Raw genomic sequence first — 92,687 nt, forward strand, 5'->3', positions numbered from 1 at the left:
ACCGCGAACCTCTCCGGCTGGCTCGGCGGCTACGGCAGCCAGAACGACGGTGTCACCCTCACCGCCACCTTCCAGAACGCCTCCGGCGGCACACTGGGCAGCGGCACAGTCGGCCCGGTCACGGCGTCCGACCGGGGCAGCACCACCGGGATGCTGCAGCGCTCCGCGACCCTTCCGGTGCCCACCGGGACCCGCAAGGTCAAGGTCGTCGCGGCCTTCACCGTCGCCAGCGGCCCCTACAACGACGGCTATGCCGACGACCTCTCGCTCACCCTGTCCACCCCGGTGACCGCACCGGCCCCGCCCACCCCGCCGGTGTCCACCGTGCCCGGATTCGACCATGTCTTCCTGGTGATGATGGAGAACCAGGACTACAGCGGCATCATCGGCAACACCTCGGGCGCGCCGTATCTCAACAGCCTTGCGGCGAAGTACGCGTCCTCGACCAACCAGTTCGCGCTGGCGCACCCGAGCGACCCCAACTACGTGGGCCTGTTCAGCGGCAGCATGCACGGGCTGACCAGCAACACCCCCACCACCAGGCTGCCGGGCACCAACCTCGCCGACGTGACCGAGGCGGCCGGCAAGACCTGGAAGTTCTACAACCAGAACATGCCCAGCCCCTGCTACACCTCCCAGTCCGGCAACTACTACCCGGACGACCTGCCGTTCACCTACTTCTCCTCCATCGTGGACAACGCGGCCCGCTGCCAGTCCCATGTACTCCCGCTGACCAGCATGGCCACCGACCTCGCGGCGACCGCGACCACGCCGAACTTCGTCTGGTTCTCGGCGGACGACTACTACGACATGGAGGCGGGCGGCGTCACCGCGGGTGACACCTGGCTCAGCCAGACCCTGCCCACGATCTTCAACTCCCCGGCCTGGAAGACCCAGCGGAGTCTGCTGATCGTCACCTGGGACGAGGACGACAAGGCCAACGACCAGACTCCCGAGCAGCACGTCCCCACCCTGGTCATCGGCTCCCCGAACGCCCCGGTCAAGTCCGGTGGCTACACGTCGAGCACCTGGTACGACCACTACAGCATCACCCGCACCATCGAGGCCGGCCTCGGGCTGCCCGCGATGACCGCCAACGACGCCTACGCCCCGCCCATGAACGACTTCTTCACCCAGGGCTGAGCCGCGAGGCCGCTGTCCGCCGGATCTCCCGGCGGACAGCGGCGTCGAACGGGATCAGGACGCGGCGAGGCGGTCGCGGAAGCGCCGGGCGAAGAGGTAGGCGTCCCCGGGCCAGCGGGCGGAGACGTAACCGCCGTCCTCGACCACAAAGGCCGGAGAGTCGTCGGTGGCGGTTCCGCGCGCGGTGAGCACGCGCGGGCCGCGCTGGAACTGTCCCGGTACGGCGAGTGCGCCCCTCACCTCGTCCTCCACGTAGGCGGGGTAGGTCCGGTAGTAGCGGCCGAGTCGCCAGGCGGTGAGCGCGTAGGCGCTGCGCTCCATGTACTTGGGCAGGCAGGTGGTGCGGCGGTCCCGGAGCAGGCTGTGACCCGACTTCTGATCCCGGGCGCGGGCCAGCACGAGGACGCCGTGGCAGATCGCCCCCACCGGCCGGTCCAGCGTCCAGTACTGCGCGACCTTCTCCTGGAGCAGCGGCGAGGCGAGGTACTGGCGCATCCCCGGCGCGTGGCCTCCGGCCAGGACCAGCCCGTCGTAGTCGGCCGGATCGACGTCGGCCCAGGCGAGGGTGTCGCGGAACTCCGCGCTCGCCGTCAGCTGCCGGTAGAACTCCTTCGCCTCGTCCTCCGCGCCCAGCTGTCCGAACAGCACGCCGGTCAGCAGCCTGGGATCGGCCGCCGGTACGGTGCCCGCGCGTTCGGTGGCGAACACGACCTCGTGACCGGCGTCGGTCAGCATCCGCCAGGGAACGGCGACCTCGGTGACGTCGAAGTCCCGGTCGGGCAGCGGCATCAGTACACGCATGGACGGCTTCCTTCGGCGGGTCGGCGGGTCGGCAACGGGCCGTCGAGCCCGCTGTGCCCACCCTAGGTGCAGTCGCTGCCTCGGCCGCAGCTGCAGCCGCCGCCCCCGTTGCCGCCTCCGTCCCGACGGAGGAACGTGGGAGCAGAAGAGCCAGCGGACGCGAGAGACAGAGGACGGTTCCCAGCCATGGCAGCAAGGATCCTGATCGTCACCGGTGACGCGGCGGAGTCGATGGAGGTCTTCTACCCGTACCAGCGGCTCCTCGAGGAGGGCTACGAGGTCGACATCGCCGCTCCTGAGCGCAAGAAGCTGCAGTTCGTCGTGCACGACTTCGTGGACGGCTTCGACACCTACACGGAGAAGCCGGGCTATACCTGGCCCGCGGACCTGGCGTTCGCCGAGGTGGATCCGGCGCGGTACGTCGCCGTGGTGATTCCGGGCGGGCGTGCCCCCGAGTACCTGCGCAACGACCCGGACGTGCAGCGGATCGTGCAGCACTTCTTCGAGGCGGACAAGCCGGTGGCCCAGATCTGCCACGGCCCGCTGATCAGCGCGGCAGCCGGAAGCCTCCAGGGACGCCGCACCGCCGCCTACCCGGCGCTGCAGCCGGACGTGCTGGCGGCGGGCGCCTCCTTCGAGAACGGCGAAGCGGTGGTGGACGGGGTCCTGGTCTCCGCGCGCGCCTGGCCCGACCACCCGGCCTGGATGCGCGCGTTCATCGAGGTACTCCGCGGCAAGGCCCCGGCACAGTGACGCACCACTAACGACCTGGGGAGCGATAGGGCTCGGTCAGCCCGCGGGCGGCGGCTCCGCGGGCGCGGCCGGGTGCAGCACGACCGCGAACGCCTTGTCCTCGGCGCGCTCGCGCAGCTTCCAGCCCTGCGGTGTGCGCACCAGCGAGTCCACGTACCAGAGCCCGCACACCAGCAGGCCCGCCTCGCCCTCGGCGCCGGGCAGCGCCATGGGGTTGTGGCACATGGTGCGCGCCGTGGCGTGGTCTCCGTCCAGGGTGATCGCGCAGTTGGACACCAGGTGCTGGGTCGCCGCGAACATCGGCAGCACCGACGCGAGGAAGGCGGTGACCTCCTCCACCGGCCCGCGCGGGCCGCCGAAGGCGGTGTAGTCCACCACGGCGTCCTCGGTGAAGACCTCCTTGAACAGCGCCCAGTCGCGGGTGTCCACCGCGTGCGCGTAGCGGACCAGCAACTCCTGGATCTCCAGACGATCCGACATCTCCTGCAACGAAAGCATGCCCGCCCCCTCGCTCCGCCGTGTCCGCCGTGTCCGCCGTGTCCGCCGTGTCCGCCGTGTCCGCCGTGTCCGCCGCAAGTGTGCGGACGACCGCGCCAGAAGAGAAGGGCCGTGCGCCGCAGCGTCAGCGGACGACGACGGTCACCTGCCAGGACATCCCCGTGGAGGTGGAGCTGCGAAGAACCGCGGTGCCGCGCGTCGCGCCGACGAAGAGGCCCGGTGTCACGCCGAGAGGCGCGGTGAGCACGCCGCTGCTGGTCGGCACCAGGACGCCCTGGTCGGAACTGGCCACGGCGCCCCACTTGTCGCCCGAGGCGGACGACGGCGCGGTGAGGAAGACGTCGACGCGCTGTCCGACCGTCAGGCAGTAGGTGCCCAGGGTGATCTGGGTCAATGAGCCGGCGGAGTGCGGCAGAACGGGGGCGGGGAGCGAGTGGCAGGCGGGAGCCGGGGCGGAGGCGGCGGTCACCGCGACCGGGGTCGGACCGCCGCACCCGGCCACCAGAGCCGCGGTCGCCGCGAGCCCCGCGGCGAGCGCCGCAGCACGGCGAGGCTGCGGCCGGAGGCGGGCGGACGACGGGCGGCGGGGCATGGACGGAGCCACGGGGATTCCCTTCGTGCGGGAGCGAGTTGTGCCGCCGTGGTCCCCGGTTCGTCCCGGGGACCACGGCGGCGGGGGTTCAGCGCCGGCGGGCGTTCAGCACTGGTGGGGGTTCAGTGCTGACTCGGCGTCAGTGCTGGTTGGAGGCGCTGGTGTACGAGGTGACGCAACCTCCGGCGCCGCCACCGAAGTTGTTGCTCCACAGCGACTGCACGGCGTAGTTGCTGCCGTTCAGCGAGGTGATGGACGAGGCACCCTGGCCGCTGGAGATCCAGGCGCACTTGTCGCCGGTCTCGGCGCCGGTGCTGTCGACCCAACCGCTGCTGGGCGCAGGGTCGGTGAGGGTCTCCGCGTACTCGTGGCCGCCGACGATGGTCACGCCCTCCGTGGCCGAGTTGACGCCGCTGCTGCCGGTGGCGACGAAGCCCGCGCCACAGCCGGCACCGGCGTCGGTGACGTAGGGGAAGTTGGTGTACGGGAGGTCGGCGCCGGTGCCGGTGGTGGTGTGGTCGTGCCAGGCGCAGTACTGGGTCTTGAAGCCGTTCGGGACGGAGCCGTGCGGTACGTCGACGATGACCTCGACGTTGTCGCCGGAGACCCCGAAGTGGGCGGCCGCCTTGACGGCCTCGGCGGCGATCGAGGCGTCAGTCGGCCGGGTGGCGACCTTGACGCTGCTGTCCAGCCAGGTGCCGCCGACCGGGTTCGAGGCCGGGTGGCCGACGGGGGTCCCGGCGCCGTTGCACTGGGTCGTGCCCACCGCGACGCCCTGGCAGTACTGGGTCTGCGAGTTGGTGAAGCTGTCGCCGCTGCCGTAGGCGTGCTGGAAGAAGGAGAGCTGGAGGGCAGCCTCGCCAGTGGGGTCGTTGGTCACGGTCGAGCCGGTGCCCCACTGGTTGCCCCAGTAGACGATGAAGATCTTCGGGCTGGTGACGACGTTCCCGCCACCGTAGGCCAGGTTGTTGCCCGAGGCGGCGGGGAGGACGGCGGCGTGCGCGGCGGTCGAGGTGTGCGTCGCCATGCGGTGGCCGTTCGGCGACGCGGCGCCGGCGGGGGACGCAGCGAGGAGGCCGGAGACGGCGAGGGCCGCGGCCGAGGCGGCGACGAGGCCGGCACGGTTGGAGATCTTCAGCAAGGTACTGCCCTTCGAGTCGGGGGTGTTCGACGGGACGGTGACGGTGCGTCGGGGCGGTCGGCGCCGGCTGGGTGGCGCCGGATTTGCACTACCGCGCCCGAATTGCTTCGCCAGGTGCGGCGAATAGGTGGTGCGGGTTGCCCGGAGTGGCAAGGGAAGGCGCCGTGGCCATTCGACGCCGTTTCTGACACCCCGATGGGTGGTGCTTGCGAGAAGAGAAACTAGCGACGTGGATCACAGGCGGTCAAGAGTTCAACCATGAGAAGTCCGAACGTGATCCAACCAAGGGGAGGGCGGCAGCGGCCGGCGCACGTCGATCGCCGCGATCAAGGCACTGACCTGGCACTTAAACCCCGGTGGATCAGGTTTTACCGAGCCCTGCCACGGGTAGCCACACCTGCCTCGCGCGACCGAACGGATTTCCCTGCATTTCATCGGCGCATTGTTTCCGACTTCCCTCGGACTTTGCCTCGAAGTTCCTACGCGCGTAGTACTTGGATTTCCACGGCAATTCTCGGCCGCCGCCCCTCCACAGCAGCATCACAATTCCTCGGTGATTTCCCCGGCGAATCAGATCGCCGCGAAGTCCGGTCGCCGCTGGCGGGAGCCCCGGAGTATTCGATCACCACCTCGCGGGCCGCGTCGCATGTACACGACATTAAATCCCCAGCGCCACTGATTCCCGACGCGGCCGACGCCCGGCCCGCCCACCGCTACTTCGCATACATCTCCGCGTCATCTGCCCCTCCGCCGCCGTCCACTCGAACACCACCCGGGTGGGGACTTACGCCCCGGAGCGGCGGCGGGCACCATGGCGGGCATGGATGAACAGCAGGCCGCACAGGGCCGTCTGACAGCGGCTCGGCTCAGTGCCGAGGAAGTCGTCGGGGTGGCCCTGAGCTGGGTGGACAACGCCGGAATCGCCCGGGTCAAGGGGGTCCCCGTGCGGCGGCTGGCGGAGGCGGCCCAGCACGGTGTCGGCATGTCCCCGGTCTTCGACGTCTTTCTGGTCGACGACTCGGTCACCACCAGCCGCTGGCTCGGCGGCCCGGGCGGCGACCTGCGGCTGTTCCCCGACCTGGACCGGGCCGTGCCGCTCGCGGCCCAACCCGGCTGGGCCTGGGCCCCCGCCGACCGCTACCGGCAGGACGGCACGCCGCATCCCGCCTGCCAGCGCCGGTTCGCCCGCCGGATGGTCGACCGGGCCGAGGCCCGGGGGCTGAGCTTCCAAGCCGCGTACGAGGTCGAGTGGGTGGTCCAGCGTCCGGACGGCAGCGATCCCACCGACGGCCCCGCCTACGGCCTGCACCGGCTCACCGACCTCTCCGACTACCTGCGCGACGTACTCCAGGCCCTGGAGGCCGAGCATCTGGATGTGCTGCAGATCCACCCGGAGTACGCCACAGGGCAGTTCGAGGTCTCCGTCGCGGCTGAGGACCCGGTGGGGGCCGCCGACAGCACCGTGCTCGTCCGCGAGACCGTCCGAGGCGTCTCCGCCCGGCACGACCTCCGCGCGTCGTTCGCTCCCTCCGTGCAGCCGGGCAGCGTCGGCAACGGCGCTCATCTGCACCTCAGCGCCTGGCGCGACGGGGTCAACCTGATGGCGGCCGGCGGCGGCCGCCATGGTCTCGGCAAGGAGGGCGAGGCGTTCCTCGGCGGCATCCTGGCCGAACTCCCCGCCCTGCTCGCGCTCGGCGCACCGAGCGTCGCCAGCTATCTGCGGCTGGTCCCCTCCCAGTGGGCCGGCGCCTACCAGTGCTGGGGTCTGGAGAACCGCGAGGCCGGGCTGCGGCTGATCGCGGGGCGCTCGGCCAACGCCGAGATCAAGTGCTTCGACGGTGCGGCCAACCCGTATCTCGCGATCGGCGGCGTCATCGCGGCCGGGCTCGCCGGGATCGACGCCGGGGCGGCCCTGCCCGAGGAGGTCCTCGGCGACCCCGCCCACCTGGCAGACCCGCCGCCGCGGCTCCCGCAGTCGCTCGGCGAGAGCCTGGCCGCCTTCGAGGCGTCGGACGTCCTCCGCGAGGCGCTCGGGGACATCCTGCACGAGGCGATCCGCGCCGTCCGGCAGGCCGAGATCGACCTCTTCGCCGGACGCACCCCCGAGGACGTCACCGCCGCCACGCGCTGGCGCTACTAGGAGGGTGCTTCCTCATCCACCCGCCGGAGGCGGACATGCGGCTCGTTGACCACCACTGCCACAGCGTCGTCCGGACCGACCTCTCCGATGCCGCGTTCGCCTCGCTGCTCACCGAGTCCGACCGCGGCCCCGCCCCCGGTACCAGCCCCTGGGACAGCGCCCTCGGTCTCGCCGTCCGCCGCTGGTGCGCCCCGGCGCTGGACCTCGACCCGTACCCGGACCCCACCGAGTACCTGGCCCGTCGACGCGAGCTGGGCGCCGCGGAGAGCACCCGCCGCCTGCTCCGGGCAGCCGACCTGGACACCTGCTTCCTCGACACCGGACTGGAGGCAGCTGCGGGCGCTCCGCTGCTCTCCCTCCCCGACTTCGCCGACGCGTCCGGCAGCGGCGTCCGCGAGATCGTCCGCCTGGAGTACGTCGCCGAACGCGTCTCGCCCGGCAGCACCGCGACCCACTGGGCCGCCGACGTCCTCACCGCGCTCACCGAGTCCGTCGCCGGAGCCGTCGCGGTCAAGTCCGTCCTTGCCTATCGCCACGGCCTGGACATCGACGCCGCGCGCCCCACCGCTGCCGAGGTGACCCGGGCGGCGGGAGAGCATCTCGCGCGACTCGACTCGGGAGTGAACCGTCTGGCCCACCCGGTGCTGCTGCGCCACCTGTTGTGGGCCGCCGTGGACCTCGGCCTGCCGATCCAGCTGCACACCGGCTTCGGCGACCCGGACCTGACCCTGCATCGGGCCGACCCCTCACTGCTCACCGACTTCGTCCGAGCCGCCGAACCGCACCGCGTGCCGCTGGTGCTCCTGCACTGCTACCCCTACCACCGCCAGGCGGCCTGGCTCGCCCAGTCCTTCCCGCACGTCTACTGCGACGTGGGCCTCACCCTCTCCTACGTCGGCCCGGCCGCCCGCCGGATCCTCGCCGAGACCCTGGAACTGGCCCCGTTCGGCAAGCTCCTGTTCTCCACCGACGCCTACGGCCTGCCCGAACTCCACCTCGTCGGCGCCGCCGCGTTCCGGGACGCCGTCACCGCCTGGACCCTCGACGCGGGATGCCCGCCCGCCGACGCCGCCAGAGTCGCCGCACTCGTCGGCGCGGACAACTCCCGCCGCCTCTACGGCCTGCCGTCCGGCTGAGGAACGAGGCGCTTCTCGCGGTACCGCTCGGGGATCTGCTGTTCGAACCAGACCACCTTGCCCGTGCTCAGTCTGGTCGCCCCCCAGCGCCAGGCGAGCCGGTCGACCAGGAACAGGCCCCGGCCGCCCTCGTCGCCGGGCTGCGCCTGCCGCATCCTGGGCACCTTCTGCGAGTCGTCGCCCACCTCACAGCGGAGCACGTCCGTCCGGAGCAGCCGGAGGGTGATCGGCCGGGTGGCGTAGCGGACGGCGTTGGTCACCACCTCACTGACCATCAGCTCGGTCGATTCGAGCATCGACTCCAGGCCCCAACGGTGCAGCGACCTGGCGGTCAGCCGACGGGCCCGACCCGCGGTCTGCGGGCGCGGGTCGAGGAACCAGTACGCGACGTCGTGCGAAGGTATGCCGTCGAACCGGGCGGCCAGCAGCGCGATGTCGTCGTCCCGGGTACCCGGGCCAAGGATGTCGAGCACCTCGTCACAGAGCTCCTCCAGCGGAGGCGCGGCGAGCACGTGGGCGGCGGCGTGCAGGCGGGCGCGCAGCAGTTCCACGCCCGTCCAGACGTCCCGGTCGCGGGACTCGACCAGGCCGTCGGTGTAGAGCAGCAGGGTCGCACCGGCGGGCGCGGCCATCTCCACCGCCTCGAAGGCGACGCCGCCGACGCCGATGGGCGCGCCCGGGGGCACCCACAGCACCTCGGCGCGGCCGTCCGGGTGCAGCAGCACCGGCGGCGGGTGGCCGGCGTTGGCCACCAGCAGCCGGCGCGACACCGGGTCGTAGATCGCATAGAGGCAGGTCGCCATGTGCTCACTGCCGAGGCGCTGGGCCTGCTCGTCGAGGTGGTGCAGCACCTCGTCCGGGGGCAGGTCGAGCCCGGCGAGGGTCTGCACGGTGGTGCGCAGCTGACCCATGATCGCGGCGGAGGTCATCGAGTGGCCCATGACGTCGCCGACGACCAGCGCGACGCGGTTGCCGGGCAGCGGGATCGCGTCGTACCAGTCGCCGCCGACCCGGGCGGTCTCCGACGCGGGCAGGTACCGGCTGGCGAGCCGGACGCCGGTGGGCTCGGGCAGCGAGGACGGGAGCATCGCGCGCTGCAGCGCGTCGGCGACCGAAGCCTCGCGTCCGTACAGCACCGCCTTGTCGATTCCGAGCGCGGTATGCGTGGCGAGTTGGGACGCGACGAGCAGGTCGTCACCGATGAAGGCGGGGCGGTCGGGGTGGCGCAGCAGCACGACGGTGCCCATGACCCGGTGCCGGCCGCGCAGCGGGGCGACGATCAGCCGCCGGCCGTCGGGCAGACTCCCGGCACCGCTCAGCACCGGCTCCAGCAACTCGGCCACCGCGGACCCGATCCCCTGGGTGTCGCCGAACACCGGTCGCCCGGCGAGCAGGAGTTCGGCGAGCCGACCCGGGACGGTCAGTCGCTCGGTGTCGGCCGCGTCCGGACGTGGCTTGAGCGGCGGTTCGGGCAGGTGCAGCCGCAGTGTGACGGGTGGGGCCGACTTCTCGTCCCCGACCGACAGGGGGTCGCAGAGGTAGACCAGGATGGTGTCGGCGAAGGCGGGGACGGCGGCGAGACGCAACTCCCGCAGCGTCTCGTCCAGGTCCATGCCACGGGCGATCCGACGCGTCGCCGTGTCCAGGTAGCGCAGCCGGTCGGTCTGCGGCTCGATGTCGCCCGCCGCTCCGCCGCGGCCGTGTTCCGCGGGACGCTCGGCATCCGGGAGGGCCGGGGCCGGCTGGGCGGAGGCGGCAGGGGCCGGTGCGGGCGGCGAGGACGGTGACGGAGGCGCGACGTGGGCGGCGCGCAGCTCCACGACGGCGGCGGGCTGACTGCCGGCGCCCTCGTGGGGGGCGCGGGACTCCGTCACGCGCATCGTTCCGTCCCGTGGGTGCCGCGGACCGCGGCCGGCCTGGGCGCCATTCTCAGCCGCGTCGCCTGCAGCGGAGGAAGATCTGCTCCTCCGGCGGCACGTCCGCGATGGCCGGGGCGTAGCTGTAGGAGGTCTCCTCGAGGATCTCGAAGTCCGCCCCCTCGACGACCCGGCGCAGGTCGTCCCGGAGGTAGCCGGACACCCGGACGGTGTTTCCGAGGAACGGGATCGCGAAGTCGTCCACGTCGGCCTCCACCATCGAGAGGACGAACAGGCCTCCGGGAAGCAGCAGCTGATGGATGCTCCGCAGCGCGAGGGGGATCTCGGCCCGCTGGAGCATCAGCAGCGAGAAGAAGGCCGTGACGGCGTCGAAGCGACCCAGGTCCGGGGTGCCGCCGGGGCGCGCGTCGGCGATGTCCAGCCGGTGGAACACGCCGCCGGGGACGTTCTTGCGGGCGAGCTCCACCATCCCGCCGGACAGGTCGACGCCGACGATGTCGAGCCCGCCGTCCGCCAGTTGGCGTGCGGTCGGCAGCCCGGTGCCGCAGCCCAGGTCGAGCACCCGGGCCCCGCCCGGCAGTGAACCGATCAGCCATTCACCTGCGGAGAGCTGGCCCTCCTTGTGCGGGAACGCCTCGTCGTAGCGGTCGCCGATGGCGTCGAACGCCTCGGCCTGACCCGTGCGGTCCGGCCGGGCGTTCTCCTGATCTGCCCCACTGTTCCCGCTGCCCACGCTGTTCCCGCTGCCCACGAACGCGTCCCCTTGACTATGCCATGCCAGAATGTTTCGACACCTTATCTGATGCGGACGGTACCGGCAGCCGCGTGAACTTGCGGTCGTATGAGATGAGTTGGACCAGACGGGACGATACCCGCCCCGCCCTGCCGCGCGACGAACCGCGCCGGTGATACCCGTCACACGGCCATGCGGCATCCGCGTGGCTCCCACGCGGTTTCGGCGTGGTCCCGGCGCGTTCCGCCGCGCCCGCGCAGACTGGACGCCTGAGCAGCGGAGCACGGCGGACGGAAGGGGACGACCAGATGCGTTCGCAGGCCATGCTCCGCGCCGGTGCCGCCGCATTGCTGGCGTTGCTGCTCGGCGCGGGCGCATGCAGCGCGAGCCCCTCCGAGCGCGGGACGGTGGAAAGCGTGCCGGGGCCGCTGGCGCTGACTCCCGGCGTGCGTCATCCGGCCGCGCTCCTGCCGGGCGACTGGCCCACCTACCACCATGACGCGGCGCGCTCCGGTTTCGTCCCCGGAGTACCACCGGAGCGGGCGCAGGGGCAGGGCCTGACCAGGGCATGGACCGCGCAGCTGGACGGCGCGGTCTACGGACAGCCGCTGGTGGTGCGGGGCATCGTCGTCGCCGCGACGGAGAACGACAGCCTGTACGGGCTGGATCCGGGTGACGGACGCGTGCTGTGGCACCGTCAACTCGGCTCGCCCATGCGCCTCTCCGCGCTCCCCTGCGGCAACATCGACCCGCTCGGCGTCACCGGGACACCCGTGTTCGAACCGCAGACGGGTCTGGTCTTCGCTGTCGCGGAGCTGGCGGGTGGACGGCATCTGCTGGTCGGCGTGGACCCGTCGAGCGGCGAGGTGCTGGTGCGGCGGGAGGTGGAGCCGCCGCGCGGCGACGCCCTGGTGCACCAGCAGCGCGGGGCGCTGGCAGTCGCGGACGGGAGGGTGCTGATCGCCTACGGCGGCCTCTACGGCGACTGCGGGAACTACGTCGGCAGTGTGCTGTCGGTGCCTGCGACCGGAGCCGGGCCGGTGCTCTCGTACTCCGTGCCCACCAGCCGCGAGGGCGGGATCTGGGCCACCGGCGGCCCGGTCGTGGACGGCTCGCGCATCCTGGTGTCGGTGGGCAACGGCGCGGCCACGGGCGGCACCGGCGGGGGCTCCAGCGGCTCCGCCGGCGCGTATGACGGCTCCGACTCGGTGCTCGCGCTCTCGCTCGGGCTGCTGCGCACGGACTACTTCGCCCCGGCCGGCTGGGCCCAGGACAACGCCGCCGACCTCGACCTGGGATCGATGACCCCGGCGCTGCTGGGCCGGTTCGTCCTGATCGTCGGGAAGCGCGGCACCGGCTACGTCCTGGACGGTTCACGGCTCGGCGGGATCGGCGGGCAGCTGTCGCAGGCCCGGGTGTGCGAGGCGTACGGCACGGCCGCGGTGTCCGGCGCGTCCGCGTACGTCCCCTGCGCGGACTCCCTGGCGCGGGTCGACGTGGACCCGGGCGGCGGCCTGCACCCCGGTTGGCAGGTACAGCTGGGCGCCTCCGGGTCACCCGTCGTCGGCGGCGGCGCGGTCTGGGTGGTCGACTACGGGGCGGGCGAGCTGCTGGCGTTGGATCCGGCGAGCGGGCGCCTGCTGCAACGCGCAGCGACCGGTCCGGTACCGCACTTCGCCTCGCCGGTGCTCACGGGCGACCGGGTGCTGCTGGGAACCAGCAGCGGGGTCACCGCCTTCACCGGCGCGTGACCCGACTGTTCGGACCTGGCCCGGCGTCATGTCCGGCCCGGGGCCCGTACTTCCGGGGCCAAAGAAGCCGACGGGCACCGGCGCACGCCCTCTTACGCCGGGCGCGCGCGGCGTGGACACTCGTACCGCGCTCATCGCCTCGCGCGGCCCGCGACCGACCGGATCCGGCCCCGGGCCGAGGCGGCAGGAACCGGCGGAAGGACCCGACATGTCCGACTCCACCCTCACCACTCCCACCGAGCTCCCACAGGAGCGCGGCCTGCGGCCCACCCTCAACGTCTGGCAGGCCGTCGGCCTGTCCATGGCGCTGATGGCGCCCAGCATGGCGGTCAACATCAACCCGCAGGCGGCGGCGCCCAGCGTCGGCCGTGCCGTGCCGCTGGCCTTCCTGATCGCCGCCGTCGGCGTGCTGCTGGTGGCGTACGTCTTCGTCCGGCTGTGCCAGTACTACCACCACGCCGGATCGGTCTACGCCTTTGTCGGCGCGACCCTGGGTCCGCGCAGCGGCGTCGTCGCTGGGTGGGGCCTGGTCGGCACGTACCTCTTCTACGGCGTCACCACCTCCTCCGTGGTGGGCATCTTCGGCATGTCCTTCCTCCAGCGCGTCGGCGCGTGGCCGCATCCGCCCACCGACGCGCCGTTCATCCTCACCGGCGCCGTGCTGGTGCTCGCCTGCTGGCTCACCATCGCCTCGGTACGGCGCGGCACCAACGTCCTGCTCACCGTGGAGGGCGCGACGGTGGCGCTGATCCTCACCGTCAGCGCCGTGGTGCTGGTTCGGCTGCTGGTCGGCAACGCGCCGGCCGGACACCGCTTCACCATGTCCGTCTTCTCCGTACCACCCGGCACCGCGCCCTCCGCGCTGTTCCTGGGCATCGTCTTCGGCTTCCTCTCGTTCGCCGGCTTCGAGGCCGCGTCCACACTGGGCGAGGAGTCGCTCAATCCGCGCCGCGACATCCCCAGGGCGATCCTCGGCACCACTCTCTTCGGCGGGGTGTTCTTCGTGGTGGTGACCGCCGTGGAGATGATGGGCTTCGGCGCCGACAAGGCCGGGGTGGGCGCCTTCGGCAACTCGTCCTCACTCATCGGCGACCTCGGTTCGAGCTATCTCAGCTCCTGGGTCGGCAACCTGGTCACCCTTGGGGCCACGGTCAGCGCCTTCGGCTGCTGCCTGGCCTGCACCGTCGGCGCCGCCCGGCTGCTGTTCGCGATGAGCAGGGACGGTTTCGGCGAACGCGGACTCGGCCGGGTCTCCCGGCTCGGCACCCCGGCCCGCGCGGCCGGTGTCGTCAGCACGGCCATGGCAGTGATCGTCGGGCTGTGCGTCGTCGCCTTCTCGGCGGTGCCCGAGGACACCTTCGTCTGGGGCGGCACCATCGGCACGCTGATCCTGCTGGTCGCCTACGGGCTCACCACCATCGGCGCGATCCGATTGATCTTCGTGCAGCGCCGGATGCCGGTGCCGATGTGGCAGATCGTCATCCCGCTCGCCGCGCTGGCCCTGCTCGGCTACACCCTCTATCGCAACGTCGTTCCCTACCCGGCGTCAGGACCCGGTCACTGGTTCCCCATCGTGTCCGGCGGCTGGCTGCTCGCCGCCGTCGTCGCGGTCGTCGCCGCCCCTGGCACCGCACGCCGGCTCGGCAGCCGACTCACCGCCGCCGAGGGCCTCCACGAGAACGAGCCGGGCCTCAACGGGAACGAGACCGGCCTCAACGAGACGGGCTCGCAGGAGAAGGGAAGTATCGCGTGACGCTGCTGCCGCCCGGTATGCCGAAGGGCCTGGACTACCCCGCGTGCTCCGCCGGGGACATCCTCGCCGGCACCGCCCGCCGCCACCCCGACCGGGTCGCCCTCCGGGACGGGGACGAGGCGCTCACCTTCGCCGAGCTGTACGAGCGGGCGCTGCGCTGCGCCCAGGGCCTGCGCGAGCGCGGCGTCCGGCCCGGTGACGTGGTGGCCCTGCTCCAGCCCAACTCGCTCTGGTTCACCCCCACCTACTACGCCGTGCTGCTCGCCGGGGCGGTCGTCACACCCCTCAACCCCTCGCTCCCTCCGGCCGCGCTGCGGGACCAGCTCAGCGAGTCGAACGCGGTGGCCGCGATCACCCACCCCTCCGTGCTCGACCAGCTCGCCGCGTCGGGCGCGGACCTGGGTTTCGTCGTCGAGGTCCCGGCCACGCGAGCCGCACCGGCACCCGGCTCAGCACCCGGCTCAGCACCGACCACGGCTCCGTCGTGGGGCCCCACCCTGCCGCTGGCGGACCTGCTCGCCGCGCCCCCGGCACCCGGAGAGCGGGTCGCCCCGGACACGCTCGCACACCTCTCGTTCACCGGCGGCACCACCGGACGCTCCAGGGCCGTGCGGATTCGGCACCGCCACGTCGTCGCCAACACCCTGCAGATGGGCTGCTGGCGCGGGGCGGCCCTGCCGCGCCTGGACGACCGGGGCGGGATGTACCTCGAGCAGGTTCCCGAGGCCGTGGGTCCGACCACGGTCCGCCTCGCGGAGGGCGTGCTGCTGTCGGTCGCGCCCATGTTCCACGCGATGGGTCTGATCACCCAGAGCCTGTGCACCGCAGGCGCGGTGACCGTGGTCGTCGCCGGCCGGTTCGAGCCCGCGCGCTACCTGACGGACCTCCAGCACCGGCGGGTGACCACACTGGCCGGCTCCCCCGCGCTGTTCCACGCGCTGCTCGCCGCCCCCGGCATCCAGCAGGCCGAGCTCGCCTCGGTGCGCCTGATCAGCTCGGGCGCCGCGCCCATCGACCCCACCACACTGGCGCGGCTCGGCGAGCTGTTCCCGAACGCGGCCGTCACCGAGGGCTACGGCCTGACCGAGGCCACCATGGGGCTGACCGCGCACCCACCGGAGCAGGATGCCCCAGCCCCGATCGGCAGCGTGGGAGTGCCGGTGTTCGACACCGAGGTGGAGATCCGGGACCTCGTCGACGGCAAGGCACTGCCGCTGGGCGAGGTCGGCGAGGTCTGGGCGCGCGGGCCGCAGATCGCCGACGGCTACCACGGCCACCCGGAACTGACGGAGCAGCAGTTCCAGGACGGCTGGCTGCGCACCGGCGACCTGGGCCGGACCGACGAGGACGGCTGGCTGTTCCTGGTCGGCCGGGCGAAGGACATGCTCATCTACAAGGGCTACAACGTCTACCCGGTCCCGCTGGAGGACCGGCTGCACCAGCATCCGGCGGTCGCCCTCGCCGCGGTGATCGGCGTACCGCACCCGGAGCACGGCGAGATCCCCGTCGCCTACGTCGTACCGCGCGCGGGGACCGCACCCTCCGCGGAGCTCGGCCGAGAGCTGATGTCCTTCGTCGCCGAGGTGGTCGCGCCCTACCAGCGGATCCGCGAGGTGCACTTCGCCACCTCCCTCCTCCTCTCCGCCGCCGGCAAGATCCTCAAGACCGAGCTGCGCCGCATGCACGACACCCTCCTAGGAGGGTCGTCCGGCGCCGGCGTTGGGCCGCGCGGGTGAGCGCCTGCGGCTGGGCGGCTACTTGGGCGGCAGGGTCTCCGCGAAGGCGCAGCCGGCGGCGATCCAGGAGGCGAACACGGTGTCCTCGGCGAGGACGGAGGAGTTGACCAGGATCCAGCCGCGCATGGGGCGGCCACTCATGTCGAAGGGGCGTACGCCGGGCTTGGCCAGGGCCGCCGCGGTGCCGTCCGGGTCGATCCGGACGATGAGCTCGTCCCCGTGCACTCCGACGGCCATGTTCCCGTTGAGGAGGAAGGCCAGGCCGCCGAACATGCGCTTCTCGGTAATGCCCGGTTCGGGGGCGAGGCGCTCGCGGACCCGCTGGGCCAGAGCTTCGTCGACGGCCATGCCGCGCCTCAGACCGTGAACAGCGGCTGCGGCACACCGGTCTCGGCGAAGTCCTTGAGCCGGGTCAGCAACTGTCCCCAGGTGTAGGCGGCCGGCGGCAGACCGGGGTCGTCGGACTGCCAGCCGCGGTGCCGGAACAGGACGCGGGTACTGCCCGCCTCCAGGGCGTCGGACAGTTCCCAGGTGATCGTCGTCGCGGCCCAGTGCGGCGGGAAGTCCCCGACGGAGGTCCACGCGACCCGGTTCTCGCTGCTCTCGTCCCGCCGGAGCTGGAACGGCTCCGGCACGCCGGGGAAGTCGAAGAGCAGGATCTCGTCCTTGCGGCCCACCCCGGTCGTCCACCAGCCCATCAGGCCGTCGTGGGTGTCCAGGGCCCGGTGGATCGTTGCTCGATCGGCGGCGATGTCGACCTGGAGGGCGATCTCGGACATGGTGCTGCTCCTCGTGCTCCGGAGGTTCTGGGGCGACCCTTCCTCTCCAGGATTCCCGCGATCGGCGGCGAGTGCGCGGCGAGTGCGGGGCGACGCCGCCGACCGGCCGGGTCAGCGCGGGCCGGAACCGGTGCCCGTGCCGACCAGGGCCGGTTCCGCGACCGGGGTGAACGGTCGGCCGTCCAGGGTCCAGTGCGGGTCGGGGGCGATCTCCAGGGCGGCGTAGACATGGGCCGCGACGTCGACATGACGCACCGTCATGACCGCTGTGCCGGCCTGGATCCCGGGCCCGGATGCGGCGACCCAGGCGGTCCGCTCCAGTTCGCTGCGGCCGCCGTGGCCGCCCTCGTCGCGGTGGCCGTGGTCGGTGACCACGATGACGGTCCACTCCTCGTCGGCGAAGCCGGGTCGGTTGCGCACGGCCTCCAGCAGGCGGCCCAGGCGCCGGTCCGCGGCGACCACGGCGCGACGGTACTCCTCACCGCAGCCGGTGAAGTGGGCCGTCTCGTCGACCGCCCCGAGGTAGACGAAGGACGCCTGCGGGTTGTCGTCCCCACCCAGCACGTACGCCGCCTCGGCGGTCACCCGCTCGTCGCAGACCTCCCAGGCCTCGGGGGTGTCCTCCAGTGGGGCGACATAGGAGAGGCGGCCGGGCGCGGCGAACAGCGGGCCGCCCTGGCGGGCCAGGAACAGCGGCTCCCAGCCCCCGGCGGCGAAGGTCCGCCTGCGGTGCTCGGCCGCGAGCCTGGTGGTGAAGTCGGGGAAGACGTCGAGGCGGTTCCCGCCGAAGTGGTTGCCGAAGACCCCGTGCTTGGCCACGCCCACGCCGGTGACGATCGTCGCCCAGCAGGGCCCCGACATGGTGGGGGTGGCGTCGTCGACCTCGACCGGGGCAAGGAAGCCGGCGGCGGCGACGGAGTCCAGGTGCGGGGTGTCGAGGGTCGGCAGCAGGTCGAGGCGTACCCCGTCGATGCCGACGACCAGGACGCGGCGGGGACCGGCAGGCCAGATGCTGGACACGGAGGTACCGTTCTCTCGGGGTGGATCGACTGGTCGGCACCCTACCCAGCCAGGGGCGGAGCAGGGAACGGTTCGCCCCGCCGATCGCGTCACCCCGGTCGTGATCGTGAAGCTGTCGTGATCTTGAAGCCGTGATCTTGAAGCTGTGCTGGCGGCGCACTTAAGAAAGCCTCGATGGACCTGGGGCTGCTGGGACCGCCAGGGTGAGGAATGCTCACCGCGGTCGCGGTGCCGCGCTCGTGTCATGTCCTGGAGGCACCGCCGTGAAGGCTCTTGTGAAGGCGAAGGCAGAACCCGGCCTGTGGCTGATGGACGTGCCGGAGCCCGAGGTCGGGCCCGGCGAGGTGCTGATCAAGGTGCTGCGCACCGGGATCTGCGGCACCGACCTGCATATCCGCTCCTATGACGGCTGGGCGCAGCAGGCCGTGCGCACCCCGCTGGTGCTGGGCCACGAGTTCGTCGGCGAGGTCGTCGAGGTGGCGCCGGGCGTCGCGGACGTCGCGCCGGGTGACCTGGTCAGCGGCGAGGGCCACCTGGTCTGCGGCAAGTGCCGCAACTGCCTGGCCGGGCGGCGGCACCTGTGCCGCAGCACCGTGGGCCTGGGCATCGGCCGGGACGGCGCGTTCGCCGAGTACGTGACGCTCCCGGCATCCAACGTGTGGGTGCACCGGGTGCCGGTCGACCTGGACGTGGCCGCGATCTTCGACCCCTTCGGCAATGCCGTGCACACCGCGCTGTCCTTCCCCGTGGTCGGCGAGGACGTGCTGATCACCGGCGCCGGACCGATCGGCATCATGGCGGCTGCGGTCGCCCGCCACGCCGGCGCCCGCAAGGTGATGATCACCGACGTCAGCCCGTACCGCCTGGAACTGGCGGAGAAGGTGGGCGTGAGCCTCGCCCTGGACGTGCGCTCGTCCACCATCGAGGAGGGCCAGCAGCGGCTGGGGCTGCGCGAGGGCTTCGATGTCGGGCTGGAGATGTCAGGGCGTCCGGAGGCCCTGCGCGAGATGATCGCCAACATGACGCACGGCGGTCGCATCGCGATGCTGGGCCTGCCGGCCGAGGAGTTCCCGGTCGACTTCGCCCGGGTGGTGACCTCGATGATCACGCTCAAGGGCATCTACGGCCGGGAGATGTTCGAGACCTGGTACGCCATGTCCGTGCTGCTCGAGGGCGGCCTCGACCTCAGCCCGGTGATCACCGGGCGCTACCCGTACCAGGACTTCGACGCGGCGTTCGACGAGGCCGCCGGCGGACGCTGCGGCAAGGTCATCCTCGACTGGACCGCCTGAGCCGCCTGAGCATTCCGTACCGCCCGCCCCACCCGCACCGCCTTCGTGACCGCACCGCCTTCGTGACCGCTGCGCCTTCGTGACCGCACATGGGAGACCACCCGATGCTCGACTCAGTCCGCGCGGACCTGCGCGCCACCCTCGACGAGATCCGCGCCGCGGGCCTGCACAAGCCGGAGCGGGTGATCGGCACCCCGCAGAGCGCCACGGTCGCCGTCACGGCGGGCGGCCGTCCTGGTGAGGTGCTGAACTTCTGCGCCAACAACTACCTGGGCCTCGCCGACAACGCCGAGGTGGTCGCCGCCGCCAAGGACGCGCTGGACCGCTGGGGCTACGGCATGGCCTCGGTCCGCTTCATCTGCGGCACCCAGGAGGTCCACAAGGAGCTGGAGGCGCGGCTGTCCGCCTTCCTCGGCATGGAGGACACCATCCTCTACAGCTCCTGCTTCGACGCCAACGGCGGCGTCTTCGAGACGCTGCTGGACGAGCGCGACGCGGTGATCTCCGACGCGCTGAACCACGCCAGCATCATCGACGGCATCCGGCTCTCCAAGGCCCGCCGGTTCCGCTACGCCAACCGCGACATGGCCGACCTGGAGCAGCAGCTCAAGGAGGCCGGGGACGCCCGCAGGAAGCTCGTGGTCACCGACGGCGTGTTCTCCATGGACGGCTACGTCGCCCCGCTGGAGCAGATCTGCGACCTGGCGGAGCGCTACGGCGCGATGGTCATGGTGGACGACTCGCACGCGGTGGGCTTCGTCGGCCCGGGCGGCCGCGGCACGCCCGAGCTGCACGGCGTGATGGACCGGGTGGACATCCTCACCGGGACGCTGGGCAAGGCCCTCGGCGGGGCGTCGGGCGGCTACGTCGCCGCCCGCGCCGAGATCGTGGAGCTGCTGCGCCAGCGCTCGCGCCCGTACCTGTTCTCCAACTCCCTGGCCCCGGTGATCGCCGCCGCCTCGCTGAAGGTCCTCGACCTGCTGGAGGACGACACCTCGGGCAAGGGCGCGGAGCGACGCGAGCGCCTCTACGCGAACACGGCGCTGTTCCGGACGAGGATGACCGAGGAGGGCTTCGAGATCCTGCCCGGCGACCACCCGATCGCCCCCGTCATGATCGGCGACGCCGAGCAGGCGGGTCGGATCGCCGAGCTGCTGCTCGACCACGGCGTCTACGCCGTCGGCTTCTCCTACCCGGTCGTGCCGCACGGCAAGGCCCGGATCCGGGTGCAGCTGTCGGCCGGCCACTCGGCCGAGGACGTGGAGCGCGCCGTCGCCGCATTCGTCGCCGCGAGGGCCGCCCTGGCAGGATGACCGGGTGATCGATGCCCGGCGACTGCGCACGCTGCGGGCCGTGGCGGACCACCGGACGGTGACCGCCGCGGCCGCCGCGCTGTATCTGACGCCCTCCGCCGTGTCCCAGCAGCTGGCCGCGCTGGAGAACGAGGTGGGCCAGCAACTGCTGGTACGCGACGGGCGCGGGGTCCGGCTGACGGCGGCGGGCGAGATCCTGGTGAACCACAGCAATGTGGTCATGGCCCAGCTGGAGCGGGCCGAGGCCGAGCTCGCCGCGTACGGCGCCGGCGAGTCGGGCGACGTGACCGTGGTCTCCTTCGCGACCGGGATCGCCACCGTGGTCGCCCCCGCGATGGCGGACCTGGCGCGGACCGCACCGGGTATCCGGATGCGGGTCCGGGACGCCGAGGGCGACGCGAGCCTGATGATGGTGCTCGACGGGCACGCGGACCTGGCGGTCGCCGTCGAGTACCGGGGCGCGCCGCGCGAGGACGACCAGCGGCTGGCCCGGGTCCCCCTCTACGCCGAGCCGTTCGACGCCGTGCTGCCTCGGGGCCACCGGCTGGCCGGGGGTGAGCGGGTGGCTGTCGCCGACCTCGCCGACGAGCCCTGGATCGGTCCCTACCCGGGCAACCCCTGCCATGACGTGGTCGTGCTGGCGTGCGAGTTCGCCGGGTTCCAGCCGAGGCTGGCGCACTCCTCCGACGACTTCAGGGCGGTCGCCGCGCTGGCCGGGGCCGGGGCGGGCGTGGCCCTGGTGCCCCGTTCGGCGCTGCGCGGGGTGGACCTGCCGGACGTGGTGATCCTGCCGGTGGCCGGGGACCCGGCGACGCGCCGGGTGTTCGCCGCGGTCCGGCGGGGAGCGGAGCAGCACCCGCTGATCCGCCCGGTCCTGGCCGCGCTGCGCGCCGCTGCGGACCGGGCCAGGCCTGCGGCCGAGGGCTGACCAGGCGTCAGTCCGTACCGGACGGACTCGTCCTGCAACGATTCAACAGCGCTGTTACATTAGCGCCATGAGTCCTCCCGATTCCGGCGCCACTCCCGGTCCCGGGCTGCTCGGGACCCGGCTGCAGCACCTGCTCGACCTTCTGGACGCCGATGTCGCGGCCGGCTACACCGACCTGGGCCTGGACGGGTTCCGGCCGCGCTTCACCCCCCTGGTCCGGATCCTCGCCGCGACTGGCCCCGGGCCCATCCGTGACCTGGCCGAAGCGGTCGGCGTGACCCACTCCGCCGCGAGCCAGACGGTGGCCCAGATGGCCAAGCAGGGCCTGGTCACGCTCACCCCCGGCAGCGACGCCCGGCAGCGGATAGTCCGGCTGACGCCCCTGGCCGAGTCGCTGCTGCCGAAGCTGGAGACGGAGTGGGCGGCCACGACCGCCGCGGCCGCCACGTTCGAGGCCGAGCTGTCCTACCCGCTGAGTCGACTTCTCGATGAAGCTCTCGAAGCCCTCCGCCGCCGCCCACTTCGGCAGCGCATCGCCGACTCGCAGGGAGGTGGGTGCTCATGAGCTTCGCGACCCTGGCCGTGATCTCGCTGGCGGCGCTGCTCGGGCCGCTCCTGGCGCTACCGCGGCGCTGGCACCTGCCGCTGCTGCTGGGGGAGCTGGTCGCCGGGGTGCTGCTCGGCCCGACCGCCATCGGCTTCCTGCACGCGGGCAACCAGACCTTCACCTTCCTCGCCGACATCGGGTTCGCGCTGATCATGTTCGTCGCCGGCGCCCACGTCCCGGTGCGCGACGCGAGCCTGCGCGCGGGACTGCGGACCGGGGCGCTGCGCGCGGTCGCCGTGGGCGCGCTGGCGGTCCTGCCCGCACTGGCGGTCGCCAGGGCCTTCGGCACCGGCCACACCGCCCTGTACGCGGTGCTGATGGCGTCCTCCTCGGCCGCGCTGGTGCTGCCGATCGTCGACTCGCTGTCCCTCGGCGGTCCGCAGGTACTGCAACTGCTGCCCCAGGTCGCGGTCGCGGACACCGCGTGCATCGTCGCCCTGCCGCTGGTGATCGACCCCGGCCATGCCGCCCGCGCGGCGCTCGGCGCGCTCGCGGTCATCGGCTGTGCGGCCGTGCTCTTCCTGGTCCTGCGCCGGGTGGAGCGGGCCGGCCTCCGGCGCCGGATGCACCGCCTGTCCGAGCGGCGCGGGTTCGCCCTGGAGCTGCGGATCAGCCTGACGATCGTGTTCGCCCTGGCCGCGCTCGCCGTACGCACGCACGTGTCCATCATGCTGGCCGGGTTCTCCTTCGGTCTCGTGGTCGCGGGCATCGGCGAGCCACGACGGCTGGCGAAGCAGTTGTTCGCGCTGACCGAGGGGTTTTTCGGCCCGCTGTTCTTCCTGTGGCTGGGCGCATCGCTGGACCTGCGCGAACTGGGCCGCCACCCCTCCTACCTCCTGGTCGGGCTGCTGCTCGGGCTGGGCGCTCTCGCCGTGCACGCCGCCATGCGCGCCACCGGCCAGCCCGTCTCCCTCGGCGCGCTGGGCGCCGCGCAGCTGGGCGTGCCGGTGGCCGCGGCAACCCTCGGGTCGCAGCTGCACCTGCTCAAAGCGGGTGAGCCCGCCGCGCTGATGCTCGGAGCGCTCATCACCATCGCGGCAGCCACCGCTGCGGGCGGCCTCGCGGTGCGCAGCGGTCTGACGACTCCTCCGGTTCCACCGCAGCACCCCGACAGGCACCACCCCGATAGGCATCCGCCGGGCTGACATCCGTGGCAGAGTCCAAGCAGTCGACGAGAGGACAGGGAACAGTGACGAAGCCAGCCCAGGACCCTTCGGCAGCCGAGACGAGTGCCGGGGCCCGCAGCTACGACGTGGTCGTCGTCGGCGCCGGGCCGGTCGGGGAGAACGTCGCCGACCGGGTCCGCGCCGCCGGGCTGACGGTCGCCGTGGTCGAGAACGAGCTGGTCGGCGGTGAGTGTTCGTACTGGGCCTGCATGCCCAGCAAGGCGCTGCTGCGGCCTGCCATCGCCCTGGCCGACGCACGTCGCCTGGCCGGCGCCCGCCAGGCGGTGACCGGCTCCCTCGACGTGGCCGCCGTGCTCGCCCGGCGCGACGCCTTCGCCTCGCACTGGCACGACGACGGCCAGGTCGGCTGGCTCAAGGGCATCGGCGCCGACCTGGTGCGCGGCCATGGACGGCTGGACGGCCCCCGCCGCGTCCGTGTCGAGCAACCCGAGGGCGGCAGCGTCCTGCTGACGGCACGTCATGCGGTGGTCGTCTCCACCGGCAGCCGGGCCATGCTTCCTCACATACCCGGCATCGACCGGGCCCGCCCATGGATCAGCCGCGACGCCACCTCCGCCTCCGCCGCGCCGCCCCGCCTGGCCGTCGTCGGTGGCGGCGTGGTCGGCGTGGAGATGGCCACCGCCTGGCAGGCACTCGGCTCGGAGGTCACCCTGCTGGTGCGCGGACCGCGTCTGCTGCCGAACCTTGAGCCCTTCGCGGGAGAACTGGTCGCCGCCGGACTCGCCGAGGCGGGCGTGGACGTGCGCACCGACACGCCGGTCACCGCACTCGACCGTCCCGATCCCGCCGGGCCGGTCACTCTCCAACTGCAGGGCGGCGCAACCCTGGAGGCCGACGAGGTGCTCTTCGCCACCGGCCGGGTGCCGCACACCGACGACCTCGGCCTGGACACCGTAGGGCTGCGCCCCGGCTCCTGGCTGGAGGTCGACGACAGCCTGCGCGTCACCGCCCTCGGCGACGGCTGGCTGTACGCCGTGGGCGATGTCAACCACCGCGCCCTGCTCACCCATCAGGGCAAGTACCAGGCCCGGATCGCCGGGGCGGCCATCGGCGCCCGCGCCGCCGGACGGCCGGTGGACAGCGCACCCTGGGGTGCCCACAGCGCCACCGCCGACAACGCCACCGTGCCGCAGGTGGTCTTCACCGACCCGGAGGTGGCCGCCGTCGGCCTCACCGCCGCCCAGGCCGAAGGCGCCGGACTGCGCACCCGCGTGGTGGACTACGACCTCGGCAGCGTCGCCGGTGCCGGACTCTATGCCGACGGCTACCGGGGCCATGCCCGGATCGTCGTCGACCTCGACCGGGGCCACCTCGTCGGCGCCACCCTCGTCGGGGCCGCGGTGAGCGAGCTGCTGCACTCCGCCACCATCGCCATCGCCGCGCAGGTCCCGATCGAGCGCCTCTGGCACGCCGTGCCCTCCTACCCCACCATCAGCGAGATCTGGCTCCGCCTTCTGGAGGAGTACCGGGGCTGACCGGCACGGACGGCACGGCAGACTGGCCCCATGACGCCCCAACAACTCGCAACCGCCTGCCTGGCGCTCAACGGAAGCCTCGAGACCTTCCCCTTCAACCCGGAGACCTCGGTGTTCAAGGTAGGCGGCAAGATCTTCGCGATCAGCGCGCTGGACGCCCGGCCGCTGACCGTGAGCCTGAAGTGCGAACCCGAGCTCGCGCTGCGGCTGCGCGCCGCGCACCCGGCGATCACCGGCGGCTGGCACCTCAACAAGCGCCACTGGAACACGGTCCTGCTGGACGGCTCGCTGCCCGACGCCCTCGTGCGCGAGATGATCGAGGACTCCTACGACCTGGTCGCCGCCAAGCTGCCCCGCGCCCAGCAGCTGCTGCTGGACTGGCCCGGCGACCGGCGACCCGGAACGCCCTGACCGGACCCGTACCTGACGAGTCCGGGCCGGACCGGACCTGACCCGACCGTACCGGCGTCGTGTACTCTGGCGTCGTCCATTTACTAGGACGTCCAACTAAATCACTGTGGACGGCACCACCCCCGCCGCCCGCACTCCAGGAGGACACCACCATGTCCGCTGCCATCGCCGCCGCTCCGCTCTACCGCGCGCAGAACCCGATCCGCTTCGTCACCGCGTCGAGCCTCTTCGACGGGCACGACGCTTCGATCAACATCATGCGCCGGATCCTCCAGGCCCAGGGCGCGGAGGTGGTGCACCTCGGCCACAACCGCTCGGTGAGCGAGGTCGTGGACGCCGCGGTCGAGGAGGACGTCCAGGGTGTGGCCGTCAGCTCCTACCAGGGCGGCCACGTCGAGTACTTCGAGTACCTGGTGCAACTGCTGGCCGAGCGCGGTGCCGGACATGTGAAGGTCTACGGCGGCGGCGGGGGCGTGATCGTGCCCGAGGAGCGGCAGCGGCTCGCCCGGGCCGGGGTGCGGATCTTCTCTCCGCAGGACGGGCAGCGGCTGGGACTCACCGGCATGATCAACACTCTGGTGCGGGAGTGCGACGTCCCGCTGTGGGAGGACGCCCCCGCCGAGGTCGCGGACGTCCTCGCCGGACGTCGGCCCGCCCTGGCCCGGCTCATCAGCGGGCTGGAGGCCGCCGCCGTGCCGGCCCGGGACCTGGAACTGCTGCGCCAGGCCGCGGCCGCGCGCTCGGTTCCCGTACTCGGCATCACCGGCACCGGCGGCTCCGGCAAGTCGTCCGTCACCGACGAGCTGGTGCGGCGGCTGCGCAGCGACCAGCAGGACAAGTTCCGGGTCGCCGTGCTGGCTGTCGACCCCACCCGGCGGCGCGGCGGCGGCGCCCTGCTCGGCGACCGGATCCGGATGAACTGCCTGGACGGCGACCGGGTGTTCTTCCGCTCCCTGGCCACCCGGGGCGGGCACGAACTGCCCGAGGGGCTCGCCGATGCCATCGCCGCCTGCAAGGCCGCCGGCTACGACCTGGTGATCGTGGAGACCCCCGGCATCGGGCAGGGCGACGCCGCCATCGTCCCCTTCGTGGACGTCTCGCTGTATGTGATGACCCCGGAGTTCGGCGCCGCCTCCCAGCTCGAGAAGATCGACATGCTCGACTTCGCGGACGTGGTGGCCGTGAACAAGTTCGAGCGGCGCGGCGCCGAGGACGCCATGCGCGACGTCAGCCGCCAACTGGTGCGCAACCGGGAGGCGTTCGGCTCCCGCCCGGAGGAGATGCCGGTCTTCGGGACCAGCGCCGCGACCTTCAACGACGACGGCGTCACCGCCCTCTACCAGCACCTGCGCGGACTGCTCGCCGAGCGCGGACTGCCGGCCGACGCCGGGCTGCTCGCTCCCGTGTCCGTACGCCGGTCCAGCGGCGCCGCCCAGATCGTGCCGCCGGCCCGGGTCCGCTACCTCGCCGAGATCGCCGGCACGGTCCGCGACTACCACGCCGAGACGGCGACGCTCGCAGAACAGGCCCGCCGGGCCCAGCGCCTGGCCGCGGTCAGGGACGAGCTGCTTGCCCGCGGAGCCGGAACCGCCGACATCGACACGCTGCTGGACGACGCGGAGACCCGCCTCGCGCCCGAAGCCCGCCGGAGCCTGCGGGAGTGGCCGGCCACCGCGCGGTCCTACTCCGGTGACGAACTCGTCGTCACCGTGCGGGACCGCGAACTGCGCACCCCGCTGGTGCGCGAGTCTCTGTCGGGCACCCGGGTCCCCCGGGTGGCCCTGCCGCGCTTCACCGACCACGGCGACCTGCTGCGGTTCCTGCGCTCGGAGAACCTTCCCGGCCGGTTCCCGTTCACCGCGGGCGTCTTCCCGTTCAAGCGCGACGGCGAGGACCCCGCCCGGATGTTCGCCGGCGAGGGCGACCCGCAGCGCACCAACCGCCGGTTCCACTACCTGTCCAAGGACAGCGAGGCCACCCGGCTCTCCACCGCCTTCGACTCGGTGACGCTCTACGGCCGTGACCCGGACCCGCGCCCCGACATCTACGGCAAGGTCGGCACCTCGGGTGTGTCGGTCTCCACGCTGGACGACATGAAGGCGCTCTTCGACGGCTTCGACCTGGTCTCGCCGACCACCTCCGTGTCGATGACGATCAACGGTCCCGCACCGACCATTCTGGCCTTCTTCCTCAACACGGTGATCGACCAGCGGCTCGACGCCCACGCGGCCGAGCACGGCCGGGCGGCCACACCGGAGGAGGCCCGGCAGATCCGGGCGACGGCGCTGGCCACCGTCCGGGGCACGGTCCAGGCCGACATCCTGAAGGAGGACCAGGGCCAGAACACCTGCCTGTTCTCCACCGAGTTCAGCCTGCGGATGATGGCCGACATCCAGGAGTGGTTCATCGAGAACCAGGTCCGCAACTTCTACTCGGTCTCCATCTCCGGCTACCACATCGCCGAGGCCGGGGCGAACCCGATCAGCCAGCTGGCCTTCACCCTCGCCAACGGCTTCACCTACGTCGAGTCCTACCTCGCCCGCGGGATGGACGTCGACGACTTCGCGCCGAACCTGTCCTTCTTCTTCTCCAACGGAATGGACCCCGAGTACTCCGTCCTCGGCCGGGTCGCCCGCCGGATCTGGGCGGTGGCGATGCGGGAGCGCTACGGCGCCGACGAGCGCAGCCAGAAGCTGAAGTACCACGTGCAGACCTCCGGGCGCTCGCTGCACGCCCAGGAGATGGACTTCAACGACATCCGCACCACCCTGCAGGCCATGATCGCGATCTACGACAACTGCAACAGCCTGCACACCAACGCCTACGACGAGGCGGTCACCACCCCCACCGAGGACTCCGTCCGCCGCGCCCTGGCCATCCAGCTGATCATCAACCGCGAGTGGGGCCTCGCGATGAACGAGAACCCGCTGCAGGGCTCGTTCGTCATCGACGAGCTCACCGACCTGGTCGAGGAGGCGGTGCTGCGCGAGTTCGAGCGGATCAGCGAGCGCGGCGGCGTGCTCGGCGCGATGGAGACCGGCTACCAGCGCGGCCGTATCCAGGACGAGTCCATGCTGTACGAGCAGCGCAAGCACGACGGCACCCTGCCCATCATCGGCGTCAACACCTTCCTGAAGCCGAACGCCGACGGTGACCAGGAGCAGGCGGTCGTCGAACTGGCCCGCGCCACCGAGCAGGAGAAGCAGTCCCAGCTGCGGAACGTCCAGGACTTCCAGGCTCGCCACCGCGACGAGGCGCACGCGGCACTGGACGCGCTCAAGGACGCCGCGACCGGCGGGCGCAACGTCTTCGCCGTGCTGATGGAGGCCGCCAGGGTCTGCTCCCTGCAGCAGGTCACCGAGGCGTTCTTCGAGGTCGGCGGCGAGTACCGGCGCAACGTCTGACACAGCAGGCCGCCGGCACAGCAACCTCGGGCGCAGCAAATCCCTGACACAGCACCAGAGACCAGTCACTGCACGCCTATTGACCCTGTCATGTCCTCCTCCTAGCGTTCACTTTTGGTCGCTTCAGTTTGTTTCAAGGAGAGCGCCACACGTAATCCACCACACACGACCGCTTCGGCGTGCACCCCCGCCGGAACGGCGAAGCCACCGGAGGGCCGCGCCACCATGCGAACACCGCTGCGCAGCACGCCACGCATCGCAAGGCACACCGCAACCAGCACCTCCCGGGCCCGAGGCGGAGCCGTCCTGGCCGTCCTCGGGCTCTTCCTCGCCCTCGTCACGGGCACCGTGCCCGCGCGGGCCCTCCCGGCAGCCGCCGCCGCTGTCACCACCGCGATCACCGTCGACGGCTCCGGCACCGGCCGGACCTTCGACGGGATCGGCGCCATCAGCGGCGGCGGCGGCAACTCCCGCCTGCTGCTCGACTACCCCGAGCCCCAGCGCTCCCAGGTCCTCGACTACCTGTTCAAGCCCGACTACGGCGCGGCCCTGCAGATCCTCAAGGTCGAGATCGGCGGCGACACCAACTCCACCGACGGCGCCGAGTCGAGCATCGAGCACACCCGGGGCACGGTGAACTGCTCCAACGGCTACGAGTGGTGGCTGATGGAGCAGGCCAAGGCACGCAACCCCGGCATCAAGCTGTACGCACTCTCGTGGGGCGCACCGGGCTGGGTCGGCAACGGCAACTTCTGGTCCCAGGACATGGTGGACTACCTGGTCTCCTGGCTCGGCTGCGCGCAGCAGCACGGCCTGACCATCGACTACCTCGGCGGCTGGAACGAGCGCAGCTACAACGCCGCCTGGTACGAGAACCTGCACTCCACCCTGGCCGCCAAGGGCTTCGGCAGCACCAAGGTGGTCGGCGCCGACGACAACTGGTCCATCGCCACCGCGATGCGCAGCGACAGCGCCCTCAACTCGGCCGTCGACATCATCGGCGTGCACTACCCCTGCAGCTACATGTCCGCCATGACGAGTTGCGGCACCACCTCCGACGCACTCGCCACCGGCAAACAGCTGTGGGCGAGCGAGAACGGCTCCGAGGACGCCGAGACCGGGGCCCCGCCGATGGCCCGCGCCATCAACCGCGGCTACCTCGACGCCAAGCTGACCGCCTTCATCAACTGGCCCCTGGTGGCCGCGCTGTACCAGAACCTCGGGTTCAACACGATGGGCCTGGTGACCGCCAACCAGCCCTGGTCCGGCGCCTACACCGTCGGACGCAGCCTGTGGGCGACCGCGCAGACCACCCAGTTCACCGCACCGGGTTGGAAGTACCTCGACCCGTCCTCCGGCTACCTCGGCGGCAACCGGTCCAACGGCAGCTACGTCAGCTACGCCGCCCCGGGTAAGGCGGCCTGGAGCACCGTCTTCGAGACCATGGACGCCACCGCCGCACAGACCGTCAGCCTCCAGGTGACCGGCGGGCTCCCGGCCGGCGCGCTGCACGTCTGGTCCACCGACTTCTCCAGCAACACCGCGACCGCGCACCTGGTTCCCGGCGCCGACCTCACCGCGACCGCGGGGACCTACCAACTCACCCTGCAGCCCGGCCACATCTACACCGTGACCACCACGACCGGGCAGAACTCCGGTGCGGTGGCCGGCCCGCAGCGCGGCGTACTCCAACTCCCCTACACGGACAGCCTGGCAGGCACGGCAACCGGCCAGGAGGCACGCTACTTCGCGGCGATGAACGGGGCGTTCGAGACCGAGGCGTGCGGCGGCGGCCGCTCCGGACGGTGCCTGCGCCAGCAGGCGGCGCAGACCCCGATCCGCTGGACCAACGAGTCCGCCGACCAGCCCTACACCATGATGGGCGACCTGAGCTGGGCCGACTACACCGTCAGCTCGGACGTGCTGCTGGAGCAGCCGGGCTCGGTCGAGGTGCTCGGCCGGGTCGGCACCCAGGGCCGCAACAACAACGGCCTGAACGCGTACCACCTGCGGGTCAGCGACACCGGCGCCTGGTCGCTGCTGAAGACCGACACCAGCTGGAACTTCACCACTCTGGCGAGCGGCACGACCACCCGGCTCGGCACCAACACCTGGCACAACCTCGCGCTGTCCTTCCAGGGCAGCACCATCACCGCGAAGCTGGACGGGGCGACCCTCGGCACGGTGACCGACGGCAGCTACGCCGCAGGGCAGGTCGCGCTCGGGACTGCGGGTTACTACGGCGCCCAGTTCAGCAACCTGAGCATCACCCCCGGCACGACGGCCGCACTCGACGGTGTCTACCGGCTCGTCAACGCCAACAGCAGCCAGGTACTCGACGCCTCCGGCAACGGGACCGCCGACGGCACGCCGATCATCCAGTGGACGTCCAACGGCGGCGCCAACCAGCAGTGGCGGCTGACATCCACCGGTAACGGCTACTACACCGTGACCGGTGTCGCCAGCGGCAAGGTGCTGGACGTGCCCAAGCTGAGCACGGTGCCGGGAACGCAACTGGACCTGTGGACCGGCAACGGGGGCGCCAACCAGCAGTGGCTGGTGGTTCCGGCCGGATCGGGACGGTACACGCTGGAGTCCCGCTCGGACGCACAACTCGTGGACGTCAACGGCGCGTCGCTCACCGTCGGCGCCTCGGTGATCCAGTGGCCGGCCAACGGCGGCACGAACCAGCTCTGGCAGCTGGTGAAGATCGGCTGAGCCGGAGCGAGCTAGTTCCCAGATCGTGAATGCCGGGCGAGGGGGTCCGCGGCGGAAAGACATGCTTTCCGGTCAAATGCCGCTGACCCCCTTGTCCGGCGACCCCACGGCTCACTAGCTTGTTCGCGGAACTGACGAGCCCTCAACCGTCGCCCTCATCGCCCCAGGCACACGGCAACCACCCCTCCGCGGCGCACCACGTGACCACGATCGGATCGGGAAGAGGACTCCTTGGACGTCGACGGAATCCGCGCGGAGACCGAGCGGGTGGGGGTGTGGTTCGTCGGGGCCAGAGGATCGGTGGCGACCACGGCGATCGCCGGCGCGGCAGCGGTCAACGCGGGACTGGCCGGGCAGACCGGGCTGGTCACCGAGCTGCCCGGCTTCCCGCAGGACGCGCTCCCGCCGCTGGCCGGACTGGTCTTCGGCGGCCATGACGTCGCGACCACCCCGCTGCTCAAGCGCGCGGAGCAGCTGGCCCAGGGCGGCGTCCTGCCGACCGGCCTGCCCGCGATGGTCCGCGGCGAACTCGACGCGGCGGACGCCGAGATCAGACCCGGCGTCCCGAACGGCGTCCCCGGGCCGCAGGCCGAGGAGTCGGCCAGACTGTGCACGGACATCCGCGACTTCCGCGCCCGGCACCGGCTGTCGCGGGTCGTGGTGGTCGACGTCTCCTCCACCGAACCGCCGGCGGCCCCGCACCCGGCCCACCACTCCGCCGAGGCCCTGGCGCCGGCGCTGGACGGGCCCGACCCCGTCCTCCCGCCCAGCGCCCTCTACGCGCACGCCGCGATCCGGTCCGGAAGCTCCCACGTCGGATTCACGCCCTCGACCGGGGTCCGGCTGCCGGCCCTCGCCGAACTCGCGCTGAGCTGCGGCGTTCCCTACGCGGGATACGACGGCAAGACGGGCGAGACCCTGGTGAAGTCGGTGCTGGCTCCGCTGTTCTCGACGAGGGCCCTGAAGGTGCGCTCGTGGTCCGGGGTGAACCTGCTCGGCGGCGGCGACGGCGCCACGCTGGCCTCCCCGGAAGCGGCCGCCAGCAAGATGCAGTCCAAGCAGCGCGGGCTGGAGGCGATGCTGTCCGGTCCGGTCGAGGGCGCGGTGCACATCGACAACGTGCCGGAACTGGGCGACTGGAAGACCGCCTGGGACCACATCTCCTTCGAGGGCTTCCTCGGTGTCCGGATGACGATGTCCTTCACCTGGGCGGGCTGCGACTCCGCGCTGGCCGCCCCACTGGTGCTCGACCTGGCCCGGCTCACAGCCGCAGCCCACGCGGCCGGACGGTCAGGCCCGCTGCCGGAACTGGCCTTCTTCTTCAAGGAGCCGCTGGGCACGGACGAGCACCGGCTGCTCCCCCAGTACGAGTTACTGCGCGCCTTCGCCGGGTCGCTGGGGCGGCCCCGGTGAAGGCCCTGCCCCGCACCGCGGACCTGCTCGACCTGGTCAGGGCGCCCGCAGCGCTCACCGTGCCCGGCGACTGCGTGGTCGGCGCGGCGGCGGCCGGTTTCCCCTTCGGAGCCGCCGCCACCGCCGGACTGGCCGGCTCGTCGGCGCTGCTCTACTGGTCCGGGATGGCGCTCAACGACTACGCCGACCGGGACCTCGACCGGCAGCAGCGACCTGAACGTCCATTACCTTCGGGTCGAGTGACCGAACGTCAGGCCCTGGCACTGGCCGTGTCGCTGAGCGCGGCGGGCCTGGGCCTGGCCGCGGCGTGCGGCGGCACACGGGCGCTGGCCGTCGCCGCCCCGCTCGCCGCAGCGGTGTGGAGCTACGACCTGTGGGGGAAGTCGACGCCCCTCGCCGGACCGCTGATGGCGGCCTGCCGCACCCTGGACGTGCTGCTCGGCGCGGGCAGCGGGCGGATGCGAGCGGCGCTGCCGGCCGCTCTCACGGTCGGCGCGCACACCCTGGTGGTGATGCGGCTCAGCTCCGGTGAGGTGGGCGGGGGCACTCGGGTCGTCCCGGCAGGTGCCTTGGCCGGGACCGGAGCAGTCCTCGCCCTGGGCTTCCTGATCCGAAGCGGCGCGGACGACGATCGGGCGTCCGTCCGGTGGCGGGCCGCTCCCGCCGCGCTCTACGCGGCCACCGCAGTGCCGCCGCAGCTCGCCGCCCTGCGCGCCCCCGACGGCCCGAAGCTGCGCGCGGCGACCGGCGCGGCCATCCACTCCCTGATCCCGCTGCAGGCGCTGCTCGCCGCAGCGTCCTCGCGCCGGGGACGCACTGCCGCGCTGCTGTCCGGAGCAGTCATCACGCTGCTGCCGCTCGCGCGGTGGCTGGGGCGAAAGGCATCCGTCACGTGAGTCCGCTGAGTCCGCCGAGTCCTGCCGGTCCTCCCAAGCCCATGCGTCCGCTGCGCTTCGCCTACGGAACCAACGGTTTCGCCGACCACCGCCTCTCCGACGCACTCGGGGTCCTGGCCGATCTGGGCTACCAGGGCGTCTCGCTGACCCTGGACCACCATCATCTCGACCCCTACGCCCGCGACTTGCCCGAGCGTCTGCGCGCGGTCCGGCGGCGGCTGGAGCAACTCGGCCTCGCCGTCGTCGTCGAGACCGGCGCCCGCTACCTGCTCGACCCGGTGGCCAAGCACCAGCCGACCCTGCTCAGCCCGGATCCCGGACCAAGACTCGACCTGCTGCTGCGCGCCATACGGATGGCGCCGGAGCTGGGCTCGGAGGTGGTGTCGCTGTGGAGCGGCACGGCGCTGCCCGAACCGGGGGCAGCGGCGGAGGCCGCCTTCGAGCGGCTGCGCGCGGGCTGCGCACAACTGCTGGACGCGGCCCGGGCAGCCGGAGTGCGGCTGGGCTTCGAGCCCGAACCGGGCATGTTCGTCGCGGACCTGGCCGGGTACGAGCGGTTGGCCGCCTCGCTCGGCGATCCGGACGGCTTCGGCCTGACCCTGGACCTGGGGCACTGCCTGTGTGTGGAGGACGAGTCGGTGGCGGACTGCGTGCGCAGAGCCGGGCACCGGCTGGTGCACGTCCAGATCGAGGACATGCGCAGGGGGGTGCACGAGCACCTGGAGTTCGGCACCGGCGAGGTCGAGTTTCCCCCGGCACTGGCCGCGCTCGCCGAGGTCGGCTACGCGGGGCTGGTGAGTGTGGAGCTGCCACGCCACTCGCACGCGGCGCCGACGGTGGCGCGGCGGTCGCTGCGGTTTCTGGAGGCCGCCTGGTCGTCGGTGGCGGGCGCGGCGCCCAGTCCACACACCGCGGAGACGGACCCGGCCGCCGACCCCACCGCCGTCTCGGAGCAGCAGGCCGCGGAGCTGGATGCCGCGGAGCAGCAGGCCGCCGTGCTGGAGGCCGCCGTGCTGGAGGCGTTGGACAGCCGCGGCACGGCCTGGCTGCGGCGCGCGCGGACCACCCTCGCCGACGACCCGTCAGCGATCCTCGACCTGTTTCCCGCCGCCGCCCGCGAGACCGGCCGGGGCCCCCTTCGGCCCTCCGACGACGCGGACGGACGGCTGATCCAGGACGCCGTGCGGGCACTGCTGCTGCGGTCGCTGACCACCGGCCGGGCCCGGACCGCGACCTGGCTGTACCAGCACGGGGACGCCGCCGAACGGCGCGCCGTCCTGCTGGCGCTGCCGCTGCTCGACGCGGGCGGCACGCTGCTGCCGCTGGTCCACGATGCCCTGCGGACCAACGACCGCCGCCTGGTCGCAGCCGCCCTCGGCCGCTACGGCGCGCACTGGTTGGACCAGGACTCCTACCGGCACGCCGTCCTGAAGTGCCTGTTCCTGGACATCCCGCTGAGCTCGGTGCACGGCCTGTCGCAGCGTCAGGACGCCGAGCTGGGACGGATGGTGGCCTCCTATGCCGAGGAGCGCACGGCCGCGTCCCGCCCGGTGCCGGTGGACGCACAGCGGCTGCTGGACTCTCTCGGCACCCATCCCTTGGACATCTTGGAGGTCTGACGTGCGCATCGTCGATCCGCACATCCACATGACGTCCCGCACCACCGACGACTACGAAACCATGCACCGCGCGGGGGTGCGAGTGGTACTCGAACCCTCCTTCTGGCTGGGGCAGCCGCGTACCTCGACGGCCAGCTTCACCGACTACTTCGACTCGCTGCTCGGCTGGGAGCCCTACCGGGCCGCCCAGTTCGGCATCCACCACTACTGCGCGCTGGCGCTCAACCCCAAGGAGGCGAACGACCCGCGCTGCCGCGGAGTCCTCGACGTCCTGCCGCGCTACCTGGCGAAGGACTCGGTGCTGGCGGTCGGCGAGGTCGGCTACGACTCGATGACCCCCGCCGAGGACGAGGTGCTGGCGCGGCAACTGGAACTGGCTCTGGCGCAGCGGCTCCCCGTCCTGGTGCACACCCCCCACCGGGACAAGGCAGCCGGCACCACCCGCACCCTGGACGTGGTCAAGGAGGCCGGACTCGCGCCCGAGGACGTCCTGATCGACCACCTCAACGAGGTGACGATCCGGCAGGTCGCGGACTCGGGCTGCTGGATGGGCTTCTCCATCTACCCCGAGACCAAGATGGACCCGGAGCGGATGGTCCGGCTGCTGACCGAGTTCGGAACGGACCGGATCCTGGTCAACTCGGCCGCCGACTGGGGCCGCAGCGACCCGTTACTGACCCGTGCGACGGGAGAGGCGATGCTCGCCGCCGGGTTCGACGACGACCAGGTGGACCAGGTCCTGTGGCGCAACCCGCTGGAGTTCCTCGCCCGCAGCGGCCGCCTCGACCTGTCCGCCGACCTGACCCTGGGTCCGCCACTCGACCCGTCGCTCGACGCCGGGCGGAACTCGGGCCGGAACTCGGTCCTGCGCGGCGAGCGCGCGAGCTGACTGAGATGCGCTTCCTGCACTCTGACGGTACGGCCGTCCACCTCGCGTACTGCACCAACGTCCATCCCGCGCAGGACCTGCCGGGTGTCCTCGACCAGCTCGACCGCTTCGCGCTGCCGGTTCGCTCAGTCTTGGGCTGGAACCGGCTGTCCCTGGGCCTGTGGCTCGCCGCCCCGGTGGCCCGGGCGCTGCGCGAGGAACCCGCCCTGGTCGACCGGCTCCGCAAGGAGCTCGCCGCCAGAGAGCTGGAGGTGGTCACCCTCAACGGCTTCCCCTACAGCGGCTTCCACGACGCGTCCGTCAAGCACGGCGTGTACCGGCCCGACTGGTCGGAGCCGGCACGGCTCGACTACACCCTCGACCTCGCCGACCTGCTGGCCCAGTTGATGCCCCAGGACGCGGCACGCGGCAGCGTCTCGACCCTGCCGCTGGGCCGCCCGGAAGGATGGGCGCCCCGGGCCCGGGACCGGGCCCTGCGCCAACTGGACGTCCTCGCAACGCGCTTGGCTGCCGTCGAGGCGGACTCCGGGCGAGTCGTCCGGTTGGGCCTGGAGCCGGAGCCCGGCTGCGTGGTCGACAACACCGCCGACCTCGCCCGACACCTCACCACACTGGACCCGAACCGGATCGGGATCTGTCTGGACGCCTGCCATCTCGCCGTGTCCTTCGAGGGGCCCGCCGCCGCGCTGCGTCGGATCGAGCAGCTCGGCCTCTCCGTGGTCAAGCTCCAGGCGAGTTGCGCGGTCGAGGCCGCCGACCCCGCCGCACCCGCTGTCCGCGACGCGCTCGCCGCCTTCGCCGAACCCCGCTTCCTGCACCAGACCCGCGAGCTGGGCCCGGACGGAGTCGTCGCCCGCGCCGACGACCTCCCGTTCGCCCTGGGGCCAGGTCCGGGCGCGCTCCCGGCCGCCGGACCGTGGCGAGTGCACTTCCACGTCCCGCTGCACGCCGACCCGGCGCCCCCGCTCACCGCCACCCGCACGGTCCTGGAGGACACCTTGCTCGCACTCCTCGGCGGCGCGACCGCCCGAACCGACCACGTCGAGGTGGAGACCTACACCTGGCAGGTCCTGCCGGAGGACCTGCGCCCGGTGGACGACGCCGCGCTCGCGGCTGGCATCGCCGCCGAGCTGCGCTGGGCCGCCGCCCGGCTGGCCGCGCTCGGACTCACGGCGGTGGACCGGTGAGCGGCGGGCAGAACGCGGCCCGTCCGGTGGTGGTCGTGGACGTGGTCGGGCTGACCCCGCGGCTGCTGAAGTCCATGCCGCGGCTGACCGCCCTGGCCGACCAGGGCTTCTCGGCCCCGCTCGGCACCGTCCTCCCGGCCGTCACCTGCACGGTTCAGTCCACGCTGCTCACCGGTGAGCCCCCGAGCGGGCACGGCATCGTCGGCAACGGCTGGTACTTCCGCGACGTGGGCGAGATCCAGCTGTGGCGCCAGCACAACGCCCTGGTCGGCGGCGAGAAGATCTGGCAGGCGGCCAGGCGCGTCCATCCCACCTACCGCGTCGCCAACGTCTGCTGGTGGTACGCGATGGGCGCGGACGTCGACTGGACCGTCACGCCGAGGCCGGTCTACCACGCGGACGGCCGCAAGTCGCCCGACTGCTACACCAGGCCGCCCGGGCTGCGCGACCGGCTCAGCTCCGAGCTGGGCGTCTTCCCACTGTTCAGCTACTGGGGGCCGACAGCCGGCCTCGCCTCGTCCCGCTGGATCATCCAGGCCGCGCTGCGGCTGCTCAGGGACGAGCGCCCGGAACTGACCCTGGTCTACGTCCCGCACCTGGACTACGCCCTGCAGCGCTTCGGTCCCGACGACCCGCGCTCCGAGCGGGCCGCGGCCGAGGTGGACGCGGAGCTCGCGCCGCTGCTCGAGGCCGCCGAGCGGCAGGGCGCCACCGTCGTCGCGCTCTCCGAGTACGGAATCACCGTCGCCCGCCGCCCGGTCGACGTCAACCGGGCGCTGCGCAAGGCCGGGCTGCTCCATGTGTACACCCAGGCGGGCATGGAGTACCTGGACCCGTGGACCTCACGGGCCTTCGCCGTCGCGGACCACCAGATCGCGCACGTCTACGTCGCCGACCCCGCCGACCTGCCCGAGGTCCGTGTATTGCTGGAGGCTGTCCCCGGGGTCGGTTCTGTCCTCGACGCGGACGGCCAGGCGCGTGCGGGGCTGCGCCACGAGCGCAGCGGCGAGCTGGTCGCCCTGGCCGAGCCCGACGCGTGGTTCACCTACTACTACTGGCTGGACGACCGCAGGGCGCCCGACTTCGCACGTGGCGTGGAGATCCACCGCAAGCCGGGCTACGACCCCGCCGAACTCTTCTTCGACCCCGACGACCGCCTCGTCATGCTGAGGGCCGCGGCCACCCTCGCCCGCCGCAAGGTCGGCCTGCGCACAACCCTGCGCGTGGTGCCGCTCGACCCGTCCTGCGTGCGCGGCACGCACGGCCTGCTGCCGCGCACGGTCGACGAGGGGCCGGTGCTGATCTGCTCAGACAGCTCCCAGGCACGGGAGAACTACGCCGCGACCGAGGTCAAGGAGTTGCTGCTACGCCTGGCCGCCGGGTAGCGGCCGCGCTCCCGCCGCCGCCTCACGGGATGGTGATGACGACCTTGCCCCGCAGATGCTTGCCCGCGAAGTCGGAAACGGCCTGGACCGAGTCGGCGAGCGGGTAACTCGCTCCGATCTCGACCTTGAGCTCGCCCGAGGCGGCGCGATCCGCCAGGCTCTGCAGGTCACCCGGTTCGGCGGTAAAGCTGCCGATGTAGACGCCGGAGACCCCGCGGCCGAGGTCGGGCGGGCCGAAGAGCGGCGAGACCACCCGGCCTCCCGGACGGGCGGCGCGGGCACTGTCCGCGAGGGCGTCACCGCGGTTGATGAGGTCGACGACCACGTCCACTCCGCCGGGTTCCAGCCGCAGGGTCTCCTGGACCACGTCACCCGCCCGGTAGTCCACCGTCTCGGCCGCGCCCAGTCCCCGGACGTACTCGGCGTCCTCGGCCGGGGCGGTGGCGATCACGCGTGCGCCGAGCAGTCTCGCGAGCTGCACCATGTACAGGCCGATGCCGCCGGTGGCTCCGATGACCAGCACGTTCTCGCCCTGCGCGAGTCCGACGGCGCGCAGCAGGCAGGTCGCGGTCATGCCCGACTCCGGGATGGCCGCCCCTGACGTCGCGCTGAGGCCCTGGGGGCGCCTGGCCAGGTGCGGTCCCAGGGCCACCCGGGTGTACTCGGCCACGGAGCCGACCGTTCCGGCAAAGGCCAGGACCGGGTCCCCCTGCGCGTAGCCGGTGACTCCCGCACCGATTTCGGCAACGGTTCCGGCAGCGTCCATGCCGACGATCAAGGGGTGCTCGACTGGGAAGACCTCCTTCATCGCACCGGTGACCAGCCCGAGGTCCAGGGGGTTGAGCGCGGCCGCCTCCACCTTGATCAGGACCTCCCCCGGCCCTGGCACGGGTCTCGGCACGGTGGTGACGGCAAGCTGGTCGAGCGGGCCGTAGTCGGCAGCGACGAGAGCCTTCATCTGGGACATCGGCTGGGACATTCCGTGAACTCCTTGCAGGAAGCCGCGAACGCGGCCGACCCCGGGCGTGCCGGGTCCAGGCCGCTCTTCAGGGCCGGGGTCCCGGTCGGGACCGTCCGGCCCGCTTCCTTTCTATTACCCGGCGGCCGTCACCGCTCGGCGAGGCCACCCTCGGGCATCGGAATCTCGCGGCCCTCCATCAGCAGGGTGCAGGCGAGGCCACGGGCCCGGTACCGGGGGTGGTCGATCCGGACCGTGAAGGGATACGACGGGTCTCCGGGCAGTTCGCCGGACAGTGTGATGGCCGCGTCACCGCGCTCATGGCGGTAGCCGACTTCCCTGCCGTCGACCAGGAGGTCCACCTCGGCGGTGTGCCCGACGCGGACGTCCGCGGTGATCGAGTGCCCGGCCTGGTCGAGATGGAAGGAGTGGTGCTGGGTCATGACTGCCTCCCGAGCCGGTCCCCCACTTACGACCTGGGGAGCGATAGGGCTCGGGCGCCCGCCGCCCGGCACCTCCGCTTGCCGCGTTGCCGCTCTGACACGAGCGGCTGGCGCCGCGGGGCCCCAGTAGCTCCGCTACAAGGGCGCCCCGGCGCCGTGCAAGCGGAGGCGCCGGACGGCGTGCGCTGACCCGAGCCCTATCGCTCCCCAGGTCGTTAACCAGGCTACGCCCGCCCGTCCGGCACGGACGAGCGGGCGCGCCCCGGTCCGGTCGGATCGGCGTCAGCCGTGGGTGGCGCACTTGTTGGCGCTGTTGGACCACAGGCCCTGGAGGTCGAAGCTGCCAGTGCTCAGCGGCACGTAGGCGTCGAGGTTCTGGCACTCGTCGCCGATCTCACCGTTGCCGCCGTTCCAACCGATGCTCGGCCAGAAGTCGGTGACCGTCTCGGCGTACTCGTGGGTCTCCGTCGACTCGATGCCGGAGAGCAGGCGTCCGTCGGTGAAAGTGGTGCAGGCACCCGCGCCCAGGTCGGGGACGTAGGGGAGGTTGGTGTAGGCGAGCGTGCCGTAGGAACTGCTCGTCTTGTCGTGCCAGGCGCAGAACCCGCTGTTGGGGAACCCGTCGGGCTGCGTACCGGTGGCGGAGACGACGACGTACTGCGCGTTGAGATTGGGAGCCTGGGTGGTGTTCCCGAAGTGCGCGGCGGCGTGCGACGCCTCAGTGGCGATCTGCGCGGCGGTGGCGCTGCCGGGTGCTGCGCTGCCGTTGTCGAACCAGACGCCGGCGAGCGGGGAGGCGGCCGGGTGGGTCACGTGGGTCCCTTTGGTCCCGCAGTTGGACGTCCCCTTGGCGACCCCCTCGCAGTACTGGTTGAGGATGGTGCCCCAGGTGTCCTGGCTGCCGTACAGGCCCTTGAAGAGGTTCTGCAGGTCGGGTGCCACGCCCGCGGGGTCGGACGACCACTGCGAGCCCCAGAAGACCAGGTAGACCTTCGGTGTCGGCGAGACGACCCCGGTGCTGCTGCTGGACCGCACAGTGAGCGTGTTGCGTGATGAAGCGGTGACGGCCTGGGCATGTATCCCCGGATGCTGGGGCTTGACCCCGTGGTGCACGTCGGCCGACACACCGTCAGATGCTGTTGTGGGCTGGGCTTGCGCCCCGGCGGCGAGGGCGGTTGCCCCCAGCACGGCGAGGGCGAGCACTGCGGCGGTGCGGGCTGCGGACTGCAGGGGGCGGAGACGCACGGGTTCCTCCCGGTAGGAGTGGGGGTGGTGCGGCGGACTGCCGGAAGGTAATCAATCAGCTCGCACAGGAAAATGTCCAGTACATGACACGATCTGCGCGAAAAAATACGCTTCCCCCGGTCACCGGCAGGACAGCGGCCTGATGCTGACCCGGTGTCATCGTCACGGCTGACAGCACCTCAGCGACAGCGCCTCAGTGCCGGCGCCTGCGCAGCAGGCGGATGAGGCGGCCCCGGGCTTCGGGCGCAGGACCGGGCGGCAACTCCCCCCGGCCGCGCAGGTACGCCACAAAGGCCGCTGCGTCGGCGTGGCCGCCACCGGGCGGCAAGGGGTTCACCCCGGCATAGGCGGCGAAGACACCCCGGTAGTCGCCCGCGAGAGCCTCGGCCAGCCAGGGATGGTGTGCTGCGGCGTGACGCGCACGCTTGTCGACGAGCGCCCTGGCCTGGACGCGGACGCGTGCCACATCGAAACCGTCTGGCGGTTTCGCTCCCGCGACCAGTGCGGCGACCAGGTCGTACTGCGCGGCTGCCAGCGCCGCTCGCGGGTCATCGGACATGGCGCGCCTCCTGCACGGTGCGGCGAACCGCCTCCAGTTCGGTGACCAGCTCGGTGTCCGGCGGGTAGTCCCCGTCCCGCTCCAGCAGCACGCCCGGGACGGCGGTCCTGGCGGCCAGCTCGGCGAGGACGCTCAGCACCGGCTCCGGGACGGGATGGGTGTGGGTGTCGTGCCACACCCCGCCGCGCTCGACCCCGCCCGCGACGTGGACGTAACCGAGGCGCTCCAGCGGCAGGGCGTCCAGTACCTCCAGCGGGTCGGTGCCAAGGTTGACGTGCGCGGTGTGCAGATTGGCGACGTCGACCAGCAGCAGCACCCCGGTGCGCACTGCCAGCTCGTACAGGAACTGCCCCTCGGTCAGTTCGTCCGCCGGCCAGGCGAAGAGAGGCGCGATGTTCTCCAGTGCGAGCGGTACCGGAAGCTGGTCCTGCGCGATCCGGACGTTCTCGGCGAGCACCGCGAGGGCGTCGGTGGTGCGGGGCAGCGGCAGCAGGTGACCGGCGTCCAGCCCACCCGCACGGGTGAACGCGATGTGCTCGCTGACCAGCGGCGAGCCTAGGGCCTGGGCGCAGGCGGCGAGATGGGCGAGCCGGGCCGGGTCGGGGCGTTCGGCTCCACCCAGGGACAGCGAGACGCCGTGCGGGACGACCGCGGTCCCGCGCGCCCTGAGCGCGCGCAGGGATTCGGGCAGTCGCCGGGGTACCAGGTTCTCCGCGATCGCCTCGACGAAGTCGATGCCCGGCAGCCGCTCCACGGTGAGGTCGATCTCCGGGCGCCAGCCGATGCCGAAGCCCAACGCAGGGCCGGAGCCCCACGGCGGAACGGGACCCAACCGCGGAACGGGACCCGGCCCAGGAACGGGACCCGGCCGCGGGATCGGGCCGCTCATCCCCCGCAACCCCCGCCACCGCAGCTGCTGGACCCGCCGCAGCTCGAACTCCCACCACAGCTGGACCCGGAGGACCCGCCGGAGGACGTCCCGACGTTTCCATACAGGGCCGCACGCATGGTCAGGTCCTCCACGCCCGCAGCACCCAGCGCCGCGACCCCGATCACCGTCGCCGGAACCAGCGCGCCGGTCGAGGCGTAGCAACCGCCGACCCGCCCGCTGTCGCTCGGCGCACGCCGCGCCGCCTGGGCGATGCGCTCCCCCGCCCGGCTGCGCCGAGGCGGCGCGAGGGCCGGGACCAGCACCAGGGGCAGTGTCAGGAACAGGAGGAACACCAGCAGCCCGACCGGCCTGCCCAGGTGCACGCCGTTCACCGTACGGACGATCCCCACGCCCCAGACCGCAGCCGGGAACAGGGCCGCCAGCCGGGCGAGGTGGCGGCGGCCGGAACCGAGCAGCAGCCCGTCCCCGACGGCGCCCGCGGACACCTCGGCCACTTCCCGAGTGCTCCCGGCGAACGTACGTATCTGGCGCAGGCTCGCGCTCTTTCGCAGCCCGAAGGAACGCAGGACTGCCTGCTGCACGGGTTCGTCCGGCTGACCACCACAGACCGTCACCGTGTGGTCCCGGCTGGTGCGCAGGTGCCCGCCCTCGATCAGGGCGAAGACCGCGGTCTCGACGACCCGTCGGGCGCCGCCGGCCAGGGCCGCGGCGGTGTAGACGTCGACCGCGTCGGTCTTCGCAGGGCCACCACGCTGCACCGCTGCCCGGAAGAGTCCGGCCATGACCAGCGAGACGATGAAGGCGACGACGTACACACCAAGGAACTGGGGGCCGCTGAGGCCCCAGGGCTCGTTCATGCTGTCCTCCGGACGGCGGGATGCACGGCGCGATGCACGGCCTCTGCCGGACAGCACGCCTGTGCGCATCCAATGGTTCCCGGTTGCCCGGGTGCAGTGTCCGGATGCCTTCCGACCTGGTGCACTCGATGGTATGCATGCCCACATCTGACGACACGTCATATATGGAGGTGTGCCCGTGACCGTCACGACACTGCGGTTCAACCAGGTGACGCCGGGACTGGACCGGCGCGAGGTCTCCGCCCGGTACCGGGCCGGCGTGGAGATGGCGGCCTTCGCCGACAGCAGCGGCTTCGACCTGATCACCCTGGAGGAGCACCACGGCGCCGACGACGGCTGGAGCCCGTCGCCGCTGAGCACGGCGGCCGCGGTCTTCGGCGCGACCAGCCGCATCGGCGTGATCATCTGCGCTCTGCTCACCCCGCTCTACGAGCCGCTGCGCCTGGCCGAGGACGTGGCCGTGCTGGACCACCTCAGCGGGGGCCGGCTCACCCTGGTCGCCGGGCTCGGCTACCGGCCCGAGGAGTACACGGCCCTGGGCAGGGACTGGAAGCAGCGCGGCAAGCTCCAGGACGAGGTCCTGGAGACCCTGCTCAAGGCGTGGACCGGCGAGCCCTTCAGCCACCGAGGCACGACCGTGCGGGTCACCCCTCCACCGCTGACCCGGCCGCACCCCAGCCTGATGGTCGGCGGATCCTCGCGCGTCGCGGTCCGCCGCGCGGTGCGCCTCGGGCTGCCCTTCTTCACGGCCGCCCATCTGCCCGAACTGGTCGAGTACTACGACCGGCTGGCCGCCGAGGCGGGTCTCGAGGGCGGCTTCGCGGCACTGCCGCCGGAGCGGACCCGGATGATCCACTGCACCGAGGACCCGGACAAGGCCTGGGCCGAGTACGGCGCGTGCTTCCTGCACGAGGCCAGGACCTACGCAGGCTGGCAGACCGCCGACATCTCCTCGGCCGTCGCCTCTGCCGCCCGCACCCCCGCCGAACTACGCGCCGAGGGCATATACGCCTGCCTGACCCCTGAGGAGTGCCTCGCCATCGCCCGGACCGACGGGCCGATGGGCAGCCTGCTGTTGCACCCGCTGTGCGGGGGCCTGCCGGTCGACGCCGGCTGGGAGAGCCTGCAGCTGTTCCGCGACAAGGTTCAGCCCCTTCTGCCCGGATAGCGTCCGCACTTCGGACAGCGACCCCATCAGCAGAAACGAGTGCGCCGCCGACCGGAGCGGCAACGCCGTGACGTGCCGTCATATCAGAACGTGGGACGGCGGGAAGGCTCAGGATGCCGCCCCGACTGGAATGCGGAATGCCCTTTGTGATGTGATGGATGCGAAAGGTGATTCCTAATGTGTTGGCTGCTTGCTGTGCAGACTGCGGGGTCTCGTGTATATATCCATCGCCGTCGCCGCTGCGGCCCTGGCGGTCGCACTGGCGCTTGGAATCGGACTCCGGCGTACCCGAAGAGCCGACAGGCAGCGACAGAAACACCATGAACAACTGCAGGCTGCGCAGGCCCAACTCGAGCAGGCGCACCTGCTGCTGCAGAACCGCTGCGTACAGCTCGCCGCCGAGCGCGACGAGCTCGAAGCTGTCAGCAAGCAGCGGGAGCAGGAGCTGCAGCAGCAGAGCGGCGAGGTCTTCGTGAACCTCGCCCTGCGGACCCTGGGCCTGGTCGAGCGGCAACTCGGACTCCTGGAGGGCATGGAGGGGGCCGAGGCCGACTCGGCCAGGCTGGACCAGCTCTACCGGCTGGACCACCTCGCCACCCGGATGCGCAGGAACGGCGAGAACATGCTGCTGCTGGGTGGTGCGACCCACCACCGTCCCGGCCAACCCCCGGCGCCCACGCTGCTGCTGGACGTACTGCGTGCCGCGGTCTCCGAGATCGAGCGCTATGAGCGGGTGCACCTCACCCCCGTCCCGCAGCTGTGGGTGCGACCCGACGTCGCCGAGGATCTCAGCCATCTGTTCGCCGAACTACTGGACAACGGCACCGCCTTCTCGCCGCCGACCGAGCCGGTCAGCGTCGCGGCCTGGCAGCTGGACAGCGGCGAGTTGATGGTGTCCTTGGTCGACCGGGGCATCGGCCTGCCGGACGAGCTGTTGTGGGAGGCCAACGCCCGCCTCGCCTCCGGCTCGGCCTCGGCGGACGAGAACGCGGCCCGGACGGGGCGCAGCATGGGACTCCAGGTGGTGACCGTCCTGGCCCGTCGGCACGGCCTACGGGTCCAGTTGCGACACAGCACGACCGCCGACGGGACGACGGCTCTGATCGCCGTGCCCGGCGCGGCGTTCACCCACGAGCCCGTTCCGGAGCCGGGCGCCGAGGGCAGCGCCGAATGGAACGAACTGGTGGCGGATGCGGCGTCGCAGACGATCCACCCCCAACCTCCGGTCGGGGGTGCCCCTTTGCTCAGCGCGGTCCCCGGACCGCGATCGGGAGGCACCCGGACCGGCCCCGCCGGCCTGCCCAAACGTGTCCCCGGCGAGAGCGGACAGCGGGCCCGCACCGCGACCGGCTCGGCCACGGCCGACCGTGACGGCGGGCCCTCGGGCGAGGCCGGGCGTCCCGGCTCCGCAGCGGACGAACTGCGCCGCCGTCTCGGCGGCTTCCAGAACGGGGTGCGCGCTGCCGCGCCAGGACCCGGCGAAGGGGACCGGACATGAGCACGGGCACGCGCACTCCTGAGTCGACACCCATGCAACGCCTCCGCTGGCTCCTCAGCGACGTGCTGATGAGCACTCCGGGGCTGCGCTCGCTGGCCCTGGTGTCCACCGACGGGCTGCCCCTGGCCGCCGCGGACGAGCACTCCCCCGCCGAGGAACTCGCCACGCTGACGGCGGGCCTGGTCGCGCTGTCCGGCGGCCTGTCGAAACTCCTGGACCTCGGCGGGCTCCGGCGCACCATGGTGACGCTGCACGAGGGGACGCTGATCCTTATGTCCATCGACGAGACGGCCTGCCTGGCCGCTTACACCTCCGCCGACGCCGACCTGAGCGTCGCCGGGTACCAGTTGACCCGCCTCGTCGAGCGGGCCGGACATGTCCTGACCACGCAACTCCGCCGCGAACTCCGGGGCGTGCCCGGACAGGAGACCGACCGGTGATCCCCCAGAGTCCGCTAGGACAGCACCGACCCGCACGGCACCCGGCGCCCGTGGCGTCCGCGGCTCCGCCGCTCGCCGCACCCGCGCGGCGTTCCGCACGGGTCCGTCCCTACGCCCTGACCGGCGGCCGCACCCGATTCGGGCAGGTCCTGCTGGTCGAGACGCTGATCTCGTCGGTGTACCAGCCAGCGGGCAGCACGACCCAGGCCCTGCCCGAGCTGGAGCGGATCTGCGCGCTGTGCCAGGGCCAGATGCGCTCCATCGCCGAGGTCTCCGCCCTGCTGCGCCTGCCCCTCGGCGTGGTCCGGGTGTGGGTGAGCGACCTGGTGGACGAGGGCCGGATCCGGGTGCACGGCGCGTCCGTCCCGGTCCGGTCCGGTGGGGGCTCGACCATTGCCTCGCCCGCTCGACCGAACCGCCTGGTTCTGGAGAGGATCCTCGGTGGCCTCCGCGATCTCGCCTGACGTCTCGTCCGTCCCCCCCGGCATTCCGCTGACGGAGCTGCCGGTCACCTCCGCCAAGATCGTCATCGCGGGCGGCTTCGGCGTCGGCAAAACCACCCTGGTCGGCGCCGTCTCGGAGATCACCCCGCTGACGACCGAGGCGATCATGACCGACGCCGGGAGCGACACCGACCCGCTGCTCGAGGGCAGCTCCAAGTCCACGACGACCGTCGCCATGGACTTCGGGCGGCTGCACCTCGCACCGGACCTGGTGCTGTACCTCTTCGGCGCGCCCGGGCAGCGACGCTTCTGGTTCATGTGGGACGACCTGGCGCGCGGCGCCGTCGGCGCGATCGTGCTCACCGACACCCGCCGGCTCGCCGAGAGCTTCCCCGCGGTCGACTACTTCGAGAGCAGCGGCCTGCCCTTCATCGTCGCCGTCAACCGCTTCGACGGTGCGCCGCAGTACGAGGACGCGGACATCAGGGACGCGCTGAGCCTGTCCCCCCGGGTTCCGCTGCTGTGGTGCGACGCGCGCTCCCGGCCGTCCGCGGCGCGGGTCCTCGCCTCCCTGGTCGAGCACACGCTCTCCCAGGAACCGAGCTGACGCGCACCGCCGCGCACCCGTCACCAGGCGTCCCGCCGTCACTCGCGTCCGCTGTCATCACCCCTGCTAGGAGCCTCCTTTGGCGAAGATACTCATCGTCGGTGCCGGTCAGGCCGGGCTGCAGCTCGCGCTCGGGCTGCAGGCCGACGGCCATGACGTCACGGTGATGACGGACCGCACGCCGGACGAGATCCGCGGTGGCCGGGTGCTCTCGACGCAGTGCATGTTCGACTCCTCGCTGCGGCACGAGCGCGAGCTGGGCCTCAACCTGTGGGACGGGGAGGCCCCTGCCGTCGAGGGGCTGGGCGTCTCGGTCAGCGGGCCGGAGTCCGCGCGGGTGATCGACTGGGTGGGACGGCTGGACGGCCCGGCACAGTCCGTGGACCAGCGCCTGAAGATGCCGGCCTGGCTGGAACTCTTCGCCGACCGCGGTGGCAAGGTCGTCATCAACGGCGTCACCGTCTCCGACCTCGACTACCTGGTGCGCGGCTACCACCTGACCGTCGTCGCGGCGGGCAAGGGTGAACTGGTGTCGATGTTCACCCGCGACGCCGCCCGCTCCCCGTACACCGCGCCGCAGCGCGCACTCGCCGTGTCGTACGTGCACGGCCTCGCGCCGCGCCCCGAGCACGACTTCCCCGCGGTGCGCTGCAACCTCGTCCCAGGGGTCGGCGAGCTGTTCGTGATTCCGGCGCTCACTGAGTCCGGCCCGTGCGACATCCTCTTCTGGGAGGGCGTTCCCGGCGGACCGCTCGATGTCTTCGAGCCCGCGCTGGATCCGGCGGAACACCTGCGACGCACCCTGGACCTGATGCGCCAGTTCACCCCCTGGGAGTACTCGCGCGCCTATGGCGGCGTCGAGCTGACGGACGGTCGGGCGACCCTGGCCGGGCGCTACACCCCAGTGGTGCGCCGGCCCGTCGGCGAGCTGCCGAGCGGCGGCCTGGTGCTGGGCGTCGCCGACGTGGTGGTGGCCAACGACCCGATCACCGGCCAGGGTTCCAACACCGCCGCCAAGTGCGCCGCGAGCTACCTCGACGCTGTCCGCGCCCAGGGTGACCGGCCCTTCGACCGCGGCTTCATGGAGGCGGCGTTCGACGACTTCTGGAACGCCACCGCAGGCGACGTCACCGCCTGGACCAACGCGATGCTCGCGCCGCCGCCGGAGCACGTGCTCCAGCTCATCGGCGCGGCAGGGCAGATCCAGCCGGTCGCAGACCGCTTCGCCAACGGCTTCGACAACCCCTCGGACTTCCCGTCGTGGTTCTTCACCCCGGAGGGCGCCAAGACCTACCTCGGTACGTTCGCTCAGGACTGACGGAGCCGGCCAGGAGGGTGCTGAAGATCTAGGCCGGATCAGGGAGCGGCGTCATGCGGCTTCGATTGCAAGGCGGAGGAGGGAGCCAACCGTGGTTGGTTGGAGACCGACGACAACGCGGCAAGCGGAGTCGCAGGGCGTCGCGAGCCCGGCCTAGATCTTCAGCACCCTCCTAGGCGAGGCGCTGGGCCGGGTACTGGGCGCGGGCGCGCTCGGCGCAGCTGCGCTCGGCGTGGGGGTCGCGGCGCAGGACCCGGTCGGCGAGGGAGTGCCGCTCTGGGTCGGGGTGGCCGTCGGTGTTGGTGTCGGCGTGGGTGTGGGCGTAGGCGTGGGCGTGGGCGATGCCGAACCGCTGCTTCCCGGGGTGGGTGTGGGTGTCGGTGTGGGAGCGGGGCAGCCGGTGGAGCTGCCCGGTGCGGACGGGACGGGCGTCGGCGTCGCCGGGGCGGAGGGCACCGGCGTGGTGGGGACCGTACTCGGGCTCGCGCTGCGACGCGGAGTCGCGGAGGGCGAAGCGCTTGCCACCGGCTTCCGCGTGGTGGGGCCTGCGCTGGGGGTCGGGCTGGGGGTCGGGCTGGTACTCGGCACGGACCCGACCGGGGTCGGGGTGGCTGCCGTGGGACCGGTGTGCTGGTAGTACGTCATCCACTCGGTGACGGTGGTCGCATAGGCGTCCGAGTGGTTGTAGCTGAGGATCGCCGCCCGCAGGTCCGCCGGTCGGCTCAGGTCGCGGCCGCCGGCGCACAGGTAGTGCCCGGCTGCGAGCGCCGCGTCGAAGACGTTGTTCGCGTCGGCCGTGCCGTCGCCGTTCCCGTCCACACCCCAGGCGGCCCAGGTCGAGGGCAGGAACTGCATCGGACCCTCGGCGCGCGCCCAGCTCCCGTTGGCGGCACGGATCGCTGCGGTGCCGGCGGACCCGTCCAGGACCGGGCCCAGGATCGGCTGCAGGGTGGTGCCGGCCGTGGTCAGGTTGCCGTTGTCGGCCTGGCCGGATTCGACCTGGCCGATCCCCGCGAGCAGGCTCCACGGCAGACGGCAGCCCGGATCGGTGGCCTTGACGCTGTCCTGTGCGTGCAGATAGGCCGCCAGCACCAGGGCCGGAATCCCGGAGGTGCCGACGGGTGTCGTCGCAGGCGAACCGGCCGGGCCGGTGGGCGTCTTCGTCGTTCCGCCGGCAACGGGTACGGGCAGCGCCGGAGGCGGGACGAGATCGAGCGGAGGGCTTCCCCCGGTCGCCGAGCCGACCGTCCCGTTGGGCCCGGTGGACGTCGTGGTACCGCCGGCGGTGGCCAGGGTGGAGGCCGTGCTGACGGCCTGCGAGCCGGCCAGCGCCGCGAGTGCGAGCAGGGTGCTGGCGAATGCCGGGGCGGCACGGCGACGCCGCACGCTGGCAGCGGGACGGGGCCGAATGTGGATGCGGCGCAGCGGACCGGGGTGGGTCGGGGGCTGAGGGTGCATCAAGTCTCTGTCCTCGCTGGGTGGAGTTTCAGGTCGCCGCCACGGTGCTACCAACGGTTCGGAGAGCGAGCACGAACTTACGGACCTTGGCCGATGGTAGTGCCAGGAAGCCTCGGCGTAACGGCTGTTGCGACCCTTCACACCCGCGTTGGCGAGAACTGGCACCTCACGGCCAAACACTGACGGGGCGGCTCCAGCGGGCGGCGGGGCGCAGACGGAACTACCGATCCGATTCTCACTACTCGCCGTAACCTTCCGCCGCAGAGTTCGACAGAACACGTCGGGCACGTGAGATTCGGATTACACCTCTGCGAAGAGCTGGAATATGGCCACATGTGGGAGCACTCTGGTGGTGTACACCGGAAATACAGTCCATGCCTGCGCGGAACTCGCCACGTACAGTAGCCGCACATCAGCGCGCCCGTGCTTCCGGACGCGGAAGTGGCTGCTGGTGAAAGTGAGCAGCTTGCTGTCTGCACGGTGTCCCTGATGACAGGACAGGTATGAGGGACGACGGTTGGGGGGTCGTCATGGAAGCGGGGGAATGGACTTTCGGCCTGCAGGAGCGAGCTGCAGGCCGGGTGCTCGTCGTGGAACTGCACGGCGAGCTGGATCTGATGGCACTTCAGGAACTCACCTGGCGACTGGACATGCTGTCCTCCGGACCCCGCCCCGACCTCCTGGTGGACCTGCGCCCGGTGACGTTCATCGATGCCAGCGGCATGCGCCTGCTGTTGCGGCTACGGGCTCGGGTGGCGCGCACCGGAGGCCGACTCAGGGTGGTCCGGGGCACTCCCTGGGTGTCCGAGGTGCTGCGGATCGCCCAGGTGGAGCAGGCGTTCACGATGCTGGACGCCCTTCCGCCCGAACTTGAGCCCGGCAGGGCCGGGGGCGGGTTGGAGGCCGGCGGCAGCATTCCGGCCTAACGGCCTGTGGAGCGATGGGGCTCGGGTCCGTGCACGCCGTGTGGTGTGCTCTTTGATGGCAAGGCGCCGGGACGCCTTTGTAGCGGGGCTACTTGGGCCCGCGGCGCCAGCCGCCGATGTCAGGGCCGGCAACGCTGCAAGCGGAGGTGCCGCGCGGTGGGCGCCCGAGCCCTATCGCTCCCCAGGCCGCAAGCGGGCGCCGAACCAGCCTGCCCACAAAGCGCCGGGCACACGAGGGCATGCGCGATTTTACCTGAGCGCTCAAGCGAAGAGTGGGACGAATTGCGCCAATCCGTAGGGGGTATGTGCAGCAGCCGGTACCGCACTGTAGTTTCATGCGAGACAGACAGTCATTCTCCGGATCACTTCACTCCCCCAACCGAGAGTTCACCTATGGCGAACCCCGTGCCACGTATTGTCATGCACGAGCCAACTTCTGGCCTCCGCATCGTGCGCCCCGAGGTCGCGGACCCGCCTGTGGTCGTGGTGACGCGGCTGCCCGAAGGGGTCGCCGACACCGACCTCGGCGGGCTGGTCATCACCCGCGTGGTGGTCGAACTCGAACCCACCGGCGCGACGGAGTCGCCCGCCAGGGCGCTCGACAAGGACGTCTCCTCCTGCATCCGGCTCGACCGGGAACGAAGGTCCGTCCTGATGGACGGCCGACCCCTCGACCTGACCTTCCTCCAGTTCGAGTTGCTCGGACACCTGATCGCGAACCCGTACCGGGTGCACTCGCGCAAGCAACTGCTCTCCGCGGTATGGGAATACCCGCCCGCCACCTCCTGCCGCACGGTGGACGTCCACATCGCCCGCCTGCGCCGCACGCTGGGCCCGTTCCACCGGGACGCGATCGTCGCCGTCCGCGGCGTGGGCTACAAGTACCTCCCGCCCCTCTGCTGAACTCGCGCCGGGTCCAGCCGACCGCACCCCGGTCCGGTCAGCGGACCCGGCGGTTCGCGCACAGTGATGGTCGTCAGGGCAGTTCGACGCTGTCCCCGAGGGACCAGGCGTGGACGGCCCGGCCGTGGGGCTCACCGGCCAGCGCGGTGAGGATCTGCGCGTGGACGTCGAGCGCCGGAGGGCTCAGCACCGCATCGTGGATGAGGAACACCTCACCGGGCTCGACCTGCCGGACGTAGTCGACGACCTCGGCCAGCTTCACCCAGGGCGCACCGGCCGGGGCGAGAAGCGTCCGCACTCCCTCCTCCGGGACCGTGAGCGCATCCCCCGGATGGAAGAGTCCGTCGACCAGGAAGCCCACGTTGTCGAACTCGGGGAAGTCACGGTGGATGGTGGCGTGCTTCTCCCCGTACACATGGATCTCCATGGCCCCGACGCTGAACACGTCGCCGTGCCGGACGGCGTGGACGCGCCCGCCGAGGTCGGCGAACTGGGCCGCGACTGCCGCGTTCGTCCAGATCTCGACATCGCCCGCGGTCGCCCGCAGCAGATCGGGCACGACGTGGTCGATGTGCTCATGGGTGATGAGCACGGCGTCGGCTCCGGCCAGTGCGTCGGGGTCGCTGAAGCAGCCGGGGTCGACGACGACCGTGACGCCGTCCCGCTCCAGCCGGACGCACGAATGCCCAAGGGTGGTCATCTTCATGACGAGCTCCTCTCATTATCTACAGCTGAACTGTACAGCAAGACTGTACACCTTTGCTGCAGGTAGGGTGGTCGCATGAACGAGGAGCAGATCGCCGGCGCACTGCGCTCCGTCATCGGCAGCCTGGTGCGCCGCGCGCGAACCACCGACGACATGCCGCTGGCGCAGGCGGCCGCGCTCGGATTCCTCGACCGGGAAGGACCGATGACGACCAGCGAGCTCGCTGCCAGGCAGCAGGTCCGTCACCAGTCCATGGCACGAACCGTCGGACAGCTCGTGGAACTCGGGTTCACGTCCCAGCAGCCCCACCCCGAGGACGGGCGCAAGGTCCTCGTCGTGCTGACCGAGGCAGGTCGGCAGGCACTGCACACGCGGCGCAGGCACCGGACGGACTGGCTCGCCGACGGCATCTCGACCGAACTGTCGCCGGCCGAGCAGCAGCGACTGGCGGCCTGCCTCCCCCTGCTCGAGAGGCTCGCCGCCCACGATCCTCGCGACTGACCCCGAGCGGGGAGGGACTGTCCGGGCGCCCTGGCCGTCGTGGCACGGCTGTGCCTACCGCAGGTCAGCCCAGATCGGCGCGCGCGTCATGGCCGACCGGTGTCGGCAGGTTTGCGGGCCGGCAGGAAGGCCTGCGCGGTCCGCTCGGTGAAGTCGCCCTGGTCGTCCCGGCTCGCGCAGGAGCCGAGCGCGCACGGGCAGCCCGGCCCGGCTCAACAGCTCGGCGACATCGGCCGGTTGGCGCCGGTGGAAGTCGAGCGAGACGGCGTGACCGAGCGCCTCCGTCAGGTGCAGCGGCTCGTCGCCGACCTGGAACGCGAGTTGCAGCTGGCCGCCCGGAGCAAGCACCCGATGGAACTCGGCGAAGACGTCCGGTAGCCGTTCCTGGGGGATGTGGATGGTCGAGTACCAGGCCACGATGCCGTCGACGGCGGCGTCCGGAAGGTCAAGGGCCAGCATCGAACCCACGTCGAAGCGCAGGCCGGGATGGGCCTCCCGGGCCACGGCGATCATCTGCGGCGACAGGTCGACGCCGAACACCCGCAGCCCCAGGGTGTTCAGATGCGCCGTCACCCGGCCGGTGCCGCAACCGATGTCAGCGACCGGTCCCGCACCGGCGGCCTGCACGAGTTCGGCGAACCCGGCGAGCACGGCCCGGTCCAGCGGCTTAGACCGACCGGCAAATGGAGGGTGGAGGAAGAAGGGGGTCCCCCCGGCCGAAGGTTGGGGGAGGGTCGAGGGCCGAGTCCAGGCGGTGCCGACGAAGGAGCCATGGCGGAGCCCTGGCGACTGAGGAGAAGCCGTCTGGGCGAGAGCCTCCCCCACCCTTCGGGCGGGAGGTGCCCCCTTGCCCGCGACGCCGCCCTCCATGTGCCGGTCGGTCTTAGACCGGCCGGCACATGGGGGGCGGCGTAGTCGGCGGCCACGGCGGCGTAGGAGGCACGGGTGGCGCGCGCAGGAAATCTGGTTCGCTCACGATGGGGCACCCTACCCAACGCCGGAGCCCCGGTGCCCAGCGGGAGGAACCCACCGGACACCGGGGCGGAGCGATCGGGTGCGGCAGCCGGTCAGTACCGGCTACCGGCTACCGGACCCGAGCCGCGAGCCTCAACGGAACGAGTTGAGGTACGCCTCGGTCGGCGAGCCGACACCGGTCGCGTTGTCGAAGCCCTTGGTCGCCGCCAGGCCGTAGTCACGCCCGAAGGCGACCAGGCGGACCCGCAGCGAGCCCTGGATCACGCCGAAGTCCGCGACGGCGTTCAGCGGCTGCTGACCCTTGCCCCGGGTGTTGTTGACCACGTCGTGGAAAGCGGTGCTGCCGGCGCGCTCGTAGATCGCCGGGTTGGCGAAGCCGATCGGACGGCCGTGCCGGGCCTGGATGGCGTCGGCCTGGATGGCGGAGAACTCCGGCGCCGAGACGCTGGTGCCGCCGTAGCCGCCCTCGCTGTAGGGGCTGCCGTCTGACATGCCGACCAGGACCGAGGTGTAGAGGTCGCCGTTCATGGCCACGTCCGGGGTGACCCGCTGCGCGGTCTTGCTCTGCGCACCGCTCATCAGGGTGTGCGCAAGCGCACTGGGCACGACCGTGCCCTGGTACCACGGCTGGGCGAAGTCCTCGCTGGTGCCGCCACCGCCGCCGAAGTAGAAGGCGCCGGGGAAGGGGGTCCAGCTCTTGCCGTCCGCACTGAGCGCGGAGCGCTGGGTGCCCATGTCGGTCTCGAAGCCGTAGCTGCCGCTCTTGTCCTTGATGCCCAGGGCGGTGCCGCCGACGTCCGTCACCCAGGAGGAGGAGGACGGGAATCCGGCCTGCGCCCGGGTGCTGGTGGGGTCGCAGTTGCTGCCGGTGGCCGCCGCGGCCGGGGACTCGTCGCCGCAGTCGCCCGAGGAGAAGTCGAAGCCGATGCCCTCGATCGCACCCTGCTGGAAGATCTGCTCATAGGCGGCGATCTGCGCGGGAGTCTCGTCACCCGAGGTCGTGTGCATCAGCCCGGACCACGAGTTGGAGACCACGTCGGCCAGGTGCTTGTCGACGATGGTGCTCAGCGCCGCCATCAGGTCCTGGTCCGAGCAGGAGTTGGCGCCGACGTAGACGACGTTGGCGTCCGGGGCCAGCCCGTGTGCCATCTCGACGTCCAGCGACTCCTCACCGGCCCATCCGGCCGCACCGCCGCAACCGTCCTTGGGCCCGGTCTGGGTCCACTTGGACGGGGTGACCAGCTCGGTGTACTGGCCCTTGCGGAACGCCTTGTCACCGTGCCTGGCGGCGAAGGTGTTGGCGTCGGCCAGCATGGTGGCGGAGCCGTAGGCGTCGACGATGGCGACCGTCGCGCCCTTGCCGGTCAGGCCGGAGGCGGTGACGCCGTAGGCCTTGCGCAGCTGGGCCGGGGTGAAGGAGCACTGGTCGAAGGTGGTGTTCGCGGTGTAGCCCTTCGGCGCGCCGCTGACCGCCTTCTGGCCCCAGAAGTCCGAGCAGGTCGCCACGTTCGGCAGACCCGGCTTGGGCTTCGGTGCGGGATTGGGCTTCGGCTTGCCCTTCGCGTCCGTGGACAGCCCCTCGGCGGTGTTCACCGAGACGGACTGCGGGTGGATCCTGGGCGCACTGTCGCTGAGCCCGACCACGCCGAGGATCGCGCCGGCAACGGACACGGGGATGACCGCGTCAGTGCTGGGTGCCTCCAGCAGCTTGCCCTGGACCGCGTACTGGTGCAGGTGTGTGCCGAAGGCCCGGTTCACGGTGGTCACCGAGCCGTGCACGTCGATGTAGTGCGCGCTGGAGCCCACGACCTGCAGGCCGGCGCCGGTGGCCCAGGCGTTGACGGCGGCGATCTGGGCCGGGGTCGCGCCGAAGCGCTGCTGCACCTGAGCAACCGTCAGAAACCGGCCGTACTGGGAACTGCCGACCGAGGAAACGGCCTTGGCGTAGGCGGCCAGACCGGCAGGGTCCTGGCCGGCCAGGTAGACCCGGGCGGTGAGCTGGTCGCCGGCGGGCAGGGCGCCCTTGTCCGCGGCGGGCGCGGCCCACAGGGGGTGGGTGCCGACGAGCGTACGCGTCGCCGGGCCGGGGGCGGACGCCTGGGAGGGCACGGCCAGGGCCATGGTCCCGGCCACCAGGGCCACGGAGGCGGAGGCGACGACGGCTATTCGCCGCCGCCGGCCGCTGAGGGGAAGGATGTCGAGAATGACGACTCCAAGAGATGAGTGCTGAGCAGTGGGACCAGATGCCGGCAACCGGACGGAAAACTCCGGACCGAAACACCCTGAGTGATGTGTACACGGGGCGCTATTCGGCGCGCAAGTGTTCCATGAGAATTTGCTTATTCTCACTCACCAGGGAAATCACGGATCCGGTCCACCATCCGTCCCCCCATCTGGGGGTCCCCGCCGGTGGCTCCAGTACACCCGGTCCCACCTGGCCGAACATCACCAGGACCGAGCACTCCGAAGGCATTCGCGGGAGTTCCGGACACCCCCGACCAGTGGTCGGCGGACCACCTTTCGGGGGTATTGCCCGCACCCCTCCGCAGTGGAGGATGGCGGCGGGGGAGACACCGCAAGCCGGGCGCTATTCCCGCCCGATCGCCATTCCCTTTTCCTGCTCGATTCTCTTTTCACTGCTCGGGCGCACCGAATTCCCGCGCCCGGTCCCGGGCTATTCTCCGGTGGAATCCGTTCCGTCGTCCGCCCGCAGGGTGATCCGGATTCCGACGCTGCCCTCCCGGCCGCGCCGCAGCCTGCTCCCCAGCACGGTCAGCCGCCCGAGCAGGCCGTACTTCCGCTTCAGCAGTGCGCGGTACCGCTCGGTCGCCGCTGCGTCCAGGATCTCGGCGAAGCCGGGGATGTCGTCACCCTTCCGGTTGCCGCGCACGTCGCAGGGCGCCAACAGGACGTCGCCCCGGTTGCGGATGCGCTTGACCTTCCCCGAGTCGGCGACGGTCCACACGCCCAGGGTGTCACCGTCCCTGACCACCCACACCGGCGTCGGCACCGTACGTCCGTCCTTGCGGTAGGTGGTGACCAACAGGTACTTACCGGAGCCCAGCCGGTCCAGGGCCGCATCATGAGGAGCCATGGCACGAACCCTATGCCAGTCGGCTCAGGCTGAGGCCTCGCAAGGGCTGAAGGGCGCTGTCGAATGTACATTTCATCGGATTCGACAGTCGTCGGAAGCCGCCACCTGGGGCCCGCCCGCAGCACCGCACCGGACGATTGACGCTCCGCCACCTCGCTGACTTCATGGTCGCGCCGTGCTCTTGGCACGGCTCCCCCGCGCCACCGTCCGCTGAGGAGCCCGCTCCATGCGTCCACGTCCACACAGTCCATCCCGTCCGCTGCTCTCCGTGCTCACGGCGGGCGCGGCCATCGCCACCGTCGCGGCGGTGGGCCTGCTGCCCACCGCCGCGTCGGCGTCCGCGACGGCCTCCGCCGCTGCCGCCGCCGGACCCAGCTACTCCTGGAACAACGTCCAGATCGGCGGGGGCGGCTTCATCCCCGGGATCATCTTCAATCAGGGCAAGCCGGGCCTGGTCTATGCCCGCACCGACGTCGGCGGGGCCTACCGCCAGAACCCGGTGACCAAGCAGTGGACCCCGCTGCTCGACTCCGTCGGCTGGAACGACTGGAACCTCACCGGGGTCGCCAGCCTCGCCAGCGACGCCACCGACCCCAGCCGGGTCTATGCGGCGGCGGGCAGTTACACCAACAGCTGGGACCCCAACAACGGCGCGATCCTGCGCTCCACCGACCAGGGGGCGACCTGGTCCCGCACCGTCCTGCCGTTCAAGGTCGGCGGCAACATGCCGGGGCGCGGCATGGGTGAGCGCCTCACCATCGACCCCAACAACGACAAGGTCCTCTACTTCGGCGCCGAGAGCGGCAACGGCCTGTGGCGGAGCACCGACTACGGCGTCAGCTGGGCGAAGGTCACCTCTTTTCCCAACGCGGGAACCTACGCCCCCGACCCCACGGACACATCCGGCTACCAGAGCGACCCCGAGGGCGTCCTGTGGGAGGTCTTCGACAAGGGCAGCGGCACCGTCAACGGCGTCACCAAGACCGTGTTCGCCGGGGTCGCCGACAAGGCCAACAGCATCTACCGCTCCGACGACGGCGGCAGCAGCTGGACCCGGGTAGCCGGACAGCCCACCGGCTTCGTCCCGCACAAGGCGGTACTCGACGCCACCGGCGGCAACCTCTTCATCGCCTACAGCGACACCGGCGGTCCCTACGACGGCGCGCACGGCGACCTGTGGAAGTACGCCACCACCACCGGGACCTGGTCGAACGTCAGCCCGGTACCGTCCTCGGACACCAGCAACAACTACTTCGGCTACAGCGGCCTCACGGTCGACCGTGAGCACCCCGGCACACTGATGGTCAGCGCCTACAGCGCCTGGTGGCCGGACACCCAGATCTGGCGCAGCACCGACAGCGGCGCGACCTGGAAGCCGTTCTGGTCCTACAGCAGCTATCCGACCAGGGTCGACCAGTACACCATGGACATCTCCTCAGTGCCGTGGCTGACCTTCGGCGCGACCTCCTCGCCGCCGGCGGAGTCGCCCAAGCTGGGCTGGATGACGGAGTCGCTGGAAATCGACCCCTTCAACTCCGACCGGATGATGTACGGCACGGGAGCCACCCTGTTCGGCAGCTCCGACCTCACCGACTTCGACGCCGGGAAGAAGATCGCCATCACCCCGGTGGTCAAGGGCCTGGAGGAGACCGCGGTCAACGACCTGATCAGCCCGCCGACCGGCGCACCGCTGCTGAGTGCGCTGGGCGACCTGGGCGGCTTCCGCCACACAGACGTGACGGCCGTTCCGGCCAAGGCGTTCTCTTCGCCCAACTTCACCACCTCCACGGCGCTCGACTACGCCGAGAGCAACCCGAGCGTCATCGTGCGGGTCGGCAACACCGCCTCCGGCTCGACGGACAAGCACATCGGCTACTCGACCGACGACGGCGCGGACTGGTTCGCCGCCTCCAGCGAGCCCAGCGGGGTCACCGGCGGCGGCACGGTCGCGATCGCCTCCGACGCGAGCGCGACGGTGTGGAGCCCCGGCGGCACCGGCGTCTACCACTCCGCCGGCTACGGCAACTCCTGGACCGCGTCCGCCGGCATCCCGGCAGGCGCGAGCGTGCAGGCGGACCGCTCCGACCCGAAGACCTTCTACGGATACTCCGGCGGCACCTTCTACGTCAGCAGCGACGCCGGTGCGACGTTCACCGCCACGGCGGCGAGCGGGCTGCCCGGCGCGGGGAACGTGCGCTTCAAGGCACTGCCCGGTGCGAAGGGCGACATCTGGCTCGCCGGGGGCAAGTCCGGTGGCAGCTACGGGCTGTGGCACTCCACGAACGGCGGCGTGAGCTTCACCAAGCTGTCGGCGGTGGACCAGGCGGACAGCGTCGGCTTCGGCGAGGCGGCTCCCGGCAGGAGCTATCCGGCGCTCTACACCAGCGCGCAGATCGGCGGCGTGCGCGGGATCTTCCGTTCGGACGACGCCGGAGCGAGCTGGGTGCGGATCAACGACGACCAGCACCAGTGGGGTTGGACCGGCGCGGCGATCACGGGTGACCCGAGGATCTACGGGCGGGTGTATGTGAGCAGCAACGGCCGGGGCATCCTCTACGGCGACCCCAGCGTCGGCACGACACCGACGGCGACCGCCTCGGCCAGCGCATCGCCCACGCCCACCCCGACGCCCACGCCCACGCCCACGGCGACCCCGACACCCACCACGACGCCGACCGCCACCCCGAGCGGCGGCTGCGAGGTCGACTACGCCGTGAGCAGCCAGTGGGCCGGCGGCTTCGGCGCCACCGTCACCCTGGTCAATCACGGCACCGGCGCCGTGAACGGCTGGACGGCCGGCTGGACCTTCCCCGGCAACCAGCAGATCACCCAGCTCTGGAACGGCTCCTCCGCCCAGACCGGGGTGACCGTGTCGGTCACGAACCTCCCCTACAACGCGACCATCGCGGCCGGCGGCTCCGTCGCCTTCGGCTTCAACGCCAGTTGGAGCGGCAGCAACCCGCCGCCGACGTCCGCGACCATCAACGGGACGGCCTGCACCCTCAGGGCGTCCTGAGAACATCGCGCCGCCACGCCGGTCGACGGCGTGGCGGCGGGAGACGTCGCCGGAGTCAGCCGTGCCAGCTCCAGTCCGCGACCTCGGGGAGGTCCGTGCCGTGCTCGCGAATCCAGCTGTGGTGCCTCAGGCGGGTGTCCTCCATCGCCTGGCGGACGGCGCCGGCCCGTACCGCCAGTCCGGGGACGCGGTCGATGACGTCCATGACCAGGCGGTAGCGGTCGAGGTCGTTGCGCACGACCATGTCGAAGGGCGTGGTGGTGGTGCCCTCCTCCTTGTAGCCGCGGACGTGCAGGTGTGCGTGCCCGGTGCGGCGGTAGGCGAGGCGGTGGATCAGCCACGGGTAGCCGTGGTAGGCGAAGATCACCGGCTTGTCGGTGGTGAACAGCGCGTCGAAGTCCGCGTCGGCCATGCCGTGCGGGTGCTCGTCCCTGGGCAGCAGCCGGGCCAGATCCACGACGTTGACCACCCGTACCGCCAGGTCGGGCAGGTGGCGGCGGATCAGTTGCGCGGCGGCAAGGATCTCCATGGTGGGGACGTCTCCGGCGCAGGCGAGCACCACGTCGGGCTCGGCGGTGTCGCTCTCGGTGCCGGCCCAGTCCCAGATGCCCGCGCCACGGGCGCAGTGGGCCCGGGCCTGGTCGAGGGTCAGCCAGTCGAAGCAGGGCTGCTTTCCGGCGACGACGACGTTGACGTAGTCGCGGCTGCGCAGCACGTGGTCGGCGACAGCGAGGAGGGTGTTGGTGTCCGGGGGCAGGTAGACCCGGACGACCTCGGGGCTCTTGTTGAGGACGTGGTCGACGAAGCCCGGGTCCTGATGGGAGAAGCCGTTGTTGTCCTGCCGCCACACATGGGAGGTGAGCAGGTAGTTGAGCGAGGCGACCGGACGCCGCCAGGGCAGCCGACGCGAGGTGCGCAGCCACTTGATGTGCTGGTTGACCATGGAGTCGACGATGTGGACGAAGGCCTCGTAACAGGAGAACAGGCCGTGCCGTCCGGTCAGGAGGTAGCCCTCGAGCCAGCCCTGGCAGGTGTGTTCGGACAGGATCTCCATGACCCGGCCATGGCGGTCGAGGTGCTCGTCGACCTCCAGGGTCTCGGCCTGCCATGCCTTCCCGGTGGCCCGGTAGACGGACTGCAGCCGGTTGGAGGCGGTCTCGTCCGGGCCGACCAGGCGGAAGTCCCTGCGGGCGGCGGTGTTCTCGACGAGGGTGGCCAGGAGGTCGCCCAGGACGTGCGTGGGCTCGTGCAGGGTGGCCCCGGGCTTGTCGACCGGGACCGCGTAGTGCTCGAGGGGCGGGATCGGCAGCTCGTGGACCAGCAGGCCGCCGTTGGCGTGCGCACTCGCCCCGAGCCTGCGCGGCCCGTCCGGTACGCAGGCCAGGACCTGCTCGCGCGGGCGGCCCTGGGCGTCGAAGAGCTCTGCGGGCCGGTAGGACCGGAGCCATGCCTCCAACTGGCGCAGGTGCTCGGGGTTCTCGCGCACCTCGGCCAGCGGGACCTGGTGGGCCCGCCAGGTGCCCTCCACCGGCAGCCCGTCGACCACGGCGGGTCCGGTCCAGCCCTTGGGGGTGCGCAGCAGGATCACCGGCCAGCGGGGGCGTTCGGTGACGCCTTCCTCGCGGGCTTCGCGCTGGATCCGGTCGATGCGCTCCAGGGCGGTGTCCATCGCGTGTGCCATCGCGCGGTGCACCTGGAGCGGATCGTCACCACTGACATGGATCGGCTCGTGACCGAGTCCGCGCATCAGGGCGTCGAGTTCGTGCTCGGGGATGCGGGCCAGCACCGTCGGGTTGGCGATCTTGTAGCCGTTGAGGTGCAGGATCGGTAGGACCGCTCCGTCGTCGACCGGGTCGAGGAACTTGTTGGAGTGCCAGGAGGCCGCCAGCGGCCCGGTCTCGGCTTCGCCGTCACCGATCACACAGGCGACCAGGAGGCCCGGGTTGTCCAGGGCCGCACCGTAGGCATGGGCCAGGGAGTAGCCCAGTTCACCGCCCTCGTGGATGGAACCGGGCGTCTCGGGGGCGACATGGCTGGGCACGCCGCCGGGGAAGGAGAACTGGCGGAACAGCCGGGCCATCCCCGGCGCGTCCCGGCTGACGTCCGGATAGGTCTCGCTGTAGGTGCCCTCCAACCAGGAGTTGGCCAGCACCGCCGGCCCCCCGTGTCCCGGACCCCAGACGCACAGGGCGTCCCGGCCACGGGCCCTGATCACCCGGTTGAGGTGCGTGTACACCAGGTTCAGCCCGGGCGAGGTGCCCCAGTGGCCGAGCAGCCTCGGCTTGACGTGTTCGGGGCGCAGCGGCTCGGCGAGCAGCGGGTTGGACATGAGGTAGATCTGACCGACCGCCAGGTAGTTCGCCGCGCGCCAGTGGGCGTCCAGCGCGCCTAGTTCCTGCTCGGTCAGATAGTCGTCCGGGCAGTCGTCAAGGAGGTGGTCGAGGTTCTCCTCCGGACGGATCTCGCTCATGTCCTGCTCCTCGGGTCGTCGGTGTTCTCTACTGTGCGCTGCGGTCCGCCATCAGGTCATGGGCCCTCAGGGGGCGTGTCCCTGGGCCGAACGGCCCAGCCGGGCGGCGGTGCTGAAGCGCGCGGCACGGCGGCGCAGGTGGCGGCGGTCGGATGCGGACCGGGGCACGGAGACGGGGGCGGTGGGACGGGTGCGGTAGAAGAGCCGTTTGCCGATCTCGATGAGGACCAGGTAGGAGGCGACCATGCCGGCGAGTGCGCCGAAGAAGGCGGCCGGCAGCGGGTGGAAGCCGAACGCTTGGGCCAGCGGGGTGACCGGCAGCAACGCGCCGACCAGGACCACGCCGAGCGCGGCCAGCGTCAGCGGCAGGCTGGGGTGACTGCGCCAGAACGGGACGCGGCGCGTGCGGATGGCGAAGATCACCAGGGTCTGGGTGGCGAGTGACTCCACGAACCACCCGGTGCGGAACTGCACGGGTCCCGAGTGGAAGACCCACAACATGACGCCGAAGGTCACGAAGTCGAACACCGAACTGATCGGCCCGAAGCAGATCATGAATCGGCGGATGAAGGCGATGTCCCAGTGCGAGGGGCGCTTGAGCTGTGCCTCGTCGACATGGTCGGTGGGGATGGCCAGCTGGCTGGCGTCGTAAAGCAGGTTGTTGAGCAGGATCTGGGAGGGGAGCATCGGCAGGAAACTCAGGAACAGCGAGGCCCCGGCCGCGCTGAACATGTTGCCGAAGTTGCTGGACGTTCCCATCAGCACGTACTTGATGGTGTTGGCGAAGATCCGCCGCCCCTCCACGACGCCGTCCGCGAGCACGTCCAGGTCCTTCTGGAGCAGGATTACGTCGGCGGCGTCCTTGGCGACGTCGGTGCCTGAGTCCACGGAGATGCCCACGTCGGCGGCGTGCAGGGCCAGCGCGTCGTTGACGCCGTCGCCGAGGAAGGCCACGTCGCCGCCGGTCTTTCGCTGGATCCGCACGATCCGGGCCTTGTGCTCCGGGCTGACCCGGGCGAAGACCGTGGTCCGGCCGATCGCTTCGGCGAGCCGGACGTCGTCCATGCCGTCGAGATCGTTGCCGGTCAGGGCTCCCGTGGTGACCAGGCCGAGGTCCTGGCAGACCTTGGCGGCGACCGCGGCGTTGTCGCCGGTGACGATCTTGACCGTGATGCCCAGGTCGGCCAGCCGGCGCAGCGCCGCCGCGGCGTCCGGCTTGGGCGGGTCCAGGAAGACCAGTAGCCCTTCCAGGCGCAGCTCCTTCTCGTCGGCGGCGGTGGGCTGCGCCAGTCCGGGGGCCGGGCGGGTGGCCACGGCGACGACCCGGTTGCCTGCGGCGAACTCGGCTGCCAGCGCCGCACGAGTGGCCTCGGGCACGTCCGCGCAGCGCTCCAGGACCGCCTCCGGAGCTCCTTTGGTGACCAGGGTCGTCGCACCCGACGCATCGCGGACAACGGCAGAGACCATGCGCCGCTCGTGGTCGAACGGCAGCACCCCGGTGCGCGTCCAGGCAGCCAGAGTCGCGAGCTCCGCCTGGGCGGCCGGGGCGTCCCACAGCGCCTGGTCCAACGGGTTGCCCCCGATCGCAGGGCCCTCGGCGCCGTCGGTCTCGGTGCACAGCAGGCCCCAGCGCAGCAGCGACTCCGTGGGCGCCCCGTCCGCCGGAAGGGCCCGTACGTAGTCGATGCGCCCCTGGGTCAGGGTTCCGGTCTTGTCGGTGAACAGCACGTCCACGTCGCCGAGGTCCTCGATGCACACCAGGCGTTTGACCAACACCTTGCGTTGGGCCATCCGGCGGGATCCGGCGGCCAGGCTGGTGGAGACGACGGCGGGAAGCAGTTGCGGAGTGATTCCGACGGCGATCGCCAGGGAGAACAGCAAGGCGTCGATCAGCGGCCGGTGCAGGGCGACGTTGATGACGAAGATCGATGTCGTCAACGCCCCGGCGACGTACACCAGCAGCATGGAGAAGCGGCGCAGCCCGAGCTGGAACCCGGTCTCCAGTTGATGCGTGCTCAGCCCTGCTGCGATCTTCCCGAACTCGGTGGCCGCGCCGGTGGCCACCACCACGCCGCGACCGCTTCCCGCCTGCACGACGGTCCCCATCAGCGCGCAGCAGGACAGTTCGGCCAGGGCGGTACCGGCCGGCACTGCGGCCGTGTCCTTGGGAAGTGGCAGCGACTCGCCGGTGAGCACCGACTCGGCACACTCAAGACCGGCGACCCGCAGCAGCCGCACGTCTGCCGGAACGATGTCGCCCAGCCTCAGTTCGACCACGTCACCCGGTACCAGAGCGGTGACCTCCACCTCGGTCGCGCGCCCGTCGCGCAGGACCACCGCCTGGTGGTGGATCTGGGCGTGCAGGGCCTCGGCGGCCTTCTCGGCCCGGTACTCGTTGACGAAGCCCAGGCCCACGGACAGTGCCACGATCACACCGATGATCACCGCGTCGGCGCGCTCCCCGACGAAGAAGGAGGCGGTGGCCGTGGCTACCAGCAGACCCAGCAGCGGGGAACGCACCTGGTGCCAGAGCACCGGCAGCAGTCGGGCCCGGTGCGAGGAGACCGCGTTCGGCCCCCAGCGGGCGAGCCGCTCGCCCGCCTCCGACGCGGAGAGGCCGTCGGCGGTCACTCCCAGGCCGAGCAGTACGTCTTCTCCGGGCAGGCAGGCCGCCGCGGTGACGTCGGAGACATCGGAGACGTCGACCGGCCGGGTCGGCGCGGTGGTGCGTTGCTGCACGGGGGGTCAGCCTCCTCGGCGGGGTCGGTCACTCCGGCCCGTCGCTATACGGGGGGCAGGGGCTCCGGCGCGGTGCCGGTGGGCGCCCTGCCCACAGTGGCGGCGCAGGCCTTCGGTGAGCAGCGGCCGGAGGTCCCTGCTTCGGGGCCGGTCGGCCCCGGCCGGAGGGGGGCGCTTGTCCGGGGCGGCGGGCCGACCGGTACCGGGGGCCCCGGACAAGCGGCCATACTGAGGTGCTGACCCCGGTGTCGGCGGCGATGGCCAGCCAACGGTCCTACGGAGGCGTATGTGACCGGCGAGGCGGAGGCGAAGCGGCCCGAACCGAGGGTCGACCGACTGCTCGACGAACTCCAGGACCGTCTTGACCTGGTCCGCGATGCCCGGGACCGGGTCCACAGCCTGTTGGAGGCGGTCCTCGCGGTTGGTCGGGAGCTGGAGCTCGACCAGGCGCTGCAGCACATCGTGAACTCCGCCGTGGTCCTGGTCGACGCCAGGTACGGCGCGCTGGGCGTGATCGGCGAGAGTCAGCGGCTGTCGCAGTTCATCACGACGGGTCTGGACGACGGCCAGGTGGAGGGCATCGGCCCGCTGCCGCAGGGGCACGGCATCCTGGGCGAGCTGATCCGGCACCCCTGGCCGCTCCGGCTTCCGGAGCTTTCGGATCATCCCGCCTCGTACGGCTTTCCGGCGGACCATCCGCCCATGCACTCCTTCCTCGGAGTGCCCATCCGGGTCCGCGGCGAGGTCTTCGGCAACCTCTACCTGACCGAGAAGCGCGGCGGCGGGGAGTTCGACGGCGAAGACGAGTCGATGCTGTCCACGCTCGCCGTCGCGGCCGGGGTCGCCATCGACAATGCCCGGCTGTACCGCGCTGCCCGGCAACGGGAGCGCTGGCTGGCCGCGAGTGGCGAGGTCACCAACGCCCTGCTCTCGGGCAGCCCGCGGGCCGAGGTGCTGCACCTGGTGGTCGACCGGGCCCGGGAGATCGCCGAGGCGGACCTGGCCGTGATCGCGCTGCCGGTCGGTCAGGCCGGGGAGCTGGTGGTGGAGCTGGCCGTCGGCGACGGCGCCGAGGCGCACCAGGGTCTGCTCCTGCCGGAGCAGGGCTCCTTCGTCGGGGCCGCGCTCCGCTCCCAGGACGCCATCATCAGCGCGGACGTCAACAAGGACCCGAGGATCACGTCGGGACCGCCGCGTTGGGAGGGTCTCGGACCCGCCGTCGCGGTACGGATGGGCACCGCCGAGGGAGGAGTCCGCGGGGTGCTCATGCTCGCTCGCGCGGCCGGCAGCGCCGAGTTCACCCCACAGGACTCCGGGCCGCTCCTGGGCTTCTCCGGTCAGGCGACGCTGGCCCTGGAACTGGCCGAGCGGCGCCGGGACGCGGAACAGATCGCTCTGCTCGAAGACCGGGACCGGATCGCCCGGGACCTGCACGACCTGGCGATCCAGCGGCTGTTCGCGACCGGGATGACCCTGCAGAGCGCGGAACGCTTCATCGAGCATCCCGAGGCCACCGAGCGAGTACAACGGGCCGTTGACGACCTCGACGCCACCGTGAAGATCATACGGTCGACCATCTTCGGACTGCGGGCGCGAGGTGCCGGACCGAGCGGCCACGGCCTACGGGCCCGCGTGGTCGAAGCGGTAGAACGCGCGGTCCCGGGTCTCGGGTTCACTCCTGGACTGCGCATGGAGGGCCTCCTCGACACCGAGGTGCCGAGCGAGTCCGCCGAGCACCTGCTCGCGGTCCTCACCGAGGCCCTGAGCAACATCGTCCGGCACGCGGGCGCACACGCCGGGGAGGTCAACGTGTCCGCGTCCGGCACCGACCTGCTGCTCACCGTGGTGGACGACGGCGTGGGCATCCCGGACGCTGCGCCGCGCAGCGGCCTGGCGAACCTCGCGGAGCGCGCGGAGCGATGCGGCGGGGCCTTCGGCATCGAGGCCGGGGCCTCGGGCGGCACCCGGCTGCTCTGGCGGGTGCCGCTGGTCAGGGACCGGTGACGCCGCGCCGCCTTACGGCCTGGGGCCCCAGTGACTCCGCTACAAGGGCGTCCCGGCGCCCTGCCCTCGAAGGCGGCGGAGCCGCGCAGTGTCACTGCGACGGCGTGCGCTGACCTGAGCCCTGTCGCTCCCCAGGCCGTTAGCGCCGGGAGCCCGGCAGTGAGGGACCGTTGCCCTCCCTGACCTGGCCGACCAGCATGGCCGCCTGGATACGGCGCTCGACTCCGAGTTTCGCCAGGATGCGGGAGATGTGGTTCTTGACGGTCTTCTCCGCCAGATAGAGCTCCTGGCCGATCTGGCGGTTGGTCATACCGTCGCCAATCAGGGTCAGGATGGCCAGTTCCCGCTCGGTGAGCTGAGCCAGGCTCGGATCGGTCCGCGCCTGCGGCTCCTGCTGTCGCCGCAGGCTGTCCATCAGCCGTCCGGTGGTGGCCGGGTCGAGCATCGACTGGCCCGAGGCGACCGTACGCACGGCAGCGACCAGGTCGGAGCCCTTGATCTGCTTCAGCACGTACCCGGCGGCGCCCGCCATGATCGAGTCGAGCAGCGCGTCGTCGTCGTCGAAAGAGGTGAGCATCAGGCAGGCGAGATCGGGCATCCGCGACCGCAGTTCCCTGCACACGGTGACCCCGTCGCCGTCGGGCAGGCGCATGTCCAGCACCGCGACCTGCGGCCGCAGAGCGGGGATCCGGGCCAGGGCCTGGGCGCAGGTCCCGGCCTCGCCCACGACCGTGATCCCGTCCTCCGACTCCAGCAGATCCCGTACCCCGCGCCGGACCACCTCGTGGTCGTCCAGCAGGAACACCTGGATCGTCGGGGAGTCGACGGAAGGAAGGGCCGTGTTCATGGGAATCCTCGAAGGACCGGGTGGAAGGGGCTGGGCGGAGCAGGTGACCCGGTAGTCACAGCATCCCCCGGCCACCGCCTCCCGCACAGGGCCGACCGGCCCTTTCTACCGGCCCCACCAGCGGCGTCGGAGATCCACTGCCCCGCACCGGTCGGACCGGGCTCAGGTGGCGTCCGCGCGGACCTGCGCGGGCCAGGAGTCCATGCGATCGCGTGCCACCTTCGCCCGCAGGATGCTCGCGACCGACGACACACCGGTCGGGTCGGCGTCCGCCGGTGCGGGCTCCGGGTCCGACGGCGTCGCCAGTACCGGTGCCAACTCGGCGATGAGGGCGCTGGCGGTCCGGGTGTCGTGCACATCCGTCGCTGCGGACATGAGGAGCGCCGCCGTCTCCGGGTCGCACTCCGGAGGGATGACCAGCAGGTCCCACCGGCCCACGGTGTAGGAGAGCAGGCACAGGTCGTGCGGGTCCTGCTCGGCGTCGAACCAGCCCAGGTGCACCGTGTGCGGGCCTGCCGGGATTCTCGGGGGAATGACCGGCCACATGCCCGGGTGCACCGTGACCCGGGTGATCCGGCCCCACACCTGATCCAGCTCGGCCACCAGCAGCGGCAGTTCAGCGGCCAGGTCGCGTGACCGCGGCCACCAGGCCCCGTCCAGCCGTCCGCGAATCCCGCCGGCGGGTTTGAGGGACATCCGCGCCGACGGCTCGGGTACCAGTCTCAGGACGTTCTTCGGTCGGACATTGGTGGTGGTCACGGCGCGAACCTGTCCCCGGGCCGACGGTCACCCGGCGTTGTCGCTCGCCGGAGACGATGCCGCCAAGCTGGCGGCATGCGAAATGCCCTCGGTGGCTCAACCGTACTCCGGATCACACCCGATCAGTGACCGGCGAGCCCGCCCGCCCGGAGCGCGCGCAGCAGTCCGCGCCGTCAGCCGGCCTCGGGCCGCTGCGTGTGCGGGTTGTGGGTCAGTCCTCCAGGTCTGGACGCCGTTCGTTCGCCGACTGCCAGCACCAGCGCGCGCAGAACGACCGAGCCGCCTTGCTGGTGGACCTGCCCGATCTCCCGCCACCCCCAGGAGTCGAAGGCCGCCCGGAGTGCACGATCGTCCCGGGGGACCTGGGCGGCGCCGAGCGATGCCTGGTTGTCGGCGAGCAGCCGCTCCTGGAGACGACCCGCGACGCCGTGCTGCCGCGCGTAGGGGTGGACCGCGAGAGCGGCGATCGCGAAGACATGCCCGGACGCGGTGAGCTGCTCGACGTCCTGCGGCAGCCCGCCGGCGAACCCCTGCCACCAGGTGCCGTCGCGATCCACGGGAAACCCGAAGACGAAGCCCGTCAGCGTCGCCGTCTCCGCGACGAGCATGTCGAACCCCGGCCGCCGGGCGGCGTCCACCAGGACTCCCAGGAAGTCCTCGCGGCTGCGGAACTCCTCGCCCGCCTCCGCTCGGGAGGATTCAACGTAGAGGTCCGCGAGGTCCTCGCGCTGGTCCTCGGCCTGCCAGCGGTTGAGCCGGCGCAGGATGGTTTCCCGCACGGGCCGTTCATGGTTCTGCGGTCTCGGCGACCGCTCGGACTCGGACCCGGCCATCAGGCCACACTCCCCTTCACAGCGGGCAGTTGTGCCGCACAGCAGCACCGCGTCGGGGTCCGGGACGTCAATGCAAGCATAGACCGACCGGCAATGGTCCCGACGCTGTCGGATCGTCCGATCGCGTCATCGTTCGGACACCTTCCGCGCCCACGCGCCTCCGAGGGATCCGCGCCCCGCCGGTCGTCCGGCGGCGTACTCGACATCCGTGTCCCGCTCGGGTCCCACCGTGACGGTGGTTCCGGCGGTGCCGTCCAGGACCGAGACCGCGTCGGCCAGGGCGCCGATGGCGGCGGGCTGTCCGGTGGCCGCGACGAAACGGTGGCAGGCGGCGATCTTCGGACCCATCGATCCGGCAGGGAACCGCAGATGCGTCAGGTCGTCGAGGTCGAGACGGCTCAGCGGAACGGCCCGGGGCGTGCCGAAGTGCTCCATCACGGCAGGCACGTCGGTGAGTACGAGCAGCCGGTCCGCGTGCACGGCGATGGCGAGCAGGGCCGAGGTGGCGTCCTTGTCGACGACGGCCTCGACGCCGCGCAGCAGGCCCTTGCTGTCCTTGACGACCGGGGCGCCGCCTCCGCCGCCGCAGATGACGACCGTCCGGTGGTCGAGCAGTCGGAGGATCGAGTCCTGCTCGACGATCCGCTGCGGGGCGGGCGAGGGGACGACCCGCCGCCACCGGTCACCGTCAGCGGCGACGGTCCAGCCGTGCAGAGCGGCCAACTGCTGTGCGTCGGCCTGGTCGTACCCGGGTCCGACGAACTTCGACGGTGCGGCGAAGGCCGGGTCCGCGGGATCGACGACTGTCTGGGTGACGATACTGAGGATGGGCTTGGTCACGCCCGCGTTGCGCAGGGACTGGGCCAGCCAGTAGCCGATCATGCCCTGCGTCTGCGCGCCGAGCAGGTCCAGCGGGTAGGGGCGGGTCAACGCCGGGTCGTTCTCACTCTCCAGGGAGAGCATGCCGACCTGCGGGCCGTTCCCGTGACAGATGATCAGTTCGTGGTGTGCGGCCAACGGGGCGAGCGCCTGTGCGGCCACACGGACATGGTCGAGCTGGATTCCGGCGTCGGGCTTCTCGCCGCGCCGCAGCAGCGCGTTGCCGCCGATGGCGGCCACGATGCGCATGTCAGTCGCCCAGCGCGGCGACGATGACCGCCTTGATGGTGTGCAGCCGGTTCGCCGCCTGGTCAAAAACCAGCGAGCTTGACGACTCGAAGACCTCGTCGGTCACCTCGGCGCCGTCCAGGCCGAACTGATCGAACAGGCGCTTCCCGAGCTGGGTGCTGCGGTCGTGCACGGCGGGCAGGCAGTGCAGGAACCTGGTGTCGGGCTTGCCCGAAGCCAGCATGACCTTCTCGGTGACCCGGTACGGGAGCAGCAGCGGGACCCGCTCACCCCATGTCTCGACCGACTCGCCCATGCTCACCCACACGTCGGTGTAGACGAAGTCGACGCCCGCGACGCCCTGTTCGACGTCCTCGGTCACCAACACCCGCGCGCCGCTGCTCTCGGCGAGCCGGTGGGCGGTGGCGATCACGTCGTCCGGGGGCCACAGGTCGCGGGGCGCTGCGATGCGCACGTCCATGCCCAGCAGTGCTCCGGTGACCAGGAGGGAGCGGGCGACATTGCTGCGCCCGTCGCCGAGGAAGCAGTAGCCGATCTGCTCCAGCGGGCCGGCGTGGTGCTCGGTCATGGTGAGGATGTCGGCCAGCATCTGGGTGGGATGCCAGGAGTCGGTGAGCCCGTTCCACACCGGAACCCCGGCGTGGTCGGCCAACTGCTCCACGGTGTCCTGGGCGAATCCGCGGAACTCGATGCCGTCGAACATCCGGCCCAGCACGCGGGCGGTGTCGCGGATCGACTCCTCATGTCCGATGTGGGAGCCGTCCGGCCCCAGGTAGGTGACGTGGGCGCCCTGGTCGTGGGCGGCGACCTCGAACGCGCACCGGGTGCGTGTGGAGCTCTTCTCGAAGACCAGGGCGATGTTCCTCCCCGTCATACGGGGGGTCTCGGTGCCCTCGGCCTTGGCGCGTTTGAGCTGCGCGGCCCGGGTGACCAGGGCCAGGAACTGCGGCTTGTCCAGGTCGAGTTCCTTGAGCAGGGAGCTGGGATCGCGGGTGGCGGTGGTCAGTTCGGTGGTCAGTACTTCGGTCATGTCAACGTCCTTGGCTCGGAGGGTGCGTGCGGAGTCAGATGCCGTCGCGCTGGGTGGGGCAGGTCATGCACCGGGCGCCGCCGCGCCCGCGGCCCAGTTCGCTGCCCGGGATGCTGATGACCTCGATGCCGTGCTCGCGCAGCATGGTGTTGGTCACGGTGTTGCGCTCGTAACCGACCACGACACCGGGAGCGACGGTGAGGAAGTTGTTGGCGTCGTCCCACTGTTCGCGTTCGGCGGCCCGGGCGTCCTCGTCGGCGGAAAGCACCCGGAGCTTGTCGATGCCCAGGGCGTCCGCGATGGCAGCGAACAGGTCGTCGCGCTGCTCGACGTGCAGGCCACCGGTGTCGCGTTCGACCGTCTCCGCCGGGTCGGCCGGGACGACCACCCAGGTCCGCAGGGCTTTCGGGTCGAGGTAGGGGTAGCGGACGAAGGTGTCGGTGTCGATCATGGTCAGCACGGTGTCCAGGTGCATGAAGGCGTGCGACCGGGGCAGCTGGACGGCAATCACCGTGCTGGCCTGGTGACTTCGGAACAGCTCACGGGCCAGGATCTCCACGCCCATGGGGGTGGTCCGCTCCCCCATCCCGATCAGTACGACGCCCCGCCCGAGGACGTGGATGTCCCCGCCCTCCAGCGTGGCGGGCTGGTGACCGGCGTCGTCGCCGCCGTAGTAGACCGGGAACGTCGCGCCGGCGAACAGCGGGTGGAACCGGTAGACGGCCCGGCTGTGCAGGGACTCGCGTTGCCGGGCCGGCTTGGCCATCGGGTTGATGGTGACCCCACCGTAGATCCAGGCGGAGTTGTCGCGTTGGAAGAGCGTGTTCGGCAACGGCGCCAGGACGAAGTCGTCCAGCCCGAGGGTCTGCCAGCGCAGGCTGCCCACCTGCAGCGGCGAGAGGTCCGCGCGGGTGACTCCGCCGATGAGCATCTCGGCGAGCGTCGCGGCGTCGGCCTCGTCGGCGAGACGGCGCAGCGGGGCGGCCAGCGTGGGTCCGACCTGCTCCGGGGCACAGATCCGGTCCAGCACGAACGCCCGGGCCTCGGGGAGTGCCAGGGTCTCGGCGAGCAGGACGTCGAAGTGGTGAACGGTCGTGCCACGATCGCGGAGCACCTGGGTGAACGCGTCGTGCTCCTCCCGTGCCTTCGCGGCCCAGAGCACATCGTCGAACAGCAGCTCGTCGCAGTTGCCGGGAGTCAGCCGGCTCAGCTCCAACCCCGGGCGGTGGACGATGGCTTCGCGCAGCCGGCCGACTTCGGAATGCACTCCGAGGGCGTCGGTCACGGGTGTCTCCTCGGCAGGTTGGACGTACGAGCGGGTCATTGCGGATGCCTTTCGGAGATACCGGAGGTGAAGGCGACGGCCTTGCCGTCGGCGGGGACGACCGGGGTCTCCCCGTACTCGCCGCGGCCCACCTTGAGCCAGATGTAGACAGGCAGTCCCAGCAGCAGGCAGAACAGGCCGTAGTAGACGGCCTGGTAGCCGCTTCCGGACAGGGACCAGAAGGAGAAGGCCAGGGCGACTGCGGACACCGCGCAGTCGCGGACCAGGTGCGGCCACTGCGTCCGCCGCCCCCGGGTGAGCAGCCAGTACAGCTGCGCACCGGCACTGAACAGGTAGGGGATGACTGCGGTGACCACGGACAGCAGCACCAGCGTGGTGAAGACCTTGTCGAACCGGGTGTAGCTGACGGCGGTGAGCACCGAGGCGAGCAGCGTCGAGCTGACGATGCCGAACACCGGTATGCCGCGGCGGGTGCGGGCGAATGCCGAGGGGAACAGCCGGTCCTTGGCCGCTGCCATCGGCATCTCGCCGACGATCAGGGTCCACCCGATCAGTGCGCCCAGCCCGGAGACGATCGCGGCGACCGCGACCGCCTGGCCGGCCCAGTGGCCGCCGAAGATCGCATCGGCCGAGTCGGTGAACGGGGCGGTGGACTTCCGCAGGGCGGCGTTGGACACGGTCCCGAAGACGGTCAGCGTGCCCAGGATGTAGACCACGGCGCAGCCGATGGTGCCCAGCACCGTGGCGCGGGCGACGTTGCGTTTCGGGTCGCGCACCCGGCCTGCCGCCACCGAAGCCGTCTCGATACCGATGTAGCTGAACAGCGCGATCGCCGCGGCAGCGGATATCGCCGCGCCGAACGACGTGCCGCTGGCGTTGAAGGAGCCAAAGTTGTGCGCCTTGATGAAGAGCAGGCCGACCGTGGCCATGAACAGCAAGGGCACGAACTTCAGCACGGTCGTCACGTTCTGGGTGATCGCCATGTTCCGCACGCCGGACAGGTTGATGACCGCCGGGATCCACAGCCCGACCATCGCGATGGCGATGGACCAGACCTTGGCGTGTCCGGTGTTCCAGAACACCTCCACATAGCCGACCCAGGCGACCACGATGGCGGCGTTGCCCGCCCACGCCGTGATCCAGTACGACCATGCGTTGAGGAATCCGGCGAAGTCCCCGAAGGCGTCCCTGGCGTAGACGTACGGACCGCCGGAACCCGGCACCCGCTTGGACAGCGCGCCGAAGGTGAAGGCCAGGGCCAGCGCGCCGATGGTGACCAGCACGAACGCGACCAGGCTGATCGGGCCGAACGGGGCGAGCGCGCTCGGCAGCGCGAAGACCCCCGTGCCGATCACCGAACCGACCACCAGCGCCGTCGCGGTCGGCAGGCCGAATCTCTGCTTCTTCGCGGTCTCCTCCGCGGCGTCCGGTACCACCGGACGCGCGTCGGAGGCTTCGTCGGTGACGTGCGTGCTCACGTGCGGCCTGCAATGACAGGTCCGCCGTTGACCGGCACCCGGGGCATGCCGGGCTTTGCCGCGTCCAGGGGCAGGGGCACGGACGGGGTCGCCGCTGCCGCCTCGCGGGCGAGGAAGGAGCCGAGTTCGCCGATGGTGCTCATGAGGGGTGCGGGGAAGACGACCGTGGTGTTCTTGTCGACGCCGATCTCGACCAGGCTCTGCAGGTTGCGCAGCTGCAGCGCGAGCGGGTGGGCCATCATGATGTCCGACGCGTCACCCAGTGCGGCAGCCGCCAGCGACTCGCCCTCGGCGTTGATGATCTTCGCTCGCTTCTCCCGCTCCGCCTCGGCCTGGCGGGCCATCGCGCGCTTCATGCTGTCGGGCAGCTGGATGTCCTTCAGCTCGACCAGGGTCACCTGCACGCCCCACTCGACCGTGGTCACGTCGAGGATCTCGCGGATGTCCAGGTTGATGGTGTCGGTCTCGGACAACGTCTCGTCCAGGGTGTGCTGGCCGACGACCTTGCGCAGCGTGGTCTGGGCGATCTGGTCGATCGCCGCGTAGACGTTCTCGATCGCGACGACGGACTTCACCGCGTCCACCACGCGGAAGTAGGCGACCGCGGAGACGTCGACACTGACGTTGTCACGCGTGATGATCCCCTGGGACTGGATGGGCATCGTGACGATCCGCAGCGACACCCGGTGCAGCACGTCGACGAACGGGACGATCACCCGAAGCCCCGGCCCCCGCGAGCCGAGCACCCGTCCCAGCCGGAACAGCACCCCCTGCTCGTACTGCTTGACCACTTTCACCGACAGGCCAAAGACCAGCAGGAGTGCCAGGAGAACAATGACGATGATCAGAAAAGCCATGACGCGCCTCGGTTCAGATTGCGTTGGGTCGGAGTGCGTTGGGTCGGAGTGCGTTAGGTCGGAGTGCGTTGGGATCGTGAAGGTCGGCTCGCAGCGGGAATCGCCGTCGGCTTCATCGTGGTGTCGGGGGCCGGACGCGGCGCAGGGCCCTCCGGGGCCGGGTGGCGCGCCGGTGGTCCCGTAGATCGAGGCTGAACGGCGCGCTTACGGCCTGGGGAGCGGGACTATGCTGCTGGACAGACGTCCCAGACCCCGGCGGCGCGTACCTGCTCGGCACGCAAGTCCCGGCACCTGGAAGCGAGGCGTCATGCCCGTCCCACGGAGCTTCAGCACCCGCTCCCGCACCGCTCGACCAGGAGACACGGGACCAAGGGCTCTCCGGTGACGGCCGGCAGCAGGCTGGTCCGGATCCGGGTACTGGTGGCCGAACACGCGGCTCGACGAGGCGCCCGGGTCGGGGTGGTGGATGTGTGCACCGCCGTGGTCGCGGGGTTGCCGGTCGGCGGAGCCGGAGTGTCGGTCATGTCTCCGACCATGGCCGGATTCCCGGTCTGCAGTACCGACGGGATCAGCGAGCAGCTGGAGGAACTGCAGCTCACCCTGGGCGAGGGGCCGTGCGTGGACGCCTTCGACCTCGGTGTCGCGGTTCTGGCACCCGATCTGGGGACCGCTCAGATCCAGGGCAGGTGGCCGATGTTTGCCTCTGCCGCCTGGGAGGCCGGAGCACGTGCGGTGTTCGCGTTCCCCCTGCAGATCGGGGCCATCCGCCCGGGAGTCCTCGATCTGTACTCTCGAACGACCGGCGCGCTGGGCCCCGAGGAGCTCGCCGACGCCGCGGTCTTCGCCGACACCGCGACCCGGGTACTGCTGGACACCAGGATCGACCGTCCGACCGACGGACCGGAATGGCCGGACGGTGGGAGCTCCCCGGACGGAAGCCTGGTGGACCTGGACGGGTACCGGGCCGAGATCGACCAGGCCACCGGCATGATCACGCAACAACTCGGGGTCGGCATCGAAGAGGCGTTCATCCGGCTCCGTGCCCACGCCTACGCCCATGGACGCCGACTCACCGAGGTGGCCGAGGATGTGGTGGCGCGCCGGCTCCGCTTCCACCCGGACCTGCGGCCTCCCCCGACTGACGGCGAGCGGTGAAGCCGTCACACCGGCCCGGCGACCGGACCCCGGATGACCGGACCGCAGCTTCCCGTTCCCTCCCCCGGGGGCTAGTCTCGTCTCAACAGAGGGTGCCCCTGATGGATGATCAGCTACTGGCCAAGACCTTCGTCGAACTGGCGGACAACCTGGTCGCCGACTTCGACCTGATCGACTTCCTGCGCCTACTGGCCGACCGCTGCGTGGGCATGCTCGGCGTGAGCGCGGCCGGCGTGCTGCTGGCCGGACCCGGGGGCGAGCTGCGGGTGATGGCCGCTTCCAACGAGCAGGTACGGCTGCTGGAACTCTTCCAGCTCCAGAACCACGAAGGGCCGTGCCTGGAGTGCTTCCGCACCGGTGTGCCGGTGACCGTCGCCGACCTGACCACGGAGGCACAGCGCTGGCCGCGCTTCGTCGCCCAGGCTCGCCTCAGCGGATTCACCGCCGTCCAGGCCCTGCCGATGCGCCTGCGCGACGAGGTCGTCGGAGCGCTGAACCTCTTCCGAACGATTCCGGGCCCCTTCGACCCGGCTCACACGCCGCTCGCACAGGCCCTCGCCGACGTCGCCACCATCAGCCTCCTGCAGCAGCGCTCCACCCAGCGCAGCAGCCTCCTCAACGAGCAGCTGCAGACCGCGCTCAACAGTCGTGTCGTGATCGAGCAGGCGAAGGGGAAACTCGCCGAACGCCTCGGTCTCGACATGGAGCAGGCGTTCACCGCACTGCGCGGCTACGCCCGTGCGCACAACCGTCGTCTGTCCGATGTGGCCCGAGCCTTCGTCGACGGCTCCGACCCTCTCCCCGGCATCACGCTCCGCCTCCCGATGTGAGCCGCGTGCTGACAGACCGACAGGCACCCACCGGCGCGGGAAAGGATGCGGCGTCGGGTGCTTTCGGCGGCGTCACGGACTACTCTGGCGAACAGGGCTCCTGCCGCTGCCGCTGCCATCGTGCGCGTCGCGCGGCCCAGAGGACTCCGATCCGCACGAGGATCCGCACGAGGACCTGCATCAGCTGCCCGAGACCCCGGCCGCGCCGAACACGAGACGGCCGAGGTGTTTCGAGTGCCCAGCAACAGCTCCACCGGAGTCGAGCCACTGATCGCGGCCCCTCCGCACGTGGAACCGCCGCCCGAGTACGACGGAACGATGCCGTTTCCGGTCGTGGAGCCGCTGTCCGGCGCACGCCCGGACCGCTGGCAACTCGCGGCGACAGCGGTGATCGTGGCGTTTCCGTTCCTGGCCGTGACGCTGGCCGGATGGGTGCTGTGGGGCCGCCTGATCGGGCCGGCGGACGTGCTGCTCGCCGCTTCCTTCTACCTCGTCACCGGCCTGGGGGTGACGGTGGGTTTTCACCGCTGCCTGACCCATCACAGCTTCACCGCCGCGCCCGCGCTGCGCGTGGCGCTGGCGACCGCGGGGTCGATGAGCTTCCAGGGTGACGTGATCGGCTGGGTCGCCACCCATCGCCGCCACCACGCCTTCACCGATCGGCCAGGCGATCCGCACTCGCCGTTCCGCTACGGAACCACCCTGCGCGGCCAACTCCGTGGCCTCGTCCATGCCCATATCGGCTGGCTGTTCACCGCTGATCTCACCCCGGCCGAACGCTACGCGCCCGATCTGCTCGCGGACCGGAACACGCGGGCGGTCTCGATCGCGTTCCCTGCGCTGTGCGTCCTCTCCCTCGCGCTGCCCTTTGGAGCGGGGTGGGCGATCGGCGGCAGCCTGCACGACGCGCTGACGGCCCTGTTGTGGGCCGGGCTGGTCCGTATCGTCGTGCTGCAACATGTGACCTGGAGCGTGAACTCGCTGTGCCACATGATCGGCGAGCGACCCTTCCGCACCCGGCCGCACGACCGGGCCACCAACCTGTGGCCGCTCGCGCTGCTGTCGTTCGGGGAGAGCTGGCACAACCTGCACCACGCCGATCCCACCTGCGCCCGCCACGGTGTCGACCGCGGGCAGATCGACCCGTCGGCCGCGCTCATCCGCCTGTTCGAGCTGCTCGGCTGGGCCACCGACGTCCGCTGGGCCGCCCCGGGCCGGATCGAAGCCCGCCGCCGGGTGAACTCGGCCTAACGACCTGGGGAGCGATAGGGCTCGGGTCAGCGCTCGCCGTCCGGTGCCTTCGATTGCAAGGCGCCGGGACGCCCTTGTAGCGGAGCTACTTGGGCGTTTCGGCAACGCGGCAAGCGGAGGTGCCGGACGGCGAGCGCTGACCCGAGCCCTATCGCTCCCCAGGTCGTAACCGTCAGGCTCAGCCCGAGCACCACCACAGGAAGTGGTTCTTGCAGCTCGGCGAGGCGGAGGGAGTGGGCGACGCGGGGCTCGAGGAGGGGGCGGAGGGCGAGTGTGTCGCCGGTCCCTGACCGGTGGGCGAGGACGAGTCCGTCGCCGTCCGCGAACTGCTCGGCCGGCTCGACGCCGAGCTGGCGCCGGCGCTCGCCGAGTGCGAAGCCGTCGCGGAGGCCTTGGCGGTGGGCCGGTGCGAGGCGGTGGCCCCGAAGGCGGGCGTGGTCGCGGCCGGGTCACCGGCGGAGGGGCTCACACCCGCGCTACCGGTCGGGGTGTTCTGCATCGCGGCGGCGGGAGAGCCGGCGGCGGGCGACGGCGTGGAGACGAGCACGAGCGCGCCGAGGCCGCCGACGCTGACGAGTCCCGCCGCAGCCAGCGTCAGCACCCGTCTGCGGCGCCTGCGCTGACGTTCGCGCTCGCGGGAGAACTGGCGGGTGGACTGACGGGCGGATTGGCGGCGCGAGCCGCCACCGGGCGCCGCGTCCGCCGCCGGATCGCCGTACGCGGCTGCGGACTGAGTGGCCTCGACAGGCGGGTTCTCGGCCGGGGTCGCCAACACCTCTGCGGCGCGCCCGCATCCAGGGCAGGAGAGGGCACCGTTGAGATGGCGCCTGCAGGTTGAGCAGTAGTTCATACGTTCTTCCGTGCAGGGTGCTGGGCGCAGGATGCTGGTGGTCCTTGTCCGGGTGGACTTCCCCTGCAGCCTAGGGTGGCAGGGACATGGTCGAATAGATGATCCACGTGTGATTTCTGGGGAGAAACGGTGCACGTCACCGCCCGCGCGAGCGCATCGAGGATCAAGTGGCAGGGATCGCCGGTCGCCTGGCGCCATTGATCGCATACATGCCATGCTTGGTGCCGCGCTCCCCCGGGACGCGTGAGGCGCCCCACGCCCCGTGGCTGTGGGGCGCCGTCGCGGGGTTGGTCCCCGCCCGTTCCGGCGAGCTACATGCGCGCGCTCAGGGTGGTCACTCCGTCACCGTGCAGGTCCTCCAGGGCCGCCCGGCGACCCGTCATCGCCAGCAGGAGCGAGGCCATCGGGCCGACGACCTCCGGTCCCGCCCCGGTCGACCAGTCGGCGTCGACCGCCCGTAGCCGGAGGCCCTCGATCCGGCGTTTGGCGCCGATCAGCAGGTTCGACCCCCGGTAGAAGTCGGCGGCCCGGGCCAGCGCGTCGGTGGGGTACTCGCGACTGAGGCCGAGCGGTTTACGGAAGTCCTCGCCGTGCACCAGCGCCTCGCCGAGCATGGCGTCCACCGGGCCGGGCGGACTGGTGACTGCCTCCAGTCGCTCGCTGAAGCGGCTCAGGTTGTCCTCCACCGTGCCCGAGTTCATCTCCGCGATGTCCTTGGCCGTCATCGTCTGGAAGCTGAATCCGGCGCCTGCCAGCTTCCCGAAGAACCGCCCGGGGGTCATCATCGAGGTGGCGGTGAGGTGCGCGAACACGTCACGTACCGTCCAGCCCGCGCAGAGCGACGGGGTGGACCACTGATCGGCGTCGAGCGTCCGCGCGTCGGCGAGCAGGGCCCGCCGCTCGGCGTGGATCATCGGCCAGGGACTGGTCGTCGCCATGACTGGCACTCCTCTTCTGGCGACTGGGCCGGCTGCTGATCAGCCCGCACAGCTCCTTTGCCTCCTTCGTAGCACGTCCGGGGCCGCCACGCCGCACAGAAGCGGGCGCCCTCTTCCGCGGGCGGCGCGGAGCACCGAGGATCACCCGTATGTTCACCACGCGACCGACGCTGCAGGGCACCTTCGGCATGGCGTCCTCGACGCACTGGCTCGCCTCCCAGTCGGCGATGGCCGTGCTGGAGGACGGCGGCAACGCCTTCGACGCGGCGGTCGCCGCCGGTTTCGTGCTGCACGTCGTCGAACCGCACCTGAACGGTCCGGCCGGCGAGGTGCCGATCATCCTCGCCCCGGCCGGCGCGGAGGTGCGGGTGCTGTGCGGACAGGGGCCGGCGCCCGCCGGGGCGACCATCGGTCACTACCGCTCGCTCGGGCTCGACCTCGTCCCGGGGACCGGGCCGCTCGCCGCCGCGGTGCCGGGCGCCTTCGACGCGTGGATGGTGCTGCTGCGCGACTACGGCACGAAGTCCCTGGCCGAGGTGCTGACCTACGCCATCGGCTACGCCGAGCACGGGCACCCGCCGGTTCCTGGCGTCGGCGCGACCGTGGAGGCGGTGCGGGAGCTCTTCGAGACCGAGTGGACGACGTCGGCCGCGCTGTACCTGCCCGCGCCGCGCCCCGGCGCGCTGTTCCGGAACCCGGCACTCGCGGGCACCTGGCGCCGCCTGCTGCGCGAGACCGCCGGGATGTCCCGCGAGGCCGGAATCGAGGCGGCGCGGCGGGTGTGGCGCGAGGGCTTCATCGGCGAGGCCCTCGCCGACTTCGCCGCCCGGCCCGCGATGGACACCTCCGGCAGGCGCCACGCTGCCACGCTCACCGGCGACGATCTGACCGCCTACCGGGCCCGGTACGAGTCCCCGGCGACCTACGAGTGGAACGGGTGGACCGTGTGCAAGGCCGGCCCGTGGAGTCAGGGACCGGTGTTCCTGCAGCAACTCGCCCTGCTTCCGCATGCGTTGGCATACGGCTCGGCCGAGTACGTGCACGTCCTGGTCGAGGGCTCCAAACTGGCCATGGCCGACCGCGAGGCCTGGTACGGCGACGCCGCCGACGTGCCACTCAACGACCTGCTCTCCCCCGCGTACAACGACGGGCGCCGAGCCCTCGTCGAGACCAAGGCGTCGTACGAGCTCCGTCCGGGAAGCCCCGGCGGCCGAGCGCCGCGCCTGCCGGAGTACCTCGACCACGACCTCGCCGCCCTCCCCGAGCACAACCCCCTCGGCGCGGGCGAACCCACCGTCGGCGCCGACGGGCTGACCAGGGGCGACACCTGCCATCTCGACGTGGTCGACCGCTGGGGCAACATGGTCGCGGCGACTCCGAGCGGCGGCTGGCTCCAGTCCAACCCGGTGATCCCCTCGCTCGGCTTCCCGCTCGGCACCCGGCTGCAGATGACCTGGCTGCAGCCCGGACTCGCCAACTCCCTCACCCCCGGCCGCCGTCCGCGTACCACTCTGACTCCCTCACTCGCGCTGCGGGGCGGCGAAGCGGTGCTGGCGTTCGGCACGCCCGGCGGCGACCAGCAGGACCAGTGGTCCCTGCACTTCTTCCTCGGCCTGGCGCTCGGCGGTCTCGGCCTCCAGGCTGCCATCGACGCCCCGAACTGGCACAACGACAGCTTTCCCGGCTCGTTCCACCCCCGGACGATGCGGCCCGGCAGCGTGACCGTCGAGTCGCGCGTGGGCGAAGCCGCGATCGCCGAGCTGCGCAGCCGCGGGCACGACGTCACGGTCGGCGCGCCCTGGTCCGAGGGGCGCCTGTGCGCGGTCGCCCGCGACCCGGAGACCGGGATACTCTCCGCGGCCGCCAACCCGCGCGGCATGCAGGGCTACGCGGTCGGCCGGTGACCGGACCGCACCAGCGGGTGGCACCGCCTCGATGGGGGGTTCAGAACTCGGAGTTGGCGAACCAGAGCTCGAGCAGCTCCTGGTCCCCGCGGCACTCGACAGCCTCCGCGCCGCGGTCGAGCCGGCCGTACAGGAGCAGCAGCAGATCCGCGGCGCTTCCCTCGACAGTCGCGTCGGCGGGAACCGCCGCGGGGTCGGTGTCCGGGTCGACGCCGAAGCCGTCCGGCCTCAGCCGGACCAGCCAGTCGCCGTCCCGGTCGGTGCAGCGGAAGCGGACGGTCCGGTGGTCGCCGCGCAGGTTGGCCACGTTCGGTGCGAAGAGTGTGGCGAAGGGCAGGTTGACCAGGAACTCGTCGACGCCGTCGGCCGCGAGCTCAGGGTCGACGGCGGGCCGCAGGCCGAGCGCGAGCTCCGCATCGACCCGGTGCACCAGCGTCTCGAACAGCATCCGGCGCACCCAGAACTCGGCGTGCTGATCGACGCCCCAGGCCCACATCGGAGCCCGCGGGTCGGTACCGGCGATGGCGCCGGCGGCCTCGGCGGCGCTGGCCGCCAGCCAGTCGGCGTAGCCGTCCTCGTGCTCGGGCAGGCGCAGTTCCACGTCACGTGACGTGGGCCGCTCCTGCACGAGCGCGCGCAGCAGGACGGAGAACCAGCGCTGCACGCTGCCGGCGTGCCTGACCAGGTCGACGAGCGTCCATCCCGGACAGCTGGGCACCGGAGTCGCCAGGTCGACGCCCTTGACCAGGGCCACGAACCTGGCGGTCTCCGCCGCGACGGCCGCGCTGTGGTCGACCGGGACCGAACCGGGCCCCGACTGGTCCGTTGTACTCATGGCGCGCGCCTTCCTGCTGTCCTGGCCACCCGGCGGGTCAGGTTCCTGCCGCCAGCCTGTCACAGCGCGGGACCCCGGGCCGACCGCGCTACCGCGCTTGATCGCACCGCGCTACCCGCGCTTGATCGCCACCCCGGCGTAGCCGGCGACCTCCTCGCGGGTCATGACCCGGTCGTCCTCGTGGCCGTCGGTACGCCACTCGTGCACGGGCACGATGCCCGGCTCGACGAGCTCCATGCCGTCGAAGAAGCGCAGCACCTCGTCGTGGGTGCGGGAGGTGATGTTCAGCCCGGACTGGGTGTAGACGGCCTCGATGGACCGTGCGATCTCGGGGGGCATGAGCTCGCCGGTGCCGTGGGTCAGGATCAGGACGCTGCCGGGCGCCAGCTCGGCTTTGAACTGCCCGAGCAGGTCCAGCGGATGATCGCCGTCGGCGAAGAAGTGCAGCAGCGCGACGGCCAGCAGTGCCACCGGCTGCGACAGGTCGAGCAGTTCCTTGGTCTGCGGCGCGTTCAGGATCGACCCGGGGTCGCGGAAGTCGGCGTCGACGTACGCGGTGCGGCCCTGCGGGGTGCCCTTGAGCAGCGCGCGGGCGTGGGCGAGCACGATGGGGTCGTTGTCGACGTAGACCACGCGGGACTCGGGGGCGACGGCCTGTGCCACCTCGTGCGTGTTGTTGGACGCCGGTATGCCGGTGCCGATGTCCAGGAACTGGCGGATGCCCAGCTCGCTGGCGAAACGCACGGCCCGGCCGAGGAAGCGCCGGTTCGCCCGAGAGCCCGCGGGCGCGCTGGGGAGCAGTTCGACGACCTTCGCCGCGGCGGCCCGGTCGGCGGGGAAGTTGTCCTTGCCGCCGAGGTAGTAGTCGTACATCCGGGCGGGATGGGGGATGTCGGTGCGCAGCTCGGCGCTCGGCGCCGAATCGCCGTCCGGCACTCCGCGGTTCCAGGTGTCGGACATTCGCCTGATCCTCCCCATTCAACAAGCCGTGTGATGCGACATGGTGACGTCGCATCACCTACGTGACGGTGGACATGCTACTGGCCCGGGCCGTACACCTGGACGACGATCTTGCCGCGGGCGTGGCCCTCCTTCAGGTGGCGGACGGCTTCGGGGACGTCGGCGAGTGGGTAGGTCCGGTCGATGACGGGTGTCACCGAGCCGGCCTCGATGAGTTCCGCGAGGAGCCGGAGGTCGGTGTGGCGCTGCGTGGAGACGAGCCCGCGCAGCCGGTGGCCGACAAACGGTGACAGCAGGAGCGCCCGCAGTTGCCGGTCGGTGCCGCCGATCCAGGTGCCGCTGCCTTCGCCGCCGACGATGACGAGGGTGCCGCGCGGGGTGAGGGCGCGGCGGAGCCGCGTGAGGGGGCGGTTGCCCGCGGTGTCGAGGACGAGGTCGTAGCGGCTGGTTCCGTCGGTGGGGTCCTCGCGGGTGTAGTCGATGACCTCGTCGGCGCCGATGGAGCGGACCAGGTCCGCCTTGTCGGTGCTGCAGACGCCGGTGACGTGAGCGCCCCAGGCCTTGGCCAGTTGGACTGCGTAGCTGCCCACGCCGCCCGCCGCGCCGATGACGAGGACGGTCTGGCCCTCCCGAAGCCGTCCGCTGTCACGCAGGGCCTGGAGGGCGGTGCAGGCGGAGAGCGGGACGGCTGCCGCCTGTTCGTAGGCGAGGTTCCGCGGTTTGTGCGCGAGCGTGTCCTCCTTGGCGCACGCGTACTCGGCGAATGCCCCGGGGCAGCTGCCGTACACCTCGTCACCAGGGCGCAGGCGGGTGACATTCGGGCCGACGGCCTCCACCCGTCCTGCGACGTCCAGGCCCCGGACCCGGACCTTGGGCGCCCGGAGGCCGAAGCCCATGGCGCGGATCAGGTACGGCAGGCCCGCCGTGAGGTGCCAGACGCCCGGATCGACGGCCGCCGCATGCACCCGTATCAGCACCTCGCCGCTGCCGGGCACCGGCTGCTCGATCTCTTCGAGTCGCAGGACCTCGGGCGGGCCGTAGGTGTCGTGAACGATGGCCTTCATGGAGCGTCTCCCTCGGGATCGGGGTACTGGAACACGGCGTCGAGCGGGACGGTGAACACATGGGCGATCTGGAAGGCCATCTCCAGTGAGGGCGAGTAGCGGCCCTGCTCGATGGCGATGACGGTCTGCCGGGTGACGCCGATTCGGCGGGCGAGCTCCGCCTGGGTCATCTCGCCATGGGCGAAGCGCAGTGCTCGGATCGCGTTGGTGACCCTGGTCGGCCTCACCACGGGTGGAAGCCCAGCCGGTAGGCGACGATCTTCGCGGTTGATCCGAGGATCGCCGACAGGACGAAGGCCAGATAGATGGCGTTGGCGATCCAGAACCGGTCGAAGCCGGCCATCGCCAGGACGAGACCGGCGACGCCGCCGAGCACCACGAACGACTGTCCGATGTACTCGCCGAACCGGTGGATCTCCCGGTCGCGCTGATCCTTGGTGTTCGCGCCCTCGGGCGAGAACGTCGCCACCGTGATGTGGAGCACGATGGACGAGACGATCGCTGCGCCGACCGTCCACAGCAGTGCGGACACATAGGGCGCCTGAGCGAGCGGCAGGCCGGCGGGCCGCCCGAGGACGACGGTCAGGTACGTCGCGTACGAGGCGATCGTCACCAGCAGCATGATCCAGGCGCGTTTCTCTTCGACTGCCACTCCCGCTCCTCATGTAAAGAAAACCTGACACTCAGGAGTGTCAAGCAACCTCGACATGATGTCAAGTTTTCTGTACCTCGCGAGGAGCGATACAAGCGACCGGCATGCACCGGTCGGCCCTGCGGCGGGGTGCCCGGGTCAGGGATGGGGTCCCGCGAGCACGCTGGGCTGGGCAACGAAGTCCGCCTCGGGACCGAACCGCGCCTCGAGGCCGTCGGCGAGAGCGGTCAGGGCGCGGGCGCCGTCGCCGTGGAACGAGGACCCGTGCATGACGGCGAGGGTTCGCGGCTGGAGGTCTGCGAGCGAGCGGAGCGAGGCCGTGGTTGCCGTCAGGCAGGAGATCTGACGGAACATCTGCTCGGAATCCAGCGCCGGCTCGACGAGGTCGCCCTCGGTCACGGCCGGGCCGTTGCCCACATGGGTGAACAGGTCGCCGCAGAACAGTGTTCGAGTGGTCTCCTCGAACAGCACATGCGCGTCCCAGCCGTGCGGCACGTGCGGAGTGTTGATGTTGCGCACCTGCCGGCGCACCTGCTTCCCGCCCAGGTCCAGGGTCTCGCCGTCGGCCATCGGCCGTGGCGGGCGGTCCGCGAGGTCGTTGACGGAGACCAGGCAGCCCACCGTGCTGTGGGCCACTTCGGCGCGAGGCGCTGCGTTCAGGAACTCGTTCATGGCCCCGCACTCGTCCGCCTCGACGTGTCCAAACGCCACCCAGCGCAGCCGTTCGAGCGGCACCACGCGGCGGACTGCCGCGGAGACGGCGGGAAAGAGGCTGCGCATACCCGTGTGGAAGAGCAGCGGTTCCTCTGCCGAGATCAGGAACTGGTTGAAGGTGAAGCCCGCCGGCGGCGCCGCCTCGGGGACGAAGGTCGAGATTCGGTAGATGCCTTCGGCGATCTCATCAAGGCGTGTCTCCACGGTGCGCTCCTCGTCATCCTCACCAGACCGCGGCCTCGTCCCCGGTCTCGTCCCGGTCCGGCGCGCGGTCCCGTCCTACCTGATCCCTCGACAGGTCTTTTCCCCACGGGGCGGGACATGCGCTCCGGGTCGCTCGTTCAGCCCAGTCCCCGGCCACGCGGGCGAGCCTGGTTGTAGCGTGTTTGACCTGGTCCTGGTCCTGGGTGGGATGAAGGAGACGCGCGTGGCAACCTACGTACTCATTCCTGGTGCCGACGGTCGCGCCTGGTACTGGCACCGGGTCGTGCCCGAGCTGCGCCGACGGGGACACGACGTGGTGGCCGTGGACCTGCCCGAGGGCAACTCGGCGGGGCTCGCCGAGTACGCGGACGCCGTGGTCCAGGCGATCGGCGACCGCAGCAGCGGCCTGATCCTGGTGGCCCAGTCGCTCGCCGGATTCACCGCGCCGCTGGTCTGCGAACGGGTGGCGGTCGACGAGTTGGTGCTGGTCAACGCCATGGTGCCGACCTACGGCGAGACAGCGGGCCAGTGGTGGGGCAACACCGGCCAGGCTGCGGCGCGCGCGGAGCGGGCCGAGCGTGAGGGACGCGGGCCGGACGCCGAGTTCGATCTGCGTGTCGACTTCTTCCACGATGTTCCGCCGGAGGTCACCGAGGAGGCACTGGCACCCGAGGTCTCCGGACCGTCGGATGCTCTGTTCACCGAACCATGGCCGTTGCGGGAGTGGCCGGACGTCCCCACGCGGTTCCTGCAGGGCCGCGACGACCGGTTCTTTCCGATCGAGTTCCAGCGCCGGATCGTGAAGGAGCGACTGGGAATCGCGGTGGAGGAGATGCCTGGCGGGCATCTCTCCGCCCTCAGCCGACCGGCCGAGCTGGCCGAGCTGATCTGCCGTCATTAGAGCCGAGGGCGTCCTCCTCTGCCCCCTTGTGCATGTACGGTCATTGGGTGCAAGGTCCTCCGAGTACCGAGTTCGCAGTCACGACCGGTGGGAGGCAGTCGGATGGGCGCGTTGGGTCTGGTGCGCAAGCTCGGGGTGCTCGGCGCGGCCGCCGTGCTTCTCGCGACGGCACTCGGTGCGGGGGCGGCCCGGGCCGACGGTGCTCCGATCGAGACCGGCTACCAGAACCCGGTCACCGCCCTGCCTCCGGTCAGCCGCCCGGACACGCCGCACTGCACCGTCACCGTCATGCAGAACGACTTCGCCAACACGATCAGCTCTCCGCCCTACACCGGCACCGTCACCCCGCCCGCAGGGTGCGCGGGCCCGTGGAACAAGGTGGTCCTCGACTGGTCGGGCAGCGTCCAGGGACGGCAGTACGACCGGCTGGCCGCCGTCTGGATCGGCGGGGCAGAAGTACTGCGCACCAGCACCCCGGAACCCACCGCCGCCGGGATCAGCTGGCACCTGGAGAAGGACGTCAGCGGCTTCATCCCGCTGCTGCGCGACAGCCAGCCGCTGGCGGTGTCGCTGGCCAACGTGGTGAACGCGACCTACACCGGCGTCTACCACATGACGTTGAGCCTGACCTACTACCAGGCCGACCGGCACCATCCGGCCGCCCGCACCGCCGACCAGGTGGTACCGCTCTCCTCGGATCCGACCGGAGCCGGTTGGTACTACCTCAACCCCGGCCAGTCCGCGGCCAGGACGGTGACCCTGCCCCGTAACCTCACCCGGGTGCGGATGGAGGTCTACGCCCGCGGCGGTGGATGCGACGAGCAGTGGTTCGACTCGGTCCCGTCCGACCTGGCCGCCAAGTACCCCGACTACCTCTGCGGCGGCGGACCCTACCGCGAGGTGCAGGTCGCCGTGGACGGCAGGCCGGCCGGGATCGCCCAGCCCTACCCGGTCGTCTACTCCGGCGGCATCGTGCCGACGCTGTGGCGGCCGATCCCGGCGGTCGACCAGTTCGTCACCCAGGCGTACGACATCGACCTCACCCCCTTCGCCGGAGCGCTGGTCGACGGCAAGCCGCACACCTTCACCATCACCCCCTACGGAGCCGCCGACGGCTGGACCGTCGACGGGACGCTCTTCCTCGACACCGACCACGGCGCGGCCAGCACCCACGGCGCGCTGACCGGCGACACGCTCTCGGTGAGCCCGACCGTCACCACCACCGAGACCCCCGGCAGCGGGAGCAGCGCCGGCACCACCACCGTCGGCGTCACCGCCCACCGCGACTGGAGGACCGCCGGCTGGCTGCAGACCTCCCAGGGCAGGATCACCACGACGGTGTCCCAGCACGCCGTCTACGCGAACACCGATGCGGTGTCCTCCGGCGGCCAGCGGCAGGTGATGACCCAGCAGCAGTACGGCGCCACGACCGTGACGACGACCCGCGGCGACGGTCGTCCGGTCAGCCTGCGCCACGCCTGGTCGTACCCGATCACCGTGGACTCCGACGTCCCGCTGTTCACCGACGGGAACAACTACTCGCTCGCGGCGACGGTCTCCCAGGGCCGGATACTGCTCGACAGCATCCGCGAGGGCGACCACTGGCGGCCCACCGCCGTCACCGACGACCACGTCGACGCCACCGGTGTGCTCGCCCGCAGCGCGGGCGTGATCACGGCCGCCGACGGGACCGGCTCCGAGCACTACCTGGGGACCACGGACAGCGGCGCCTGCTACGACCGGAGCATCGAGGCGGCGCACGGCTATGTGACGTCCGACCGGCAGTGGTCCTGCGGCTGGGGCGCTCTCTCCGGGGTCGCGGCCGGACCGGACCGACCCGGCGCGTGAGCCCGGGGCGGGCACGGGTCAGAAGTTCCGCGCGCCCCGCGCCGACAGGTAGCGGATCGGGTCGACGACGGCCCCGTACTCGTCGATGGTGCGGATCTCGAAGTGGAGATGCGGCCCCGTGGTGTTGCCGGTGTTCCCCGACAGGCCGACGCACTGACCCGCCGTCACCGGCTGCCCCTCCCCCACCCGGATCACGGACATGTGCGCGTACAGGGCGAACTGCCCGCCCAGCAGCCGCAGCACGACCATCCGTCCGTAGGCTCCGCCGTACCGTGCGGTCTCGACCACCGCGGACCCGACCGCCAGCAGCGGTGTGCCCACGTCCACGGCGAAGTCCACACCAGTGTGGTAGCCCGCGGCGTACTCGGAGTCGGGGACGCCGAACGGCTGGCTGATCGCGGCGCCGGGGGCCGGGGCGTACCAGGACGGGGCGGCAGGTCGGGCCGGTCGAGCGGCCCGCACCGGCACGCTGTCCTGGCTGAACCGGACGCTGTAGTGCGCGTTGAACCGGGCGAACCCCGGGTGCACCGGGTGGAACTTCGGGAGAGCCGGCGCCGCCGGTCGGGCCGGGGCTCGCGCGTGTCCCGATCCGAGGACCGGGCGCTCGGGGCCCGCTGGGTGAGCCGCCTGCGGCACGACGGCGGCCGGGAGCAGCGCGCCGAAGGTGGCGGCGAGAAGCGTCCGCCAACCGATCCCGGACCTGCGGCGCCGGGCCACCCGCCGGACAGGCCGGCGCCCGTCGTCAGCGACGCGCTTGGCGACGGGACGTTCGAGGGCGGGACGTTGAAACAGCATGGGAGGGCAGGCACCTCGCGGACGAGCCGGAGTCAGCTGTCCACGCCGACCTCTGACCACCCGAAGGCTAGGGACGCGCGACGGCGGGCAGCGCACGCCGCTCGGGAAGGCGGGCCATTCGGACGAACGCGCTGACCCTTCCGGCGGACGGCATCCACCGACGGCCCCCGGCCAGGCCGGGTCCGGGCGACGGTCGCCGCGGGCGGCTGCCGGCGGCTGCGGGCGCGAAGCTGCCGGGCGGCAGGCCGCCATTCCCGTGACTTCGCAGGGCAGAGAACGCCGGGGTGCGTGCGCGGCCCGAGCGCTCACCCGTATCGTGGGCGTTCGCGCCGTAGGGAAAGCCGCGCCGGGCGGTCCATCCGACAGGAACTGTCCAGTGGCAGGTCGCCTGCTGCGCTGCCACCGGCCTCCACGCCGCAGTCCTTCCTGCCACGAATCGGACTACATATGACCGCGCTCCACCTGCCCAGTACCGACGAGACCTCCCCGTCTACCGCAGCCGTAGCGGATGGTGACTCTCAGCCAGGCGTCCGCGAGGATCTGCTGAGCTACGCCTCGCTCGGCGGCTTCACACTGACCGCCGAGACCCACGCCTGGTACGCGGCCGTCGACACCATCGGCAGCCCCGAAGACGCCCGCGCCGCCTCGACCGTCCTCGCCGAGCTGCGCGGTCGCGACCTTCCCGCGGCCCGCGCTGCCGCGGTTCGGCTGCTCGCTGAGACGACGCTCGGTGAGCTGGACAGCGTCGCCACCGTCACCCGGGCGGTCGCGCTGCTGCTCCGTGTCCGGACGACCCTCGCGACGCTGACCCCCGCGGTCTACGAGGCCGAGGACCTGGACGGCCTCGTCGCGGCCACGGAGAGCGGCAAGTCGCGCAAGGCGCGGGGGGTGAAGCTCTCCTGGGGACGACGTCTCACTCTCGGCTCGGCGGCTCGCGGCCTGGCCGCGTCCAAGCGGATCCGACGGGCGGCGCTGCATGCCGCGCTGGCGTCGGCGGCGAGGGAGCGTGCCGACTGGGCGGCGCTCGCGCCGTCCGGCGCGGGCCCTGCACTGCCTGCCGACGACACCATCCTGGACGACGCCGCCCAGGCCATCGACGCCGCGGCGTCCGGGCTGCGGGAGCTCGGCCGGCTCCTGCCGGAGCGCAACCCCGCTGCGCTTCCCTTCGAGGAACTGGTGGACCTCCTCGACCGCCTCGCCGCGGACGAGGGAACGCTCTACCGGCTGCCCACGCTCCGGACGCTGCGCACGGGTCTTGAGGAGCAGGGCTTCGAGGGCCTGCTGAAGGAGCTGACCACGCGGCAGGCCGACAGCGAGGCGGTGGCCGACACCTGCGACCGGCTCTTCCCGGACGAGACGGACGTACGGCAGGCGCTGGTCCCCGAACCGCGGGACGGCGCTGCCGCCACGGTCGAGATCGAGGCGGCTCCCGCCGCAGAGGTCGAGATCGAGGCGGAGCCCGAGGTCGCGGTCGAGGCAGAGGTCGCGGTCGCGGTCGCGGTCGCGGTCGCGGCTGAGGCTGAGATCGAAGCTGAGACTGAGGTCGAGGCCGAGCCTGAGGTCGACACCGATGTCTCGGTCGAAGCTGAGGTAGAGGCTGAGCCCATCGCCGACGTCGAGGTGGAGCCCGAGGCAAAGGCTGAGGTTGTCCCCGACGTCTCGGTCGAAGCAGAGCCGGAGGCTGAGCCCACTGCAGAGGTCGAGGCCAAGCCCGTCGCAGACGTCGTGGTCGAGCCAGCAGTCGAGGCAGAGGCCGAGGTCATCGCCGACGT

At 71.5% G+C, this 92,687-nt stretch carries 75 protein-coding genes and 3 pseudogenes (1 of these 78 only partly in view); 40 read left to right on the forward strand and 38 right to left on the reverse strand.

Features of this window, described 5'->3' with window-relative positions:
- Positions 1–1,143: the 3' portion of an alkaline phosphatase family protein gene (locus ABIA33_RS15980; RefSeq protein WP_370081897.1), read on the forward strand. 951 nt of this gene lie to the left of the window's left edge; only the last 1,143 of its 2,094 coding nucleotides appear in the window; the start codon falls outside the window, past its left edge; it ends in the stop codon at positions 1,141–1,143.
- Between the two features lie 54 nt (positions 1,144–1,197).
- Here ABIA33_RS15980 and ABIA33_RS15985 read toward each other — a convergent pair whose 3' ends face one another.
- Entirely contained in the window at positions 1,198–1,944 is a 747-nt protein-coding gene (locus tag ABIA33_RS15985; RefSeq protein WP_370081899.1) for a type 1 glutamine amidotransferase domain-containing protein, read from the reverse strand.
- 186 nt (positions 1,945–2,130) lie between these two features.
- On the opposite strand from ABIA33_RS15985, the gene ABIA33_RS15990 reads away from it, so the two are divergent.
- Entirely contained in the window at positions 2,131–2,697 is a 567-nt protein-coding gene (locus tag ABIA33_RS15990) for a DJ-1/PfpI family protein (RefSeq protein WP_370081901.1), read from the forward strand.
- A gap of 36 nt (positions 2,698–2,733) precedes the next feature.
- On the opposite strand, the gene ABIA33_RS15995 is transcribed toward ABIA33_RS15990, so the two are convergent.
- The 3 genes from ABIA33_RS15995 to ABIA33_RS16005 form a co-directional block, all read right to left on the reverse strand.
- On the reverse strand, positions 2,734–3,195 hold the full coding sequence (locus tag ABIA33_RS15995; RefSeq protein WP_370081903.1) for a nuclear transport factor 2 family protein: 462 nt from the start codon (positions 3,193–3,195) through the stop codon (positions 2,734–2,736).
- A 124-nt stretch (positions 3,196–3,319) separates the two neighbouring features.
- Positions 3,320–3,799 (reverse strand): hypothetical protein, encoded by a 480-nt coding sequence (locus ABIA33_RS16000; RefSeq protein WP_370081905.1) that lies wholly within the window; start codon positions 3,797–3,799, stop codon positions 3,320–3,322.
- A gap of 127 nt (positions 3,800–3,926) precedes the next feature.
- Positions 3,927–4,928, reverse strand: a complete 1,002-nt coding sequence (locus ABIA33_RS16005) for a hypothetical protein (RefSeq protein ID WP_370081907.1) — start codon at positions 4,926–4,928, stop codon at positions 3,927–3,929.
- Between the two features lie 820 nt (positions 4,929–5,748).
- Between ABIA33_RS16005 and ABIA33_RS16010 the strand changes: the two genes are divergently transcribed.
- Positions 5,749–7,068: a glutamine synthetase gene (locus tag ABIA33_RS16010; RefSeq protein WP_370081909.1), complete on the forward strand. Its 1,320-nt coding sequence runs from the start codon at positions 5,749–5,751 to the stop codon at positions 7,066–7,068.
- A 35-nt stretch (positions 7,069–7,103) separates the two neighbouring features.
- Entirely contained in the window at positions 7,104–8,204 is a 1,101-nt protein-coding gene (locus ABIA33_RS16015; RefSeq protein ID WP_370081911.1) for an amidohydrolase family protein, read from the forward strand.
- Here ABIA33_RS16015 and ABIA33_RS16020 read toward each other — a convergent pair.
- Positions 8,183–10,084 (reverse strand): SpoIIE family protein phosphatase, encoded by a 1,902-nt coding sequence (locus ABIA33_RS16020; protein ID WP_370081913.1) that lies wholly within the window; start codon positions 10,082–10,084, stop codon positions 8,183–8,185. The two genes, ABIA33_RS16015 and ABIA33_RS16020, sit on opposite strands and share 22 nt — an antisense overlap.
- A gap of 49 nt (positions 10,085–10,133) precedes the next feature.
- Positions 10,134–10,832 (reverse strand): class I SAM-dependent methyltransferase, encoded by a 699-nt coding sequence (locus ABIA33_RS16025; protein ID WP_370081915.1) that lies wholly within the window; start codon positions 10,830–10,832, stop codon positions 10,134–10,136.
- Positions 10,833–11,122: 290 nt separating this feature from the next.
- On the opposite strand from ABIA33_RS16025, the gene ABIA33_RS16030 reads away from it, so the two are divergent.
- The 3 genes from ABIA33_RS16030 to ABIA33_RS16040 all read left to right on the forward strand — a co-directional run bounded on the left by ABIA33_RS16030 (position 11,123) and on the right by ABIA33_RS16040 (position 16,054).
- On the forward strand, positions 11,123–12,565 hold the full coding sequence (locus ABIA33_RS16030) for a PQQ-binding-like beta-propeller repeat protein (protein WP_370081917.1): 1,443 nt from the start codon (positions 11,123–11,125) through the stop codon (positions 12,563–12,565).
- 208 nt (positions 12,566–12,773) lie between these two features.
- A complete protein-coding gene (locus ABIA33_RS16035) occupies positions 12,774–14,318 on the forward strand; it encodes an APC family permease (protein WP_370081919.1) in 1,545 nt (514 codons plus the stop codon).
- Positions 14,315–16,054 carry an AMP-binding protein gene (locus ABIA33_RS16040; protein ID WP_370081921.1) on the forward strand — a complete coding sequence of 580 codons (1,740 nt, stop codon included), beginning with the start codon at positions 14,315–14,317 and terminating at the stop codon, positions 16,052–16,054. The genes ABIA33_RS16035 and ABIA33_RS16040 overlap by 4 nt, the downstream gene beginning before the upstream one ends.
- Positions 16,055–16,072: 18 nt before the next feature.
- Here the strand turns inward: ABIA33_RS16040 and ABIA33_RS16045 are convergent, their stop codons facing one another.
- The 3 genes from ABIA33_RS16045 to ABIA33_RS16055 all read right to left on the reverse strand — a co-directional run bounded on the left by ABIA33_RS16045 (position 16,073) and on the right by ABIA33_RS16055 (position 17,853).
- Entirely contained in the window at positions 16,073–16,402 is a 330-nt protein-coding gene (locus ABIA33_RS16045) for a TfoX/Sxy family protein (protein ID WP_370081923.1), read from the reverse strand.
- Between the two features lie 8 nt (positions 16,403–16,410).
- The gene (locus tag ABIA33_RS16050; protein ID WP_370081925.1) at positions 16,411–16,833 is read right to left on the reverse strand and encodes an SRPBCC domain-containing protein; all 423 of its coding nucleotides are present in this window, start codon (positions 16,831–16,833) and stop codon (positions 16,411–16,413) included.
- A gap of 111 nt (positions 16,834–16,944) precedes the next feature.
- Entirely contained in the window at positions 16,945–17,853 is a 909-nt protein-coding gene (locus ABIA33_RS16055; RefSeq protein ID WP_370081927.1) for an alkaline phosphatase family protein, read from the reverse strand.
- A gap of 263 nt (positions 17,854–18,116) precedes the next feature.
- Between ABIA33_RS16055 and tdh the strand changes: the two genes are divergently transcribed.
- The 15 genes from tdh to ABIA33_RS16130 all read left to right on the forward strand — a co-directional run bounded on the left by tdh (position 18,117) and on the right by ABIA33_RS16130 (position 38,577).
- The gene (tdh, locus tag ABIA33_RS16060) at positions 18,117–19,145 is read left to right on the forward strand and encodes an L-threonine 3-dehydrogenase (protein WP_370081929.1); all 1,029 of its coding nucleotides are present in this window, start codon (positions 18,117–18,119) and stop codon (positions 19,143–19,145) included.
- Between the two features lie 104 nt (positions 19,146–19,249).
- A complete protein-coding gene (locus ABIA33_RS16065) occupies positions 19,250–20,458 on the forward strand; it encodes a glycine C-acetyltransferase (protein ID WP_370081931.1) in 1,209 nt (402 codons plus the stop codon).
- A 4-nt stretch (positions 20,459–20,462) separates the two neighbouring features.
- The gene (locus ABIA33_RS16070; protein WP_370081933.1) at positions 20,463–21,386 is read left to right on the forward strand and encodes a LysR family transcriptional regulator; all 924 of its coding nucleotides are present in this window, start codon (positions 20,463–20,465) and stop codon (positions 21,384–21,386) included.
- 67 nt (positions 21,387–21,453) lie between these two features.
- Positions 21,454–21,951, forward strand: a complete 498-nt coding sequence (locus tag ABIA33_RS16075) for a MarR family winged helix-turn-helix transcriptional regulator (RefSeq protein WP_370081935.1) — start codon at positions 21,454–21,456, stop codon at positions 21,949–21,951.
- Entirely contained in the window at positions 21,948–23,138 is a 1,191-nt protein-coding gene (locus ABIA33_RS16080) for a cation:proton antiporter (protein WP_370081937.1), read from the forward strand. The genes ABIA33_RS16075 and ABIA33_RS16080 overlap by 4 nt, the downstream gene beginning before the upstream one ends.
- A gap of 44 nt (positions 23,139–23,182) precedes the next feature.
- The gene (locus ABIA33_RS16085; protein ID WP_370081939.1) at positions 23,183–24,655 is read left to right on the forward strand and encodes an NAD(P)/FAD-dependent oxidoreductase; all 1,473 of its coding nucleotides are present in this window, start codon (positions 23,183–23,185) and stop codon (positions 24,653–24,655) included.
- Positions 24,656–24,685: 30 nt separating this feature from the next.
- Entirely contained in the window at positions 24,686–25,066 is a 381-nt protein-coding gene (locus tag ABIA33_RS16090) for an MmcQ/YjbR family DNA-binding protein (protein WP_370081941.1), read from the forward strand.
- 152 nt (positions 25,067–25,218) lie between these two features.
- Positions 25,219–28,470, forward strand: a complete 3,252-nt coding sequence (gene icmF / locus ABIA33_RS16095; protein WP_370081943.1) for a fused isobutyryl-CoA mutase/GTPase IcmF — start codon at positions 25,219–25,221, stop codon at positions 28,468–28,470.
- 225 nt (positions 28,471–28,695) lie between these two features.
- On the forward strand, positions 28,696–31,188 hold the full coding sequence (locus ABIA33_RS16100) for an RICIN domain-containing protein (protein WP_370081945.1): 2,493 nt from the start codon (positions 28,696–28,698) through the stop codon (positions 31,186–31,188).
- A 231-nt stretch (positions 31,189–31,419) separates the two neighbouring features.
- On the forward strand, positions 31,420–32,601 hold the full coding sequence (locus ABIA33_RS16105) for an inositol-3-phosphate synthase (RefSeq protein ID WP_370081947.1): 1,182 nt from the start codon (positions 31,420–31,422) through the stop codon (positions 32,599–32,601).
- Complete coding sequence (locus ABIA33_RS16110; protein ID WP_370081949.1) at positions 32,598–33,497, forward strand: SCO3242 family prenyltransferase; 900 nt, start codon at positions 32,598–32,600, stop codon at positions 33,495–33,497. Before ABIA33_RS16105 ends, ABIA33_RS16110 begins: the two co-directional genes overlap by 4 nt.
- A gap of 41 nt (positions 33,498–33,538) precedes the next feature.
- A complete protein-coding gene (locus ABIA33_RS16115) occupies positions 33,539–35,116 on the forward strand; it encodes an EboA domain-containing protein (protein WP_370081951.1) in 1,578 nt (525 codons plus the stop codon).
- A gap of 1 nt (position 35,117) precedes the next feature.
- The gene (locus ABIA33_RS16120) at positions 35,118–36,005 is read left to right on the forward strand and encodes a TatD family hydrolase (RefSeq protein ID WP_370081953.1); all 888 of its coding nucleotides are present in this window, start codon (positions 35,118–35,120) and stop codon (positions 36,003–36,005) included.
- A gap of 5 nt (positions 36,006–36,010) precedes the next feature.
- Positions 36,011–37,192, forward strand: coding sequence for a metabolite traffic protein EboE (eboE, locus tag ABIA33_RS16125; RefSeq protein WP_370081955.1), 1,182 nt, complete (start codon positions 36,011–36,013; stop codon positions 37,190–37,192).
- Positions 37,189–38,577 (forward strand): alkaline phosphatase family protein, encoded by a 1,389-nt coding sequence (locus ABIA33_RS16130; protein ID WP_370081957.1) that lies wholly within the window; start codon positions 37,189–37,191, stop codon positions 38,575–38,577. The genes eboE and ABIA33_RS16130 overlap by 4 nt, the downstream gene beginning before the upstream one ends.
- Before the next feature lie 22 nt (positions 38,578–38,599).
- On the opposite strand, the gene ABIA33_RS16135 is transcribed toward ABIA33_RS16130, so the two are convergent.
- The 5 genes and pseudogenes from ABIA33_RS16135 to ABIA33_RS16155 form a co-directional block, all read right to left on the reverse strand.
- Positions 38,600–39,556, reverse strand: a complete 957-nt coding sequence (locus ABIA33_RS16135) for an NADP-dependent oxidoreductase (protein ID WP_370081959.1) — start codon at positions 39,554–39,556, stop codon at positions 38,600–38,602.
- Between the two features lie 128 nt (positions 39,557–39,684).
- Positions 39,685–39,978 carry a hypothetical protein gene (locus ABIA33_RS16140; RefSeq protein ID WP_370081961.1) on the reverse strand — a complete coding sequence of 98 codons (294 nt, stop codon included), beginning with the start codon at positions 39,976–39,978 and terminating at the stop codon, positions 39,685–39,687.
- A gap of 282 nt (positions 39,979–40,260) precedes the next feature.
- The gene (locus tag ABIA33_RS16145) at positions 40,261–41,223 is read right to left on the reverse strand and encodes a hypothetical protein (RefSeq protein WP_370081963.1); all 963 of its coding nucleotides are present in this window, start codon (positions 41,221–41,223) and stop codon (positions 40,261–40,263) included.
- A gap of 193 nt (positions 41,224–41,416) precedes the next feature.
- A pseudogene (locus tag ABIA33_RS16150) lies at positions 41,417–42,578 on the reverse strand (DUF692 domain-containing protein).
- An 89-nt stretch (positions 42,579–42,667) separates the two neighbouring features.
- Positions 42,668–43,531, reverse strand: coding sequence for a TIGR04222 domain-containing membrane protein (locus ABIA33_RS16155; RefSeq protein ID WP_370081965.1), 864 nt, complete (start codon positions 43,529–43,531; stop codon positions 42,668–42,670).
- A 178-nt stretch (positions 43,532–43,709) separates the two neighbouring features.
- On the opposite strand from ABIA33_RS16155, the gene ABIA33_RS16160 reads away from it, so the two are divergent.
- The 6 genes from ABIA33_RS16160 to ABIA33_RS16185 all read left to right on the forward strand — a co-directional run bounded on the left by ABIA33_RS16160 (position 43,710) and on the right by ABIA33_RS16185 (position 49,005).
- Entirely contained in the window at positions 43,710–44,699 is a 990-nt protein-coding gene (locus ABIA33_RS16160; RefSeq protein ID WP_370081967.1) for an LLM class flavin-dependent oxidoreductase, read from the forward strand.
- 214 nt (positions 44,700–44,913) lie between these two features.
- Positions 44,914–46,197 carry a sensor histidine kinase gene (locus ABIA33_RS16165; RefSeq protein WP_370081969.1) on the forward strand — a complete coding sequence of 428 codons (1,284 nt, stop codon included), beginning with the start codon at positions 44,914–44,916 and terminating at the stop codon, positions 46,195–46,197.
- Positions 46,194–46,637 carry a roadblock/LC7 domain-containing protein gene (locus tag ABIA33_RS16170; RefSeq protein WP_370081971.1) on the forward strand — a complete coding sequence of 148 codons (444 nt, stop codon included), beginning with the start codon at positions 46,194–46,196 and terminating at the stop codon, positions 46,635–46,637. Before ABIA33_RS16165 ends, ABIA33_RS16170 begins: the two co-directional genes overlap by 4 nt.
- On the forward strand, positions 46,634–47,101 hold the full coding sequence (locus ABIA33_RS16175) for a DUF742 domain-containing protein (protein ID WP_370081973.1): 468 nt from the start codon (positions 46,634–46,636) through the stop codon (positions 47,099–47,101). The genes ABIA33_RS16170 and ABIA33_RS16175 overlap by 4 nt, the downstream gene beginning before the upstream one ends.
- Positions 47,091–47,687, forward strand: a complete 597-nt coding sequence (locus ABIA33_RS16180) for an ATP/GTP-binding protein (protein ID WP_370082060.1) — start codon at positions 47,091–47,093, stop codon at positions 47,685–47,687. Before ABIA33_RS16175 ends, ABIA33_RS16180 begins: the two co-directional genes overlap by 11 nt.
- 79 nt (positions 47,688–47,766) lie before the next feature.
- A complete protein-coding gene (locus tag ABIA33_RS16185; protein WP_370081975.1) occupies positions 47,767–49,005 on the forward strand; it encodes a styrene monooxygenase/indole monooxygenase family protein in 1,239 nt (412 codons plus the stop codon).
- 153 nt (positions 49,006–49,158) lie between these two features.
- Here the strand turns inward: ABIA33_RS16185 and ABIA33_RS16190 are convergent, their stop codons facing one another.
- On the reverse strand, positions 49,159–50,463 hold the full coding sequence (locus ABIA33_RS16190; RefSeq protein WP_370081977.1) for a lytic murein transglycosylase: 1,305 nt from the start codon (positions 50,461–50,463) through the stop codon (positions 49,159–49,161).
- A gap of 503 nt (positions 50,464–50,966) precedes the next feature.
- On the opposite strand from ABIA33_RS16190, the gene ABIA33_RS16195 reads away from it, so the two are divergent.
- Together ABIA33_RS16195 and ABIA33_RS16200 are read left to right on the forward strand one after the other, a co-directional pair.
- Positions 50,967–51,389: an STAS domain-containing protein gene (locus ABIA33_RS16195; protein WP_370081979.1), complete on the forward strand. Its 423-nt coding sequence runs from the start codon at positions 50,967–50,969 to the stop codon at positions 51,387–51,389.
- Between the two features lie 450 nt (positions 51,390–51,839).
- Positions 51,840–52,292 carry a winged helix-turn-helix domain-containing protein gene (locus ABIA33_RS16200; protein WP_370081981.1) on the forward strand — a complete coding sequence of 151 codons (453 nt, stop codon included), beginning with the start codon at positions 51,840–51,842 and terminating at the stop codon, positions 52,290–52,292.
- Between the two features lie 73 nt (positions 52,293–52,365).
- Here ABIA33_RS16200 and ABIA33_RS16205 read toward each other — a convergent pair whose 3' ends face one another.
- The gene (locus ABIA33_RS16205; protein WP_370081983.1) at positions 52,366–52,998 is read right to left on the reverse strand and encodes an MBL fold metallo-hydrolase; all 633 of its coding nucleotides are present in this window, start codon (positions 52,996–52,998) and stop codon (positions 52,366–52,368) included.
- Between the two features lie 75 nt (positions 52,999–53,073).
- Between ABIA33_RS16205 and ABIA33_RS16210 the strand changes: the two genes are divergently transcribed.
- The gene (locus ABIA33_RS16210) at positions 53,074–53,499 is read left to right on the forward strand and encodes a MarR family winged helix-turn-helix transcriptional regulator (RefSeq protein ID WP_370081985.1); all 426 of its coding nucleotides are present in this window, start codon (positions 53,074–53,076) and stop codon (positions 53,497–53,499) included.
- A gap of 86 nt (positions 53,500–53,585) precedes the next feature.
- On the opposite strand, the pseudogene ABIA33_RS16215 reads toward ABIA33_RS16210, so the two are convergent.
- The 3 genes and pseudogenes from ABIA33_RS16215 to ABIA33_RS16225 form a co-directional block, all read right to left on the reverse strand.
- A pseudogene (locus tag ABIA33_RS16215) lies at positions 53,586–54,162 on the reverse strand (class I SAM-dependent methyltransferase).
- A 444-nt stretch (positions 54,163–54,606) separates the two neighbouring features.
- On the reverse strand, positions 54,607–56,616 hold the full coding sequence (locus ABIA33_RS16220) for a protease pro-enzyme activation domain-containing protein (protein WP_370081987.1): 2,010 nt from the start codon (positions 56,614–56,616) through the stop codon (positions 54,607–54,609).
- Between the two features lie 532 nt (positions 56,617–57,148).
- The gene (locus ABIA33_RS16225) at positions 57,149–57,568 is read right to left on the reverse strand and encodes a PPOX class F420-dependent oxidoreductase (protein ID WP_370081989.1); all 420 of its coding nucleotides are present in this window, start codon (positions 57,566–57,568) and stop codon (positions 57,149–57,151) included.
- A 226-nt stretch (positions 57,569–57,794) separates the two neighbouring features.
- Here ABIA33_RS16225 and ABIA33_RS16230 point away from each other — a divergent pair, with 226 nt between their 5' ends.
- On the forward strand, positions 57,795–60,584 hold the full coding sequence (locus ABIA33_RS16230) for a cellulose binding domain-containing protein (protein ID WP_370081991.1): 2,790 nt from the start codon (positions 57,795–57,797) through the stop codon (positions 60,582–60,584).
- A gap of 55 nt (positions 60,585–60,639) precedes the next feature.
- Here ABIA33_RS16230 and ABIA33_RS16235 read toward each other — a convergent pair whose 3' ends face one another.
- Positions 60,640–63,054: a phosphoketolase gene (locus ABIA33_RS16235; RefSeq protein ID WP_370081993.1), complete on the reverse strand. Its 2,415-nt coding sequence runs from the start codon at positions 63,052–63,054 to the stop codon at positions 60,640–60,642.
- Positions 63,055–63,120: 66 nt separating this feature from the next.
- Positions 63,121–65,793, reverse strand: coding sequence for a magnesium-translocating P-type ATPase (mgtA, locus tag ABIA33_RS16240; protein ID WP_370081995.1), 2,673 nt, complete (start codon positions 65,791–65,793; stop codon positions 63,121–63,123).
- Positions 65,794–66,081: 288 nt separating this feature from the next.
- On the opposite strand from mgtA, the gene ABIA33_RS16245 reads away from it, so the two are divergent.
- A complete protein-coding gene (locus ABIA33_RS16245) occupies positions 66,082–67,797 on the forward strand; it encodes a GAF domain-containing protein (protein ID WP_370081998.1) in 1,716 nt (571 codons plus the stop codon).
- 139 nt (positions 67,798–67,936) lie between these two features.
- Here the strand turns inward: ABIA33_RS16245 and ABIA33_RS16250 are convergent, their stop codons facing one another.
- The 8 genes from ABIA33_RS16250 to ABIA33_RS16285 form a co-directional block, all read right to left on the reverse strand.
- Entirely contained in the window at positions 67,937–68,644 is a 708-nt protein-coding gene (locus ABIA33_RS16250) for a response regulator (protein ID WP_370082000.1), read from the reverse strand.
- Positions 68,645–68,806: 162 nt separating this feature from the next.
- Positions 68,807–69,403 (reverse strand): DUF5994 family protein, encoded by a 597-nt coding sequence (locus ABIA33_RS16255; protein WP_370082002.1) that lies wholly within the window; start codon positions 69,401–69,403, stop codon positions 68,807–68,809.
- Positions 69,404–69,576: 173 nt separating this feature from the next.
- Complete coding sequence (locus tag ABIA33_RS16260; RefSeq protein WP_370082004.1) at positions 69,577–70,182, reverse strand: hypothetical protein; 606 nt, start codon at positions 70,180–70,182, stop codon at positions 69,577–69,579.
- A gap of 180 nt (positions 70,183–70,362) precedes the next feature.
- Entirely contained in the window at positions 70,363–71,364 is a 1,002-nt protein-coding gene (locus ABIA33_RS16265; RefSeq protein ID WP_370082006.1) for a carbamate kinase, read from the reverse strand.
- A 1-nt stretch (position 71,365) separates the two neighbouring features.
- A complete protein-coding gene (gene argF, locus ABIA33_RS16270) occupies positions 71,366–72,394 on the reverse strand; it encodes an ornithine carbamoyltransferase (RefSeq protein WP_370082008.1) in 1,029 nt (342 codons plus the stop codon).
- 34 nt (positions 72,395–72,428) lie between these two features.
- Positions 72,429–73,679, reverse strand: coding sequence for an arginine deiminase (locus ABIA33_RS16275; RefSeq protein ID WP_370082010.1), 1,251 nt, complete (start codon positions 73,677–73,679; stop codon positions 72,429–72,431).
- A 35-nt stretch (positions 73,680–73,714) separates the two neighbouring features.
- Complete coding sequence (locus ABIA33_RS16280) at positions 73,715–75,046, reverse strand: amino acid permease (protein ID WP_370082062.1); 1,332 nt, start codon at positions 75,044–75,046, stop codon at positions 73,715–73,717.
- A 107-nt stretch (positions 75,047–75,153) separates the two neighbouring features.
- On the reverse strand, positions 75,154–76,014 hold the full coding sequence (locus ABIA33_RS16285) for a slipin family protein (protein WP_370082012.1): 861 nt from the start codon (positions 76,012–76,014) through the stop codon (positions 75,154–75,156).
- Between the two features lie 381 nt (positions 76,015–76,395).
- Here ABIA33_RS16285 and ABIA33_RS16290 point away from each other — a divergent pair, with 381 nt between their 5' ends.
- From ABIA33_RS16290 to ABIA33_RS16300, 3 genes are all read left to right on the forward strand, one after another.
- Positions 76,396–77,169 (forward strand): GAF and ANTAR domain-containing protein, encoded by a 774-nt coding sequence (locus ABIA33_RS16290; RefSeq protein WP_370082014.1) that lies wholly within the window; start codon positions 76,396–76,398, stop codon positions 77,167–77,169.
- Positions 77,170–77,270: 101 nt separating this feature from the next.
- The gene (locus tag ABIA33_RS16295; RefSeq protein WP_370082016.1) at positions 77,271–77,999 is read left to right on the forward strand and encodes an ANTAR domain-containing protein; all 729 of its coding nucleotides are present in this window, start codon (positions 77,271–77,273) and stop codon (positions 77,997–77,999) included.
- Between the two features lie 318 nt (positions 78,000–78,317).
- A complete protein-coding gene (locus ABIA33_RS16300; RefSeq protein WP_370082064.1) occupies positions 78,318–79,250 on the forward strand; it encodes an acyl-CoA desaturase in 933 nt (310 codons plus the stop codon).
- Positions 79,251–79,428: 178 nt separating this feature from the next.
- Here the strand turns inward: ABIA33_RS16300 and ABIA33_RS16305 are convergent, their stop codons facing one another.
- Positions 79,429–80,100 (reverse strand): hypothetical protein, encoded by a 672-nt coding sequence (locus tag ABIA33_RS16305; protein ID WP_370082018.1) that lies wholly within the window; start codon positions 80,098–80,100, stop codon positions 79,429–79,431.
- Between the two features lie 311 nt (positions 80,101–80,411).
- On the reverse strand, positions 80,412–81,038 hold the full coding sequence (locus tag ABIA33_RS16310; protein WP_370082020.1) for a maleylpyruvate isomerase family mycothiol-dependent enzyme: 627 nt from the start codon (positions 81,036–81,038) through the stop codon (positions 80,412–80,414).
- A gap of 149 nt (positions 81,039–81,187) precedes the next feature.
- Between ABIA33_RS16310 and ABIA33_RS16315 the strand changes: the two genes are divergently transcribed.
- Positions 81,188–82,942, forward strand: coding sequence for a gamma-glutamyltransferase family protein (locus ABIA33_RS16315; RefSeq protein WP_370082022.1), 1,755 nt, complete (start codon positions 81,188–81,190; stop codon positions 82,940–82,942).
- 40 nt (positions 82,943–82,982) lie between these two features.
- Here the strand turns inward: ABIA33_RS16315 and ABIA33_RS16320 are convergent, their stop codons facing one another.
- From ABIA33_RS16320 to ABIA33_RS16345, 6 genes are all read right to left on the reverse strand, one after another.
- Entirely contained in the window at positions 82,983–83,777 is a 795-nt protein-coding gene (locus ABIA33_RS16320; protein ID WP_370082024.1) for a maleylpyruvate isomerase family mycothiol-dependent enzyme, read from the reverse strand.
- A gap of 111 nt (positions 83,778–83,888) precedes the next feature.
- Positions 83,889–84,737: an SAM-dependent methyltransferase gene (locus tag ABIA33_RS16325; RefSeq protein ID WP_370082026.1), complete on the reverse strand. Its 849-nt coding sequence runs from the start codon at positions 84,735–84,737 to the stop codon at positions 83,889–83,891.
- Positions 84,738–84,814: 77 nt separating this feature from the next.
- A complete protein-coding gene (locus tag ABIA33_RS16330; RefSeq protein ID WP_370082028.1) occupies positions 84,815–85,801 on the reverse strand; it encodes an NAD(P)-dependent alcohol dehydrogenase in 987 nt (328 codons plus the stop codon).
- The gene (locus tag ABIA33_RS16335; protein WP_370082030.1) at positions 85,798–86,031 is read right to left on the reverse strand and encodes a helix-turn-helix transcriptional regulator; all 234 of its coding nucleotides are present in this window, start codon (positions 86,029–86,031) and stop codon (positions 85,798–85,800) included. Before ABIA33_RS16335 ends, ABIA33_RS16330 begins: the two co-directional genes overlap by 4 nt.
- Positions 86,025–86,453 carry a hypothetical protein gene (locus ABIA33_RS16340; RefSeq protein ID WP_370082032.1) on the reverse strand — a complete coding sequence of 143 codons (429 nt, stop codon included), beginning with the start codon at positions 86,451–86,453 and terminating at the stop codon, positions 86,025–86,027. The genes ABIA33_RS16335 and ABIA33_RS16340 overlap by 7 nt, the downstream gene beginning before the upstream one ends.
- 138 nt (positions 86,454–86,591) lie before the next feature.
- The gene (locus ABIA33_RS16345; RefSeq protein ID WP_370082034.1) at positions 86,592–87,371 is read right to left on the reverse strand and encodes an MBL fold metallo-hydrolase; all 780 of its coding nucleotides are present in this window, start codon (positions 87,369–87,371) and stop codon (positions 86,592–86,594) included.
- 223 nt (positions 87,372–87,594) lie between these two features.
- On the opposite strand from ABIA33_RS16345, the gene ABIA33_RS16350 reads away from it, so the two are divergent.
- Complete coding sequence (locus tag ABIA33_RS16350; RefSeq protein WP_370082036.1) at positions 87,595–88,272, forward strand: alpha/beta fold hydrolase; 678 nt, start codon at positions 87,595–87,597, stop codon at positions 88,270–88,272.
- Between the two features lie 102 nt (positions 88,273–88,374).
- A complete protein-coding gene (locus ABIA33_RS16355; protein ID WP_370082038.1) occupies positions 88,375–90,120 on the forward strand; it encodes a peptide-N4-asparagine amidase in 1,746 nt (581 codons plus the stop codon).
- An 18-nt stretch (positions 90,121–90,138) separates the two neighbouring features.
- On the opposite strand, the gene ABIA33_RS16360 is transcribed toward ABIA33_RS16355, so the two are convergent.
- The gene (locus ABIA33_RS16360; protein ID WP_370082040.1) at positions 90,139–90,915 is read right to left on the reverse strand and encodes a M23 family metallopeptidase; all 777 of its coding nucleotides are present in this window, start codon (positions 90,913–90,915) and stop codon (positions 90,139–90,141) included.
- A gap of 447 nt (positions 90,916–91,362) precedes the next feature.
- Between ABIA33_RS16360 and ABIA33_RS16365 the strand changes: the two are divergent.
- A pseudogene (locus ABIA33_RS16365) lies at positions 91,363–92,687 on the forward strand (hypothetical protein); the annotation flags it as partial.

Origin of the sequence: Streptacidiphilus sp. MAP12-16 (genome assembly GCF_041262165.1) — a bacterium.
GTDB lineage: Bacteria > Actinomycetota > Actinomycetes > Streptomycetales > Streptomycetaceae > Streptacidiphilus.

Coding starts and splice junctions, on each gene's coding strand:
- ABIA33_RS15985 (WP_370081899.1), bottom strand. CDS start 1,944: ATGCGTGTACTGATGCCGCTGCCCGACCGGGACTTCGACGTCACCGAG.
- ABIA33_RS15990 (WP_370081901.1), top strand. CDS start 2,131: ATGGCAGCAAGGATCCTGATCGTCACCGGTGACGCGGCGGAGTCGATG.
- ABIA33_RS15995 (WP_370081903.1), bottom strand. CDS start 3,195: ATGCTTTCGTTGCAGGAGATGTCGGATCGTCTGGAGATCCAGGAGTTG.
- ABIA33_RS16010 (WP_370081909.1), top strand. CDS start 5,749: ATGGATGAACAGCAGGCCGCACAGGGCCGTCTGACAGCGGCTCGGCTC.
- ABIA33_RS16015 (WP_370081911.1), top strand. CDS start 7,104: ATGCGGCTCGTTGACCACCACTGCCACAGCGTCGTCCGGACCGACCTC.
- ABIA33_RS16020 (WP_370081913.1), bottom strand. CDS start 10,084: ATGCGCGTGACGGAGTCCCGCGCCCCCCACGAGGGCGCCGGCAGTCAG.
- ABIA33_RS16030 (WP_370081917.1), top strand. CDS start 11,123: ATGCGTTCGCAGGCCATGCTCCGCGCCGGTGCCGCCGCATTGCTGGCG.
- ABIA33_RS16035 (WP_370081919.1), top strand. CDS start 12,774: ATGTCCGACTCCACCCTCACCACTCCCACCGAGCTCCCACAGGAGCGC.
- ABIA33_RS16045 (WP_370081923.1), bottom strand. CDS start 16,402: ATGGCCGTCGACGAAGCTCTGGCCCAGCGGGTCCGCGAGCGCCTCGCC.
- ABIA33_RS16050 (WP_370081925.1), bottom strand. CDS start 16,833: ATGTCCGAGATCGCCCTCCAGGTCGACATCGCCGCCGATCGAGCAACG.
- ABIA33_RS16065 (WP_370081931.1), top strand. CDS start 19,250: ATGCTCGACTCAGTCCGCGCGGACCTGCGCGCCACCCTCGACGAGATC.
- ABIA33_RS16075 (WP_370081935.1), top strand. CDS start 21,454: ATGAGTCCTCCCGATTCCGGCGCCACTCCCGGTCCCGGGCTGCTCGGG.
- ABIA33_RS16080 (WP_370081937.1), top strand. CDS start 21,948: ATGAGCTTCGCGACCCTGGCCGTGATCTCGCTGGCGGCGCTGCTCGGG.
- ABIA33_RS16090 (WP_370081941.1), top strand. CDS start 24,686: ATGACGCCCCAACAACTCGCAACCGCCTGCCTGGCGCTCAACGGAAGC.
- icmF (WP_370081943.1), top strand. CDS start 25,219: ATGTCCGCTGCCATCGCCGCCGCTCCGCTCTACCGCGCGCAGAACCCG.
- ABIA33_RS16100 (WP_370081945.1), top strand. CDS start 28,696: ATGCGAACACCGCTGCGCAGCACGCCACGCATCGCAAGGCACACCGCA.
- ABIA33_RS16115 (WP_370081951.1), top strand. CDS start 33,539: ATGCGTCCGCTGCGCTTCGCCTACGGAACCAACGGTTTCGCCGACCAC.
- eboE (WP_370081955.1), top strand. CDS start 36,011: ATGCGCTTCCTGCACTCTGACGGTACGGCCGTCCACCTCGCGTACTGC.
- ABIA33_RS16135 (WP_370081959.1), bottom strand. CDS start 39,556: ATGTCCCAGCCGATGTCCCAGATGAAGGCTCTCGTCGCTGCCGACTAC.
- ABIA33_RS16140 (WP_370081961.1), bottom strand. CDS start 39,978: ATGACCCAGCACCACTCCTTCCATCTCGACCAGGCCGGGCACTCGATC.
- ABIA33_RS16155 (WP_370081965.1), bottom strand. CDS start 43,531: ATGAACGAGCCCTGGGGCCTCAGCGGCCCCCAGTTCCTTGGTGTGTAC.
- ABIA33_RS16170 (WP_370081971.1), top strand. CDS start 46,194: ATGAGCACGGGCACGCGCACTCCTGAGTCGACACCCATGCAACGCCTC.
- ABIA33_RS16190 (WP_370081977.1), bottom strand. CDS start 50,463: ATGCACCCTCAGCCCCCGACCCACCCCGGTCCGCTGCGCCGCATCCAC.
- ABIA33_RS16195 (WP_370081979.1), top strand. CDS start 50,967: ATGAGGGACGACGGTTGGGGGGTCGTCATGGAAGCGGGGGAATGGACT.
- ABIA33_RS16205 (WP_370081983.1), bottom strand. CDS start 52,998: ATGAAGATGACCACCCTTGGGCATTCGTGCGTCCGGCTGGAGCGGGAC.
- ABIA33_RS16210 (WP_370081985.1), top strand. CDS start 53,074: ATGAACGAGGAGCAGATCGCCGGCGCACTGCGCTCCGTCATCGGCAGC.
- ABIA33_RS16225 (WP_370081989.1), bottom strand. CDS start 57,568: ATGGCTCCTCATGATGCGGCCCTGGACCGGCTGGGCTCCGGTAAGTAC.
- ABIA33_RS16230 (WP_370081991.1), top strand. CDS start 57,795: ATGCGTCCACGTCCACACAGTCCATCCCGTCCGCTGCTCTCCGTGCTC.
- ABIA33_RS16235 (WP_370081993.1), bottom strand. CDS start 63,054: ATGAGCGAGATCCGTCCGGAGGAGAACCTCGACCACCTCCTTGACGAC.
- ABIA33_RS16250 (WP_370082000.1), bottom strand. CDS start 68,644: ATGAACACGGCCCTTCCTTCCGTCGACTCCCCGACGATCCAGGTGTTC.
- ABIA33_RS16265 (WP_370082006.1), bottom strand. CDS start 71,364: ATGCGCATCGTGGCCGCCATCGGCGGCAACGCGCTGCTGCGGCGCGGC.
- argF (WP_370082008.1), bottom strand. CDS start 72,394: ATGACCGAAGTACTGACCACCGAACTGACCACCGCCACCCGCGATCCC.
- ABIA33_RS16285 (WP_370082012.1), bottom strand. CDS start 76,014: ATGGCTTTTCTGATCATCGTCATTGTTCTCCTGGCACTCCTGCTGGTC.
- ABIA33_RS16295 (WP_370082016.1), top strand. CDS start 77,271: ATGGATGATCAGCTACTGGCCAAGACCTTCGTCGAACTGGCGGACAAC.
- ABIA33_RS16300 (WP_370082064.1), top strand. CDS start 78,318: ATGCCGTTTCCGGTCGTGGAGCCGCTGTCCGGCGCACGCCCGGACCGC.
- ABIA33_RS16305 (WP_370082018.1), bottom strand. CDS start 80,100: ATGAACTACTGCTCAACCTGCAGGCGCCATCTCAACGGTGCCCTCTCC.
- ABIA33_RS16310 (WP_370082020.1), bottom strand. CDS start 81,038: ATGGCGACGACCAGTCCCTGGCCGATGATCCACGCCGAGCGGCGGGCC.
- ABIA33_RS16315 (WP_370082022.1), top strand. CDS start 81,188: ATGTTCACCACGCGACCGACGCTGCAGGGCACCTTCGGCATGGCGTCC.
- ABIA33_RS16320 (WP_370082024.1), bottom strand. CDS start 83,777: ATGAGTACAACGGACCAGTCGGGGCCCGGTTCGGTCCCGGTCGACCAC.
- ABIA33_RS16325 (WP_370082026.1), bottom strand. CDS start 84,737: ATGTCCGACACCTGGAACCGCGGAGTGCCGGACGGCGATTCGGCGCCG.
- ABIA33_RS16330 (WP_370082028.1), bottom strand. CDS start 85,801: ATGAAGGCCATCGTTCACGACACCTACGGCCCGCCCGAGGTCCTGCGA.
- ABIA33_RS16355 (WP_370082038.1), top strand. CDS start 88,375: ATGGGCGCGTTGGGTCTGGTGCGCAAGCTCGGGGTGCTCGGCGCGGCC.
- ABIA33_RS16360 (WP_370082040.1), bottom strand. CDS start 90,915: ATGCTGTTTCAACGTCCCGCCCTCGAACGTCCCGTCGCCAAGCGCGTC.